The 115343-nt window shown below is 42.1% G+C and carries 92 protein-coding genes, 4 tRNA genes, 1 pseudogene and 1 riboswitch (1 of these 98 running past the window's edge); of the genes and pseudogenes, 51 read left to right on the top strand and 46 right to left on the bottom strand.

The window, feature by feature from the left end; all coding sequences use genetic code 11:
* Both PSH48_RS15455 and PSH48_RS15450 read left to right on the top strand, forming a co-directional pair.
* Positions 1-1174, top strand: the 3' portion of a protein-coding gene (locus PSH48_RS15455) for an alpha/beta hydrolase-fold protein (protein ID WP_273611828.1). Its footprint begins 14 nt before the window's first position; 1174 of the gene's 1188 nt are visible here — the last part of the coding sequence; its start codon lies off the left edge, out of view; it ends in the stop codon at positions 1172-1174.
* Positions 1175-1379: 205 nt separating this feature from the next.
* A complete protein-coding gene (locus tag PSH48_RS15450) occupies positions 1380-2681 on the top strand; it encodes a DEAD/DEAH box helicase (protein ID WP_273611827.1) in 1302 nt (433 codons plus the stop codon).
* A 98-nt stretch (positions 2682-2779) separates the two neighbouring features.
* Here the strand turns inward: PSH48_RS15450 and PSH48_RS15445 are convergent, their stop codons facing one another.
* Entirely contained in the window at positions 2780-6001 is a 3222-nt protein-coding gene (locus PSH48_RS15445) for a S41 family peptidase (RefSeq protein WP_273611826.1), read from the bottom strand.
* Between the two features lie 155 nt (positions 6002-6156).
* Positions 6157-6300 (bottom strand): annotated as a pseudogene (locus tag PSH48_RS15440) (5-methyltetrahydrofolate--homocysteine methyltransferase); the annotation flags it as partial.
* Between the two features lie 498 nt (positions 6301-6798).
* Here PSH48_RS15440 and PSH48_RS15435 point away from each other — a divergent pair.
* Positions 6799-7635 (top strand): alpha/beta hydrolase, encoded by an 837-nt coding sequence (locus tag PSH48_RS15435; RefSeq protein ID WP_138611262.1) that lies wholly within the window; start codon positions 6799-6801, stop codon positions 7633-7635.
* A 22-nt stretch (positions 7636-7657) separates the two neighbouring features.
* On the opposite strand, the gene PSH48_RS15430 is transcribed toward PSH48_RS15435, so the two are convergent.
* The 6 genes from PSH48_RS15430 to PSH48_RS15405 form a co-directional block, all read right to left on the bottom strand.
* A complete protein-coding gene (locus PSH48_RS15430) occupies positions 7658-8560 on the bottom strand; it encodes a homocysteine S-methyltransferase family protein (protein ID WP_273611825.1) in 903 nt (300 codons plus the stop codon).
* 166 nt (positions 8561-8726) lie between these two features.
* The gene (locus PSH48_RS15425) at positions 8727-8972 is read right to left on the bottom strand and encodes a DUF3297 family protein (protein ID WP_024034014.1); all 246 of its coding nucleotides are present in this window, start codon (positions 8970-8972) and stop codon (positions 8727-8729) included.
* Positions 8973-9055: 83 nt separating this feature from the next.
* Positions 9056-10060 carry a YeiH family protein gene (locus PSH48_RS15420; protein ID WP_024034013.1) on the bottom strand — a complete coding sequence of 335 codons (1005 nt, stop codon included), beginning with the start codon at positions 10058-10060 and terminating at the stop codon, positions 9056-9058.
* Positions 10060-11055 (bottom strand): TauD/TfdA family dioxygenase, encoded by a 996-nt coding sequence (locus PSH48_RS15415; protein ID WP_004586031.1) that lies wholly within the window; start codon positions 11053-11055, stop codon positions 10060-10062. Before PSH48_RS15415 ends, PSH48_RS15420 begins: the two co-directional genes overlap by 1 nt.
* 9 nt (positions 11056-11064) lie before the next feature.
* Entirely contained in the window at positions 11065-12027 is a 963-nt protein-coding gene (locus PSH48_RS15410; protein ID WP_029773103.1) for an aldo/keto reductase, read from the bottom strand.
* Between the two features lie 216 nt (positions 12028-12243).
* Positions 12244-12993 carry a GntR family transcriptional regulator gene (locus PSH48_RS15405; RefSeq protein WP_029773102.1) on the bottom strand — a complete coding sequence of 250 codons (750 nt, stop codon included), beginning with the start codon at positions 12991-12993 and terminating at the stop codon, positions 12244-12246.
* Positions 12994-13163: 170 nt separating this feature from the next.
* Here PSH48_RS15405 and PSH48_RS15400 point away from each other — a divergent pair, with 170 nt between their 5' ends.
* From PSH48_RS15400 to PSH48_RS21195, 10 genes are all read left to right on the top strand, one after another.
* On the top strand, positions 13164-13931 hold the full coding sequence (locus tag PSH48_RS15400; RefSeq protein WP_004586028.1) for a sulfite exporter TauE/SafE family protein: 768 nt from the start codon (positions 13164-13166) through the stop codon (positions 13929-13931).
* A gap of 107 nt (positions 13932-14038) precedes the next feature.
* Positions 14039-16099 (top strand): glycoside hydrolase family 31 protein, encoded by a 2061-nt coding sequence (locus PSH48_RS15395; protein ID WP_273610160.1) that lies wholly within the window; start codon positions 14039-14041, stop codon positions 16097-16099.
* 101 nt (positions 16100-16200) lie between these two features.
* Positions 16201-17940, top strand: coding sequence for a solute:sodium symporter family transporter (locus PSH48_RS15390; RefSeq protein ID WP_273610161.1), 1740 nt, complete (start codon positions 16201-16203; stop codon positions 17938-17940).
* A gap of 212 nt (positions 17941-18152) precedes the next feature.
* Positions 18153-20579, top strand: a complete 2427-nt coding sequence (locus tag PSH48_RS15385) for a TonB-dependent receptor (protein ID WP_029773063.1) — start codon at positions 18153-18155, stop codon at positions 20577-20579.
* A gap of 211 nt (positions 20580-20790) precedes the next feature.
* Complete coding sequence (locus PSH48_RS15380) at positions 20791-22374, top strand: alkaline phosphatase (protein ID WP_029773064.1); 1584 nt, start codon at positions 20791-20793, stop codon at positions 22372-22374.
* An 11-nt stretch (positions 22375-22385) separates the two neighbouring features.
* On the top strand, positions 22386-24173 hold the full coding sequence (locus PSH48_RS15375) for an alkaline phosphatase (protein WP_024034005.1): 1788 nt from the start codon (positions 22386-22388) through the stop codon (positions 24171-24173).
* 162 nt (positions 24174-24335) lie between these two features.
* Positions 24336-25049 carry a hypothetical protein gene (locus PSH48_RS15370; protein WP_029773065.1) on the top strand — a complete coding sequence of 238 codons (714 nt, stop codon included), beginning with the start codon at positions 24336-24338 and terminating at the stop codon, positions 25047-25049.
* 277 nt (positions 25050-25326) lie between these two features.
* Positions 25327-25836 (top strand): mannitol operon repressor, encoded by a 510-nt coding sequence (locus PSH48_RS15365; RefSeq protein WP_029773066.1) that lies wholly within the window; start codon positions 25327-25329, stop codon positions 25834-25836.
* 9 nt (positions 25837-25845) lie between these two features.
* Positions 25846-26310, top strand: coding sequence for a hypothetical protein (locus PSH48_RS15360; protein ID WP_273611824.1), 465 nt, complete (start codon positions 25846-25848; stop codon positions 26308-26310).
* Positions 26304-26591 carry an HNH endonuclease gene (locus PSH48_RS21195; RefSeq protein WP_337946952.1) on the top strand — a complete coding sequence of 96 codons (288 nt, stop codon included), beginning with the start codon at positions 26304-26306 and terminating at the stop codon, positions 26589-26591. Before PSH48_RS15360 ends, PSH48_RS21195 begins: the two co-directional genes overlap by 7 nt.
* A gap of 93 nt (positions 26592-26684) precedes the next feature.
* On the opposite strand, the gene PSH48_RS15350 is transcribed toward PSH48_RS21195, so the two are convergent.
* The 9 genes from PSH48_RS15350 to PSH48_RS15310 form a co-directional block, all read right to left on the bottom strand.
* Entirely contained in the window at positions 26685-28574 is a 1890-nt protein-coding gene (locus PSH48_RS15350; protein ID WP_138611257.1) for a monovalent cation:proton antiporter-2 (CPA2) family protein, read from the bottom strand.
* A 95-nt stretch (positions 28575-28669) separates the two neighbouring features.
* Complete coding sequence (locus tag PSH48_RS15345; protein ID WP_029773069.1) at positions 28670-29563, bottom strand: DUF4097 family beta strand repeat-containing protein; 894 nt, start codon at positions 29561-29563, stop codon at positions 28670-28672.
* Positions 29564-29769: 206 nt separating this feature from the next.
* A complete protein-coding gene (locus PSH48_RS15340) occupies positions 29770-32298 on the bottom strand; it encodes a TonB-dependent receptor plug domain-containing protein (RefSeq protein ID WP_054983880.1) in 2529 nt (842 codons plus the stop codon).
* 280 nt (positions 32299-32578) lie between these two features.
* Positions 32579-33424, bottom strand: coding sequence for a DUF4198 domain-containing protein (locus PSH48_RS15335; protein ID WP_024033999.1), 846 nt, complete (start codon positions 33422-33424; stop codon positions 32579-32581).
* 34 nt (positions 33425-33458) lie between these two features.
* Positions 33459-33968, bottom strand: a complete 510-nt coding sequence (locus PSH48_RS15330) for a DUF2271 domain-containing protein (RefSeq protein WP_004586015.1) — start codon at positions 33966-33968, stop codon at positions 33459-33461.
* Positions 33968-34600 (bottom strand): PepSY-associated TM helix domain-containing protein, encoded by a 633-nt coding sequence (locus tag PSH48_RS15325; RefSeq protein WP_029773070.1) that lies wholly within the window; start codon positions 34598-34600, stop codon positions 33968-33970. The genes PSH48_RS15330 and PSH48_RS15325 overlap by 1 nt, the downstream gene beginning before the upstream one ends.
* 122 nt (positions 34601-34722) lie before the next feature.
* Positions 34723-35121 carry a YbaN family protein gene (locus PSH48_RS15320; RefSeq protein ID WP_024033997.1) on the bottom strand — a complete coding sequence of 133 codons (399 nt, stop codon included), beginning with the start codon at positions 35119-35121 and terminating at the stop codon, positions 34723-34725.
* A 128-nt stretch (positions 35122-35249) separates the two neighbouring features.
* Positions 35250-36569 (bottom strand): hypothetical protein, encoded by a 1320-nt coding sequence (locus tag PSH48_RS15315; protein WP_024033996.1) that lies wholly within the window; start codon positions 36567-36569, stop codon positions 35250-35252.
* A 102-nt stretch (positions 36570-36671) separates the two neighbouring features.
* Positions 36672-37154, bottom strand: a complete 483-nt coding sequence (locus tag PSH48_RS15310) for a MarR family winged helix-turn-helix transcriptional regulator (protein WP_004586011.1) — start codon at positions 37152-37154, stop codon at positions 36672-36674.
* A 532-nt stretch (positions 37155-37686) separates the two neighbouring features.
* On the opposite strand from PSH48_RS15310, the gene PSH48_RS15305 reads away from it, so the two are divergent.
* The 4 genes from PSH48_RS15305 to PSH48_RS15290 all read left to right on the top strand — a co-directional run bounded on the left by PSH48_RS15305 (position 37687) and on the right by PSH48_RS15290 (position 43665).
* A complete protein-coding gene (locus tag PSH48_RS15305) occupies positions 37687-38547 on the top strand; it encodes a D-hexose-6-phosphate mutarotase (RefSeq protein ID WP_029773071.1) in 861 nt (286 codons plus the stop codon).
* Between the two features lie 21 nt (positions 38548-38568).
* Positions 38569-39102 (top strand): PH domain-containing protein, encoded by a 534-nt coding sequence (locus tag PSH48_RS15300; protein ID WP_029773072.1) that lies wholly within the window; start codon positions 38569-38571, stop codon positions 39100-39102.
* Positions 39095-40639: a PH domain-containing protein gene (locus PSH48_RS15295; protein ID WP_029773073.1), complete on the top strand. Its 1545-nt coding sequence runs from the start codon at positions 39095-39097 to the stop codon at positions 40637-40639. The genes PSH48_RS15300 and PSH48_RS15295 overlap by 8 nt, the downstream gene beginning before the upstream one ends.
* 206 nt (positions 40640-40845) lie before the next feature.
* Positions 40846-43665: a TolB family protein gene (locus PSH48_RS15290; RefSeq protein WP_029773074.1), complete on the top strand. Its 2820-nt coding sequence runs from the start codon at positions 40846-40848 to the stop codon at positions 43663-43665.
* 84 nt (positions 43666-43749) lie between these two features.
* Here PSH48_RS15290 and PSH48_RS15285 read toward each other — a convergent pair whose 3' ends face one another.
* Positions 43750-44895, bottom strand: a complete 1146-nt coding sequence (locus PSH48_RS15285) for a tetratricopeptide repeat protein (protein ID WP_138611254.1) — start codon at positions 44893-44895, stop codon at positions 43750-43752.
* 48 nt (positions 44896-44943) lie between these two features.
* Positions 44944-46077, bottom strand: coding sequence for a PepSY-associated TM helix domain-containing protein (locus tag PSH48_RS15280; RefSeq protein ID WP_029773075.1), 1134 nt, complete (start codon positions 46075-46077; stop codon positions 44944-44946).
* Between the two features lie 364 nt (positions 46078-46441).
* Here PSH48_RS15280 and PSH48_RS15275 point away from each other — a divergent pair, with 364 nt between their 5' ends.
* On the top strand, positions 46442-47056 hold the full coding sequence (locus PSH48_RS15275) for a PQ-loop domain-containing transporter (RefSeq protein WP_029773076.1): 615 nt from the start codon (positions 46442-46444) through the stop codon (positions 47054-47056).
* Positions 47057-47128: 72 nt separating this feature from the next.
* The gene (locus tag PSH48_RS15270; RefSeq protein WP_029773077.1) at positions 47129-47917 is read left to right on the top strand and encodes a PhzF family phenazine biosynthesis protein; all 789 of its coding nucleotides are present in this window, start codon (positions 47129-47131) and stop codon (positions 47915-47917) included.
* A 42-nt stretch (positions 47918-47959) separates the two neighbouring features.
* Here PSH48_RS15270 and PSH48_RS15265 read toward each other — a convergent pair whose 3' ends face one another.
* Positions 47960-50470, bottom strand: a complete 2511-nt coding sequence (locus PSH48_RS15265) for a zinc-dependent metalloprotease (protein WP_029773078.1) — start codon at positions 50468-50470, stop codon at positions 47960-47962.
* A gap of 290 nt (positions 50471-50760) precedes the next feature.
* On the opposite strand from PSH48_RS15265, the gene PSH48_RS15260 reads away from it, so the two are divergent.
* The 5 genes from PSH48_RS15260 (at position 50761) to PSH48_RS15240 (ending at position 58649) form a co-directional block, all read left to right on the top strand.
* Positions 50761-51945, top strand: a complete 1185-nt coding sequence (locus tag PSH48_RS15260) for an efflux RND transporter periplasmic adaptor subunit (protein WP_138611253.1) — start codon at positions 50761-50763, stop codon at positions 51943-51945.
* Between the two features lie 11 nt (positions 51946-51956).
* Positions 51957-55097: an efflux RND transporter permease subunit gene (locus PSH48_RS15255; protein WP_029772914.1), complete on the top strand. Its 3141-nt coding sequence runs from the start codon at positions 51957-51959 to the stop codon at positions 55095-55097.
* A 111-nt stretch (positions 55098-55208) separates the two neighbouring features.
* Positions 55209-55291: riboswitch (cyclic di-GMP riboswitch) on the top strand.
* A 95-nt stretch (positions 55292-55386) separates the two neighbouring features.
* The gene (locus tag PSH48_RS15250; RefSeq protein WP_029772913.1) at positions 55387-55953 is read left to right on the top strand and encodes a hypothetical protein; all 567 of its coding nucleotides are present in this window, start codon (positions 55387-55389) and stop codon (positions 55951-55953) included.
* A gap of 119 nt (positions 55954-56072) precedes the next feature.
* A complete protein-coding gene (locus PSH48_RS15245; protein ID WP_411157023.1) occupies positions 56073-58190 on the top strand; it encodes a S9 family peptidase in 2118 nt (705 codons plus the stop codon).
* Positions 58191-58250: 60 nt separating this feature from the next.
* Positions 58251-58649: a hypothetical protein gene (locus PSH48_RS15240; RefSeq protein ID WP_029772911.1), complete on the top strand. Its 399-nt coding sequence runs from the start codon at positions 58251-58253 to the stop codon at positions 58647-58649.
* Between the two features lie 16 nt (positions 58650-58665).
* On the opposite strand, the gene PSH48_RS15235 is transcribed toward PSH48_RS15240, so the two are convergent.
* Entirely contained in the window at positions 58666-59421 is a 756-nt protein-coding gene (locus tag PSH48_RS15235; RefSeq protein ID WP_024033980.1) for a LytR/AlgR family response regulator transcription factor, read from the bottom strand.
* 240 nt (positions 59422-59661) lie between these two features.
* Here PSH48_RS15235 and PSH48_RS15230 point away from each other — a divergent pair, with 240 nt between their 5' ends.
* Positions 59662-62604 (top strand): TonB-dependent receptor domain-containing protein, encoded by a 2943-nt coding sequence (locus tag PSH48_RS15230; RefSeq protein WP_029772910.1) that lies wholly within the window; start codon positions 59662-59664, stop codon positions 62602-62604.
* Between the two features lie 282 nt (positions 62605-62886).
* On the opposite strand, the gene PSH48_RS15225 is transcribed toward PSH48_RS15230, so the two are convergent.
* Positions 62887-63360, bottom strand: coding sequence for a Dps family protein (locus PSH48_RS15225; protein ID WP_004585992.1), 474 nt, complete (start codon positions 63358-63360; stop codon positions 62887-62889).
* 346 nt (positions 63361-63706) lie between these two features.
* Between PSH48_RS15225 and PSH48_RS15220 the strand changes: the two genes are divergently transcribed.
* Positions 63707-63916: a hypothetical protein gene (locus PSH48_RS15220; protein ID WP_024033977.1), complete on the top strand. Its 210-nt coding sequence runs from the start codon at positions 63707-63709 to the stop codon at positions 63914-63916.
* On the opposite strand, the gene PSH48_RS15215 is transcribed toward PSH48_RS15220, so the two are convergent.
* Positions 63913-64518, bottom strand: a complete 606-nt coding sequence (locus tag PSH48_RS15215; RefSeq protein WP_004585990.1) for a PGAP1-like alpha/beta domain-containing protein — start codon at positions 64516-64518, stop codon at positions 63913-63915. The two genes, PSH48_RS15220 and PSH48_RS15215, sit on opposite strands and share 4 nt — an antisense overlap.
* A 17-nt stretch (positions 64519-64535) precedes the next feature.
* Positions 64536-65072, bottom strand: a complete 537-nt coding sequence (locus PSH48_RS15210; RefSeq protein WP_029772909.1) for a YaeQ family protein — start codon at positions 65070-65072, stop codon at positions 64536-64538.
* A 91-nt stretch (positions 65073-65163) separates the two neighbouring features.
* Here PSH48_RS15210 and ylqF point away from each other — a divergent pair, with 91 nt between their 5' ends.
* The 8 genes from ylqF to fusA all read left to right on the top strand — a co-directional run bounded on the left by ylqF (position 65164) and on the right by fusA (position 75587).
* Positions 65164-66108, top strand: coding sequence for a ribosome biogenesis GTPase YlqF (gene ylqF, locus PSH48_RS15205; RefSeq protein ID WP_054983594.1), 945 nt, complete (start codon positions 65164-65166; stop codon positions 66106-66108).
* A 564-nt stretch (positions 66109-66672) separates the two neighbouring features.
* The gene (locus tag PSH48_RS15200) at positions 66673-67914 is read left to right on the top strand and encodes an OprO/OprP family phosphate-selective porin (RefSeq protein WP_273611823.1); all 1242 of its coding nucleotides are present in this window, start codon (positions 66673-66675) and stop codon (positions 67912-67914) included.
* A gap of 11 nt (positions 67915-67925) precedes the next feature.
* Positions 67926-68897, top strand: a complete 972-nt coding sequence (locus PSH48_RS15195) for a Bug family tripartite tricarboxylate transporter substrate binding protein (RefSeq protein WP_273611822.1) — start codon at positions 67926-67928, stop codon at positions 68895-68897.
* A gap of 11 nt (positions 68898-68908) precedes the next feature.
* Positions 68909-69376, top strand: coding sequence for a tripartite tricarboxylate transporter TctB family protein (locus tag PSH48_RS15190; RefSeq protein WP_273611821.1), 468 nt, complete (start codon positions 68909-68911; stop codon positions 69374-69376).
* Between the two features lie 3 nt (positions 69377-69379).
* On the top strand, positions 69380-70921 hold the full coding sequence (locus tag PSH48_RS15185) for a tripartite tricarboxylate transporter permease (RefSeq protein ID WP_273587891.1): 1542 nt from the start codon (positions 69380-69382) through the stop codon (positions 70919-70921).
* 11 nt (positions 70922-70932) lie between these two features.
* Positions 70933-72555, top strand: coding sequence for an ATP-binding protein (locus tag PSH48_RS15180; protein WP_273611820.1), 1623 nt, complete (start codon positions 70933-70935; stop codon positions 72553-72555).
* 16 nt (positions 72556-72571) lie between these two features.
* Positions 72572-73297 (top strand): response regulator, encoded by a 726-nt coding sequence (locus PSH48_RS15175; protein WP_273611819.1) that lies wholly within the window; start codon positions 72572-72574, stop codon positions 73295-73297.
* 205 nt (positions 73298-73502) lie between these two features.
* The gene (gene fusA / locus PSH48_RS15170; protein ID WP_024033968.1) at positions 73503-75587 is read left to right on the top strand and encodes an elongation factor G; all 2085 of its coding nucleotides are present in this window, start codon (positions 73503-73505) and stop codon (positions 75585-75587) included.
* Positions 75588-75939: 352 nt separating this feature from the next.
* On the opposite strand, the gene mdoH is transcribed toward fusA, so the two are convergent.
* The 14 genes from mdoH to PSH48_RS15100 form a co-directional block, all read right to left on the bottom strand.
* On the bottom strand, positions 75940-77901 hold the full coding sequence (gene mdoH / locus PSH48_RS15165) for a glucans biosynthesis glucosyltransferase MdoH (protein ID WP_273611818.1): 1962 nt from the start codon (positions 77899-77901) through the stop codon (positions 75940-75942).
* On the bottom strand, positions 77873-79492 hold the full coding sequence (locus PSH48_RS15160) for a glucan biosynthesis protein (RefSeq protein ID WP_273611817.1): 1620 nt from the start codon (positions 79490-79492) through the stop codon (positions 77873-77875). The genes mdoH and PSH48_RS15160 overlap by 29 nt, the downstream gene beginning before the upstream one ends.
* 325 nt (positions 79493-79817) lie before the next feature.
* Positions 79818-82547, bottom strand: coding sequence for an ExeM/NucH family extracellular endonuclease (locus PSH48_RS15155; protein WP_273611816.1), 2730 nt, complete (start codon positions 82545-82547; stop codon positions 79818-79820).
* Between the two features lie 130 nt (positions 82548-82677).
* On the bottom strand, positions 82678-83688 hold the full coding sequence (hemB, locus tag PSH48_RS15150; RefSeq protein ID WP_029772896.1) for a porphobilinogen synthase: 1011 nt from the start codon (positions 83686-83688) through the stop codon (positions 82678-82680).
* A 12-nt stretch (positions 83689-83700) separates the two neighbouring features.
* The gene (locus tag PSH48_RS15145; RefSeq protein WP_138611250.1) at positions 83701-85548 is read right to left on the bottom strand and encodes a sensor domain-containing diguanylate cyclase; all 1848 of its coding nucleotides are present in this window, start codon (positions 85546-85548) and stop codon (positions 83701-83703) included.
* Entirely contained in the window at positions 85548-86333 is a 786-nt protein-coding gene (locus PSH48_RS15140) for a TatD family hydrolase (protein WP_029772894.1), read from the bottom strand. The genes PSH48_RS15145 and PSH48_RS15140 overlap by 1 nt, the downstream gene beginning before the upstream one ends.
* Complete coding sequence (locus tag PSH48_RS15135; RefSeq protein ID WP_273607967.1) at positions 86333-86863, bottom strand: hypothetical protein; 531 nt, start codon at positions 86861-86863, stop codon at positions 86333-86335. Before PSH48_RS15135 ends, PSH48_RS15140 begins: the two co-directional genes overlap by 1 nt.
* Position 86864: 1 nt before the next feature.
* Entirely contained in the window at positions 86865-87605 is a 741-nt protein-coding gene (gene tatC, locus PSH48_RS15130; RefSeq protein ID WP_029772892.1) for a twin-arginine translocase subunit TatC, read from the bottom strand.
* A gap of 48 nt (positions 87606-87653) precedes the next feature.
* Entirely contained in the window at positions 87654-87977 is a 324-nt protein-coding gene (gene tatB / locus PSH48_RS15125; RefSeq protein ID WP_249326079.1) for a Sec-independent protein translocase protein TatB, read from the bottom strand.
* An 11-nt stretch (positions 87978-87988) separates the two neighbouring features.
* The gene (gene tatA / locus PSH48_RS15120; RefSeq protein WP_004587475.1) at positions 87989-88243 is read right to left on the bottom strand and encodes a Sec-independent protein translocase subunit TatA; all 255 of its coding nucleotides are present in this window, start codon (positions 88241-88243) and stop codon (positions 87989-87991) included.
* 79 nt (positions 88244-88322) lie between these two features.
* The gene (gene ubiB / locus PSH48_RS15115) at positions 88323-89927 is read right to left on the bottom strand and encodes a ubiquinone biosynthesis regulatory protein kinase UbiB (RefSeq protein WP_029772890.1); all 1605 of its coding nucleotides are present in this window, start codon (positions 89925-89927) and stop codon (positions 88323-88325) included.
* A gap of 9 nt (positions 89928-89936) precedes the next feature.
* Positions 89937-90620, bottom strand: coding sequence for a ubiquinone biosynthesis accessory factor UbiJ (locus PSH48_RS15110; protein ID WP_138611249.1), 684 nt, complete (start codon positions 90618-90620; stop codon positions 89937-89939).
* Between the two features lie 11 nt (positions 90621-90631).
* Positions 90632-91387: a bifunctional demethylmenaquinone methyltransferase/2-methoxy-6-polyprenyl-1,4-benzoquinol methylase UbiE gene (gene ubiE, locus PSH48_RS15105; RefSeq protein ID WP_004587478.1), complete on the bottom strand. Its 756-nt coding sequence runs from the start codon at positions 91385-91387 to the stop codon at positions 90632-90634.
* 95 nt (positions 91388-91482) lie between these two features.
* Positions 91483-92469, bottom strand: a complete 987-nt coding sequence (locus PSH48_RS15100) for a GGDEF domain-containing protein (protein WP_004587479.1) — start codon at positions 92467-92469, stop codon at positions 91483-91485.
* Between the two features lie 355 nt (positions 92470-92824).
* On the opposite strand from PSH48_RS15100, the gene PSH48_RS15095 reads away from it, so the two are divergent.
* Positions 92825-94603: a DUF885 domain-containing protein gene (locus tag PSH48_RS15095; protein WP_273611815.1), complete on the top strand. Its 1779-nt coding sequence runs from the start codon at positions 92825-92827 to the stop codon at positions 94601-94603.
* 96 nt (positions 94604-94699) lie between these two features.
* On the top strand, positions 94700-96181 hold the full coding sequence (locus PSH48_RS15090) for an FMN-binding glutamate synthase family protein (protein ID WP_273611814.1): 1482 nt from the start codon (positions 94700-94702) through the stop codon (positions 96179-96181).
* A gap of 37 nt (positions 96182-96218) precedes the next feature.
* Here the strand turns inward: PSH48_RS15090 and mtnK are convergent, their stop codons facing one another.
* Positions 96219-97436 carry an S-methyl-5-thioribose kinase gene (mtnK, locus tag PSH48_RS15085; RefSeq protein ID WP_273611813.1) on the bottom strand — a complete coding sequence of 406 codons (1218 nt, stop codon included), beginning with the start codon at positions 97434-97436 and terminating at the stop codon, positions 96219-96221.
* Positions 97437-97564: 128 nt separating this feature from the next.
* Here mtnK and mtnA point away from each other — a divergent pair, with 128 nt between their 5' ends.
* On the top strand, positions 97565-98590 hold the full coding sequence (gene mtnA, locus PSH48_RS15080) for an S-methyl-5-thioribose-1-phosphate isomerase (RefSeq protein WP_273611812.1): 1026 nt from the start codon (positions 97565-97567) through the stop codon (positions 98588-98590).
* A gap of 47 nt (positions 98591-98637) precedes the next feature.
* Here the strand turns inward: mtnA and PSH48_RS15075 are convergent, their stop codons facing one another.
* The 3 genes from PSH48_RS15075 to PSH48_RS15065 are packed head-to-tail and all read right to left on the bottom strand — an operon-like array spanning position 98638 to position 100483.
* Entirely contained in the window at positions 98638-99180 is a 543-nt protein-coding gene (locus PSH48_RS15075) for a 1,2-dihydroxy-3-keto-5-methylthiopentene dioxygenase (protein ID WP_121638140.1), read from the bottom strand.
* Positions 99177-99860: an acireductone synthase gene (gene mtnC / locus PSH48_RS15070; RefSeq protein ID WP_138685035.1), complete on the bottom strand. Its 684-nt coding sequence runs from the start codon at positions 99858-99860 to the stop codon at positions 99177-99179. The genes PSH48_RS15075 and mtnC overlap by 4 nt, the downstream gene beginning before the upstream one ends.
* Complete coding sequence (locus PSH48_RS15065; RefSeq protein ID WP_004587487.1) at positions 99860-100483, bottom strand: methylthioribulose 1-phosphate dehydratase; 624 nt, start codon at positions 100481-100483, stop codon at positions 99860-99862. The genes mtnC and PSH48_RS15065 overlap by 1 nt, the downstream gene beginning before the upstream one ends.
* A gap of 212 nt (positions 100484-100695) precedes the next feature.
* Between PSH48_RS15065 and PSH48_RS15060 the strand changes: the two genes are divergently transcribed.
* From PSH48_RS15060 to PSH48_RS15040, 5 genes are all read left to right on the top strand, one after another.
* The gene (locus PSH48_RS15060; RefSeq protein WP_138685034.1) at positions 100696-101838 is read left to right on the top strand and encodes a methionine aminotransferase; all 1143 of its coding nucleotides are present in this window, start codon (positions 100696-100698) and stop codon (positions 101836-101838) included.
* Positions 101826-102599, top strand: coding sequence for an amidohydrolase (locus PSH48_RS15055; RefSeq protein ID WP_273611811.1), 774 nt, complete (start codon positions 101826-101828; stop codon positions 102597-102599). Before PSH48_RS15060 ends, PSH48_RS15055 begins: the two co-directional genes overlap by 13 nt.
* Before the next feature lie 68 nt (positions 102600-102667).
* On the top strand, positions 102668-104092 hold the full coding sequence (locus PSH48_RS15050; protein WP_273611810.1) for a mannose-1-phosphate guanylyltransferase/mannose-6-phosphate isomerase: 1425 nt from the start codon (positions 102668-102670) through the stop codon (positions 104090-104092).
* A 103-nt stretch (positions 104093-104195) separates the two neighbouring features.
* Positions 104196-104861, top strand: coding sequence for an AHH domain-containing protein (locus tag PSH48_RS15045; RefSeq protein WP_096740310.1), 666 nt, complete (start codon positions 104196-104198; stop codon positions 104859-104861).
* Positions 104861-105436: a hypothetical protein gene (locus tag PSH48_RS15040; protein ID WP_096740309.1), complete on the top strand. Its 576-nt coding sequence runs from the start codon at positions 104861-104863 to the stop codon at positions 105434-105436. The genes PSH48_RS15045 and PSH48_RS15040 overlap by 1 nt, the downstream gene beginning before the upstream one ends.
* A gap of 36 nt (positions 105437-105472) precedes the next feature.
* On the opposite strand, the gene PSH48_RS15035 is transcribed toward PSH48_RS15040, so the two are convergent.
* From PSH48_RS15035 to PSH48_RS15025, 3 genes are all read right to left on the bottom strand, one after another.
* Positions 105473-107629, bottom strand: a complete 2157-nt coding sequence (locus PSH48_RS15035) for an ATP-binding protein (protein ID WP_273611809.1) — start codon at positions 107627-107629, stop codon at positions 105473-105475.
* Between the two features lie 116 nt (positions 107630-107745).
* The gene (locus PSH48_RS15030; RefSeq protein WP_004587492.1) at positions 107746-108402 is read right to left on the bottom strand and encodes a helix-turn-helix transcriptional regulator; all 657 of its coding nucleotides are present in this window, start codon (positions 108400-108402) and stop codon (positions 107746-107748) included.
* A 219-nt stretch (positions 108403-108621) separates the two neighbouring features.
* Positions 108622-108993: a histidine triad nucleotide-binding protein gene (locus tag PSH48_RS15025; protein WP_004587493.1), complete on the bottom strand. Its 372-nt coding sequence runs from the start codon at positions 108991-108993 to the stop codon at positions 108622-108624.
* Between the two features lie 88 nt (positions 108994-109081).
* On the opposite strand from PSH48_RS15025, the gene PSH48_RS15020 reads away from it, so the two are divergent.
* Positions 109082-109693, top strand: a complete 612-nt coding sequence (locus PSH48_RS15020) for a DUF2057 domain-containing protein (protein ID WP_096042477.1) — start codon at positions 109082-109084, stop codon at positions 109691-109693.
* 169 nt (positions 109694-109862) lie between these two features.
* Here PSH48_RS15020 and PSH48_RS15015 read toward each other — a convergent pair whose 3' ends face one another.
* Positions 109863-111707, bottom strand: a complete 1845-nt coding sequence (locus PSH48_RS15015; RefSeq protein WP_029774313.1) for a M1 family metallopeptidase — start codon at positions 111705-111707, stop codon at positions 109863-109865.
* Between the two features lie 133 nt (positions 111708-111840).
* On the opposite strand from PSH48_RS15015, the gene murB reads away from it, so the two are divergent.
* The 8 genes from murB to PSH48_RS14975 form a co-directional block, all read left to right on the top strand.
* Positions 111841-112848 carry a UDP-N-acetylmuramate dehydrogenase gene (gene murB / locus PSH48_RS15010; RefSeq protein ID WP_273611808.1) on the top strand — a complete coding sequence of 336 codons (1008 nt, stop codon included), beginning with the start codon at positions 111841-111843 and terminating at the stop codon, positions 112846-112848.
* A complete protein-coding gene (gene birA / locus PSH48_RS15005; RefSeq protein WP_273611807.1) occupies positions 112848-113840 on the top strand; it encodes a bifunctional biotin--[acetyl-CoA-carboxylase] ligase/biotin operon repressor BirA in 993 nt (330 codons plus the stop codon). The genes murB and birA overlap by 1 nt, the downstream gene beginning before the upstream one ends.
* Positions 113837-114562, top strand: a complete 726-nt coding sequence (locus PSH48_RS15000) for a type III pantothenate kinase (RefSeq protein ID WP_138685029.1) — start codon at positions 113837-113839, stop codon at positions 114560-114562. The genes birA and PSH48_RS15000 overlap by 4 nt, the downstream gene beginning before the upstream one ends.
* Positions 114563-114673: 111 nt before the next feature.
* A tRNA-Thr gene (locus PSH48_RS14995) sits at positions 114674-114749 on the top strand.
* A gap of 40 nt (positions 114750-114789) precedes the next feature.
* A tRNA-Tyr gene (locus tag PSH48_RS14990) sits at positions 114790-114874 on the top strand.
* A 45-nt stretch (positions 114875-114919) separates the two neighbouring features.
* Positions 114920-114994, top strand: a tRNA-Gly gene (locus PSH48_RS14985).
* An 11-nt stretch (positions 114995-115005) separates the two neighbouring features.
* Positions 115006-115081, top strand: a tRNA-Thr gene (locus PSH48_RS14980).
* Positions 115082-115216: 135 nt separating this feature from the next.
* The coding region (locus PSH48_RS14975; RefSeq protein WP_033023824.1) for a GTP-binding protein at positions 115217-115343 on the top strand (127 nt) is incomplete at its 3' end.

The following is a 115343-nucleotide window of genomic DNA, read 5'->3' as shown; positions in this document are numbered from 1 at the left end:
CGCTGTTTTTATATGTAGTTTATTTATATTTTATTCTAATAACACATTTGCAGAGCCTGATTTAAAACAGCAAACCATTAGCTATACGCAACAAACACATACTATTAATTCAGCCGTTTTAAACGAAGAGCGCACAGTTGTAGTCCAGCTTCCAAAGAGTTATCAAGCTAATCCAAACAAAGTTTATCCGATCATTTATCGCCTTGATGGCGCGGGTAACATACCACTTATAAGTGCAGTGATGGAGCGTTTACAAAATGATAATCGTGCGCCTGAAGTTATTATTGTCGCTATTGAAAATACCAATCGCTTAAGAGATTTATACCCCACAGTTAATAAAGAGCCACAAGGCCCGGTAGGTGAAGGCGGTGGTGCAGCAAAGTTTTTAGCATTTATTGAGCAAGAGCTTATGCCCTTGATTAATAAAAGTTACCGTACGCACAACTTTAATGTAATTGCTGGGGCTTCTGCGGCAGGCGTGTTTGCACTTTATACAATGCAAGCTAACCCTGAGCTTTTCCAAGCACACATTGCTTACAGCCCTGCGGTTTGGTGGAACTATGGCGCACCGGTAAAAGCGGCTAAGTCGTTTATCAATAAATCAAAAGATCTGAATAACTATGTTTATATAAATATTGGTGAAGAAGCTGGCTTAATGCGTGAGCGATATAATGAGCTGCAGCAAGCTTTGCAATCTAATAGCTTGCCAAATTTACGCTTCTTTAGTGACGCGTTTAATAATGTATCGCATAACCTGACTTCGGTTGCTGGTTCATTTAATGCCTATCACAACTTATTTTTACCTAAACAAATGCCTATGAGTGCTTTAAGCGATGATATAGAGTCTATTGATGTTTATTATAAAAAGTTATCTCAGCAATGGGGCGAGCAAATTGCGCCACCGGATCGCGCTGTTAGATCACTCGGTTATAACTTAACGGGCAGCAAGCAATTTTCCCGTGCTATTGAGGTGTTTAAGTACAATATAAAAAACCACCCAAAATCAGTCGATGCGTTTTCAGCCTTATCTTATGGCTATGAAATGCAAGGCGATACTCGCCAAGCGCTTGAACAGATGGAGTCTGCTTTAGCCATTACAAATGACTCATATCCTTATATAAATTATTTAAGAGAAACAAAAGCTAGGTTACAAGCAGAACTTAGCAAGAACTAATAATATTGCTAACTTAGTTGTTGGCTTTTTATGAAAGCCTCTTTAAGTTTGGAGTGCTCACGGTGACAGTCAAATTTCCTCGAAGCTTGTAGCTCGACGCTCGCAGCCGTTACTTAAACCACATTAAAATCACTAATCCCTACTTAATAAGCGCTAAATACGCTAAAATTACAGGCTACTTTTTTAGCAATAAGCCCACAATTTTATGACCTCAGCAACAAGCCCTAGCACCTTTAACGATCTTGGCCTTATTCCAGAGCTACAAGCTCGTTTAACCGATTTGGAATACAACCAACCTACGCCAATTCAAGCTAAGGCGATTCCAAGTGTACTGGCTGGTAGCGATTTAATTGCGGGGGCAAATACTGGCTCAGGTAAAACAGCAACATTTGCTTTGCCTATGCTGCAAACCCTATTTTTAGAGCAAGGCGCTAAAAAAGCAGCGAGTAAAGGTAACTTTGTCACTGGGCTTATTTTGGTACCTACCCGTGAGCTTGCAACGCAGGTGGCCGATAGCGTTAAATCGTATTCTGCTAACTTTAATGGCGCCATTAAAACGGTGGCGGTATTTGGTGGTGTGTCGGTTAATACACAAATGCAGGCTCTACGCGGCGGCGCCGATATTATCGTGGCAACACCAGGGCGTTTGCTCGATTTAATCTCAAGCAATGCTATTAAGCTCGATAAAGTAACGACCTTAGTGCTTGATGAAGCCGACCGCATGTTAAGCCTTGGCTTTACCGAAGAGCTTGCCGAGCTGTTAGCGCTTATGCCTGCTAAAAAACAAACTATGTTGTTTTCAGCAACCTTCCCAGAGCAAGTAACACAATTAACGCAAGAGCTGTTAACCAACCCAGTAGAAATACAAGTTCAAAGTAAAGACGAAAGCACGCTTGTACAGCGCGTATTTACGGTTAATAAAGGCGAAAAAACTACGGTTTTAGCGCATTTAATTAAAGCGCATAAGTGGCGCCAAGCGCTTATTTTTGTAAACGCTAAAAAAGACTGTGAGCACTTAGCAGGTAAGCTTGAAAAGCGTGGTATTAACGCACAGGTATTTCATGGTGATAAAGGTCAAAGTGAGCGTACTCGGGTAATTGAAAAGTTTAAAGCCGGTGAAATAGAAGTACTTATTGCCACCGATATAGCAGCCCGTGGTTTAGATATTGCCAAACTGCCTGTAGTTATTAACTTTAACTTACCGCGTAGCCCCGCTGATTATATGCACCGTATTGGCCGAAGCGGCCGTGCCGGTGAAGTTGGCCTAGCGTTATCGTTAATTGATTATGAAGACTTTCACCACTTTAAAATAATCGAAAAGAAAAACAAACTTCGTTTAGAGCGTGAGGAAGTAACGGGTTTTGCGGTAAACCAAGCAAACCTTGATGCAGCACAAGCACTTAAAAACGATAAGCCAATGGCAAAGCCAGAGGGCACAGGCAAGAAAAAGAAAAAAAATAAAGCCAATGATATAGATGATGTATGGAGTGGTTGGAGAAAAAAATAAGCTTTAGTACGGTATAAATCATTAAACTCGAATTATTAAAAAACCCTGCAAATTTGCAGGGTTTTTTTTGGTATTAGTTAATATTGCTATATAGCAAATTAAAACTTAGACGGAGCTGGTGGCACCACTAAAGGTTGCTTAGGATTTTCTTTAAGCTCCTTTAATAACTCTTGTACAGCACGCTCTATCGATGGATCTTGGCCTTTATAAATAAGCTCTGGGCGATCAACCACTTTAATATCAGGAGCAACGCCTTCGTTTTCTATAATCCAGTTACCTTGGGTATCTAAAATACGGAATGTAGCAGCAATTACTTGCCCGCCATCTACAAGAGCAGGGTTGCCAGAAATACCAATTAAGCCACCCCACGTACGCGTACCAATTAGCTTACCTAAACCCGCTTGGCGGAAGTAGTAAGGAATTGCGTCACCGCCTGAGCTTGAATAGCCGTTTATTAGCATTGCTTTAGGACCGTCGTGCGCAAACTGTGGAGTTTTAGTCGGCTCGGTGCCTCGGCGTTTCCAATAGTTAAGTGGTTTACGTGCAAGCCAGGTGATCATGTGCTCAGGAATATAGCCACCGCCATTGTAACGGTCATCAATAATCATGGCGTCTTTGGTGGTTTGCGGCATGTAATTTTTAAACATGGCGCGGTTACCTTCATATGCGGTATTTGGCAGGTGCACGTAGCCAATACGCCCGTTTGATAGCTTATTAACGTAGGCTGCACGCGAGTTAACCCAATCTAAATAACGCAGGCCTTGCTCACTGGCTACAGGTTTTACAGTTACTTGCCACGCGCCTTTGCTACGCGGTTTACTGTTTAGCACCAGCTCTACTTGCTCGCCTTGGGTGTTTTCAAGGAGTTCGTAAAAGTTAGCCACGTCTTTAACCGAGCGGCCGTTTACCGCAATAATATAATCGCCGTTAAGTGCTTTTACGCCTGTGGTGCCCAGCGGTGAGCGGAAATCGTCATGCCAGTTTTCACCTTTGAAGATTTGCTCTATTTTTACGTAACCCGATGGATCGCTTGCAAGCTTAGCGCCTAATAAACCGTGGTTTTTACGCTCGGCTTTTGGCATATCGCCCGATTGCACGTAAATATGACCTGAGTTAATTTCGCCAGCAATTTCGCTAAGTACGTAATCAAGGTCGCTACGGTGGCTAATAGCATCAGCCATAGGTTGGTATTTAGCTAAAATAGCATCCCAATCTTGACCGTGATGGTTTTCGTCGTAGAACCAGTCACGCAATGTGCGCCAGCCTTCTACGTACATTTGTTGCCACTCAGCTTGCGGGTTGATTTTAAGCGTCATTTTGCTTAAATCGAGCTTGTTGGCGTCTAAGTCTTGCTTGGGTTTAGGCTCAATTAAGCTGTAACCGCCACTTGTATGTACAAGCAGGTGCTCGCTATTGCTCGATATAGTGTAATTGCTAACGCCTTTAGCCACGGTTTCTAGCTCGCTATCGTGTTCGGTGCCTATAAGTTGTAATCCGCCATTAGCAAGTGTAAGCACGCCGTCTTTTACTGCGGTTAAGCCACGGTAATCGCCCGCTGGTGCATTAAGCGCGGTAACACGTTGCATGAAGTCGTTGCTTTGCAGTGCGTTTTTAACTTTTTTGTCGTCTTCTTTTTCGTCGTCATCATCTTTTACAATCGTGGTTTCATCACTTTGTAAGGCAATAAGCGGTTTAACACTGTCGTTTACTGCAGCCGCATAAATACGGGTGGCGCGGTTAAACATGTAGTCAAACTCGTAACTGCTAAACGCAAGGTTAAAGTCGCGCTCAGAGCTAAAGTAAAGGTATTGGCCATCTGGCGAAAAGGTTGGGTTTTGCTCGTTACTCATTTCGTCTGTTAGGCGCGTTACCTTTTCTTTTTTAAGGTTGTAGTGCCACAGTGAGGCATAACGGTTTTCGTTATTTTTAACATACACAATGTCTTGGCTGTTAGGCGACCACGTATACTGAGTAATGCCGTCTTCGTCGTAAATGCCGGTATCAATTTTGTGTTGCTTGCCCGATTTTGCATCTAACCACCAAAGTGTATGGTTTTTGTCTGCAAATAATAATTTTGAGCTATCAGCTGACCAAATAGGCGTAAAACGCCAAATAGTGCCATTGCTAGTGAGCTGTTTAATGGCATTATTTTTACTGCGATCTTTTAAGTAAATTTCGTACTCGCCGCTTTCATCGCTCATGTAAGCAATGTAACGCCCATTTGGCGACCAACTTGCTTCTATTTCACGGCTCTTATCTGTGTACGATAAGTTACGCGTAGGGCCTTGTTTAACAGGTACACTAAATAGCTCGCCACGGGCTGTAAATACAGCACGTTTGCCATCGTGAGAAATCGACATAGAATCAATAAAGTCGCTCACATTTTTGCTGTACGGCATAGCGTATTGGCGCACACCTGCAATGTTAATGCTCAGCTTAGTGCTTTTTTGTGTTTTTGCGTCAAAGCGATATAAGTAACCGCCGTTTTCGTACACAACCGCATTAGGGCCTGCTGAGGGCCAAAGTACGTCAAAGTTTTTAAAGTTGGTGAGCTTTTTAGGCTCACTGCCTTTGCGATATTGGTAAAGGTTTAGTGTGTAATCACGATCAGATACAAAATAAATGTTGTCGCCAACCCAGGTAGGTTGCTGATCGGTTGCACGGTTAGTAGTAAGTTGCTCTGAGGTGTTATTTTCTAAATCGTAAATCCATACATCTTGCGCGCGCCCGCCACGGGTGCGTTTCCAGGTACGAAACTCACGGTCAATGGGCGTATAAACATACTTGCTACCATCTGGGGAGAGCATACCGCCGCCAGTTTCTGGAATGGCTAAAGGCTGCTCAAGGCCACCGTCGGCAGGGACCATATAAGGGCGACCCATACGTTTGCCCCATGGTGTGCGGTTTGCTCTAAACACCACATTTTTACCATCGGCTGTCCAATCTAAAACGCGGTAATCAAAGCCACCACGCGGCGGCATTGGGCCAACATCGTTGTAGTATGTAAGCTGCTTAAGGCCTGAACCATCGCTGTTAATTACATAAACTTGGCGGCTGCCGTTATACTCAGCCGAAAACGCAATACGCTTACCATCAGGAGAAAACTTAGGAAATGTTTCAAAACCAATGTGGTCGGTTAAACGTTTGCTTTCGCCGGTTTGTGTATTAGCAATATAAATATCGCCGCTGTAAACAAAGGTCACGTTTTGGTTATGAATATCAGGAAAGCGTAGTAAGCGAGTGTCTTTAGTTTCATAGGCCGATACGCTCGGTGCAATAACCGCAGCCAAGGCAAGCGCCAATGTTGTTAATTTTTTCATGGGATGACATCCTATATTAATAGCTGTTACATCATAACAATAAGGTTATAAATAGCGATGCACTTGCGATAAAAGGTCTGTTACAAAATGTGAATAAAAAAAGGTTGGCATTAAAACGCCAACCTTCAAGGGAGTACTCTTTTTAAAGAGTGAAATTAGTGGTCGTGATCGTCGTCTTCTTCCTCTTGCGCAATACCAAGCCAAGTAATTGCACTAGGAGCAAAAGTAAGCTCAACCTCACTTTCAATTTCTAAGTCTTCAAGGTGTACTTGCATAACGTGCTGAGCAATAGGGTCGGCGTTTATTGCTGTGGCTCATTGGTTTAATTACCAACAATGCCTTAAACAAAATGACGATAACTGCCCGTGTTCAAGGGCTGAAACTGATCAGGCAGCTTAGCGTTATCAGTGCTACAAACAGCTAACATGTAGCACTGCCTTTCAATATTTAACTTTGTTTTTTAATAGCCTAAAGCTAAAAGTGAGTTAAAGTAGTCATCCAATAATGGTTTATTATGCTTGGCTTAGGCTAGGGCGTGCTGATCTTTGCGGATTGAAATTTGTTCAATCTAGGGGCGATTAAATCGCGGCGCGAGGTTTGCAACCTAGTGGGCTAAGTAAAAACCGAGTAACAAAGAGTTTATCGCCCCTAGGCAGAACCCGAAGGTCAGCGCATGTTTGGCATTTATGCTGCGTTATCGCCTATTTATGGGGAGTAACCACACTTCATAGGCTCTGCCTTGCCTAAAAACCAAACATACTGCTGCAAATTCAACCATCAAGGATCAACACGCCCTAATGAATACTGCTTTAAAATCCCTGCTGTTACTTTGCGCTTTTATGTGTTTTAAATTAAGCGCAAATACCCCCTACCAAATCCCTAGAAGTAGTGTTATTGAACTCACTGAGCCTATGACCAATCGGGTATATCCTGTTTTTATTCAGCTCCCTAAGTCATATAAAAAGCACCCTGAAAAAATATATCCAGTTATTTATTTAACCGATGCACCGTATACGTTTCCTATTGTGGCAGGTGCTACACGGTTCCCTATGAATAGCGGTAAAATGCAACAGGCTATTATAGTGGCCATTAGCTACGAAAAAGGCTCTAGAGGGTCTAATAGCCGAATTAGAGACTACACACCAAATAAGGCGCAAAGCTGGAAAAAACAAACCGGTAACGCGCAAAACCACGCGCTGTTTTTAAAAAATACTGTATTGCCGTTTATACAAAGTAACTACCGAGCAAGTAGCACTCAAAAAACTTATATAGGTAATTCTTTAGGCGGTTTATTTGGTGCCACTATTCTATTTACGATGCCCGATTTATTTAACAATTATATAATTGGCAGCCCATCAGTTTGGTTTAATAACAATGCGATTTTAGCGCTACAAGCACATAAGCCTAAAGTGCCTACAAAGGTTTATATATCGGTAGGGGCAAAGGAAACCCCAAGCTTTGGTGAAGGGCAAAATATGGTGGCAGGGGCAAAGCAATTAACGCAAAAAATTAATGCACTTAGCAGTGAAAATATTGAATTAAAAAGCGTTGTTGTTGAAGGGGCGAGCCATGCAACGGCATTTCCTACTACAGCAATACAAGGGCTTGATTGGGTAACAGCAAATAAGCCCTAATATTTATAAAAGCACTAAAAGCTTAAGCGCTTTCAAGTTCCTGTTTCCAGTTTACTAATACTTCAATAAATTCTGGGCCTATACCACAGCAGCCGCCAATAATGCTTGCGCCTTGGCTGTACCACGTTTTTGCAAAATCTAGGTATTCTGCAGGTGAAATATCACGATACGCCTGCGAGCCTTCGTTGGCTTTGTAATCGCTTGCGATAGGTGTAAAGCCATTAGCAAACCCGCCTAAAACAACGCTTTTATTTTGTTTAGCTAATACTGCGTTGGTATCGCTAAAGGCTTGCTCTATAACCTCAGGGATTGAGCAGTTAAAGAAAATACCAGTAACATTTTGTTCAAGCAAAGCCGCTACAGCGTCACTTACCAGCTCACCAGAGCGAAGTGTCGCTTGCTCGCTTACCACATCATTTAAGGTAAATGCGTAATAACATGGCTTGTTTGAGCCTTTAAGTACATTTGCCATAACGTGCGCTTCTGCAATGCTCGATATGGTTTCGCCAATCCATACATCTACGTGCTCGTCTTGCGCCTTGTATAGCGTATCTAAAATAGTAAAAGCGCGTTCGCTTTCAAATAGCTCTGGGCGGTAAGAGCCAAATGCTGGTGGTAATGAGCCTGCTACTAATACATTTTGTGTAGCCTTTTGAGCTACATCTTTTGCAATAACGGCTGCTTGCTGCGCAAGGGCTGAGCCTTGAGCTTGGTATAGTGCTTCACCTAAATGAAAGGGCACACAGGCATAACTATTAACGGTAATTATTTCAGCGCCTGCATCTATAAAACCTTGGTGAGCCTGCGTTACAAAATGTGGGGCTTCTATTAGTGCTTGTGCACTCCACAGTGGCTGTGTAAATGGTGCGCCAATGCGTTTAAGCTCGCGCCCCATGCCGCCATCTAAAATAGTTACTTTATTCATAAAGGATTTCTATACAACTAAACAATATGGCGCTATTCAACCATAATTTTTTTAGATTCATAATGAAACTTCGTCACCTTTAACATGAAAAAAGCTCAATGCTTTTTTACAGGCATAAAAAAAGCGACATCTCGCAAGAGAGTCGCTTATTTAAGTAGGCTAAACCTTACTTATAAAATACGTCTACCGTGCCTTTTACTTTCATAAGTAAAGGTTGGCCGCGGCGGTCTAGCGCTTTAGGCGCGGCAATTTTAATCCAACCTTCGCTAATGCAGTACTCTTCTACGTCAAAGCGTTCTTTGCCATTTAAGCTTACGCCAATTTCGTGTTCAAACACTTCTTCTACGTAATGCTTGCTACGTGGGTTAATAGAAAGCTGATCAGGTAATGCTGGTTTTGTTGAATCGGTCATGGTTTTAATCTTTATTAAAAAGTGATGCGCTATTGTAGGCAATCCACTCAATACGCTCAAGGTTTAATGCTTAGCTACTCAACTTAGCTACACAATACAAAGCCAAGTATTAACAGTGCTATCCAAATGGTTTCGGCAACAATCATAATTATTGGTTTTAGGCCCACCTCGGTGAGTTTGCCCAGGTTTGTTTTCATACCAATGGCGGCTATGGCGGCAATTAAAAAGAACCGAGAAAGCTCATTTGTGGTTTCAAGCACAATAGCGGGTAGGTTAAAGGTGCTGTTTATAATCATTAAAATTACAAAGCCAATTAAAAACCCCGGTACTTTTGGCAACTCGCCATGGTTACCTTTATTTGAGCGATTAATAACCACCATCATAATAAGTACTACAGGCAACAGCATAGCCACGCGTACTAGTTTGGTAAGTGTTGCTATATCGCCAGTTTCGGGCGATACCGAATAACCGGCACCCACTACTTGAGCTACATCGTGTATGGTGCCACCTAAAAATACCCCGGCGTTATGTGCATCAAATTCAAGGTAGTTAACCACAATAGGGTATAAAATCATTGCAATGGTCGACATGGCCGTTACGCCAATTACGGTAAGTAAGGTATCGCGCTCTTTATGCTCGCTGTTGGGCATAATAGATGAAATAGCCAGTGCTGCCGATGCACCACAAATAGCAACTGAGCCACCGGTGAGTGCGCCAAAGCGTTTTTGTAACCCAAATACCCGGGCAAGTACAACCCCTAAAATAATGGTGGTAAATATAGCGCCAGCTAACATTAGCGCTGTTTGCCAGCCCAGTGTAATTAAATCGCCCAGTGCTATACGGGTGCCAAGTAATACAATGCCTACACGTAAAACCGTAGTACCGGTAAAGTCTATGCCTTTAGCGCACGGGCTGTCGCTTTGATATAAAAACGACACCGCCATCCCCAATAATAAAGCAAACAACATAGCGGGCGCGCCATAGTGTTCACTTAAAAATAAGGCAGCAAGGCCAGTCATTGCAGCAATGCTGGCCCCTTGCCATAACGGGGAAACTTTTACCTTTAATGCACCGGTTAAGCTTTGCATTAGGCGTTAGCTGCTGTCAGTGCAACAAGCACTTGGCGTTTACGCTCGCCAGTAAATGGGCGACGGCCATGCATAGCCATTTCGTTATCCACTAAGGCTACATCGCCATCTTGCCATGCTAAATCAAAGGTAAATTCTTTTGATAGCTCAACAATTTTTTCAAGCCCTTGTTTAGGAATAGCACTGCCATCGCCAAAGGTAATAGCAACCGATGGGTTTTCGCGAACGCCTTTCCAGCCCATGTAAGCGGCAATAAGTTGGTTATAAAAAACCTGTACGCCGTTTTCAAGGGTAACTACCGCAGGTAAAACCGGAGTAATTGCTTTTAAAGAGCCATCTTCTAGCCATTCCCACTCGTAACCTAGCTCGGTAAGTTTGCTGTGTGCTTCTTCTTTGGTTTCAACACTTAGGGTGCTTTTCCAGCTGCGGCCTTGGCCCGATGTCGCATCGTCGGCTGCGGGCATGTAAGTGGTGTACTTTAAGCCTTTTTGCTCAAAGTCATCGGCTAATTGGCTATCAAATTGCTTTAAAGCGCTAAATAATTTATCTGAGCGGCAAAGCGGTGTCGCGCCGCCTTCCTCAGCTGCCGATTTACAAAAAAAGAACAGCTTACTTGGCGAAATAGGCGTTTGTGCCATTTCGTGATGAAGGTAAATTTCTACATCTTTGGGGGCTTCGTTAGCGGTAAATACACGCTCGGTAAAATTAATACGTACCGCGTTAGATAGCGACTCTTGGTACGTAAAGTTGTCGTAATCAAACCCCGCTGAAAACGTATCAAAGGTTTCGGCGCTATCAACAGGAAAGCCTCTAAACAATACAGCGCCTGAGCTGCGTAGTTTTTTAGCCAACTCGCTTTTGTTAGCGCGAATAAAAGCTACCGCTTCTTCAACGGTGCTGGCGTTATTGTTATTAACTACAATGCACGGAAAAACCGAGTCATCAAACGTTAATTGAGTAGGCACTTGGGCATAGTTAAGTTCGGTAGCTGACATTTTATTATCCTAATCGTAAATAGGGTGAAAACGGTTAAAGGCAGCTTCACAAAAGTGCCCAGGGTCGTTAAAACGGCGGTTGCTATTAAGCGCAGAAATTTGCGCCATTTCTTGCTCTGTTAATTCAAAGTCGAACAGCGCGAGGTTTTCTTTCATGCGTTCAAATTTAGAGGTTTTAGGTATAATGGCGGTGCCGCGTTGCACACCCCAGCGCAGTACAACTTGTGCTGGTGTTTTGCCATGATTTTGCGCTGCAGCTTTTACTACGCTTTGCTCAAGCACCGACTCAGTTTGATCGGCCATTTCAAGCTCAAGGTACGAAAGCGCACCCAGTGGTGAAAATGCCGTAACCGGAATATCGTACTGTTTTGCAAGCCTTACTAAGCGCTCTTGGGTTAAATAAGGGTGCGACTCAATTTGCAGCATGGCGGGTTTAATTGTGGCGTAGGTCATTAAATCGTGAATAAGTGCGCTTGAGTAGTTACACACCCCAATGCGTTTTGCTTTGTTGTTATGTACTTGCTCTTCCATTGCTTGCCACGTTAAGTGTAGCGGCACTTTTGCCAGCTCCATTTGTGGGTTTTGTGCATCTGGGTCTACAAACCACTCTGGTGGGTAGCGCGTTTCGATTGGTACAAACGTTTGCGCAATCGGAAAGTGAATTAAGTATAAGTCGAGGTAGTCGAGCTTTAAATCGCTCAAGGTTTTATCAATGGCAAGCTCTACATGCTCTGGCGCATGAAAAGTATTCCATAGTTTTGATGTTACCCATAATTCTTCGCGGGTACATAGGCCGTCTTTTATTGCTTGAGCAATGCCATCGCCTACTTGTTCTTCGTTACCGTAGTCTGATGCGCAATCAAGATGGCGGTAACCTGCTTTAATAGCTTGGTACACCGTTTGCGCGCAATCTTCTTGTGCTACTTTCCATAAACCGAACCCGACTGGCGGGATGTTATTTAATGAACTCATTGGGAATTCCTGTTAAAATTGCATAATGACTTTGGTCTTGTATAAGACATAAGTTATTATACGAATCTAACAGTGTCAACACTGTGTTAACCGTAAGAGAATAAATGAAAGGTGTTAAAAAACCTACAGGCAGCAAAAAGGCAGCGTTTGCTGCCTTTAAAAAATATTTAATAAGTATGCGCTAATATAACTTACACGCGGCTAAAGCGCGGTTAATTAATCAAGTTCTATTTGGTAGTGGTAATGATCGCTACGGCATTTGCTTAAACGGTATTCAATGCGTTTACCTTCGATGGATTCGGTAATGCGCGATACCAACAATAAAGGGTCACCGGTTTTAATAGCGAGCATTTTAGCGTCGGTTTCATCTGCTAAAACGGCTTTAATGCTGTCTTGGGTTTTATGCACGGTTTGGTTAAATTTGGTTTGGTAGTAATGATACAATGTGTGCGGAATATCACTACTTTGATGTATATCAGGAAAGAAACTTTGTGGTAGATATATAGTTTCGCTCATACAAAATTCGTTATCGAGAATGCGTCTGCGTACAAGCTTAGTGACTTTGTCTTTTTTATTAAGTTGCAGCGCATCAATAACATCTTGTGGTGCAGGGCAAAGCTCAACCGACAATAGCTCGGCTTTAGGTAGGTCGGCGCCTTTACCGTCGGCCTGTAGCGGAAAAAACCTAAACAGGGCATCTTGCGCGGTATGCTCAGATACAAATGTACCAACACCTTGGCGGCGAGTAACTATTTTATCGTCGGTTAATAAATTAAGCGCTTTACGCACAGTGCCTTGGCTTACGTTAAATTCTTCAGCAAGGCGAAACTCGCTCGGTAATACTTCGCCAGGTACCCAGCGTCTTTCAACAATGAGCTGTTTAATATAATCAGCCACTTGTAAGTAAAGTGGTTGAAAAGCCAAGCTTGGGCCACTTAATTTGTGATCAAACATAGAGTTACTCATTGTTATTTACCATTAAATTTAATCCACCTGTATTTATATCATAGGTGAAACTTTTTGCGCAGTTTTGCGCAAGCTCAATTAATTGTGAACTATTGCCGTGTAGTTTGTTTTTACATTATGCCTAAAAACAAATCGTTACACTACAATAGCGCACACGTAGGATATTTAAAGTGCTCAGTATTTCGTTAGAACTCATCTTGCTTATGGCGTTGTGCCTAAGCCTTGCCACCATAATGCAAACGCTTAGCGGGTTTGGCTTTGGGTTGCTGGTGGTTGCAAGCTTTACGTTGCTAGATGTTTTACCGCTCACTGCCACCACCTTTTTAGTGAGTTTATTGGGTTTAGTTAACTCAACCACTGTGGTGGTTAAAAATCGCAGTACAGTAAAAGTGCCCGAGCTTAAACTTATGTTGTATACCGGTATTCCGCTAATGCTGTTAGGTTTTATACTGCTTGAATATATGTCGGCGCATTTAACGCAGTTCTTAAACTTTATTTTAGGTATTAGTATTTTGCTATGTTGTGGCTTAATGCTAATTGGCCGTGATAGAGCAAATAAGCAAAGCGGGCGTGGCTCGTTTTTAATTGCCGGCGGCGTAAGTGGCTTGCTGGGTGGGCTGTTTTCAACGTCGGGGCCGCCGCTGGTGTTTCAGTGCTATAAACAAGCTTGGTCCATTGAGGCCATTCGTAGCACCTTACTTGCGGTATTTACCATTGGTGGCTTAGTCCGTGTTGGTATTGCCTTATTTGGCACCTTACCCGAGCTCGACATTATGTTTTTAATTGCAGCGGCCATACCGCTGGTATTATTAGTAACGCAATTTGCTCGTAAATTAACGCCTTACGTTGATGCAAAATGGATTCGTATAATAGCAATTGCATTGCTTGGCCTAAGCGGCGTTTCGCTGGTGGCAACATCGGCACCGGGCATATTTTAAAAGTAACGATGTAAATAATTCATCTTAGGGTTATTTACATTGACATGGGGATTACAATTATTTAACTTGTGTCTTATACAAGACTAATAATTGGTTAAGGAACTCCCATGAATGCATTTGAATTACGTGAGCCAGACTGGAACGCAATAGAGCCAGCACGCTTAACTGCAGAGCCTAAATTACAAGGCCATGTGCTAGTTTTACCAACTCAATTTGGCGAGGTCAGCGTTACCATAAGCCAGTTTGGTTTACGTTTAAATGCAGGCTCCACGCATGACGAGACGTTTAAAATATTAACCACCACCCCTTCAAACTTACCGCTATCACTTAATAAATTAGACCAAGGCTTTGCAGCCACCGCCGGTGAGTACCGCTTAGAATTTTACAGCGACCCTTTTTACTTTAAGCTTTATAAAAACGATAAATTAGTACAGCAATCAGCAACCGATGGCCACTTTGTGCGCCAGCACCGTTTACCGCCACTGGCCAAAACCGATAACGGCTGGATTTTAAGCCTAGAGCTTAATTACGACGAAGCCGTTTACGGCCTTGGCGAAAAATGGGGCAAGCTTGATAAACGCGGCCAGCTTATTCGCTCATACAACCACGATGCGCTGGGCGTAAACGCCGAAAAGTCTTATAAAAATACGCCATACGCATGGAGCCCAGAGGGCTGGAACTTATTTGTACACACACCAGCGCCTGTTACACATGGTGTAGGTTACGCACTTTGGTCGCAACGTGCTTATGTGTGTTTAGTAGAAGACGACGCATTAGATGTATTTTTATACCAAGAGCAAACGCCTGCACAAAGTATTAATCGCTACTGCGAGCTAACTGGTTTTGCACCGGTGCCACCGCAGTGGAGTTTTGGTGTTATTTTATCAAAAGCGTACTACAAAGATGCCGACGAGCTATTAAGTGTCGCCCGTGAAGTACGCGCTAAAAATATGCCGTGCGATGTAATTACCCTTGATGGCCGCGCATGGCAAGACACCGACACCCGCTTTGCCTTTGAATGGGACCCAACACGTTACGCCGACCCAAAACCTGTGCTTGATGAACTAAAAGCCATGGATTTTAAAATTTGCGTGTGGGAATACCCAATGATCTCGGTAAACAACCCATTATTTGCTAAAGCGGCCGAGAACGGCTGGCTAATAAAAGACAAACGCACAGGTAAAGCGTATCAATACGAGTGGGATTTAAGCCCCTTTGGCGAAGTACTTACGCCATTACCAGAGTCGGGTATTTTAGATTTTACTCATCCCGATGCTTACGAATACTGGCTGGAGTCGCACAAGCCTCTGTTTGAGCTTGGCGTTGATATGATAAAAGCAGACTTTGGCGAACAGCTAGAAGACGAAAACATGGTATCGCACAGTGGCGACAGCGGCATTAGACTGCATAATGTTTATAGCATGCTGTACAACCGCTGCGTTTATGAAGCCGCCGAAAAATACTGTAAAACAGGGCCATTTTTGTTTAGCCGCTCAGCATGGACAGGCAGCCAACGTTTCCCAGCACAATGGGGCGGCGACCCACAAGCCGATTGGCAAGGTTTAGCGGCGAGCATTCGCGGCAGCTTAGCGTGGGGCATGTCGGGCGGGCCATTTTTTGCAACCGATATTGGCGGATTTTACAAAGACACCCGCGATGCAGAGCTTTATGTACGTTGGGCGCAGGCATCGGTATTTAGTGCGCACATGCGTTTACATGGCATTGGCCCACGCGAACCGTGGTCATACACCGAGCAAGCAAGTGACGCAGTATTTGCAGCGCTTAAATTACGCTATCAGTTAATTCCGTACTTACAAGAATGTGCAGAGCAAGCGCAGCAAACAGGGCTGCCTATTCAGCGTGCTATGGCATTGGCGTTTCCTGATGACGTACTGGCACATAGTTTTGATCAGCAATTTATGTGCGGCGAAAAACTCCTTGTTGTGCCATGTGTTGTACCAAACGGTAAAGTTAAATTTTATTTACCACAAGGCGAGTGGGTGCGATTCCCTGATGGGCAGGCGTACCAAGGCGGCAAGTATTACGAAGAAACACTTGAGCTTACACAAATGGCCGTATTTGTTCGTAAAGGCGATACGCTCAAGCTAGGTCCAGAGGTTCAACACACAGATCAAGACATGAGCCAGCTAACAGCATGGCCAAAATAAAACTCGGTTAATAGCAAACACACACAACACACGTAACACACACAATAATAAAGATATTAGCTTACTTTTTACCGAGTAAAGTAAGCTAAAAGGGGCGCAAGATGGAAGGTATGAACATTACCATGACACTGCTATCGTGCTTGGCGTTTATGGCGCTGGTAGGATATATCTCGTACCAAAAAACCAAAGGGGAAGTTAACACCCAAGACGGCTACTTTTTAGCGGGGCGTGGTTTAACAGGTACATTTATAGCGGGGTCGATGATCCTCACTAACTTATCGGCCGAGCAACTTATTGGCCTTAATGGCTCAGCGTATGGTTACAACCTAAGCTCAATGGCGTGGGAAGTAACAGCTGGGATATCAACCATTATAATGGCGCTGATCTTTTTACCGCGGTATTTAGCCGGCGCGTTTTCTACCTTGCCTGAATTTTTACGGGATCGTTTTGACGATACCGTACGCCGCATGACGGTGATCTTATTTATGGTAGGGTATTGTTTTATAACGATCCCTTCTGTTTTGTATTCAGGATCAATTGCCGTTCTTAGGCTGTTTGATGTGCCCACCTTATTAAACTTAAGCTATCAGGCAAGCTTAATTGTCACCATTATTATTGTGGGCTCCGTGGGCGCTATTTACGCGGTATTCGGCGGTTTAAAGGCAGTTGCAGTATCCGATACGATTAACGGTGTTGGGTTATTAATTATTGGTATTTTAGTGCCTACCCTTGGCCTAATTGCCCTTGGCGATGGCAATTTTGCCGATGGACTAAGCACACTGGTAAACACTGATACCGAAAAGCTTAACGCCATTGGTAGCAGTGACGATCCCGTGCCATTTGGCACCATTTTTACCGGTATGATCCTCGCAAATTTATTTTATTGGGGCACCAATCAGTACGTGATCCAGCGTACACTGGGCGCTAAAAACTTAGTAGAAGGCCAAAAGGGTGTGTTGTTTTCAGGGTACTTTAAAGTGCTAGTACCCTTTATGATGATGATCCCAGGCGTAATTGCGTATCACCTTTATAAGCACGAAAGCTTACAAACCATAGATTTAGCTTACCCACATTTAGTTAAAGATGTACTGCCTCAGTACTTATCTGGGTTCTTTTTAGCGGTGTTATTAGGTGCGGTATTTAGCTCGTTTAATTCGCTGTTAAATAGTGCCGCCACGTTGTTTTGTTTAGATGTATACAAACCCATGAAAAAAGACAAAGTAAGCGACGAAAAGCTGATTAAAGTGGCCAAAATTACCAGTATTGTAATTGCTGTTTTATCGTTTATTACCGCGCCATTACTGATGTTTGCGCCAGAAGGTTTATGGCACATAATTCGTGTATTTACCGGATTTTACAACATTCCGGTCATCACAATTGTGCTCGTGGGGTTATTTACTCGCAAAGTGCCTGCACTGGGCGCTAAAGTGGCTATTGTTTTTCATGTTATTGCCTACACTTTGCTTAAATTTGTATTGGATGTAGATATTAACTTTATCCATATTTACGCCATATTATTCTTTATTGAGCTGGCCATTATGTTAGGTATTGGTTACTACAAACCTCTTGCCACACCATGGAACTTTACCCGCAAAGCCGAGGTAAACCTAAGCCCGTGGAAATACGCACTGCCTTGCGCGATTGTATTAGTGAGCTTAATTATAAGCTTGTACATACTATTTTCTCCGCTTGGATTGGTGGGTGGCACCAGCGTGTACTTTGTACCAAGCTTAATTGCTGTTTGGACTAGCGCCTTTGTGCTTAGCTGGTGGAGCGTACGCCGATGGCATAAGCGTTACCAAAGCAGCTTGGCGCATATCGGCGTTGCTAAGGTCGCATAACGCGCCGTTATATTCTTTATACAAATTTTAAATCACATTTTATTCACATAATGTTTGCAATAGAACATAAGTTTGTTTAAGTTTATATCTCTTATATAAGACATAAGAGATATAAGGAAAATAACTACAACACTCTGGCACCGCTTTTTAGCAACCCACACACTTGCTAGCGCGGTAATTTAACAGCACACACGCACAATTTGGAGAATGACATGAGAGCTAAAAAGTCCGTCTTAAGCTTGGCAGTCACGTTAGCAATGACAACGGGTTTAGCACTAAGCACGCAAGCACATGCGCAGCAAGAGCAAACTGAACAACAAGCAGAGCAAAACAATAACGACCAGTTTGAAAAAATTGTTGTTACCTCACAAAAACGAACGCAAAGCCTAAATGAAGTACCGCTTGCGGTGTCTGTGCTTAATAGCGATCAGATTGATTCGGCGTTTGCTAATAACATGGAAGGCCTGCAGTCACTTGTACCTTCGGTGAGTTTTAGAAAAGGCACCACAACCCGTAACTCAGCGCTAACAGTGCGTGGTATTGGTACTATTTCGTTTAGTATTGCTGCTGAGCCAAGTGTGGCAACTGTGGTTGATGGCGTGGTGCTAGGTCGCTCTGGTCAAGCCTTTGCCGATTTATACGATGTATCTCGCATTGAAGTACTGCGCGGCCCACAAGGTACTTTATTTGGTAAAAATGCCTCGGCGGGTGTGGTAAACATTACAACCAAAGATCCTTCGTACGATACTACCGGCAGCGTAGAAACTTCATTTTATCAAGATAACGAATACCGCTTTAAAGGTGTGGTAAGTGGCGGTTTAACCGATGATTTAGCAGCAAGCCTAACCGTATTTAAAGGTAAGTTTGATGGCTACATTGATAACGTTTACAACAACGAAAAAGTAAACGGTTACGACCGTGAAGGCGCACGTGCTGTATTTAAATACGAGCCAAGTGATGATTTAAACGTAAAATTTATTGCCGAATTTTATAACGCCGACGACGACTGTTGTGCCGATTTAGAAGCCCTACCAAGTGGCCGTAACCCAGATTCGCAAGCTGCGCCTAACAGCAACGGCATTGTTGATGGTGTTGCCGATATAGACCTAGACCAGCGCAAAGTGGATCACGACTATGAGTCGCGCACAATTGACGAACACAGCGCGTTTTCGGTACAGGTTGATAAAACCATTGGCGACTACACGTATACGTCAATTACAGCGCAGCGCTCGTGGGATAACACCGAATACCGCGAAGGCGACTTTACCTCAATTGCCGGCGACAGTAACGAGCCCGTATTTGGCGCGCCCTTTCAATTACACGACTTAGGTGCACAGCAGTGGGATCAGTTTTCGCAAGAATTTAGAGTGACCTCTAACCTAGCAGGCCCGTTTAACTATGTGGCTGGTTTATTTTACTGGAACATGGACTCGCAACGTAACTTTACCCGTGACGCGAGTTGTCAAAATAACGCAGGCCAGCTAGACGCTGCCATGGCGTATTACGCACAAAATAATTTAACCGGTGCAGAACTTGATACTGCATTGGCCGATTTAGACACTTACACGCAAAGCCTAGGTGTAAGCTGTAATGCTAACGATATTGTATCGGCAACCGCGTACATGAGCACCGAGTTTAACAATTGGGCAGCCTTTGCCGATGGTACTTACGATTTATCTGAAGATTTACGCGTACTGTTTGGTATTCGCTACACCGACGATGAAGTGTCGTACACACACCGCCGCGTAAGCAATGACGAATTTGGTCGCACCGGTGTAGGTGTACGCTCAGCTGCACTAAATACTGATGAATCAGGCAGTGCAGAAGAAACCAATGTGTCAGGTCGTTTAGGTATGCAATACGACCTAGGCGATGGCCAAATGGTTTACGGTACTTACTCGCAAGGCTACAAAGGCCCTGGTTTTAACGTGTACTATAACTTTAACCCTGATAACGATAGCCGCGAAATATCGCCAGAAGAGTCAGACGCGTACGAGCTTGGCTATAAATACGCAAGCCGCGACTTTGTATTTAACTTTGCTGTATTTAGAACCGAAATTGAAGGCTTTCAAGCCAATAACTTTGACTGTTCAGACGGCACTTGTATTACCCGTTTAACCAATGCCGGTGATGTAAGTACACAAGGTGCTGAGGTTGACTTTATGTGGGCAGCTACCGACTCACTTACTTTAACTGGTGGTATTGCGTACATTCAGGCCGAAATTGACGAGTTTAATTGTCCGGCAGAAGTAGAAGCAGGCTCATGTACTGACCGCTCTGGCTTAGATGTCCCGTTTTCGCCAGATTTAAAATACTCACTAAGTGCTGATTACTTTATTGAAACAGAGCACGACTTTAATATTCACATTAACGGCTCTTACATTTACACCGACGAGCAATACTCAGACCTACCAAATAATGTAGGCGAGTTTAACCCCGCGGCGTTACTACCTGATTACGGTATTTTAAATGCCAGTGTAGGTTTGTCGTTTAAAGATGATGCATTTAGAGTATCGCTTATTGCTAAAAACTTAACCGACGAAAGTTACGCAACAACCTACAGTGGCGACAACTTCCGTTATCAAATCCCACGTGATGCCGAGCGCTACTTTGGCGTATCGTTTAAGGCGCGTTTTTAATGTTATAAATTTATCCCTGTGTAAATTGTGCTAAGCGCAGCGTTTTTAAACGCTGCGCTTTTTTGTGTCTTATTTTTGTAATGCTTTAGTCATGTTTTTTTCATTAAAAGTACGCTTAGAGGTCACATCCATTTTCTATATTGCTGCGGTTACTAATTTGAAGCATACGCTTCAAGCAAAAATAACCACTACACTATGGGAATAATAAAGGATGAAAATTAAAAAAATTGCTGCGGCAGTTGGCTTAACGCTTATGTTAAGCACAGCAAGCCATGCCAATGTATTACCGCAAAGCCAAACAGACAATGACTGGTATACAAATGCCCAAACCACACTCGCCACAAAAACTGCGCTTGCACAAAGCCAGCAAACAACAAAAGCTAAAAACGTTATTTTGTTTGTAGGCGACGGCATGGGTGTATCTACCCTTACCGCGGCACGTATTTTACAAGGCCAGCGCGCGGGTGAGTTAGGTGAAGAAGGTTATTTAAGCTTTGAAGAGTTTCCGTACTCGGCGCAAGTAAAAACGTATAACGTAGATGCGCAAACCCCCGATTCTGCAGGCACCATGACCGCGATGATCTCAGGGGTTAAAACCGATGTAGGCGTTATTGGTGTAGACGAAGACATAGAGCGCGGTGTGTGTTCAACTGTATCGGGTAATGAGCTTTTAACCGCAACAGAGCTTGCTGAAATTAAAGGCCTAGCAACCGGTGTTATTTCAACAGCGCGTATTACCCATGCAACGCCAGCGGCAACCTATGCTAAATCGGCAGACCGTAACTGGGAAGATATCTCAGATATGCCAGAAACCGAAACTGCATGTGAAGACATTGCCTCGCAATTAGTTAATTTTGAAAAAAACCTAGAAGCACGTTTTGTAGGTACCGACGTAGACGGTCTTGATTTTGTAATGGGTGGCGGACGTCGTCACTTTTTACCAAAAGATGAAGCAGCTAATTCAGCAGATGCACTTAGCGCTGTAGAAGGCGATCGTACTGATGAGCGTAACCTAGTTACTGAGTGGCAAACACAATACCCACAAGGTACTTATGTTATGGACCAAGCAGGCTTTGATGCCATTGCTGATGATGCCACTAAAGTGTTTGGCTTATTTAACGAATCGCACATGCAATACGAAGCAGACCGCGCAAACGATATTGCCGGCGAGCCATCGCTTAGCGAAATGACTAGCAAAGCAATTGATGTATTAGGTAAAAACGAAAACGGCTTTTTCTTAACCGTTGAGTCGGGCCGTATTGACCACGCACACCACGCGGGTAATGCCTACAACGCACTTAACGGCACCATTGAATTTGCTAAAGCCGTGCAAGCTGCGGTAGATAATACCAACCCAGAAGAAACCCTTATTTTAGTAACCGCCGATCACAGTCACGTATTCACTATTGCTGGCTACCCTAAACGCGGTAACCCAATTTTAGGCCAAGTAGTTGCCGTAGGCGAAACCACACCAAGCCTTGCTGCCGACGATATGCCATACACCACAGTAGGCTATGCAAATGGTTTAGGGTTTAGAAACTTAGTTGATGAAACAGATGCCGATGCAGCATATACAGCTGGCCCAGTTGCTGGACGTGTAGAGCTTAGTGGTGTTGATACTACCAATGTTGGCTTTCACCAAGAAACCACTGTCCCTCTTGGCTCAGAAACCCATGCCGGTGAAGATATTTCGCTGCATGCAAAAGGCCCAGGCGCACAGCTAGCTCAAGGCGTAATTGAGCAAAACGTAGTATTTCATTTAATTAATCAAGCTCTTGAACTAACTCAGCAATAATGGCGGCTAACATGAACAAATTAACAGTACTTTCTTTAGCAGTAATGGTCGCGCTAGCAGGTTGTAGTGACGACGACAAAGACGAAAATAATATTCTCGCGGTAGATAACACCATTGCAGTAGGCTCTGAGCAATGTGTTAATGGCGGCGTAGAAACCCAAACTGGCGTAGATACAAACGGCAACGGCGTGCTAGATAGCGACGAAGTTACCTCTTCTAACTTAGTGTGTAATGCACCTGCTACGTCACTTACCAGCGAACAACTTGCCACCTTAACGACTAACGCATGGTATGGCGATGCACAAACAAAGCTTGCGGCAACACAGCAAGCTAATAGCGAAGTGGTTACTGAATCTGGCAAAGCGAAAAACGTTATATTATTTGTTGGCGACGGCATGGGTATTTCTACCGTAACAGCTGCACGTATTTTAGCAGGCCAGCTTGAAGGCGGTTTAGGTGAAGACTACCAGTTAAGCTTTGAAAAAATGCCGTACTCAGGTTTTGTTAAAACTTACAACGTAGATGCACAAACGCCGGATTCTGCAGGCACAATGACGGCAATGGTATCAGGTGTTAAAACCGATGTGGGCGTAATTGGCGTAGATGAAGACATTGAGCGCGGCGACTGTGCCACGGTAACAGGCAACGAACTAGTTACCTCGTTAGAGCTTGCTGAAATAGCGGGTAAAGCAACCGGCCTTATTTCAACCGCACGTATTACCCATGCAACACCTGCAGCAACGTATGCTAAATCGGCTGACCGTAACTGGGAAGATAACTCAGATATGCCAGAGGGCACTGAAGCCTGTGAAGATATTGCATCGCAACTAGTAAACTTTGAAGCCAACCTAGAGTCGCGTTATGCGGGTATTGATGTAGATGGCATTGATGTTGTAATGGGTGGCGGACGTCGCCACTTTTTACCAAAAGATGAAGCAGCAAACTCAGCCGATGCAGTAAGCGCAGTAGAAGGCGACCGTACTGATGGCCGCAACCTAGTAACCGAGTGGCAAACAACTTACCCAAGCGGCACTTACGTTATGGACCAAACTGGTTTTGATGCAATTAGCGACGATGCCACTAAAGTATTTGGTTTATTTAACGAATCACACATGCAATACGAAGCTGACCGTGCAAACGATGTAGCGGGCGAGCCTTCGCTTAGCGAAATGACCGAAAAAGCAATTAACGTACTAGATAACAACGACAATGGCTTTTTCTTATCGGTAGAAGCAGGTCGTATAGACCACGCGCACCATGCGGGTAATGCCTACAATGCCCTAAACGACACAGTAGAGTTTGCAAAAGCTGTGCAAGTGGCAATGGAAAACACTAACCCAGAAGAAACGCTAATAGTAGTAACTGCCGATCACAGCCACGTATTTACTATTGCAGGCTACCCTAAACGTGGTAACCCAATATTAGGTAAAGTTGTTGCCGTAGGCGAAACCGAGCCAAGCCTAGCTGCCGACGATATGCCATACACCACAGTTGGCTACACCAACGGTGGCGGCTTTAGAGATTTAGGCGATGAAACCGATGCCGATGCAGGTTATGCATTTGCACCTGTTACAGGACGTGTAGATTTAACCGATGTTGATACAACTTCAGCGGGCTTTCACCAAGAGGCGCTTGTACCACTTGGCTCAGAAACTCACGCAGGTGAAGATGTTGGCGTATATGCAATGGGCCCAGGCGCTCACTTAGTTACAGGCACTAACGAGCAAAGCTTTTTATTCCATGTAATGGACTTTGCAGCAGACTTAGTAACTACCGCTGATGAAAAAGTAACGCCATAAGTAATTTAATACGTACGCTCAGCACATAAAGTACGTATTAAAAATGGGGTATTTAAAAACAACTCGTACGCTGTGCGAGTTGTTTTTTTATGTCATAAAAATGCCACTGTAAATGGGTATGGTAATGCCTATTACAGTGACGTTTAAATAAGAGATAATTTAATGAAACTAGCATTATTTTTAATGGCAACACTTGCCAGTACCAGCACCCTAGCGCAGCAATGTAAAATTGATAGCGTGCATTTAAAAGCCGACTATAAAATTACCAATACTCATAAAAACGAGCAAAGCACGCAATCACTTACGCTTTGGCGAAACAACTCACAAGTTGCGCATCAGCGTGAGGTAATTACTGAGCTTTGGCAGCACTTAGCTAACAAGCAAATTCGCCCAATTCGTTATTTTAATGCTCAGCAACGCGGTATTGAATATCAGCCATCTGAGGTACGCGGTGTACAAAGTTGGAGCGCTAAAAATCAGCTGGTGGATACGCATTTAATCGAAAAAATGACCCTAGTTAACACCCAAGGCAACGGCTGCGATGAAGTAAAAAACTACACACTTTCTGAGGGCGACAACCAATTTAAACTCGCTTTATTTACCAAATCAAACTTGGTTAAAAGCTTTAGCGTAACCAATAAAAAAAGCGATACGCATACTTTGCTAAGCCTTAACGATGTAAACAGCAATAAAGCAGAAATAACCGCACAGTTTGCCAAGTGGGATCGCTTTCAAACCACCGACTACGCCGACATAGGCGATAACGAAAACGACCCGTTTTTAGCAAAAATGATCAACCTAGGCTTTATAGAACACGGCGCAACGGGGTTTTATAATCAGCAAGGTAAAGCGATTCAAGGTGGACACCACCATTAGATTTTAGATTACTTAAATGTAGTAGCTCATAGCTGGAAGAGTGACTGGCTATGAGCTAAATGTAACACTGAAAGAGCTTTCCTAAATTCCTGCCACAGATATAACCTAATCAAATTCCCTTTTTTATTTTTTCAAAATTAACCTAACTACCGAATGTTATTTTTAATTAGTAAAAATTTATACACTTTGTTACTAATATAAGTTCTCACAATAGGAACGCTCCTCGTGTAGATAGTAACATTTCTTTTAGTAAAAAATTAAGACCTGGAGGTTTTTTGTGAGTTTAGAGCCTGAGCATAAAGAGTTTTCAGAGTTTTTCTCTGAGTTTAATAAAGAGAGTGATAGGGGAGCTGCACTAAATGCAGCAGCATTAATCGACGAATGGCTTCAAAATATCTTAACAAGCTTTTTGGTTGAAAATAAATCAGCCAAAAAATTGGTTAATGGTTTTAATGCGCCTTTAGGTGATTTATCTTCTAGAGCAGTTGCCGCACATGCTTTAGGTCTTATTCAAGACAATGAATCTCACGAAATTAACTTAATAAGAAAAATTCGCAATGAATTTGGACATAAATGGAAAGATATTAGTTTTGAAAATCATAAAGTGGCGAGCTTAACACGGGAGTTGCCATGGGGTGGTCCTTCAGAATTAGAAGAGGGCTCAACAAATCGTCAGCGCTTTAACTTTGCGACTTCTATTTTGTTAATGGATTTAATCTGGCGAGCAAGGCTCGCAACACAAGAGAAAAGGGTGTCGAAGATGTGGCCAAATAAATCGCGTAAATAGGATGTAAAGATGAATAAAAACAATGCTATATCACTTATCAATAGAGAAAATAAGAGAGTCCCTCTTACTGCGAAAAATACTCACTGGGCGAATCTATCTGTCTACGGGGGACAGAATGGGTGGTGGTTAAACGTACCTTTTAATAAGTTTAAAGAAAACCTGTTCTTTGTTCTAAATAATGTACACTCTGGACAAATGCTTTTGATTGATATCCCTTCAAACTCTATTACTAACCCTAAATCTCAATTTAGAAATAAAAGAAATACTGCAGATATTTTTATTTCTGCACAAAGCGCCCAAAATCTAAGTGACGCTGATCAATTAATAGATATACAGTCGAATGGGGCAGGGTATGATTTTTCCACATTCTATGTGGAAGTGCTTGAACATTTCAGTGATATAGGACACTTAGATAACCTTTACCCCGAAGAGGTTTCAAATGAACTTAAAGAAGGCAGCAAAAAACTATTATAGTTAATTCCTATGAGAGAAACTTAAAAGCAAGAAGCGAGTGTATTAAAGAGTACGGAGTAAGTTGTACTGTATGTGGGTTTAACTTTGAGGAAACCTACGGTAAAAGAGGTAAAGGATTTATTCATGTCCATCATATAGTCCCGATTTCAGATATAGGTGATGAATATCAAGTTGATCCAATAAGGGACTTGCGACCAGTATGTCCTAATTGTCATGCCATGCTACATAGGAAAGGAAATATAAGTATTAAGGAGCTACTAAGCGAAATAATATCTAACTAATAACTCCCATAGAAAAGTGATAGTGGTACTAGTGTTTTTAGTTATAAACAAACATTTACCACCTATTAAAAGTATCACCCCACCCGCCCGACACTACTCCAAATGAGAATCATCAGGCTTTTTAGGTCTATCAGCTAGCTCTGTTAGGCCGTCTTCACAGTCGCCGCTGTCGCAGGTATTTAAATCACTTTGTGCCTGCTTATCTTGTTGCAGTACTTGTTTTAAATCTTCCATACGTTGGCGCACGGCTACACCGTAGCTGGCGTCGTCGCCCCACAGTTCGGCAAGTTGCAGTACGGCAGCGCGGTCGTGGTCTCTAAATAGTTTTCCGGCGCGCTGGGCATCTTCTTTATTGTTACCTAATAGCTCTAATGCATCTACCGCTAGGTTAATGGCGGAGTCGACCGTTTCGCGGTTAAAGGCATCTACTTTTAAATTAAGTAATTGATAGGCGTGGCGGCGGTCGATAGCGCGGGCAACAATTTTAAGCTGCGGGTAGTTTTTATGTGCAAGCTTAATAATCTCGAGGGTTTTGTCTGCATCGTCTATTGCTACAATTAGCATTTGTGCGGTGTGCGCGCCTGCGGCTTCTAGCAGCTCTTGGCGGGCAGCATCACCATAAAATACGGTATTGCCAAAGCGGCGTAGGAGTTCTATTTGGCTAGGGCTGTGATCAAGTACAGTAATGTCGTAGCCTTGGGCGTGTAATAAGCGCCCCATAATTTGCCCAAAGCGCCCGTAGCCTGCAATTATAACGTGTTTAGCGCTGCTAATTTGCTCGGGCTTGTCAAACTCGGGCGCGCTGTTACTGGTGCGTTTTTGTAGCTGCTCGTAAGCCATTAATAACAGTGGCGCAACCAACATTGAAACAGCCACCACTAACGTCACGAGGCTTGTTTGCTCTGGCGTTAATATGCTTAATGTAGTGGTTACACTTAAAAGTACAAAGGCAAATTCGCCGCCTTGTGCCAGCGCTAAGGCAAATAGTAAACGCTGCTTTTTACTAATATTAAAGGTGATAGCAAGGGCAAATAAAATACAGGCTTTTACTACAATAAGCAGCGCAACGAGTGCAATAACGGTTGTAAATTCATCCGCTAATAATTCAAAGTTGATTGATGCGCCAACAGTGATAAAAAACAGCCCTAACAGTAGGCCTTTAAAGGGTTCTATATCGGCTTCTAGCTCGTGTCTAAACTCGCTTTCGGCAAGGACTACACCGGCTAAAAATGTACCGAGTGCTGGAGATAAACCAATACTTTGCATCACAAGGGCAATAGCCACCACTAAAAACAGCGCAAAAATAGTAAATATTTCACGCATGTGGGTTTGTGCTATGTATCTAAATAACGGCGCCGACACATATTTTCCGCCGGCAATAATAGCGGCGATAACCGCTACCGATACGCCAACTTGCTGCCATACCGGCCAGCTTGCAATAATGGAGTCGCTAATGTCTTTGGAGCTACTTTGCGGCGCAAAAGCCAGTAGTGGTAGGAGCGCTAAAATAGGAATAATGGCGATGTCTTGAAACAGCAAAACCGAGAATGCATTTTGCCCGGCTTCTTGCTTTAGCCAGCCTTTTTCTTCAAGGCTTTGCAGTACAATAGCGGTTGATGACAGCGCCAGCATTAAGCCAATGGCGAGGGCGGTTTGCCAATGCATGGTAAAAACCCAATAACAAAACGCAAAAATAGCCGCGGCGGTAAGTACGACCTGTAAGCCGCCAAGCCCTAATATTGAATGGCGAAGCTTCCATAAACGGGCTGGTTGTAGCTCAAGGCCAACCAAAAACAGCATCATCACTACGCCAAACTCGGCAAAGTGCATTACATCTGTTTGATCGCCCACAATACCCAGGGCGTAAGGGCCAATTAGTATGCCCGCAATTAAATAACCAAGTACCGAGCCAAGTCCCACTCGCTTGGCGATAGGTACAGCCACTATGGCCGCCGCTAAGTAAATTAAAGCTATTTCTAACACGCGTATATCCTAATAGTATCAAGGCTTTTAGCATGGCTTAGTGGCTTTAAAAATACAATGGGTCATGTGGCTGAAAATGGATCATTTAGTCATAATTAATCGGCTACTTTTACAGGGCCGTTAATGTTATCAATGCTTACATCGCCTGAGCCCGACTCGGTAATGGTAAGCCCCATAGCGTGGTTTACACGAATATTGCCCGAACCATCTTCAATGGTTACGCTTGCTTGCACGTGCTCAATGACTAAATCGCCAGAGTTATCGTCTACATCAACCGCACCATTAATATTATTAATGGCCATGCTGCCTGAGCCGTCTTCAACAGTTAAGGTGCCGCGCACATTGCTAATGCGCATATCACCCGAGCCATCATCAACTACGGCGTTGCCGCTAACATTATTAATATTTACGCTGCCAGAGCCGTCGGTAAGCGCTAAGTTACCGGTGATGTTTTCAAGGGTTATATCGCCTGAGCCATCTTCAATAGTAAGGTTTTTAGCGCTGTTGATAGATAAGCTACCTGAGCCGTCTTCTATATCTATATTATTTTGCATGGCGCTTATTGCAATGCCGCCAGAGCCATCATCAATATCGAGCATTAAATTACTTGGCACGGTAACCACTAAATCAATGTGTGGCGATTGGCCGCTGTAAAAACGCATACCGCTGGCAGTATTATTGTTAGCAACTAAGGTAGCTTGTTTGCCATTTTGCTCAAGGGTGAGTGTGTATTCGTCTTCAATGTCGGCGGTAAAAATTGTGGCATCTACACTTATGCTGGTGGCATTGGGCGAGCCTTTTATTTCAAGAGAGCCTGCACCGCTTAATACGTTTAAGTATTCTAGGTTATTACTTGGCAGTGATAACTGCTGAGTTTGTTTTACTGAGGCAACGCTTGGCGATATATGAAACACACAGCCGCTTAATAATAAAATGCCGCCAATAAGTGAAAGTGGTTTTGTAATGTTAGATACAGTTGATGAGCTCATGTTTAGTCCTTTGTGTTTGTTATTTATGCATGTTTTGTATAAGGATAGTAGAGCAAAAACGAGACCAATTGTAAGCCATTGATTTTATTGGGGTGAGATGTGTTTATGAAAAGTGGATTTACTAATAAGTGGTTAAATACACTAAGAAGTAATTAAAAAAGGATGCACATGGCATCCTTTTTAAGTGTTTGCTTTTAGGTTATTTATTAAAAGCTGTAAGTAATATTACCGTATAGGAAACGCCCATCTAATCCGTACGGTGCATATGGCGTGTACGGAAATATTTGGCCAAAGTCAGAGTAACCAATGTTATCTACCGTTGCTTGTGGGTACTGATCGAACAAGTTGTTTGCACCTACTGCAAATTTCCAGTATTCGTCTGGACGGTAGGCTACTTCTAGGTCGGTGATCCATTTAGGGTCTATGTACTCATCGCGATCGGCGGTAGTTGAAATATCGGCCACTTCACCGTAGCGCGTTGCACGAAGGGTGGTTTGCCATTCGTTAAAGTTCCATACTGCTGATAGGTTCCATTTGCTATCTGGCGTGCCTTCTTCAAAGCGGCCTACTTCGCGGCGTGCAAATACAACGTAGTCATCGCCGAGTGAATTTAGCTCGCTTGGGTTGTCGTCTACGTGCGTTACTTCGGTATCGTTAAAGTTAGCCGCTACGTTTAAGCGTAAGTCACCTAAATCGCTTAAATCTAAGTTGTAGGTAGCAACAATATCAACACCTTGCGTGCGCGAGTCGATAGCGTTAGTAAAGTAACGTACGCTTTCTGTGTTTAGCTCGCCGGCATTTTGCAGTATTTCTACTACAGCATCGCCCTCTAGGTTTTCAGACAATACAATACGGTCATCAATATCAATGCGGTAGGCATCTACAGTTAGGCTAAAGCTGCCTTGCGTGTACATAAATCCTGCTGTTACGTTTACTGACTCTTCGGCATCTAATTGTTCAGCACCTAGCGCTTGCGCTGCCGCTGAATCGGTAGGGAATAAACCTACTTCAAACGGTTGGTTGTTCTCAAGTACGGTAGAGATTTGGCGGTACGAGCTTTGCGCAAGTGATGGTGCACGGAAACCTGTGCTAATTGCACCGCGTAGTGATAGGTTTTCGTTAATGCTGTAACGCGACGCAAGCTTTGATGTAAACGTATCGCCAAAGTCGGTGTAATCTTCGTAGCGACCCGCTAAAACAAGGTTCCAGTCTTCTGTTAGGTAAGTATCAAACTCAACAAATACCGCTACGTTATGGCGGCTTTCATCGGTTACGCTTTCTGGGCCAAAACCAGCTAATACTTGTGCGCCACCGGCAGCAATTGGATTGCCATCGCTATCTAAAGCGGTAATGTAAGAGGCTTCTTCGCCTTGCTCAATTTTGTAGCTTTCGTGGCGGTACTCTGCACCTACAGTAAAAAATACGTCATCTGGCAAGCCAAAATCTAGCACTGTATTTGCCGTAGCGTTCACTAAAAACTGATCGTAAACCAATGCACCGTTGTCAAATTCGGTTGGGCTGTCGGCACCAAGTGATGTATTTATACTATTTACAACCCCAAAGCCAAAGTCGTTACGGCCGTAGTTGGTACTTACATCCCATGTCCACTCGCCAGTTTCGCCTTGCAGGCCTAGGGCAAATGAGTAATCTTGTACGTCGGTTTCAATTTGCGGTAAAAAGCCGTCTGGGTACACTTCTAACACGTTGCGGCTGTCTTTTGCACGGCGGTAAAAACCACCTGAGTTACCTTCGCGTTTTGAGTAGCTACCAAACGAGTACAGGTTATAGCCGTTATCAAAGTCGTAACCCATGTTGTAAAACAGTGCGTAGTCTTCAAGCTCTGCTTTACCAAAACGGTGGTTGTAACGGTCGATAGTAAATTCGCGTGGGTCTAGGCTGCCATCTTCTAAGCGGTCGTATTGCTCGCGCGGGTCAAAGCCTGAGCGCTGCGTAGAGTCGTTATCACGATACTCAATTGATACGTTCACAAAGCCGTTATCTAAAAGCTCAAAACCAGAGTTTGCGCTGATTGTGCGACTTGCGCCGTCGTTTACTTCGCGGTCGGCGCCGGTATTAAAGGCAAGGTTGCCATCGGCATCTGCGTAGGTGCTCTCTAGCTGAGGTACGCCAGCCATTTGGGTGTCGTACTCGCCGTAGGTTACGCTTACGCTGCCGCCTTCTGAGGCATCTTTAAGTACAATGTTAATTACACCGGCAATGGCGTCTGAGCCGTACTGCGCTGCTGCGCCATCACGTAGTACTTCTACGCGTTTAATGGCTGATGTTGGGATCATGTTTAAGTCAACAGCGGTAGAACCACGGCCAACAACACCCGCTAAGTTTAATAGCGCGCCAGCGTGGCGGCGTTTGCCATTAATAAGCACTAGGGTGTGATCGGGTGCTAAACCACGTAATACAGCCGGTTTTGCGTGGTCTGTACCATCACCCATGGTGGCGCTTGGGTAGTTAAAGCTAGGTACTTGGTTGGCCAGTATTTGGCTAATTTCTAGTTGACCCGTGCTTTGCATATCACCACTGGTAATAATATCTACAGGTACGGTACTTTCGGCAATACTGCGCAGGCTTCTGCGGGTACCGGTAACCGAAATCACTTCAATACTTTCTTGTGCTTGAGTGTCTTGTTCTGCAGCAAATGCAGGAGAATAAGACGCGCCAAGCGCAGAGGTAACGGCCAGGCTAAGTGCTACTTTTTTGGCTGATAATTGCTTTAACATGATGTTGATTCCCTTAAGGGCTGCTGACTATTGATTTTTCAAAGGAGCGCATAATATAGAAGGCACTACCTGTGTGCAAAGATAAAAACTGTCTAAGTTATTCTAAGTTGTTAACAACTAAAATGACAGTTTACGCCCGCTATAGACGTTTAGATCGCTCGAGTTGCAATCTTGTGTCGAATGGTTGCGAATTCAAGGGGAGTGTGAGTAAAAGTTATTAAAAAGTAAAAAGGCCACGCGAGTGCTTGGCCTTTATTTATTTTATAAATTACGCAAAAAATTATTCAGGTGCTACTTCTAACGTCGTGAATAGAGCATAACGACCGGCATCTACGCCTTCTTCGTTTACTTTAACTTTGTTAGAGGTTTCGATTAGGTATAGGCCTGGCTCTTTCCAGGTTGTGCTAAACATGCCGTTTTTATCGGTTGTTACTTTTATTTCCCCACGTTCGTTACGGTAGCGTGTATCGCCTTTTAAAATGCTTACTTCAATGCCTTCGCCCGCTGGCTTGCCATCTTGTAGTAACTGAAAACGCGCTTGCTCGCCAACAAATAAATCGTTTGGATGCGTTGGGCCGCTAAGCTCAAGGCCTAAACCAAGTTGTGCAGGCTTAGAAGTACCGTTACGGCTTACAAATGTATCTACTGTAGATATAACTTTAGTTGTGGTTACATCTTTTGCATTGCTTGGTAATTTAGCTTCTGACTTTTTACCAAATACGCGCTTGCGCTTACCTTCTTCGTTTTTGTAGAAGGTCATGTACATCGGCTTTTGCGTCATGGCAATGTGGTAAGTGCCTTCTTCTTTTAGGCTTACCGCCGCTGAGCTTTTACGCTTTAGGTAATAAGCACGAATGGTCTCAGATACTTCTTCGCCGTTTGGTGCAAGGGCCATAAGTAGAGTGTCGTCGTACTCTGCGCCTTTTTCTTTTGGTTTAAAGGCTTTGTCGGGTGCAAATATTTCGTTAGAAATACTCGCGTCAATCATTACGTAGTGCGCTTTGTCGCCAGATAATGACGTGTGCGAAGGTAATAACCAGCGCCCATGTGCACTTGCCGATGTAGATACCAGCGCCGATAAGCTAAGTGCGCCAATTAAAGCCGTTTTTAATAAATTAATTTTCATTGTATTTCCTTAAATTCAAATGATTAAGTAGCAGCTACTTAGTGCTTACGGTTACAAAACTTGTCGAAAATTCTTTTTTACCTTCAATGGTCACTTTGCCAGCTTGCGATAAATCAAGCTCTACGCGGCTGTAATCACGGCCGCCTTCTTCGCGCACAACCTCAATGTTTAAAAGGTATTTGCCAGGCTTTACGGCATTGCCGTCTAAATCTTTACCTTGCCAATCAATGGTGTAAGTACCTGCACGCTTAGTTGCACCGCTTATGCCGTCAAAGTTAATGTCGGTTTTACCTGCTTTACGCCACCATTGGCGCAAATCTTTAAACCACTCTGCTTTTTGAACCCATAGCGCAAGCGTCGTTACGTGTTTACGCTTTGGCGTTTCTAGCCAAACAGCTACGTATGGGCGGTGGTAAGGTTGTACATCGAGATCGGGTAGGGTTAATTCAATCTCTAGCTGTGGCGTTTGTGCCTGCGCAGTTGTTTGAAATAATGCGGCAACCATTAATAGTGCTGCACTTAGTACCGTACTTACTTTTAACATTAAGACACTCCTTTAATTTGTGGCACCCAACATAAATAAATAACCAAAGGCGTTGCTATGCCTAAAACGGTTATCCATATTCCTGCTAAGCGTTTTTTTCTGTTTTGAAATAAAATAATCATCCCGGTGATTGAAAAAATAATCATCAATACCGCTGAAATATCAATAACCCAGCTCCACACGGCGCCACTGTGGCGGCCTTTGTGTAAATCGCCAATCAGGCTTAAAAAGCCACCGGTTTGGTAATCTAGGTTTAGCTCACCGGTTGTAAAATCAAGCTCTGCGTAAGCAAAGCCTGCCGGTAGTGGGTAGTCGAGCATAACCAGCGCGTCTTCTTTTTCCCACTCAATGCTTTTAACTTTAGTGAGCGCGTATTGCTCGGCAAAAAACGCTTCTATGTCTGGGTAGAGGGTGGGCAATGTATCTAGTTGAGTATTTGCTTTAGCCATTAACGCTTGAGGAATAGCGGTACTTACTTGGCCGTTGTTTTTGTCGTTTTTAAGCCAATCAACATGGTTAAGTACAATGCCGCTAACGCAAAATAAAATAAGCAAAAAAAACAAAGCTGTAGAAATATAAATATGGAGCGCACGGCTTGTGCTGTACAAAGCCCGCTTATTAATAAACGCCATAGAAACAGTAATTAAATTAAATTTAGAACATGATAATCATTTGCATTAACCATTACAAATTTACTTACTTAACTTTACATTAAATTTTTGCCTAAACGGTGTGTGCATGCAAAAAAGGGCGGTTATTTAGCACTTGGTGGGTGCGAGGGCCTTAAAATTAGGTAAATCATAACGGCTATTTCAATTACGCCAACAAGGTAAATAACCCAAACAGGGGCGTTTGAGTAAAGCAAAAATACAAAACCAATTAGCATACCAATCGCGGCGTAGCATTTTGCTTTTACAGGCACTACTTTATGCGCTTGCCATTGTTGTAAGGTAACGCCGTAGCGAGGGTGGTTAAGTAGCCAGTGTTCAAGCGCTGGTGATGAGCGAGTAAAGCAGGTAAGCGCAAGAATAAAAAAAATGGTGGTAGGCATAACCGGCAGCACAATACCAATAATGCCAAGAGCCACTAACAATAACCCAAGTGCTTTAAGCCATAAGTTTTTATAACAAATAAATACTGCTTTTATATTCACTTAGGCTCTTTTAAGTAATGGCTGTTAGTTAGGATTGTAGGCCAAATAGTTATAAAATCGAACCCTATAAACGCAAAAAAGGGCAAACTAAGTTTGCCCTTTTAAAATACTAAATATGTTTTACTTATTTAGAAGTAGTAACCTACGTTGATGTTAAAGCGACGTTCTGTGTCGCCATCACCTGCAACAGAGCCACCAATAAATGGCTGGTTACGTGCTTGAATAAAGTCAAAGTAAGTAAATAATGCACCGGCCGATACGCTCATGCCTGTTACGTTCATCCACGTATCTGGGCTGTCGTCAGACTTGTCGTAAATAATGCCGTAATCGTTATAAAATTGAACGCCTGTTACTGGGCCCCAATCAAGCGATAGGTCGTAAGCTACGTTAAAGTTGGTCATGGTTGCTTCGCTTGATACGGTATCGTAGTAATCAAACGCGCCAACTACAAAGCGGTTGCTGTTGTCGTCTAGGTCGTAGTCGTACTCGCCGTGCTGAAATTGAATATTCCAGTTATTAATTTGGCTATTTACATGAAACGCCCACGCGCCGTAGTTACCTGCACGGTCGTTACCGTCGTGCAAACCACCGCTTAGTAGTGATACGCCAATATCGGTTTTAGCGTTTTCACTGTGCTCTATTTGATACACTGTACGACCAGCAAAGGTATTGTACTCACCAAGGCGCGAACCTGGTGCGTCGTAGGTGCCTTCGGTTGTTGCACGGCTACCAACAATATCGTAAGAGTAACGTTCGTTAACTTCTGAGCTGCCATCAACACCGCCTACTTCATCATTTTTGAAAAAGCCGAGGTCTAATTTCCAGTTGTCTTTAAGTTTACGGTTTACTGTTACACCTAAATCAAAGTCATCTTCTAGGCCAACGTAGTAGTTGGTGCTAAAAAAGTAGCTGTGTGAGTTGTATGGGCCGTTACCAAACGGTACAGGTGCAATACCGGCTTGCGCTTCCCAGCCATCTGTAAATTCGTAACCTAAGTATGCATACTTAACAATAGTCATGTAATCGTAAAAACGAAAATCACCATTTACAGAAATGTCGCTAATTTCACCCGATAAGTTAAGGCGAAATACTTCAAAGTCTAAATCGCCGCCACGGTCTTGCGTGTCTTCATCGTAGGTGTTTGTGCTGTAGTTAAAACGTACGGCACCGCCAATTTTAATGCCTTCATCTTCTTGTTCAGGCGCAGCGGCGGCAACAACAACTTCTTTGTTGTCGGCCTTTTTACTGATCTCGGCAACCTGTTGTTCGTGTTGCTTGTTGATTTGGCTTTGCTTTGATTTTTCATCAGCAAGCTGCTGTTCAAGCAACTGCATTTGTTGCTTAAGCTGCTTTAATTGGCTTTGTAGTGTGTCGAGATCGGCTGCATGAGCAGTGCTTGCTGCACCGCCAAGCATTAGTGCTAGCGTTAATTTTGAGAGTTTAGTCATTGTTGATGCTCAGGTTTTGATTAAAAAATAAAAAAATTCAAGGTGCCCAAAGGCCCCTTACGAATGATGTAAGAACTAATTTAAATTTATTTTTTATTTTTTTTATTTATTTGGTGTTTGAGTTAACGCGCCTACCTCTAACAGAGGTGATGCGTCTAACTTATCAGCATCCATCATTGCTGCAACGCGTTGCATAGATGAAAGCAATAAACTTTGCTCCCACTCTGCAAGTGCAGAAAACTTTTCAATAAAGTGTTCTTGCAGTGGCTGAGGTGCTTTTTCTAGTAACTCTTTCCCTTGCTCGGTGAGGTATAAGCTCACTCGGCGTTTATCCATTTGACTACGAACGCGTGTTACAAGGTTTCTGCTTTCTATTCTATCAAGAATATTAGTTACAGTAGCCGGGCTTAAGTTAACATTCTGAGCGATACGGCTTGCTGTTATTCCATCGGTGTGCGCTACTTCTTGCATTATAAGCAATTGTGGGCCTGTTAAACCTGATGTTTTATTTAGCTGCTTAGAATGTAAGTCAATCGCGCGGATTACTTTACGTAAAGAAACTAATAATTCGTCATATTTTTGCATTTGCTTATCTCGTCGATGGGCCAAAGGTGTGCCGTAATCGCGAAATGTTACACATCAAATAAATTGAATTCAAATAATAAATTAAGCTTGAGCCCATGTTTATTGGTTTTTATTAGTTTGAGCAGAAACTAAAATAGTATAATTTTGTTTAAAACTTATTAAATGTTATTAGCATATTGTTTGCATTGTGGTGCGCACACTACGTATGTTGTGAATAATTGGCAAGTCTTATGGTTTAGACTTTAGTATTATACCCACCTGCATTAATACCTTAATAAATTTAACATGCGTTTGCCTAACCTTAGCCGCGGTTTTACTGCCCTAAAGCATGGCCATTATTTATACGCATTAGTGTTATTTATAACAGCTGTTATTAATTGGTAATTGTTTGTAAGTTAGCTGTGTATGTATTAATCGCCAATGAACAAATTATGCACGCAATGTTTAGTGAGTATAGCGTATACTTTGCACATGCATTATTGTTTATATGCACATGTTAAAAATCTTTAATATCAGCATTGTAGGGAAAAACATGAAATTATCGCCATCAGTTAGCATTGAACAAAGCGAAACCGGCCTAGAGTTTATAAAAGTTGCGAGCTCAAAGTGTGATGCAAAAATATTTTTGCAAGGCGGGCAAATTACCGAGTTCATTCCAAAAAATAACAAGCCACTTATTTGGGTCTCTAAAAACGAGACGTTTCAAGAAGGGGTGAGCATTCGCGGTGGTATTCCTATTTGTTGGCCTTGGTTTGGTAATCATGAAAACCAAGATTGGCCAGCGCATGGCTTTGCACGTACCAGTTTATGGCAAGCTGATGCAGTGCATGAAGATGATGAGCACATTACAATTAGCTTAAACTTACCCATGAAATTAGTTAACCCAACGTATTGGCCGCACCACTCGGCGTTAAAGGTTGAGTTTGTTTTGAGCGAGCAATTACAGGTGCGTTTAACAACCACTAATTTAAGTAATAGCCCTTTTAGCTATACGCAGGCTTTGCACAGCTATTTTCCTACCTCAGATATAAAACACACCCATGTAGAAGGTTTACAAGGCGCGCAATATATTGAATTTGGCGAAGGGCCGTTTGCGCAAAATGCGCCAGTGAAGTTTACCCGCGAAACCGATATGGTTTATACCCAGGCCGCTAAGCAGCAACACATTCACACCCCTGATGGGATTATTAATGTAAGCCGCGAGAACTCAAGCTCGTGTGTGCTGTGGAACCCATGGATAGAAAAATCTAAGCGTTTATCTAATTTTGCTGACGATGAATACCTGAGCATGGTGTGTTTAGAAGCCGCCAATGTGTTAGAAGATAAGGTGACACTTGAGCCTAAACAAAGCCATACGTTAGTTACTACAATCAGCTGGGCTAACAGTCAGTAAATAGGAAAGGTACTTAAAATCGTGTTTGATAATCAGCAAGTAATGGATTTACCTAAGCATAGCGAAATACAGCTTAACCCCTTGGCCGATAAAGCGTTACTACACGTGCAACTTAATTGGCTGGCGTTTTACATTCCTTTTTGCGCGGTACTGTTTGCTGTTTGTTACTTTAACGAAGCGTTTGCTAACAAAGCGCAAACCTACTTGCTGATAGGCGTGCCTATTTTAATATTGATTTCAATGTTTTATAACGCCCTGAGTATTAAGCTGCAGGGCTTTGCGCTGCGCAATCACGATATTGCGTTTAAAAAAGGGGTTATTTGGCAGCAAATAACTATTTTGCCCCTCGCGCGTGTACAGCATATGGAAATTCACCAAGGCCCTATTGAGCGAAAACTAAAGTTAGCCAGTTTAAAGTTATTTAGTGCCGGCGGGGTCAGTGCTGATTTACAAATAAGTGGCTTAACCCACGAGCAGTGCAAAAACATACGCCAATTTGTACAAAATTATCGCCAAGACGACACACCCGCGCAGGTTGAATTAGCAAATGAGTAATACCATTAGCGAGGAGCAAAGTAGCTCACTACATTGGCAAAAAGTATCGCCTTGGGCGGTATTGTATTTTGTGGTGTATTTTAGTGTGCGCTTTGTAAAAGACGGGCTTTTAAACCTGCTGCCTATGCTTGTGGTGTTTGTAACACAAGTAGAAAACAAGCTGTTTTGGGCGCAAGTTGCAGGTGCTATTGCGATAGTGACACTGCTAATATATTCAATTTTATATTACATAAATTTTAAGTTTTGCATTAGCGACGATCACGAAATTTTGCTTAACAAAGGGGTGTTTAAAAAAGAGCGCCTAACGTTAAAATTTTCGCGCGTGCAAAACGTTAATATTGCTGAGCCTTTTTATTTTACGCCCGTTAATTTGGTTAATTGTATTTTTGATGCCGCAGGCAGCGTAACCCAAGAGGCGGTATTGCCAGGTGTTACCAAAGCCTATGCACAGCAAATGCGTAAACAAATTTTTGCCTTTAAAGCGCAGCAGCAACCCGACGAGCAAACACCCTCAAGCGAGCATTTTGAAGCAGAAAATAGCTTACGTATCAGTAATAAAGAAATCGCTAAATTTGGCTTAATGTCTAATATGGCTATATTAGCAATGGCCGCTATTGCGCCTTTTATAAATGTGTTGGTAGATTTTTTAGAGCAGCAAATTATTGCTAAGGTAGAGGGGTTTTATCAGCAAGAGCTTGGTTTACTGGCAAGTGCTGCAACCTTTGCCATGATAACGCTTATTGCTTTGCTTGTTTTAACGGCTGTGATGTTGTCGGTAGGTATGTCGCTTATTCGTTTTTATAACTTTGAGCTTTACTTTAAAGGCCAAAAATTTAAACGTATTGCCGGCTTATTAGAGCGCCATCAGTTGTCTATGAGCATGGATAAAGTGCAATCTATAGTTATAAAACAAAACCTAATGGGGCGGTTACTAAAGCGTTTTACCGTTGAGTGCTTACAAGCAAGTAGCGGCGGTATAGCGGCGGGTGTGGCTGCTAAAAAAAATAAACAAACCTTAGTGTTACCCGTTTTAAATAGCGAGCAAGTAGATAGCGTTTGCCAATGGATTTACCCGTGGTTTAATAGCAAAAAATTGCAGTTTAACGGCGCAGAACCGGCCTTACTTTATAAAAACTTGAGCTTTTATGCCTTAATTCCAAGCGCTATTGTACTGTTAGGCTGTTACTTAGGTGACTTTAATGCCTGGCTTAGCTTGGGAGTATTACTTGTTTTAGCGGGATTAGTAACGCTTGCTTATCAGCGTTATGGCTATTATTTGCATGAAGACAACGGCCGTTTTTACATGGTGGTACGTAAAGGTATGATAGGTGTGCATTACCGTGTGTTTGAACTGTATAAAGCGCAAAGTGCACGCAGTATTAGTACCTACTTTATGCGCCGCGCAGGGCTTAAAAGCCTGTATATACAACTTGCATCAGGGTTTGCCTTTATGCCCTATATAAAGCAGCAAGATGCTGATTATATAATTGATTTTACTCTTTATCAGGCGGAGTCAACGCAGCGTAACTGGATGTAATTATACCAATCGACTTACATATTTAGCCTTTTTAGGTTGCCAAATAAAGCGTTAACGGCGTTATTGATTTTTCATGTAAAACAAGCCATTGCTTAATTTAAAAGCTTATAAATTATACACTTTCATAAGCTTTGTTACATTTTTTTACTGCAACATTAGTTGGTTTAATAATACTCTAAGTGGTATCAATCATTTAAAGGATTATTATGAAAAAATCACTCATCGCTGCTTCTTTGTTATTAGCCACACCTACCTTAGCTGCTGATTGGCAAACTATTCATACCGAGCACTTTAATGTGCATTACAGCACCGAAAACGCCGATTATGCTAAATCGACAGCGGTCGAACTTGAAATAGTACGCAGTAAAGTGCTTGAGCAGCAAAACCGAGCGCTCGATAAAGTAGTTGATGTGGTGGTGTTTGATCCCCTAAATGCGCCCAACGGCTTTGCTTTACCTACTTCTAATAATCCTTTAATGGCCCTTTTTACTACGCCCCCGCAATCAGATACGGTGGTTTCTAACATTAGTGGCTGGCAGCAATTACTGATATTGCACGAATATATTCACTTAGTGCATTTAGCGCAGCCAACACGCAACACGTGGCAGCAAAAAATACGGGGTGTGTGGGATATTTACGACTTAACTTACAGTGATATGCCGCGCTGGGTAGCCGAAGGTTATGCAACCTTACTTGAGTCAAAAATGACGGGCCGAGGGCGACTATTTGATAACTACACTGAGTCAATGCTAATTGAGTTTGCCCAGCAGGGGGCATTGCCTAGCTATAGCCAGCTAAGCGATACAGAGGGCGGTTTTATGGCTGGCTCTATGGCGTATTTAATGGGCAGCCGGTTTTTAAATTGGCTAGAGCAAACTTATTCAGCGCAAATGCTCGATGCTGTTTGGACACGTATGCAGGCAGTTAAAAAGCGTGATTTTAACGAGGCCTTTACTGGGATATTTGGCCAAAGTGCGGCTAAGTTATATGGCCGCTTTATTGCACAATATATTTATAAAGCTATGGCAAAAGAGCAGTCAGAGCCTGCGCTTAACAGCGAGCTGTGGTTAAAGCTTAACTTATATGCAAGCAACCCTGCGCTTTCAAAAGATGGCAGTAAACTTGCGATTGTTGAGCGCGATAAAGATAAAAAAACCAAGCTTATTATTTATAGCACGCAGGATAATACTAAAGCTGAAGATGAATTTACAAAAGCACAAAAAGCGCTATTAGAAAACGATGCATTGGATATACCCGATAACGCCCCGAGTGTATTTAAACGTGAGAAAAAGCACGTATTAAATCAAATAAACAGAGCGGGAATTGCTAATCCACAATGGGTAAATAACAGTACACTTTACTTTAATGCTTATACACGTGAAGAGACGGGTATTTATAACAAAGTGTCTGATATTTTTAGTTATAACACCGAAACCGGAAAAGTTGAGCAATTAACTAAACTTGCTGGCTTACGCCGCTTTAGTGTTACAAATAATGGAGAAACCCTTTACGCCGAGCAAGTACGTGGTGGCTACTCAGAATTAGTAAAAGTAGACTTAGCAACGCAAACCATTACCCCTTTATTTACTAAAAGCTTAAAAACAGCTTACGACTACCCAACTTTTAGCCCTGATGAAACCCAATTAGCTTATGTATCAGCCAATTTAAATGAGAATTGGCAGTTGTATATACAAGATATTGCCAATAATACTCGCCAAGCCGTGCCTATGCCAAACGGGTATCAATACCTAAGCCAACCCAGCTTTAGTAAAAACGGAGAAAAAATTTACTTTGTAGCCGGCTTAAAAGGCTCAACTGATATTTATAGCTACCATATTACAAGTAGCACATTAACTAAACTTACTCAGGGCCAAGAAGCCGTTGCCCACCCGCTAGAAACAAACGAAGGGGCATTACTTTATTTATCTATTACTGCTGATGGGCCTAATGTAAAGCAATTACCGAGTACGCTAGAGGGTGAAATAGTCACTGATTTAGCACTTGATAATAGCGCGCCACTGCTTTTGGTTGATCAATACACTTTGCCTAAAGCAAAAATATATAGCGAAAATGTAGGTAAACAAAGCAGCTACGATGTGCTTGATCAGCATGCGAGTTTAGCGCTAGGCGCACAGTATTACTCGGCCGCTACAAGTGCTTTAAATATAAATATTAAAAGTAGCGACTTACTTAAACAGTTAGATCTTCAAGCGGGCTATAGTGTTGATTTAAATGATGATGCTTTGCACGGTGGGTACGCCCAAGCAAAATATAACGCACTGCCAGTTAAGCTTAAATTGAGTGTATTTGATTATGATTTAAATACCGCAAAACAATACCAAACGAGCGAAAATGCAGATGTATCTGCGCGAGGTGGTTTTGCAGCCTTAAGTTACCCGATTAAATACGCGGCGTTTAGCATAACGCCAGAGCTGGCTTATAACTATACCGATTATAAGCAAGACTATAATAAATGGGCACGTATAGGCATTACACAAAGCTGGCAGTACGACCGCCAAGCATTTGCTATAGGGCAAAGTGTTAATGCCCAGTATTACGATGGCAGCAGTAAAAACAATAATTGGGATGGCTATGATTTAGCGGCCAAAGTATTTGGTAAAGCGTTTGATGTGCCGCTTTATATTAATTTTACTCAAAAGCAGCGCGATGATAGCAGCTTAGCGCTAGGCGGATTTAGCTCAAACCTAATTAGCGAGCATCAAAATAGTGAGTTTGTGCTTTCATCAGAGCTGCCATTTTATAGCACAACTGCTGAGCGCTACATGGGTTATGGCGGTGGTTTTAGCTTTAAAGAAGGCATGCCGTGGCTTTATTACAAACAGCATCAGGTAGATGATGCGGTATACGCACAAAGTTATGGTTTAAAGTATCAAGGCAATTTTAGCTTTGGATTAGGCCCAGCCGGTGTGAACGATTTAACCTTTAATATGGGATTATCGCGCGTAGAGGGCGATAGCTTTGAGGATGAAATGCGTGGCTGGTTTAGCTTTTACTACTCGCTTTAAGTAAATTACGATAACACGCTAATGCACTTGTGTAATAAGTGCATTAGCAAAAGCCGCGTTTAAACTAATTTAAAATACCTATGGTTAATTGTGCTTGTTTAGCGACGTAAGCTTAGCTTGATATACGTTTAGCCTTTCTTTATTGCGCTCATACTGGATGGCTTTTTCAAGCAAGCTTTGTGTTTGCGCTGTGTTACCTTGTTGGTAGCGAATTTTAGCCAGCTCTAAATAGAGCTCTGATATATAAGGGGCTTTTGCAATGGCAAGTTCAAGTTGTTTTTTAGCTTGAGTGACCTTGCCTTGATGTAAGTTATTTTTAGCAATAACGAGTAGCTCGTAGGGATCTATTTCTTTATCAACAAGCTGGCTTGTTAGGCGTTTTTCTAGTGTTTTATCTCCCAGCTCTTTTGCTAATATTCGATAGTTATTAATTAAATTTATACTTATATCGTTTCTATCAAGCGCGGTTTGGTAAATCATGTGAGCGCTTTTTAAATCGCCTGCACGGCGGTGCAGCACGCCAGCTATATTAAACAGCTCTGCATCGTTTGGCGTAAAGCGGTTGGCTTGCATAATTAAAGAGTAAGCCTTATTAAGGTTGTTTTCGGCTAGTGCCGTGGCCGCTAAGTTGCTATAAAAGTTAGAGAGTAAATCGTTATACGTAGCGCTGCCTGAATAAAAGCTGCCACGAGTGGGGAAGTAATCAATTAACGTGCCTGCGCGAATTATTACAATAATATCTTCATCTGTTTCTTTTTTTGGGGCGTAAATTTTCGTTCTAAAGTGGTTAGCAACATAAATTACATTGCCTTCTTTGGCATACACAGGTTCGCTCGTCATTTCTTGAAAGCTGGTTTCGAGGTTTAAAAGCTGCGCATAGCTTTGCGTAAGTATGGCTAAACTAATGCAGTTACCTTCTGAGCGTTCAATCGCTTGTTGGGCTGTGAGGGTGGCGCCGTCATACTTAAAGTTGGTGAGCTGGTTTTGCAGGTAATTAAAAATAATTTCATCAGCGCGTACATTGTTTAAACGCGAGTGTGCGTAGGTTAAAAACGCGCTTTTTTCAGGCTCCGACAGCTCAAAAATACTGTGCTCGCTAGGTGTTTTAACCTGCTCGAAAAGCGAGTGATTTATTATATGGGTAAGTTGTACTTTTTTAATTGGCGCTTCGGGCGGGGTGCTACTGCAAGCAGTTAGCAATAAACTAAGTGTAAAAACTAAATATTTCATATATCACCTCACTGTGATTTTTAACATTACAGTGAGGTGATTTTTTAATCAAGCACTTACAGTGCGGTGTTTACTTAAGCGGTTTTTTTGAGACTGTTTTTTACGCTTACGGCGAGTAAACCATAAATAAAAGCCAGTACCGCCAAGCCAAACTGGGCTTAAACCAATAACACACCAAATTATTTTACTAATGAGCCCTGCAAAATAACCAAAGTGTAGTTTTCTAAAGCTATCAATTACTTGCCAACCTACACCCACTTCGCGAATGTCCCAGTTAGCCATATGCTCGCCCGTTAGCTTATTGTAAGTCACGGTATTGGCATATTCACTGGCAAGCGGGTTGCTGGTATCAACCTCACCAAATAACGTTATGTTTTCGTCTGGCTCAAGCGGCATTACTAAAAACGTACCATTAAAGGTGGGTATTTGCTTTTGGCTGTCATCAAGTACGTGCTGAAAAGAAATCTCTTCATTGTATAAATCTTTAGTTAATACAAAGTGCTCTTCTTCTGCGTGTTCAATTACTTCGTGATACCACACCGCGCCGTTAAAGTAGCCGCCGGTGATGGCTAAAATTATAATAATTGGCGAGCCAATTACGCCGGTCATTTTATGAATGTCGCTAAGCACTATTTGCAGAGTTGCACGCCAGCGTACGCTAAATAAACGCTGCCAAAACTTACGATAAATAATAAGACCCGTAATACCCAGTACTAAAAAAAACACCGCAAAAAAGAACCCTAAAACAGTGCCAGTTTGCCCTGGTAAGCTTTTTAAATCGTTAAGTAAAAAGGTGTAATGTAAGTCTAAAAACCAGTCGGTAAAGTAATGGCTAGTACCTACTGGCTCCGATAAAATATTGCCCGTGTATTGATCTAAATGAAATTTATACCAGTCCTCTGTACCGCGTTTAATTAAATAAACCCGATCAGCAGTATTATCGTTAAATATTTCCCAGCTACCTACGACATACTCAGGGTAGGTTTTTTGAGTTTTTGTTATAAGTGTATCAATAGGTAAGCGGTTGGCTTGTTGTTGTACAACAAAGTGATTGTCTGGCATTAGTAAGCCGTCAATCTCGCTTTTAAATACCAAAACGCTACCAGTTATACTGATAACAAGCAGCGGAATAAGCGCTATAAGGGCTACCCAGCTGTGAATTTTAAAAAGTGTTTTTCTCATAGTTTATTTTTTGTGTAATTGCCACGGACCTGCGTATGATAACAATTATCAGTTCTATTTCATAGTTGTGCGATGAATGCACAATAATTGTTTTAGAGCGAGCCGATCTCTAGAGTAAAATGTGTTTAAGCTGTGGTGTAAGGTTGGTAACTTTTAAATGCAAAGAGGCTCTGGTGTTCACTTAAAGTAACGCTTTTTGTACAGCTATCTTGCCAGTGCCTAATATAGGTTTACGCTAATTTGTTGAGTAAAATGTATTCATCATTACAATGCGCGCTCACTTTAAAACCCTTTTAAAAACATATGTTTATTTATTGTTTCAGGCAGGTTTTATATTAACATTTAAGTAACGAGCGAGGTTGTTTTGGCGCACTATCTACCTATTTTGTCGGCTTTTATTTTAGTTTTTAGCTTTTTACCGCTATTGAGCAAAATTAGAAAGAATCGCAGTGTGTCGGGGTTATCACTATTAATGATGACCTTTGGTTTAGCGCAAAGCCTCTACTTTATTACCTACAATATTTATTTTGAACGCTACTTTATTGCTTTACCATTTTTTGTAACTGGAGCGCTAAGTGGTTTAATTTTATATTACTTTGCACGCTATAACGCCGCAAAAGCTGAACGTATACAGCTTGTGGCTATGCTTGGCTTTTCGTTATTACCTTTTTTATTGCTGTTAAATAAAAGCCTAGAAACATCATCGGTGCTCAACGCCCTTACATACGTAGGGCTGGTAATGAGCTCAGTGCGGGTTATGCCGCAAACGTATAAAACCTTACGCAGTGGCAATATTAGCAATTTAAGCGCCCGCTACTTTAGCTTACAGTTTGTAGCAGGTACCTGTGGCTTATTTGTAGAGCTAAGCAGTGCTATGCCCAGCACCTCGCATATTTTAATGTTTGTTATGCTACTACTTACAAATGCCGTGCAATTTGCATGTATGCAATATTATAAAATGCGCCCCGCAATGGCTTAACTATAAAATTAATAGTGATTATTTAATGGCTATGTGGCAGGTTTAAACTCTAATTAATTTAGGGGGGAACCTATGCAACTCACCATCCATCAAATTGATGCGTTTACCAGCGAGTTATTTAAAGGCAATTACGCGGCTGTGATCCCGCTTGAGTCGTGGCTTAGTGATGAGTTAATGCTTAATATTGGCGCTGAAAATAATGTTTCTGAAACTGCGTTTACGTGCCCTTTGGCAGATGGCAGTTTTGCAATACGATGGTTTTCGCCATTAATGGAAATAGATTTTTGCGGCCACGCTACGCTCGCTGCTGCGTATGTTTTGTGCGAGCAGCACAACCTTAGCCAAGTGCGCTTTAACGCCGCGGCTGTAGGGGAGCTTATTGTTAATAAAAATAGCGATGGCAGTTTTGCTATGACCTTTCCTAAACAAGCGCCAGATGAAGTACAAGCGGTACCCGATGCGCTATTGAAAGGGTTGTCTATACAACCTATTAAGTTGCTTAAAAACCGCCAAGCATATTTTGCTATATACGAAAATGCTCAACAAATTCATGATTTAACCACTGAGTCTGATTTGTTAAAAACCTTATATCCACTAGATGTGGTCGCGACAGCGAGTTCTGCTGAGTACGATATTGTGTCTCGTTATTTTTGGCCAGCAAGTGGCGGCGAAGAAGATTTTGTTACGGGCTCTATTCACACCGGCCTTGCCCCTTACTGGGCACAGCAATTAGGTAAAAATAAATTAAACGCGTATCAGGCTTCAAGCCGTGGTGGTTTTATACAATGCGAAGTAGGCGAAAATACAGTGACCTTAACCGGTAACGCTGTGCGGTATTTAAAAGGCACAATTTATTTATAAATTAACAGGCCACGTATTACGTGGCCTGTTTGATTTAGTTAATTAAGCTTCTAACGCTTTAGCAATTAAGTGATCAATATACTTTTTATGCGCTTTAGTTGTTGTATCGGCTCCCCATCCTACGCTTGTATCAGCTATTTGCGTTAGCTGATAGAGCGCGGCAGTTTTTGCCAAATTGTCGTGTTTACTGGCTTTGCCTAGGCCTGCAATAGCAATAAGCTGATTTACATACTCAATTTGTAGATTGCGGCTAATAGACGTGCTCTCTTTGCTATCAACAAAAATACTGGCAGTTAGGTCGTCCATAAATTGCGTTAGGCTATATTCGTTCCCGTACAACGCGGTGTCTGAAATACGCAGCATAACAGCAGGGTGCAGCAATTGCGCAAGTACTGTTTTTTGCATGCCTAAAATCATTTTGTGCGCTTTAGGGTCTTCATTTTTACCATAATGGCTAAAGCCGCGACGCTGTTGCTGTAAATAGTTATACAGTGGTTGCATGCTAGTGAGTACATCTGGCGCAAATACATATTTAGCAAGTATGTTCATTGCTTGTGTTTGGCGCTCAAGCGGTACGGGGGTAAAGGGTTTATCAGCATGCTGGTCGCCCACAACGGCACGTTCAACATATACGCCACCTATTTGGCGAGAAACAATGCCCGCTTGCGAGCGGTATTGGCCAAATAAACTATTAGCTGAGGTAACCAGTTGTTGGTAAGACTCACCTTTTACTGTGGCTTTATCTTTTAGCTCAGTAAATAACGTATTAATTAGCGCCATACGGTCGGCGCCATAGGCTGCAGGGTTTGATGAAAGGTCGCCTATCATTACCCGTGGGTCTATATGGCGACCCGGTGCGCGCATGTCGTCGGCATCGTTACCAAAGGCAAGCGCATGCTCGCTAGAGCGCGCTAATATAGTATTTAGGCGTGCGCGCTCTGCGGTTTCATCTTCAAGGGCTGTGCTGTAGCCATAGTTTATAGCCCAATCGTCATAAGGGCCTGGTTTGGTTTGAAAAATATCGCCTTGCTGTACACCAATGGGGGCTATGTTGGCCGGCGCATAATCCATCACTGAGCCTGTAACTATGCCTTGGGTTTTGGTTTTATCATGAACCTCTTTTTCATCCCACAAAATAGACGATTTCATATTGTGGTTTAAGCCTAGTGTATGGCCTACTTCATGAAGAATTAACTGAGTTAAACCTTGGCGAATCATTTCATTGTCATCAATCGAGGCACCTGTTGCTAAGCCTTTAGCAAGTAATAGGTTTTGTTGAATTTCATGGCCTAGTGAGCAATTTAAATCGCCACTTGTGTGCAGGTTTTCGCCGTGGCTCATTGTGCCTTGTGTGTAAAGCGTGTCGTAAATCCAGCGGTTTTTCATAAACACAAACTCAAGCATAATGTCTGAGCCAAGTATTTCACCGGTTAGCGGGTTGGCAAGAGCTGGCCCGTAGCCACCAAATGGCGGTTTAGGTGATGAAGTCCAACGTAATACGTTGTAGTTAATATCACCAGCATCCCAGGTTGCGTCATCGGGTTGTACTTTAACTTCTAGTGCGTTTTTAAAACCGGCTTTTTCAAAAGCGCTATTCCAGGTAAGTACGGCATCGCGTATTGTGTCGCGCCACTCTACTGGGGTGGTATTTTCTATCCACCAGGTAATTGGCTTTACTGGCTCAGAAAGCTCAGCACTAGGGTTTTTCTTTTGTAGGTCCCAGCGTTTAATAACATCTTCATATGGCGCCCAATCGGTCGAGGTCATTAGATCAAATTGATTGGTGAAATAGCCTATGCGCGCGTCATCTTTACGTGGTTTATAGTCGTTTGTTGGTAATGCAACAAAAGAGTGCTGCACCTTAACAGAGACATTGCGCGGGTCGCTTACTGCGCTTGTACCACGCACGGTGGGGCTGGCATTACTAAATACGTAATCTACAACCACATCTAAGTTGTTTGGGTAAGGACGCTGCTTAACAATACGCGACTTTTTGCTGTTTAATTTACCCACTTTAAAGCGTTTTTTAGCTTTTTTATCGGCTGGGTTTGGCGTTGGCGATACCTTGTGTAGCGCCTCACTTAAAAATAACTTATTGACCTTAAAGGCTATTTTTCCTTGTTCTTCTTTTTCTATTTTAATGCTGGCTAAAACGGCTTCGCTAATATTGGCATTGCTTGCTTTGGCAATGGCACTGTTTTGATCAAATTTATAGCGAGGGGTTTTGCTAACTATATCTATGCGGTCAAAGTATTTTCTAAACTCAATAAGCTTGGTTTCTCTATAGGCACCGCGATAATGCCCAGCATCAGTGACACCGTCGACTGTATGGGCAAAGTATACAAAAGGGGTATTAAGCTGCGATTCGGTGATCACCATTAAGTGCTCACCGGTTTTTGGGTCTTGGTATAAATTAAAAATACCTGAAAATTCGGTTTGTCCTTCGACCATTTCGCTTAGGGTTTGTGGTTTTTTGTCTTCTTTTTTATCGCTAGCCAGTGCGTGGCCGCTAAGCGCTACACTAAGTGTTAGCGCAAGGGTTGTTAATTTCATTGTAATAATCTTTTTCGCTGTTATTTATTTAATGTGACTGTACGTAAATTAAAATTTGTTCGCACATCTTCTCGATGAAATAATAGCCTAAACCTGTAATTTGTTGATTTTAAATAGTAAAAGTTTGTAACAAAATATAATAAATGCGATGAATAGCAGATGTTTGTTAACGGGTACACAGCTATATTTAGTTCCCAATTTGATTTGTAACAGTTGCTTACAAATGTCAGGTTAATGTTTTATTGCGCTCTGTTATTATAGTGTTAGTAGAAATATGAGGTAATTAGGATATGCAATCAAATTCACTGAGATGGGTGTTCCCATTTGTAGCATTAGCCATTGGTGTAGTGGGCTTTATGGGAATAAACGCTATTGCACAAGAAGATCAAAGTAACACAGCAGTAGATACACGCCCCACCGTGCAAGTTGAGCCTGTAGAAGCTAATAATCATCAAGTAATAATAAACAGCTATGGCGAAATAAAACCATTAGAAAATACGCAGTTGGCGGCGCAGGTGTCGGGCGAAGTAATTAGCTGGCACCCTAACTTTGTAGCAGGTGGCGTGGTTTCTCGTGGCGATACACTTATTAGCATTGAAAAAGACAACTACGAAGCAGCCGTATTGGTAGCCGAAGCCGATTTAGCGCGTGCAAAAGCGGCCTTAATTGAAGAGCAAGCGCAGGCAAAAGTAGCCGAAGACGAAGCAAAGCGTTTTCCGAGTAAGGCACGTACTGACTTGTTTTTACGTAAACCGCAGGTGCTAAGCGCCCAAGCAGCGGTTAAATCTGCGCAAGCCGCATTAAAAAGAGCGCAACGCGATTTAGAAAACTGCGATATAAAAGCACCTTACGATGCGCTTGTTATAAGCCGCAATGTGGGGGTGGGCCAGTTTGTGGCTATGGGCGCACAAGTGGCCGATTTAAATAATATAGAAACAGCAGAGGTTATTATTCCTATTGCTGGTTTTGATAGCGTATTTTTACCGGAGCGAATTAAGGGCATTAAGGCCACTATTATTCAAAAAGGTTTAAACAGTTTTACACGTGAAGGCGTGATTGACCGCGACCTAGGTATTGTAGATAACGCGACGCGTATGAGCAGCTTAGTGGTACGTATTGAAGACCCATACGGCTTAAAAACACAGCAACCGGCTATTAAATTTGGCAGCTACGTGCAGGTTAATTTTGCAGGCGCCATGCTTAATAATATTTACCGCTTGCCGCAATCATTAGTTAATAACCAAACGGTGTGGATAGTTAACGAAAACCAAGAGCTTGAACCGCGCAAAGTAACCGTAGTGAGAGAAGAAGGCGAGTACTTTTATATTAGCAGCGGACTTAACGCCGATGATAAGTTGGTTACCACGTTACCTGAGTACCCACAAAAAGGCATGCAGGTTAAAGTGGCTGGCATGGGCGAGCCAAGTAACGCTAATACAAACACCGAAAGTAGCGCTGATGCGCAACAGTTGTAAGGTGTAAATTAATGAGCGAATCAATTGAAAAAAAACAAACCGGGTTAATAGCTTATTTTGCTAAAAACTCTGTTGCAGCCAACCTAATGATGGTTTTTATCATCATCATGGGGATTATTAGTTACTTAACCATTCAGCGCCAAATGTTTCCTAATGTAGAAATTAACTACATTAATGTTGAGGCAAATTACCCCGGTGCCTCACCACAAGAAATTGAAGAAAGCATTCTTATAAAAATTGAAGAATCACTAAAGGATGTGACCGAAATTAAAAAGGGCGTGTACCGCGCCTTTAGAAATGGCGGTAGAGCAAGCCTTGAAATTAACACCGATGCAGAGCTTACCGATGTACTTGATAAGGTAAAGCTGCGCGTTGATGGTATTGCAACCTTTCCTGCGGGCATGGAACCGGTCACCATAAGTCAGATTGAGTTTAGGCAAGATGTTATAGGGATGACCTTAGTTGCCGATTTGCCGCTGACAGAACTCAAACCAATTGCCAATCAAATTGAAGATGAGCTATTACAGCTATCAAACGTGTCGTTGGTAGAAAACGATGTGCCGCTTGATGAAATAGCCATTGAAATCGAACCAGACACTTTGCGCCAATACAACTTAACCCTAAGCGATGTAATGACCGCTGTGCGTAATTACTCTGCTAATTTTTCGGCGGGGCAACTAACAACAGATGCAGGGATTATTTCTGTTCGGGTTGAAAACCAGTATTACTCCGGCGATGAGTTTAGGCAAATTCCGGTAAAAATAGGCGACTACGGCGCTAAGGTATTGCTTCAAGACATTGCTGTTATTAAAGACCAATTTACCGAAGGCGAGCGCTACTTTAAATTTAATGGCGAAAACGCAGTGTATATGTCGGTAAAGGCAACGCAAGATCAAAACATGATCCCCGTTGCCGATTCGGTTAAAGCATTTATTGAGCAAAAAAATACCCAGCTGCCACCGGGCGTTAGGTTAGAGCCATTAATGGACATGACATACTACCTAAATGCGCGCCTTGATATGATGAAAGCTAACTTGTTTCAAGGGGCAATATTAGTCGCTATTATGCTTTCGTTATTCTTGCGCTTTAAATTAGCGCTTTGGGTAATGATTGGCTTACCAGTGTGCTTTTTAGGCGCCATGATGCTAATGCCTTTATTTGGTATAAGCATTAATATTATTTCGTTGTTTGCTTTTATTATGGTGCTCGGGATTGTGGTAGATGACGCCATAGTAATAGGAGAGGCCGCCTATACTGAGGTTGAAAAAAGCGGAGGTGGAGTTGAAAACGTCGTCCGTGGTGCTAACCGTGTAGCAACCCCTGCTACATTTGGCGTACTAACAACCATTGCGGTGTTTGCCCCGTTTACACTTTCGAGCGGGCCAGAAAGCGCCTTCTTTTACGGTATTGCTGTAGTAGTTATGCTGTGTTTAGTATTTAGCTTAGTTGAATCAAAACTTATTTTACCGGCGCACATTGCCCACACGCACTTTTCACCTATTAAAAAAGGGGGCTGGCGCGATAGGTTTAATACCCGCTTTTTTGGTTTTGTAAATGGCCCTTATAAGCGTTTTATATCGCGTTGTGTAGATTGGCGTTGGACAGTATTGTTTGGCTTTATTGCTATGTTTTTTATAAGCATTGCGCTGATCACATCAAATAAAGTACGCACTGTACCCACTCCTAAAGTGCCGCATGATTTTCCGCAAATTCAAATAGAAATGAATGACAATGTGTCTGATTTACAAACTATTGCAGCTATTCGTGAAGTAGAAGCCATGGTGTTAAGAGTTGATGAAGAAACAGAGCGTGAATTTGGCCAAAAAATAATTCGTGATGTACTGGTATTTAACCAAGGCAGAACGGAGTCTCAGTTACTTGCGCCGTTGGTTGATGAAGACTTACGCCCTTATAACGCGTTTGAGCTTTCGCGCCGCTGGCGAGAAGCTATGCCAACCATTGCCGGTATTAAATCACTCACTATTGAAGATGATGTTGGCGGCGGTGGCGGCACCGGCGAAGGCGAATTTGGTTATTTACTGTTTGGCTCTGATATAGAAACGCTTAATGCGGCAGGCCGTCGTTTTATTCAGCTATTGCAGCAACAAAAAGGCTTGTTTGATATAAGCTCAACCATTGACCCTGCTAGCAAAGAAGTGCAAATGAGCTTAAAACCTGTAGCTTACGATTTAGGGCTCGACCTTGCTAACATTGCAAACCAAGTAGGCGCTAGTTTTTATGGTGGCGAAGCGCAGCGTGTAATACGTAACGGCGAAGAAGTAAGAGTAATGGTACGTTACCCTAAACTGACTCGCGAAGCGTTTTCATCGCTAAAACACACTGTAGTTACTACACCGCAAGGGCGTGAAGTACTTTTAGGCGATGTGGTCGAATTAACCGAAACGCCGGGTATTAGCTATATTCGCCGTGAGGGCGGTTATCGTACTGTTTATGTGTACGGCAGTATTGATGAAGAAGTTATAGAGCCAGGCGAAGTGGTTTCGCAAGTAAAAGAAAACTTACTGCCGCAACTTAAAGAAGAATACCCAAGTGTAAAATCAGAGCTAGGTGGCGCAATAGAAGAGCAACAAGCGCAAGCTAATGAGCAGCTGCTGTTTTTTGTAGGCGGCATGATTTTAGTTTATATATTGCTTGCTGTACCACTTAAAAGTTATGCCCAGCCGCTTATTGTTATGTCGGTTATTCCGTTTAGTTTAACGGGGGCTATTTGGGGACACTTTTGGTTTGATTTAGACATTAGCTTAATGTCGGGCTTTGGTTTAATAGCCGCGGCCGGCGTAGTAATAAACGACTCGCTGGTAATGACCGACTACGTAAACCAAGTACGCCGAGAGGGTGTAACCGTTAAAAACGCGGTAATAGAAGCCGGTTGTGCACGCTTTAGAGCAATATTATTAACCTCTATTACAACCTTTGCAGGGGTTCTGCCCATAATGTTTGAAACCAGCTTACAAGCTAAGTTTGTAATCCCTATGGCAGTAGCGCTAGGCTTTGCGGTAATGTTTGCAACACTAATCACCCTTATATTGGTGCCGTGCTTGTACATTATTTTAGGCGATATTGGCGGCGTGTTTAAAATGGCTTTTCGAAAAGTATTTAGGCGAAAAGTCCCTATAAACCAAACCTCTTAAACTATTAAAAGCCAACTTTAACAAGTTGGCTTTTTAGTTATTTAGGGTTATATAAAAATCTCGGTTACATTCTTTTGTTTGAATAAGCTTTGCGCACGTTTTATAATCACTTTTTTCTGTTGGCAAATTAGTCGAAAGGCTAAGACGCAAAGTTTCCGGTCTAAGGTGTAAACTACGATAGCGGGGCTGCTGCATAATTTTTATACGGTATTGCTTGCCCTCAGTGTCGTTTTTGTGTATCCATATGATATGGATAAAATTTTGTGACTCTTAAGGTGTTACTGTGTTTATGCATACGTCGTTGGCCTGTGGAAAATGGTCAACTATAGGTTGTTTAAACCATCATACTCAATTGTTCATTGGGGATGTGGTTAGTGTAACCTTTTCAGACATGCAAGGAGTGCTTGTTGATTTATCGTTTGATTATAAAATTACCTCTTTAGAACAAGGTGAGCCTCATGCTTGGCCACGCTTAGTTGCTGAGTATATAAACGTGCATGTGCCCCTGGTAAGTGCAGGTAGAATGACCAAGCAAGGGTTGGTTGTTGGCTATCGAGATAACGAAATATTTGCCCTAGAAAGTAGCGGTATTAATAAGGCAAAGGTTGATTTTCATTGCATTGCAAAGTGCGATACCCCCGCTAAGTGCACCAACCAAGCATATGATTTTGTATACCCTAATGGGGGCGAACAATACAACGCGGGGACTCGCGTACTGCAGCCTAAAACAGGTTATATATACCAATGTAAGGCATGGCCATTTAGCCAATTTTGCAGAACCAATAATGATAAAGACCCAAGCTTTGAACCTGGTATCGGAAAAAGCTGGGCAATGGCCTGGACTAAGGTCTCTTAACGCTTTTAAAATAAAAACCATCTTCCCATGGGTGTAATGACAAGAATAAAATTGCAGTAATTTTAAAATTTGGACTTATACCTCAAGCCCACTCTCTATGAGTGGGCTTTTTTATTTTTATGATAAACTGCCTGCATTGTTATTTTTTATACGGTTTTGTTGTGTCTTTAAGTGAATTTTCTTCTCAATCATTAGCTCGTTTTCCTGTTGCTAAAAAGCAACCTTATCAATTAACTATGCACAATAAAACGCGCACCGATAACTACTACTGGATGCGCGATGATGAGCGCGAAAACCCAGAAATACTCGCCCATTTAGCGGCCGAAAATACATACTGCGATGAGCAACTAGCCGCAATAAAACCACTTCAAAGCAGTGTTTTTGAAGAACTAAAAGGGCGCATCGTAAAAGATGACAACACAGTGCCGGTTAAAGATGGCAAGTACTGGTATCACTCAGAGGTACGTGGTGACGATGAGTATTCGCGCCATTTTAGAAGCATAAGTATTAACACCGATAACAAGCAGTTACTTCTTGATGTGAATGCTTTAGCTCAAAACCATGAATTTTACGAACTAGGTGAAGTCGCGCTAAGCCCATGCGAGCAATTAATGGCATACAGCGAAGACACCGAAGGGCGCAGAATTTACAGCGTACATTTTAAAAACCTGCAAACAGGTGAAATGCTCAGCGATGTTTTAGAAAACACTGAAGGGCAAATTGTTTGGGCTAACGACAATAAAACCGTATTTTACGTTAAAAAAGACTTACAAACGTTACTGGGTTTTCAGGTGTTTAGGCATGAACTAGGCACAGCGCAAAGCCAAGATGTCATGGTGTATGAAGAGCACGATAAAAGCTTTTTTATGGGCTTGGGTAAAAGCCGAGACGAGAGCCTTATTATTATAGATTTGGCCACCACCGAAACAAACGATACCTGGGTGCTTGATGCCAATAACCCGCAGGGAGAATTTTACGCATTACTACCGCGCGAAGAAGGGCATGAGTTTGATATAGATAAACACGGTGATACTTATTACATAGTAACCAACTGGCAAGCTAAAAATTTCAGACTGATGACGGCAACAAGCGAAACGATTGCAGATAAAACGCAGTGGCAAGAGCACACCGCGCACCGTGAGCATGTGTTGCTTGAAGGCGTAGAGATATTTGACGACTTTTTAGTATTAACTGAGCGCGAGCAAGGTCAAGCTCGCTTTGTTGTTATTAACCAAGCTCAAGAGCGCATGGCGCTTGAATTTAGCGACCCATGTTACTATGCCGCTGTGGCGATGAACCCCGAGCCACAGGCGCGTTCGGTACGTATTTATTATTCAAGTCTAACCACGCCTGGAACGTTGTACGATGTTGATTTAGCCACGGGCAAAAAAACATTGTTAAAACAGCAGCAAGTACTGGGCGGGTTTGATAGTGCACTTTATGCCTCTGAGCGCTTATTCGTGACAGCACGCGATGGCGTGCAAGTACCTGTTTCGTTAGTTTATAGAAAAGACACCTTTACCAAGGATGGCACTAACCCACTGTTTCAATATGGCTATGGTGCATATGGTTACACGATAGATCCGAGCTTTTCGAGTACCTCATTGAGTTTGCTAGATCGCGGTTTTGTGTATGCGATTGCACATGTAAGAGGCTCCGAAATGCTAGGACGCCATTGGTACGAGCAAGGTAAAAAAGAGCATAAACAAAATAGCTTTAGCGACTTTATTGATATTACAAAGGCTCTTGTAGAGCAAGGCTACGGTGATAAAAACAAAGTATTTGCCTCTGGCGGCAGTGCAGGTGGTTTGTTAATGGGCGCTGTATTAAACCAAGCGCCAGGGCTTTACTTAGGTGTAGGGTGTCATGTGCCATTTTTAGATGTGTTAACCACCATGCTAGATGAAAGTATTCCACTTACCACTAACGAGTATGATGAATGGGGCAACCCAAACGATGAGCACTTTTATGATGTAATAGCCGCGTACTCACCGTACGATAATATTAGCGCCCAAGACTACCCGCATATTTTAGTCACCACAGGCCTGCACGACTCTCAAGTACAATATTGGGAGCCTATGAAGTGGGTAGCAAAAATGCGAGAACTCAAAACCGATAACAATATACTGGTATTCAAAACCGACATGGATGCTGGGCATGGCGGCGCATCTGGGCGTTTTAAAAGCCTTGAAGAAAAAGCCCTCGAAATGGCCTTTTTTATCGCGCTTATAAATTAACTGCAAAATACGCAAAATGTATTAAGCTTTAATGAAGCACTGATATATAAAAGGTTATTTATGTTTGGAGCACATGGAGAGTTTTATATTTGCTCTCAGCCACCCACCATGTATTTAAAGCTAATGGGTAGTTTTAATAATGAAGGAATTACTTTACTAACTAATGGCGTGGTGAACGAACTAAGTATGCACCCCAAAGGAGCGGTAAAGTGTGTTGTGGTTAATTTAGAAGAATTTGAGTTAATAACTGTAGATAGCATGGACTCGTTAGAGGCGTACTTTGCCAGCGTAAAAGAGCGTGGCTACGAACGCGTAGATTACTTATATGCAAACATTATTGCTAAAAATATGTTCGAGAAGGTCTGGAACAACAGCGATATTGAAGTTAACTTTTATAAAGACTCAGAAAGTTACCTACATCAACACCCAGACGATGAATACATTAAAACTCACTGGTAAATAGAATTACAAGCCCCTATGCTACGGGGCTTATAATGCTCTCTAGGCAGTTTTTGTACCTTCTTGATAAATTTAACGAGATATTGTTTTTAAGCTTCACTTTATAGTCGCCGCTGTCTGTTGGCATAAGCTCTTTTATGGCATGTTTTCTAACAAGCGTGGAGCGGTGAATACGTATAAAACCTTCAGGCTCTAGCTGTTGCTCAATGTTTTTCATGGTTTCACGGTGTAAAACGGGGGCGCTGTTACCATTAAAGTGCAGCTCTACATAATTACCCGCACCGTTTATCCATACAATATCGTTAATATCTATTAAACGTACCTTTCCTACATCTTTAACAACAATATGTGCAGCAATGGGTTGCTCGTTTTCAGATGCGGCTTTAAACAAGCGCTCGGCTTGTGTGGCTAATGGGCATAAATGAATAAGCTTATCGAAGCATTTTTCAAGCCTTGAAGCGGTTGCATCGACTGTTAAAAAATCGACTGCGCCGACTTCAAACGCAAAATTAGCAAATTCAGCCGACCTAGCAATCACCACCACTTTCATTGTTTTAGCCAATTCAGTTAGGTGCACTATTTGAGTAGGATCATTTAAATTAGATAATTCGTAAAAAAGCACATTAAAACGAGAGGTATCTATTTGATCTAAACGCTGCTCGGGCAGTTGCGTTTGCGAATCAAAGTGACGGTGAGCTTGCACCTGCTGAGTTAAGAATGTTGCAAATTTGCTCGTGCTAACTCTAATTAGTGCATGAAAGTAAGTAATCATAAAAAATCCATCTCTAGAGTGTGTAGTTATAAAGACCGTGTATTTAATAAAAAATGTTAAAAAAATTTAATCTAATTTATAACAATCTGGGATAAGTACCTTCATCCCATATATCCTGCTGTTTGTACCTGACTAAGTGCCTATTAAATAATGCGCATAGTGTCTTAAAATTATTCCACTTAATGTTGAAATGTTTGTAACCAACCAGTTACAAAAATAACATTTCAGGGACATTATAGTATGAAAAAAATAAATAACTTAGATAGTCGTACATTTAAAAAATCTTCATTGTCTTTAGCACTTAGTGCGACAGTGCTTGCTGGCTTTTCTTTTCAAGGTATAGCCGCAGAAGAAGACGAACTAGAAAAAATAGAACGCGTGCAAGTAACGGGTTCTCGTATTCGTTCAGCCGAGGCGATGTCATCTGCACCTATACAGGTTGTAAGTGGCGAGGCAATTGATGCATCGGGTTCTTTAAACATTCAAAACCTACTGCTAGAAAACCCAGCATTTGGTTCTCCAGCTATTAGCCGTACTAACTCTAACTTTTCAACTGCAAGCGCGGGTGTAGCTACTGTTGATTTGCGTAACTTAGGTTCAAACCGTACTTTAGTACTTGTGAATGGGCGCCGTTATGTATCGGGTGTACCTGGTAGCTCGGCAGTTGATTTAAATACCATTCCTAGTCAATTTATTGAGCGCGTGGAAATTATGACCGGTGGCGCATCATCAGTATATGGCTCTGATGCGGTTGCAGGTGTAGTTAACTTTGTACTAAAAGATGACTTTGAAGGCGTAGAGTTTGAAGGCCAATACGGCGAATCAAGCGAAGGCGATGATGAATCGCGCCAGTTTTCTTTTACCTCGGGTTTAACTACGGGTGATGGCAAAGGTCAAGCCATGTTCCACTTAGGCTACTCAGACCAAGGAGCTGTGTTTTCACGCGATCGTGAGCGCTCTGCAGTAGACCAATTTTCAGGTATTTATTTTGAAGACGATCCGGCGGCAAATCCGGGCTCTATTTTTGAAGCCGTTAACCCGTTTTTCTCATCATTTCCGCCACAAGGGCGTTTTGATGCAGGCGATACACGCTTTACTTACGATCCAAACAACAACTTACAAGACTCGTTTAGCACCAATGGCGGTGACGGTATAGATGCCAACGGCTTTAACCGAAGCGGCGTACGTACCATTGCTATACCAACAGAGCGCTACTTATTTGCCTCAAATGGTAGTTACGAGTTAACAGATAAACACAGCTTCTTTTTTGAAGGGACGTATGCATCTAGTACCACTATTTCAGAGTTAGAGCCTTTTCCGTTTGCCTCAGATGACATTTATGCCAATGGCCGCGTGCCAATTGAGTTTGACGTAAATGGTGAAATGCTCAGAAATGCCTTTGTGCCAGATGATATTTACAATGCAGCAACAGACACCGACGGTGATGGTGCTAGAGATATCTTTTTTGCAAAACGTTTAAGTGACGTAGGTAACCGTGGTGCCCGTGCAGAGCGTGATACATTCCGCTTAGCTGTGGGCTTTCAGGGTGAGATTAACGACAGCTGGTTTTACGATACCTACTATGTGTACGGTAAAACGAAAGAGTCGCAAGTATCAGGTGGCTTAGTAAATGTACAAAGCTTTCGCCAAGGTTTAGAGGCGGTAATTGATAGCCAAGATTTAGATGCGGATGGCATTACCGATGAAGCGATTTGTATTGATGCAACAGCGCGTGGCTTTAATTGTGCGCCAGTAAACATTTACGGATTTAATTCACTATCGCAAGGTGCAATTGATTTTGTAAGTGCGCCAAGTACGCTTTCTACGTCGGTAGAGCAAGAAATTATTGGCGGTAATGTCTCAGGTGATTTATTTGAGCTGCCTGCGGGTATGGTAGGTATTGCGGCTGGTTTTGAATACCGCGAAGAGTTTTCTCGCAGTGAATTTGATGCCCTACAGCAAGCAGGCTTAAATGCCGGTAATGCAATTCCTGCAACCGAAGGTTCTTTTGATGTAACTGAATACTATGTTGAGGCTAACATTCCTGTGCTGGATGCGGTAACAATGAACGCCGCAGTCCGTTTATCTGACTACTCAACAGTAGGTAATACAGAAAGCTGGAACGTAGGTGTTGATTGGGAAGTGATGGATAGCTTACGCCTTCGTGCTACCCGTGCTCGTTCTACACGTGCGCCTAATATTGATGAGTTATTTTCACCGCCTTCGCAAACATTCCCAAGTGGTTTAAACGATCCATGTATAGGTGTTACAAACAGTGGCGGTGGCGCTGTAGGTGATGCGTGTCGTGCCGATGCGGGTGTTGCAAATAATATTGCATCAAACGGTGAGTTTACCCTTAACCAGTCTGATTTACAGGGTATTAGTGGTTTTAACCGTGGTAACCCAGACTTAAAAGAAGAAGTGGGCGACTCTGTGACTGTGGGTGTGGTATTTACCCCAGAGGAGCTAATTTCGGGCCTTGACGTTACCCTTGATTACTTTGATATAGAAATCACAGATGCGATTGTATCTACACCGCGCCAATTTATTTTAGACCAATGTTATGGCGGTGGTGACGATAGCTTCTGTAGCTTTATAACTCGTCGTAGCGGCCCTTCTGGTAATAATAGTGCAGGTTCACTTGAGTTTATTGACAGTGGTGTATCAAATAGTGGTGGTTTAGGAACTGAAGGTGTTGATTTAACACTAACTTACTCTGCCGATATTGGCCCAGGCGCATTTAGAACTCGCCTTGCATACACTTACTTGATTGACGGTTACACTATTCCGTTACCGGGTGCGGATAAAGATGAGTTTGCAGGTGAAATTGGCGCATCTGAGCACAAAGCTAACTGGAACTTAGGCTATAAGCTTGATGACTTTGATTTTAACTGGAGCATGACCTACATAGGGGCTGCTGACTTTGATGATCAATTCTTAAGTGGCTTTGGTATACCTGCTGGCGGCGTGGGTATTGGCTCAGTAACCTACCATGATGTACAAGCAAGCTATCATATAAGTGACGCGGTAGAGCTATACGCCGGCGCTAACAATTTATTTGATAAAGAGCCTCCACGTATACTTTCAGGTGTTAGTGGCTCAAGCACAGGTACTGAAACCGACGCAGGTACGTATGACCCAATCGGACAAACCTTCTATATTGGTTTTAGAAGTAAATTTTAAGCAGTTAATACTGCACAATTGTCGTTTTTCCAGCTTCACTTAATTAAGGAGCTGGTATTAACAAAAGCCCCAGCCGTTGCTGGGGCTTTTTAATGCCAGCGCGAAAAGGGTGGGCTTGTTTGCTTTAAAATTATTTATGCTCCGCTTAAACCAAAAACAACGCCACTGGTAACAGTGGCGTTGTTTAGTCAATAGGGGGCGCTAATATAGTATCCGAATCGCAAAGAAATTTACGATTCTCCCTATTTGTAGCCCTCCCCTTTTGAGGGCTTATTTTTTAGCTTAGTCTAAGTACGCTTTTAACATCCATACTAGTTTTTCTTGCTCTGAAATATAATCACCCATTAATGACGCTGTACCTTCATCATCTGCATCACCTGCTTGAGTAAGTACTTCACGTTGCATTTTAATTAGTGTGCTGTAGCCAGCTAATAGGTTTTCTACGGCTGCCGTACCATCGCTAATGTTTTTAGCTTCTTTAATTTCACTTACTTCTAAGTAATCAGAAAACGCATGAAGTGGCGCGCCATCTAACGTTAAAATACGTTCAGCAATTTCATCTACTTTTTCAAGCAGAAGATTGTAAATCTCTTCAAATTTAATGTGTAATTCAAAAAAGTTACGGCCTTTAATATTCCAATGAAAACCACGCGCATTCATGTATTGAATTTGGTAGCTGCTCAATAATGTATTGAGTGACTTAACAATGTCTTCGCTTTTTGCGCTGTTTAAACCAATTGCATTTACCTGTGACATACCTTGCTCCTTGATGAACCGTTTATTTATGAACTGATGATCATTATTGCTCAGTGCTATTAATTAGTAAAATTGTTTAAACCAGTCAATGCAATAGGTTTTAACTATTAATAACGTGCAGCGCAATAAATCACTCATACAATATAGATGGGTTGAATTTATTAAAATTCTACCCCTTAACAATAAAATAAAGACAAAACATGGATAAATTATGATCTAAAACAAGTTTTCTACAAGGTTGAATATTAGCTATTTGATGTATTGATCTAAATCAGTAAATGCTTATAGCTGTAGCGCATAATTCACTCAAGAAAAATAAATATCTTAAATTTATTGGAGAGCGATTATGGATGCAAAAACAGTAAAACAAAATAAAGCAGAGTTAATTGTGGTAGGTATAGCCGTTATAGCATTTGTATTGGGGCTGGTGGCGCATTTAGCAGGCGCAAGTTTTGCTAATGCCGACACGTTTGGCTACATTGCCGCACCCATGCCACTTATTTTAGGGGTGATATTTTTAATCAGTTATAAAATAGCAGAGGCGGGCGAAGACTAGGCTGCTTCGTTAAGGCACTTAATAATGTACTCAAGCACTTGGCGAGAGTAAATCATACTGGTATGGCTTAAATGAAATACTTTATGCTCAGCCATGCCTTTAAGCTTGGTTTCGTCTAGTAAAACGGTGCCATCGGACTGACTGCCTTTGACAATTAACGGCATTAACCCAATGGGCAAATCGCCAGCAATACTGTAAAGCTTGGCCTTAAACGGCCAGTTACCATTTTTAGTGAGTAAAAACTCGACGCTGTTTTTTAAAAAGGTTTCAAACCCTTTTTGCTTCATCTTTTGCGCTATGTGGCTGCCTTGATGGGGTGTGCCAAGCGTAATCACTTTAGTGACATGGTGACTCGCTGGCGTGCCTGCCTCTAAGTAGGCGCGGGCAATTAATCCGCCCATAGAGTGACATACTAATGCAGAGGGCTCATCACCAATAAACTCATCTATTTGTTTAAATATGGTGCTTAAGTTTGGGTCGAGCGTATTGTAAGTGAGATTAAGTACTTTAACTCCAGACTGTTCAAGACGAGAGCAGAGCGGGCGCATAACAAAGCCCGACATATAAAGGCCGTGTAATACAATAACGTGGTTTATTTTCATACGCCCTTACCTACAATTTACATTAACCGTTGCGGTTTTATTTCGATATTAGCCGTATCAGAACTGACCCACACATCACCATCTTGAACGGTAATGGTAAGTTTTATATTGCGGTCGGCTAAATCTGCAAGTGCCTGAGTAGCGGCGTAATCAAGGCTAAAAATACTTAAGTTTTTAAAATCGTACAACTTAGGTTGATGTTTTTGCCACCAAATAGCTTGGTTGTTTTCGCCATAGGTATAAAGCACCACTTTTTTAGCTTTATTGCAGGCTTTTTTAAGACGCTTTTCATCTGGCAGGCCCAGCTCAATCCACAGCTCTATCTCTTCACTGTAGTTTACATGCCAAAGCTCAGGTTCATCGTCGGCACTTAAGCCTTTGGTAAACTCTAAGCCATCACAACTATTTAGTGCATAGGCTAATAAGCGAATCATCAGGCGTTGCTCGGTTTCAGAGGGATGCTGTGCCAACGTTAAATTAAAATCTTGGTACACGTGGCGGTCCATATCGCTTAACGATAATTGCGCTTTAATAATGGTAGATTTAAGAGCCATAATATCTAATCTAAAAAAATTTGCGCCAGTATAGCGCAATTAAATGAATTGCCAGTTAAAATAGCGTCAAATTATATGTTAGGAGTTAAAAATGGCTATCCAGTGGTTCCCTGGGCACATGAATAAAGCCCGTAATGAGATTAAAGAAATAATGCCGCAAATGGATGTGATCATTGAAGTGCTTGATGCACGCATTCCTTACAGTAGTGAAAACCCTATGGTAACCACGCTTCGTGAAGGCAAGCCGGTCATCAAAATTTTAAATAAGGCGGATTTAGCCGACCCTAAAATGACCCAAGCGTGGAAAGACTATTTTGAGCAAGAAAGTGGCGTTAAAGCCATCGCGTTTGGTCATGATAAAGCCGCTGAGGTGCACCGCATTAATGAGCTTTGTAAAAAATTAGTGCCACATAAAGTGGGCGCCGATAAGCAAATTAAAGCCATGATCATGGGTATTCCAAATGTGGGCAAATCAACGTTAATTAACGTATTAGCTGGGCGCATAGTTGCAAAAACGGGTAACGAGCCTGCGGTAACAAAAGCGCAGCAACGTATTAAGCTTGAAGACGGCATTATGCTTTACGACACACCAGGTATGCTGTGGCCTAAAGTAGAAAACGAGAACTCGGGTTATCGTTTAGGTGCCACCGGTGCAATACGTGACACAGCGCTTGAATACGAAGATGTGGCAAGTTATACCGCAGAGTATTTATTAAAAGCCTACCCAGAGCTTTTAAAAGCACGCTATAAAATAGATGAACTGCCAGAAAGTGACTGGGAATTTGTAGAAATGGCTGGTAAAAAGCGTGGCTGTATTCGTGGCGGTAACCAAATAGACACCTATAAAATGTCTGAAATACTGATTAACGAATTACGTGATGGGATTATCGGCCGTATTACCATGGAAACCCCAGCCATGCGTGAAGAAGAAGAAATTATGGTAGCTGGCTTACGTGCCGCTGCAGAGGCTAAAAAAGCCGCTAAAGAAGAAGAGAAAAAACAGCGCCGTGCACGTGCACGTAAAAACCGCCGTTAATATGTGAATTTATGTGAGTATGTTGCTCACTAAATTACAGACATAAAAAAAGCCCGTAAGGGCTTTTTTAGTTTCATATCTACCGTCACCGATATGAGCAATGTAGCAAGTAAAATAGTAGGGCGGTTACTTATCATCAACATCAAGGGGCGTTGCGGTTCATAACAAGTAACCATAGCTGTTTACGTGCGCCACACGTTGTTTCAGGGTCGAGAAACAAATTAGTTCATTCCGTCACAAGTGGGTATGCATTCCCGTCTTGTTGATATTGATTATCAGTTAGATCTAATAAACTGTCAACACCTAAATGCAAATAATTCTTATTTTATTAAGTGCGTTTTTAGTCATCGCATAGGTGTACTTCACGACCCTTCTTATTAGTTTTTGTTTATGTCTATTTTGTTCATGGTTTTTATGAACAAAATGTACTTTACCGTCATCAATGCACCTTTCCCTCAAAATATTTCGTTAATTTCACGTTAACAATAAGCTGCGCTTTAGATAGCAGTTTGTCGTCGCTTATCTACCTGACAATAAAGATACAAACACAGCGTGGAGAAAATAATGAAAGCAAGTAACACACAGCTCGCTTTAACAATTACAGCAGCGTTGGCTAGCACATCAGCTTTAGCCGATAACGATACTCAAAAACTACAAGCACAATTAGATGCATTACAAAAAGAAGTTAACTCTTTAAAAACATCAAGTGGCTTTAATTTGGAGTTTGGAGGACGAGTACAGCTTGATTACAACTATTTTGAAGGTGCCTATAACGCAGGCAATGATGGCTCAGATGGGAGCGACTTCTTCCCTCGTCGTATTCGTACCTACGTAGAGAGCGAGCATGGAAACTGGGATCACAAATTACTTTTAGAATTTGGCGAAGGGGATGCCGAAATTGTACTTGCCCGCGTGCGTTACGCCTTTGAAAACGGTCTTAAAATTAAAGCGGGTAAAATCCGTGAAGACATGTCGCTAAACGCACTTACTAGTTCAAAGCATATTAATACTATTGAGCGTAGTACGCTTGCTAATACTTTCTCGCCTTTTTTCCGTTGGGGCGTATCTGCTTATCAATACTTTAAAGACTCAGGCTTTCGATATGCCGTTGGGGTTTATAAAAATGATGCCTTTGGTGCAACGGGTAATGATGAAAACGACCGTCTAACGCTTGCTATTACAGGGCGTGCTACGTGGTCAAGTGCAGCACCGGGTGACGTGATTCATTTAGGTGCATGGCATTCATACCGTGATATGGGTGGCAATGAACTAGGCGAACGTTTTGCGCGTGGTGAAGTGCGCGAAACTAATGTACGCCTTGTTAATTATGCTACAGGCGGTACAGCGGTAGCACTGGATAGCTTATCGCAGTCTGGGCTTGAATTTGCTTTTCAGGCTGACTCTTTAACATTAGAGGCAGAATATGCAAGCCGTGCTTTAGATGCGCTCAATAGCAGCGATGATCTAGATGGCGAACGTTTTGACGGCTTTCATATCTCAGCAAGTTACTTTTTAAGGGGTGAGCAACGACAGTATAAAGCTGGCTCTGCACTATTTGTACAACCTAAAAATATTAAAAATGCATGGGAGTTAGTTGCTCGAGTTTCGCAAATGGATGCAACGAGTAAAAACCAAGGTAGCGAAGTAACTACCTACACACTTGGTACAAGCTATTACGTTAGTAGTGACATTAAATTTATGGGCAATCTTATCTACAGCGATGTAGATGGCCCAGGTACCGCTGCGCTTGTAGGTGATGAAGACTCTGGTATGGGCTTTAGTGCACGTATGCAGTATTTATTTTAAGGGGACACACAATGAAATTATTTAAGTCAGTTAAAACAACATTATTAGCGGCATCTTTAGTACTAAGCAGCCCTATGGCATTGGCCGATATTCACTTTTTAGTACCAGCAGGCCCAGGTGGCGGATGGGATACAACTGCGCGCGGTGTAGGTGAAGGTTTAGTAAAGGCAGGCATTGATAATAATGCGTCTTTTCAGAATATGTCGGGCGGTGGCGGCGGGCGCGCCATTGCCTACTTAATAGAATCAGGTACTAAAAAAGGCGATATATTAATGGTGAATTCAACGCCTATTGTATTGCGAGCCTTAACGGGGAAAATTCCCTATAGCTACCGAGATTTAACACCCGTAGCCAATATGATTGCTGATTTTGGTGCCTTTGTTGTTCGTAACGATTCGCCCTATAAAACCTGGCAGGATGTTATTAAAGCGCTTAAGGAAGACCCAAGCTCAATTAAAGTAGCGGGTGGTTCTGCCCGTGGCAGTATGGATCACTTAGTTGCTGCACAAGCGGCTAAAGCAGGCGGGGTTGATGGCCGCAGAATTCGTTACATTCCTTACGATGGCGGTGGTAAAGCAAAAGCTGGTTTACTCTCTGGTGAAGTAAACTTACTTTCTACCGGTTTAAGCGAGGCGTTAGAAGTTGCAAATGGCGGGCAGGCGAGGGTGTTAGCAGTTACATCGCCAGAAGTTTTAGCGGATTACCCTAAAATACCTACGTTAAAGTCGATGGGTTACGATATGGAGTTTGTTAATTGGCGCGGCTTTTTTGCTGCTCCTAATTTACCTGCCGATAAACTTGCTCAATACACCGAGAAACTTCGTAAATTACAATCAACTCCTGAGTGGGAAACTGTTCGCGCACGAAATGGCTGGTTAAATCTCTTTCAAGAAAAAGATGAATTTATCCAGTCACTCGAAAAACAAGAAGCGCAGCTTAAAGTGGTAATGCAAGAGCTTGGCTTTATTCGTAAAGCGGATTAATCGAGGTTTTTATGATGAATCGCGAACTACTAGGGCCAAGTTTATTCTTGGCGCTATTTACACTCTACGCCATTGTGGCGTGGCAAATTCCACTATTACCATTTGAAGAATACGAAACGGTTACTTCTGCTACATTACCAAAAGTATACGCAGCTTTTGGCATTGTGGTGTGCTTGCTTTCTATCGGTTCTACTTTGCTTAAGCCAAACGAAAAAGCGGCAGAAAACCAGCCTCTAGAAAAGTCGCATGTTGTACGAACTTTAGGCTTATTAGTTTTAATGGTGATTTATAGTGCAATGTTGGAGCCTGTTGGCTTTTTAACCTCGACCAGCGCCTTTTTATTAGCGGGTTTTTTTGTAATGGGTGAAAGGCGCAAGAAGATTCTATTGTTTGCCTCTATTCCTGTTGCCGTAGTGTTTTGGTTTTTGATGACTCAAGTATTAGGTATTTACTTGGTTCCGGGCGATTTATGGAGTTAAGTTATGTTTGATGGAATTATGCTTGGTTTGTCGACCGTGCTCGACTTTAATAATTTAATGTACGTGATAGCAGGCTGTTTGGTGGGTACTTTTATTGGTATGTTACCTGGGCTTGGGCCAATAACTGCTATTGCATTGATGATCCCTATTACTTACAGCATAGGTGCTGATTCAGGGATGATTTTAATGGCTGGGGTTTATTATGGCGCTATTTTTGGTGGCTCTACATCATCCATTTTAATAAATGCGCCAGGGGTGGCGGGTACGGTGGCTTCATCTTTTGATGGCTATCCGTTAGCAAAGCAAGGGCATGCTGGTAAAGCCTTGGCTATTGCCGCTTACTCCTCATTTATAGGTGGAACTATAGGCGCCATACTACTTATGGTTGCCGCACCTCTACTAGCAAAGGTGTCATTGAGTTTTCAATCTCCTGATTATGTTGTGCTAATGTTTTTAGGTTTAACAGCTATTGCTGCTTTTTCAAATAAAGGCCAATTTTTAAAAGCAATGATGATGACAGTATTTGGTTTAATGCTGGCAACGGTAGGTATAGATCCATCCTCGGGCACCGAGCGATTTACCTTTGGACAAGCCGACTTACTCGATGGTATTAGCTTTTTATTAATTGCAATGGCAACGTTTGCACTTGCTGAGGCATTAATTAATGTTGTTAAGCCAGAGAAGAAAGACGCTAAAAGTCTTAATGATTCAGATACGCCGCAAATAGGTTCAACTAAATTAACAAAAGGCGAAGTTAAAGATATGGCGCCGGTTGTTGGCCGTTCGTCATTTTTAGGATTTATTGTTGGTGTTTTACCTGGCGCAGGAGCCACTATTGCAAGCTTTATGGCCTATGCCACTGAGCGAAATTTGGCACCTAAAGGCCTAAAAGAAAAATTTGGAAAAGGCTCTTTACGTGGTCTTGCCGCTCCTGAGTCTGCAAATAATGCAGCATGCACAGGCTCATTTGTACCTTTATTAACATTGGGGATTCCTGGCTCTGGCACGACGGCCATTATGCTAGGAGCATTAATAGCATATGGTATTCAGCCAGGCCCTATGCTCATGCAAGAAAACCCAAGTGTATTTTGGTCTGTCATTGTAAGCATGTATTTTGGCAACATTGTTTTATTGATTTTAAACCTACCTCTCATTCCTTATTTTGCAAAAGTATTAGCAATGCCAAAGTCGGTATTAACCATTATGATTTTGTTCTTTAGTTTAATTGGCGTGTACTTGGTGTCGTTTAACACATTCGACTTATTTATGATGGTTGGTGTTGCCTTGGTTGCGTTAATATTACGCCTATTGGCCTTTCCAATGGCTCCTTTGTTACTTGGCTTTATTTTAGGCGATATGATTGAGCGAAACTTTCGTCGCTCAATGATGATTTCGGATGGCTCATTAAGCTTTTTATGGGATAGGCCACTCACATTAAGTATTTTTATACTTTCTATTTTAGTGTTGTTGTTCCCATTAAAAGATTATTTGAAGCAGCGCCGTGCGGATAAAACAGCTTCTAGGTTACAGCAAGAGCAAGCTTAATAAGGACGTTAATGACAAACACCAACAAACCAGGCCCATTGCAGAGCATGGTAAAAAAACCTAAACGATTAGAAACACGTTTAATTATTTGGGTAACTGGGCTATGTGTTTTACAAGCAATATTGTTTGGGGCGTTGGTGTATCAGCTTACGGCGCAAAGTTTACATAATCACATGGGTGATAAAGCACTCTCTGTAGCAAGTAGTGTCGCAACACGAACTGATGTAATAAATGCGTTAGAGGGAAAAGGTGATTTAACAGCATTTAATTTGCAAATAGAGAGCCTTACGGAGCTAACAAGCGCTGATTTTATAGTGGTTGGCGATATTAATGCACTGCGTATTATACACCCTGATGAGCACAAAGTTGGCAAACCTATGGTTGGAGGTGATAGTCAGGAGGCCCTTCAAGGCGAGCGCTATATATCGGTAGCTCATGGCAGCATGGGGGAGTCAATTCGCGGTAAAGTACCTGTATATAATGCTAACAATGAAATTATAGGCCTAGTGTCTGTTGGTTTTTTGGTGCAATCAATTGATCCGCTTATTTTATCTCGTAGTGCTGAAATACTTATTTGGGGGCTGATGCTTGTTGGTTTAAGTATTATTGCCGCGGTTTATATTGGTCAACGAGTACGTAATGCTATATTTGGTTTGCAACCAGATGAGATAGCAAGATTATTTTCAGAGCAGGATGCTATTTTAAACACTGTACGTAGCGGCATTATTGCACTGGAGCCTGATGGAACCGTGCGTAAACTAAATCAACGTGCCTGTGAAATTCTTGATAAGCCTACATCTACAATCCATAAAAACCTTACTCTAGAAGACCTATTGCCTGAGCATGCTGAATTTTTACTGCGCAATCAAAGCCGCAAAATTGTTGGGTTTGAGTTATTTGCTGCAGATAAACGAATTATTTTGTCGCGGTTTTCTTTACAAGTTCAAGGTCAGGATGATGGTATTTTGCTCAGTATGCGCCCGTCTGATGAACTGGAATATTTAAGTCAGCAGCTAACAAAAGTACAAGCATTTGCTGAGTTACTTCGTGTTCAAACACATGATTACTCGAATAAATTAAACCTAATTGGTGCTTTAGTACAAATGGGCAAAAACGAGCAAGCAATTGAACTTATAGGGCAGGAAAGTCAGGGTTCTCAAGCACAAATTCACAACTTACTTGAGCGGATTCAAGACCCCGTATTAGCTGGTTTATTGGTGGGAAAATACCACAAAGCACGAGAGCTTAATGTTGCTCTTGAGCTTAACCAAGATAGTTTGCTTGGTGTTATAGAACGTAAGGATATGCTTGAACGAGTGGTTTCTATTTTAGGCAATTTAATAGATAACGCCATTGAAGCTGCTATTAGAGCATCTGATACTCGCCCTGCTAAAGTAAGGGTAACAGTTGACGAAACCAGTCAAACTTTATTGTTTGATGTGGAAGATACAGGGTTTGGTTTAGGCTCTGATCATGAAGTCATTTTTACGCCTCAATTTAGTTCTAAGTCTGGGGCGCAACACGGTATTGGTTTGTACTTAGTAAAAACCAATTTAGACTCCTGCCGTGGTAGTTTAGAAATTGGTGAGTCGGATTTATTAGGGGCGCGGTTAAGTGTTTATATTCCAAAATAATAAGAGTAATTAAGCAATGACCTATTCTGTAATTATAATTGAAGACGAAGTTGAAGTTGCACAGCTAATTGCCCAGTACTTATTACTGCCGGGGGGCGCTGCGGGAAGTCAAATTGCAAAACAGAGTTTACGCCAAGGACAGTATCAAGTGGTTGGAATTGCAGGTAATTTAAGTACTGCAACAGCTCTGTTGCAAGCGATAGAGGCAGATCTTATTTTACTCGATATACATTTACCTGATGGTAACGGACTCGATTTATTATCAGATTTACGGCGTCGTGAAATTAAAAGTGAAGTAATGCTACTAACGGCTGCCAAAGAAGTTGAAACACTTGAAAAAGCAATGCAACTTGGTGCCTGTGACTTTTTAGTTAAACCGTTAATGTTAAATAGATTAGATCAAGCTCTTTCGCGCTTTGAGGCGCGTCAACAGTGTTTTTCTGATGCAAACGAAGTGACCCAATCAATGGTTGATGTGTTATTCGGCTCAAAAGAGAAAAAGCAGGGTGCTATTAGGCTGCCCAAAGGCGTTGACCAGCTTACATTGCAAAAAATCCATGATGCATTTGTACAGCATGATTCAAATGCATTTACTGCTCAGCAAATGGGCGATTTAGTGGGGGTAAGCCGCTCAACTGCTCGTCGCTATTTAGAGTTTTTATTAGAGTCTGAAAAGTTAAGTGCTGATCAAAGCTACGGTAGTATTGGCAGGCCAGAACGTTGTTACAAAATAATTAAGTAACTGAGTGTCCTTCAGATTACAAGAATAAAACATAATCTTTTTAATGGGTTACATAATAATCAGTGCTATTTAACCAGTGCTTGATGTAAATCTAGAAAAATTTTATTGAATTGATTGCATTTTAAGCGACTTGTATGGTGATGTTCGCTTTAAGTAATGCTATACTCCCGCCGAATAATTTATCGACTTTATTAAGAGTAAAATAATGGCAGATTTATCGAAGTACAGAAACATTGGTATTTTCGCGCACGTTGATGCGGGTAAAACCACTACTACTGAGCGTATCCTGAAGCTTACAGGTACTATCCATAAAACAGGTGAGGTTCATGATGGTGAATCTACTACTGACTTCATGGATCAAGAAGCTGAGCGCGGTATTACTATCCAGTCTGCGGCAGTAAGCTGTTTCTGGAAAGATCACCGTTTCAACGTTATCGATACTCCTGGACACGTTGACTTCACAGTTGAAGTTTACCGTTCACTTAAAGTATTAGACGGCGGTGTTGGTGTATTCTGTGGTTCTGGTGGTGTTGAGCCACAATCAGAAACTAACTGGCGTTACGCTAACGAATCAGAAGTTGCACGTATTATCTTCGTAAACAAATTAGACCGTATGGGTGCTGATTTTTACCGTGTAACTGAGCAAGTACGTAAAGTACTTGGTGCTGTACCACTAGTTATGACTTTACCAATCGGTATTGAAGATGACTTCGTTGGTGTTGTAGACGTTCTTACTAAAAAAGCATACGTTTGGGATGACACTGGTCTTCCTGAAAACTACGAAATCACAGACGTTCCTGCAGACATGGTTGACAAAGTTGACGAATACCATGAAATGCTTATCGAAACTGCTGTAGAGCAAGACGATGACCTAATGGAAGCGTACATGGAAGGTGAAGTACCTTCTTTAGAAGATATCAAGCGTTGTATCCGTAAAGGTACTCGTGACCTTGCTTTCTTCCCTACATTCTGTGGTTCTGCATTCAAAAACAAAGGTGTTCAACTAGTACTTGACGCTGTTGTTGATTACTTACCATCTCCTACAGAAGTTGACCCTCAACCTCTTATGGATGAAGAAGGTAACGAAACTGGCGAGCATGCAATCGTATCTGCTGATGAGTCTTTCAAAGCATTAGCATTTAAGATCATGGATGACCGTTTTGGTGCATTAACATTCGTACGTATTTACTCAGGTAAACTTAACAAGGGTGACACTATCCTTAACTCGTTTACTGGTAAAACAGAGCGTGTTGGCCGTATGGTTGAGATGCAAGCTGACGAACGTAAAGAGTTAACTAGCGCACAAGCTGGTGACATCATTGCAATCGTAGGTATGAAAAACGTTCAAACTGGTCACACTCTATGTGATCCGAAAGACAAAGTAACTCTAGAGCCAATGGTATTCCCAACTCCAGTAATCTCGATTGCTGTACAGCCTAAAGATAAAGGCGGTAATGAGAAAATGGGTATTGCTATCGGTAAAATGGTTGCAGAAGATCCGTCTTTCCAAGTTGAGACTGATGAAGATTCAGGCGAAACTATCCTTAAAGGTATGGGTGAGCTTCACTTAGATATCAAAGTAGATATCCTTAAGCGTACTTACGGCGTAGACCTTATTGTTGGTCAACCACAGGTTGCTTACCGTGAAACTATCACTCGTGAAATCGAAGATAGCTACACGCATAAGAAACAATCTGGTGGTTCTGGTCAGTTCGGTAAAATTGATTACCGCATCAAGCCAGGCGAAGCGAATTCAGGCTTCACGTTCACTTCATCAGTTGTTGGTGGTAACGTACCGAAAGAATTCTGGCCTGCAGTTGAGAAAGGCTTCAAGTCAATGATGAACGAAGGTGTTCTAGCTGGCTTCCCAGTACTTGACGTTGAAGTAGAACTTTTCGACGGTGGCTTCCACGCCGTGGATTCATCTGCAATCGCATTCGAAATCGCTGCTAAAGGCGCTTTCCGTCAATCGATCCCTAAAGCGGGCGCACAACTTCTTGAGCCAATCATGAAAGTTGACGTGTTCACTCCAGAAGATCACGTTGGTGACGTAATCGGTGACCTTAACCGTCGTCGTGGTATGCTAAGCGACCAAGAAGCTGGTTTAACTGGCGTTCGCATTAAAGCAGACGTTCCGTTATCAGAAATGTTTGGTTACATCGGTTCACTACGTACAATGACATCAGGTCGTGGTCAGTTCTCTATGGAGTTCTCACACTACGCAGCATGTCCACAAAACGTAGCTGACACTGTAATCGCTGCAGAAAAAGAGAAAAAAGCAGCTAAGTAATTAGCTCTGTAACTCTTTAAAAAAACCCGCACATGTTGCGGGTTTTTTATTGCCTACGATTTAATTACTCTTTGAGTTAGCGTCTCTCAAAAACAGTAATACCAACATTAGCAGCCTAAATAAAAGGCTGCTTAAAGCGGTGCGCAATATATGGTATTTAAAGCTGAATTGACCGTAGGAGCAATGGCTGCTTAGCTTCGCACAGAGTGCGTAAGAGCGCTCACTTAATACAGTAAGTTATACTTGGGTTAGTGAGGCGCAGTTATGAAAGGGAAGTTGTATAGCGGCTTATTTTAGGTATAAAAAAAGGAGCAATCATGCTCCTTTTTATATTTAGTGCGTGCCCATTGCGCTAATTAAACTTCTTAATTGCTTTAGCTCTTAGCGCTTTCATCTTTGGCAAGCGAGGCTTATTAAAGCTTTGTATTGGCATAACCACTAAATGCTCTTGTGGCAGGGCTGGCACCGTTTTAGGGTATTGCCCAGGCTCTGGTACCGAAATTTCTTTTAAATGCACTTTAAGGTTGTTTAGCATAGGGTCGTTATCAACTTCGCTAGGGCAAATAAATATTCCCATTTTACGCAGTTGCACACCTAACTTAATGCTACTGGTGTAGCGTATTATTGGCGCTCCAAGTAATAGACCGAGTAATATAGGCGATAACCACCAAAAGAACACTGGCGTAAAGTAATAGGCTGTAGCACCCCATACTATGGCAACCAAGGTAGAAAATAGTGTGTAACTAAACGCTTCTTTCCACGGTACCATGCGGCCTTCGCGCGGTTGTGCATCCCACTTAACTTTTTTACCTAAAAATACACACACTACAAAGTAAGCATGAAACACCATCATAAGTGGTGCCACAATAATGGCAAATACAGTCTCTATTATTGAGCCTAGTATTAATTTAAACGAGCCGCCAAAGCGCTTATTTCTGTGCACTAGCGTGACAATTACACCCATTAATTTAGGCACCAATAATATAATAATGGTTAAATAAAGTAGTGAATCAATTAGGTCTGTTTTAGCTATTTGCCACGTTGGGAATAACTGATAAACCCGATTAAAGTACACATCGCTATTTAATGCACGTGTTACCGCATCTATGGTGCTTAGTGCCAGCATAGATAACCAAATAAGCGATGAAATATAAGCGGTTGCGCCTAATAAAAAGTGAAACTTACTCATTAGCTTTAATTTAGACGAGCCTAATAAGCCAAGATGCTGAATGTTACCTTGCACCCAACGTCTGTCGCGTATGGCATAATCTAAAATGTTACTTGGTACTTCTTCGTAGCTACCTTCAATATCGCTAAGTAATAAAACATCCCAGCCTGCACTGTGCAGTAGTGAAGCTTCTACAAAGTCATGACTTAAAATTTCGCCACCAAAGGGGGCATTGCCTTCAAGCGTAGGTAAACCACAATAGTTAATAAATGCTTCAACACGAATAATGGCATTGTGGCCCCAATAATTAGCTTTGTCAGTTTGCCAAAAAGCAGAACCCGTTGCCAGCATTGGGCTGTAAAGCACAGAGGCAAATTGTAAAAAACGACCAAAGTAGGTGTCTTGACGAACTGGAATAGGAATAGTTTGAATTAAGCCAGCTTGCGGGTTGTTGATCATGCTTGTGGTCAGCTCTAGCATACATTTACCCGTCATTACGCTGTCGGCATCAAGTACAATCATGTGATCGTATTGGCTGCCCCAGCGCTCGCAAAAGTCGGTTAAGTTACCTACTTTACGGTGTTTATTATCTTCGCGGCGACGATAGAAAACCTGTTTTGCAGTATCGCCTAAACGCTCACATAAAGCATGCCACGCGCTTAGCTCGTTTTGTGCTATTTCAGGGTCTTGCGTGTCGCTAAGTAAATAAAAGTCAAAATTGGCAAGTTGCCCTGTCTCTTTTAGCGATTGTAAGCTCACTTCAAAGCCGGCAATAACACGGTGCGTGTCTTCGTTATAAATAGGCATAACTACCGCGGTTTTTTGCTGTGCAAGCGCGGCATTGTCAAACTCAATAGGCTTAATGCGTCTTAGGGTGAGCGGGTCAATACGAAATAATTGCAGTACAAATCCTATCGTGCCGCTACAAAATGCCGTAACAATCCATGCAAAGGTTATTGAAAATAAAACCAATAGTGCGTATTCAAGCAAGGTCATTCCGTTTGAGCTTAAAATTTCAAACATAATGGAGATGCCGTACCCTGAAACAGTGAGTGCAGCAATAGCAAATAACCATACGCGCAGTGTTTTGAATGGCATTGGTGTGCCCTTTCCTTTATTACTTGATGTCATTTGGGTACCAAACATAGCTCCATACCTCACTAATTTCTTTATCACGAAGTTTTAACGATAAACGCATATCTACGGGTTGATCGTCCTGTGGTGCAATTTTAAACGCTACTCGCCAACCAAGAGATTTAGGAAGTTTTTGCACTGTTACATCCCTTACTTCACCTGTTGTAAGCTGAATGTCGGCTTCAAGAGTTAGCTTTTCAGACAGGTTGTTTAAATCGGGGCCTGCAAAGTCAACGGTAAACTGGCGATGGCTTTGCGGTGGTGGATTATCTTCACCTGGCAGCGCTGCGCTACCAATGCGCGTGCGTGTTACACGCGCCTTTTGGTGTTGAGTTAAATGGGCGTTAAAGGTGCTCATTTTGTAGCTTAGCTTTAATGAATCACCAGCTTTCATTGGCTTTTCAGGCACCCAGTAACTCACTATATTGTCGTTCGTTTCTGTATCTGTTGGTATTTCTACTAGCTCAACTCGGCCATTCCCCCATTCACCTTTTGGCTCTATCCACAGGCTTGGACGGTCGTGGTAGTGCGCTTCAGTATCTAGGTAATTGTTAAAGTCACGGTCACGCTGTGCTAAACCAAACCCTTTAGGGTTGGTGTACGAAAACGACGTAACGCTTAACTGTGTTGGGTTGTTAAGCGGGCGCCATACCCATTTGTTATCAGCTGACTGTGTTAACAAGCCGTCTGAGTCGTGCACTTCTGGGCGGTAGTCATCAAAAAACTTAGTGCTGTTTTCACCGTGGTAAAACATACTTGTTAAAGGGGCTACGCCTAGCTTTTTAATATCTTTACGGGCAAAAATTTGCATATCAACATCAACTAACATACTGGTTGTTGGGTCAATATCAAATTTGTAAGCACCAGATACCGAAGGGCTATCTAGCAATGCAAAAATAGTGATGTTAGTTTGCTCAGCCTGGGGCTTAACAAGCCAAAACTCTTTAAACATGGGGAATTCTTCACCCGATGTTTCGGCGGTATCGATTGCTAATCCACGTGCTGATAAACCATATACTTGATTAGGGCCAACAACTCTAAAATAAGAGGCCCCTTGAAACACCATTACCTCATCTTTGTATTCGTTTGTGTTAATTGGGTAATGTAAGCGAAAGCCTGCATGGCCTAGTTGCGTGCCGGCTACGCTTTTTGCTATTTCGTCTTTTAAAGGGGCGGCCGTGCCATCGTATTGATAAAAATCAGTACTAAAAGGTAGGCGATTACGTTTTGAGTCACCTTCTACGGTATTAATTGTTACCGGTGTTTTATATAAAAAACCAGGGTGAAAGAGTTGTAGCTGATACAGGCCTTCATCTTTCCACACTGATTTGTCCTGCTTAAATCGAATTGAGCGGTAATCTTGGTAATCAATGTTATTTAATGCTTCTAGCTCTATATTTTTTGGAGGTGCATATTCTTGTTCGGCTAGTTTTTTAGCGCGGGCGCTTATTACTTCAAATAGGCTTTCTTGCGGAATTGCTGCATCAACACTTGCTGCTATTGCCTGCGTGCTATAGCCCCAGCCAGAAAAAATAAAAAGTAGACCCAATAATGGCGTTGCTTTTTTCTGCCAAGTAGGAGGTGTTTGGGTTAATTGTTTCATTTCCATTCCTTTATAAAAACACGACTTATTTTTACGCTTAGGGTTTGTTACTTAACTACTACACAAGGGTGACGAACTTATAGTGCAACTTTTAATCCGTAAATAAAGTGTTTACATTTCAACAGTTAAATTTATTAAAAAGGGTTTTAACTACGGCTTATGTGTAAAAAATACTCATTTAATGTATTTGTTGCGCGGCTAATTCTATTAATAGTTAATAAACGGTATGGAAGATATTAAGGGTTGTTTACTGAAGCTTGTCTGAATTACATTTTTATAAGCATAAAAAAAGCCGCAAAAATGCGGCTTTAAAACAAATCACTCGTTATTTTTTCTTAAATCTGCGCACTAATGAAAGTGGCGCTAATAAAAGAGATAACCAAAGCAATGAGCCTGAGTCGTTATCGTCATCACCACGTAGGTTGTTTACTCTTACTACAACCGTTTGTGCTTCAGATACGTTACCTACACTATCCTCTGCTTGTACTGTAAGGGTAATACGATTTTCAAACTCGTAATCTACTTCGCTTGCAACAATTAACTGACCTTGCTCGTTAATTGATACAGAATCGTTACCTGATACGATAAATTTAACCACAGGTGATACATCAGCATTAGGATCGCTAAAATCAAGTGTGCCAATCACAGTGCCTACAGCGCTGTTTTCATCTACTGTGAATATTTGATCAGGTGCAATTACCGGTGTTTGCTCTTCAGGGGTAAGTACTACTTCAGATTTTATATCAACAATCACAGGGTCGTGATCAGATGCACGGTATGGTCCTTCTGCGTAAAGCGTAGATTGATGACCTTCGCTCTTAAACTCTAGGTTGTAATCAAGCACGATAGGCTCATCAGTATTGATATGCCAATCATTTGCTGCAACAACTTTGCTTAGTAAAGACTCGGTTGCTAAAGCATGGTCAAGTCTACCTGCACGGCCAGAGAAGCTATAAGAGTAGCTTAATGTATCGCCATCAAGCTCTGCGACTACGTTTTTATAGCCTTTTTCATCAAACTTACGGATTGGATCTTCCATTGCATAAGCGTTCATATCACCAACAAGAATGATATCTTCGTCATCTACGCCAGTAGGTTTGTTGTCTAACCAATCAGTAAACGCATCAGCAGCTTCGGTACGAATTTCATTCCAACAGCCTTGGCCATCACCTAGGTCGTCGTTGTTATCATCACCACAGCTCCCTTTAGATTTAAGGTGGGCTACAGAAACAGTAAATACTTCATCTGTTGAAAGTGACTTAAAGCTTTGCGCAATAGGTGCACGGTTGCTGTAATCAAACGGGTAATCAGTAGTAATAGCGGCTGTGCCTACTTCTTCTACTTTATCTGCGCGGTAAATAAGGGCTGTGGTGATTTCGTCGGTACCAATTTGGGCTACGTTAAAATCCACAAACGCGTAGTTGTTAGCGCTGTCAGCATCGTTTAATGCATTTACTAAACTTGCTATAGCACTGAACTCACCAAAGCCATCATTTTCAATTTCCATTAAGCCAACAACATCAGCTTGCATTGCACTAATAGCACTTACAAGTTTTGCTTCTTGACGTACAAACTCTTCTTCTGAGTCTGCACCACGGCTAGTAGGGAAACCACCGCCTTGGCCATCACCGTTAAAGTAGTTAAGTACGTTAAAGCTGGCGATTCGTAAATCGGCTTCTTCACTTTGCTCAGGCGCATCTTCACGTGCATTAGTCGCTATAAACTGTGGTGTAACTGTTGGGTGAATGCGATACGTGCTAAAGCTGTATGTAACTACCCCTGTTACCGCATTTACAGTATCGCCGGTACGTAGAGTATTTTCTGCCGATAGGCCTGGCGCTGGGTAAGCCGATGGATCTGAGTTTTGAGCTGTAGAGCCATCATCTAATAAGATTTTTTTAGTCAAGTTAGCCGCTTCAACAGCATTGGCTGCATCACCTGGCAATGCAACTTGAGTGCCTTGGTATAAACGCTCAGTGGCTAGTTCTACTTCACCATAGCGACCTAAGCCGAAGTTGTTAGTAACTACAAGTGTTTGATCTAGGCTCACTAGCATACCTTCATAAGCTTCTAGGTCAGCTTGGCTCTCTAAAGGTAAACTTATTGAGGTTGCAGAGGCCACTTCGTCAGTACCACATACAGCAATTTGTGTTACATCTGCTAGTTGTGTTGAATCATAGTATTCATCAACTGTGCCCTGTACGCGCACGTGGTCACCTACATTTACATCGGTATCAGTAAAGTAAACAAACAAACCTTCAGAGGTCATTGGATCGTTATCTACATCTGCAGCAAGCGAGCTCACAAAGAAACCATCTAAGCCATCTTCACCTTGAAAATCGGCAGTGACAATACCTTCAATTTCAACAAGGGTATCTACTAACGGGCTTGCTTCACCAGAACCTTGCACAGCGCTAATTAGCGTTTTATCTGCGCCACATACAAGCGGTTCTAATGGTTCTGGCTCAGGGTCTGGCGCAGGAGCCGTACCACCATCGCCAGCATGCGAGCCTAAGCCGTCAAAGGTATCCTCATCAAACTGTTCCCATTCATCGCTAGGATTAAAAGTTGCAGTTGAGTCAGTTCGACCCGTTGTGATGCTATTTTTTCTTCGTAAGGTTTTATTTTGAGTTTGTACGGTATCATCAGACCAAAAAGAGCCAGGATCAACACCCACTTGGCCAAAGCTATCAACTACCACACCATCTTTAGTTAAAACAAGGGCATCGTCACCATTGTAGTAAGTTACTGTGCTGGTTATGTCTGCAATATCAAGAATGGCAGCGTCAGCACTAGGGTTTGAAATTATATAGGTGGTATTGGCAGCCAATGTGCCTGATAAATCAATTGAGTTACCTACCGAACTACTACCATTTGAATAAAGTCCTAAAGTATAACCTTCAAGAGAAAGCTCGGTATCAGCATTGTTATAAAGCTCAATCGCTTTATTGTTGCTGCTGCCTTCGATGTATTCAGAAATGATTAGATCGGCGGAGGCTGGTGCACTGAGGCTTGCTAATACAAGCGCCAGTGGCGTTATTTTCGTTTTTAACATTTTTTATTATTCCCGTGTATTTAAATCCCAAAATGGGACACCAGTTTAGGCAATCTAAATGACAAAAAGAATACAAAAATGTTAATGATTGTAAAAAAATTAAGGCGGCGTACCGCCTTTGATAACATGTTTACTTATTTTGCAGCCATTGCGCGGCCTGCTTGGCAAAATACGTTAAAATACCATCCGCTCCGGCGCGTTTAAACGCCAGTAAAGATTCCATAATTGTGGCCTCTTCACTCAACCAGCCGTTATCGATTGCCGCTTTGTGCATTGCATATTCGCCACTGACCTGATATGCGAAAGTAGGTACACCAAATTCATCTTTAACACGACGAACAATATCAAGGTACGGCATACCGGGTTTCACCATCACCATGTCGGCGCCTTCTTGTAAATCAAGTGCTACTTCACGAATTGCCTCATCAGAGTTGGCAGGATCCATTTGATACGTTTTTTTGTCGGCCCCTTTCAAGTTACCTGCAGAGCCAACAGCGTCTCTAAACGGCCCGTAATAGCTAGAGGCATATTTAGCTGAGTAAGCCATTATGCGTGTGTGAATATGTCCATCTGCTTCAAGTGCTTCGCGAATAGCACCAATACGGCCATCCATCATGTCAGAGGGTGCAACCACATCTGCGCCTGCCTCGGCGTGCGAAAGCGCCTGCTTAACAAGAATTTCAGTGGTTATGTCATTAATTACATAACCTTCATCATCAATAATGCCGTCTTGGCCATGAGTAGTGAATGGGTCAAGGGCTACATCGGTAATAACCCCAAGCTCAGGGAAAGCTTCTTTTAAAGCACGAACAGTGCGTTGTGCTAAGCCATCTTCACTGTAGGCTTCTTCGGCCATCAAAGACTTTTTGTCAGCAGGGGTCACCGGAAAAATAGCGACGGCAGGTACACCTAAATCTACAAGCTCTTTAGCTTCTTCAAGCAATAAATCAATTGATAAACGTTCAATTCCTGGCATTGATTCAATTGCTTCGCGGCGGTTTTTACCTTCAAGTACAAATACCGGAAAAATTAAATCGTTTACCGATAGTTGGTTTTCGGCCATTAAACGGCGAGAAAAATCACTGCGGCGCATTCTACGCATGCGGGTATATGGGAAAAGGTCGAGTCCTGATTGGGCCATGTTACTAAGCTCCTACTGTGGAATTGGAAAACTAATTACTTGATTTCGGCCATGTTGTTTAGCGAAATAGAGCGCTTTATCTGCGTCGTCTGTAAATAGCTCAGGGTTACTAATATCGTTTACTACAGCGCTGTTTACGCCAGCACTAATGGTTACTTTTACGGATGTTCCGGCTACGTTTACGGTATTACTCTCTACGGCTTGGCGAATTCTTTCAGCAATATCAACAGCCCCCTCTTTTGGGGTGTTAGGTAGTAAAACAACAAACTCTTCGCCGCCGTAGCGAGCCACTTCATCCAACGGGCGTTTTAAGTGCTGTTTTATAATGTCGGCTACAGCGCGTATTACTTGGTCGCCGGTTAAGTGCCCGTAGTTATCATTTACGCGTTTAAACCGGTCTATATCGAGCATAATCATACTCAAAGGCGTTTGTTCACGCCGAGAGCGACGCAGTTCCATCACTAATTTTTTATCAAAAAAGCGACGATTTTTAACTCCGCTCAGCGCGTCTTCCATATTAAGTAGCTCAAGCTCGCGGTTTTTATCCTCTAGTTCGCGCAAAGTGACTTGTAACTCAAAGGTGCGCTCATCAACTAACGACTCTAATTCTTTTTGTGTTTGGGCTTGCAGCGCGAGTCGCTCATTTAATAGTGTATCTTGGGCTGCATTTTCAGCAATCAAGGTTTGTTGAGCAATAACTTGTTCATCACGCTCTAAAATAAAGCGCTTCATAACGCCATAACATAGGCAAAATGTACTACCAAAAAAACATATAAAAACAAAAGCTAAGCTACTTCTACCTAAAGGGTATAAGCCAAATACAGCAATAATAAGGTACACCATAACAAGTAAAAATAGCATGAGTGCAATTAGCAGTGCTTGAATTGGTTTTGAAGGCGCATTTTGCTGGCAGATGTAGGCGCTTACCAAGCAATAAATAATAACAATCGGGCTCGCCAGTAAGCTAAATGGGGTAAACACTGTGCTAGGTAAAGCCCACATAAACAACAGGCTAATTGCGAAAATATTAGCAACAATGGTTTGCCATTTTAGTAGTTTAGAGGCTTTAGGTTGGCACAGTTGTTTTTGTAGCGGCACAAAAGCAAGCGTAGTGAGCATTAGTAAAACTGGTATCATTACTTGCTGTAATGAAGGCGAATTTGGATGAAAATAACGAGCGCCAAAACCGCATAAATAAGCCAGTAGCACACCTAAGGTCAGCGTAATAATACCTGCATAAGCAAAATACAACTTGCGCGAAAACCCATACAAAACCAAGCAACTTATGGCCAATGAAAATAAAAAACCAATGAGTAAGCCATAAATTAAATTAAGTTTACCTTTATGCGCTAGGTAGGCATCTGGTTGCCATAAAGTCAGCGGGATGCGTAGCCCAGCACTGTTGTTAACCTTCATTATTACGGTGCTAATACTATTTGCCGGCAGCCTCAAGGTTGCTAATAAAGATTCACTTTTTATTAGCCGTGATGAGAGCTTAAAGTTATCGCCAGTTTGCATGTGTGAGAGCAGTGCTGAATTATAAAAATGAAAAATTTGCGCTTCATTTAACAGCGGGTTATCGAGCGATAAAATAGGGCTTATATTGTTATTTAAGGTATTTTTAACTGTAAACTTGACCCATACAGGGCGTTGTTCAAACCCTAAATTTAATGGCTTATCACTTACTGTTTGCCAGTCGCTAACCTCATGGTAGGCATTGTTTGCTGTGGTGGGCGTAAACGAATAGCTCAGGGTGTCTATTTTTATTGATTTAAAATTTTCAGAAATTACGGGGTTTGCAACACTGCAAAATGAACAAAGGAGCATAAATAGGCTAAATAGCGCCTTTGGGCTTGTCATTAGCGACTTGCTATATCAAATAAGCTATAAAAGTTAGCCGTACTATGGGCGGCAATAGTACTTGGTTCAACGTTATAAAGCTTAGCGAGTGTTTCACACACATAACTAAGATAGGCGGGCTCATTTTTACGTGATTTTGGTTTAGGGGTTATTGTGCGTGGAATTAAAAAAGGCGCATCGGTTTCTATTAATAACCGCTCAAGCGGGATACTTGGCACCAATTGTTGCAATGCTTTACCGCGGCGCTCGTCACACACCCACCCAGTAATGCCAATATAAAGGCCTAATTCTAAATAGTCTTTAAGTGCTTGGGCATTGCCTGTAAAGCAATGCAGCACACCACGTACGTTATAGTTAGCCAAAATATTTAGCATATCTTCGCTTGCGTCACGTTCGTGTAAATAAACAGGTAGGTTTAGTTTTTCGGCTAACGCTAACTGGCGTTTTAATACGCTGCGCTGAATATCGCGAGGAGAAAAATCGCGATTATAATCAAGCCCACACTCACCAATGGCCACAACGCAATCGTTACTAGCAAGCTGCGTTAAAGTGGTTTCAAGTTCATCGGTGGCGTCTTTAGCGTCATGTGGATGCACGCCAGCAGTAGAAAACTGATTATATTGTTTTGCTAATGCAAGCGATTGTTCGCTACTAGGCACATCGCAGCCGATCAGTAACATAGCTTGCACGCCCGCGGCATTTGCGCGGGCAATAATGGCCTGATGCTCACCTTCAAACTGGTGATTGGTTAAATTAACGCCGGCATCAACTAACGTGTAGGTCATTACTGAGTGCGCTTCACACGGATTGAGCGGTTTTGACCATCTTTACGAAGTAAAAAAGAATTAAATACACCGCGGCTAATAACCACTGTGTCTGACTCTTTTAATTTAAGACTGTCAGAGCCAATTTGACGCCATTGCTGATCGTTATCAAGGGTAATAATGAGCTCGCCATAAGGAGCTTTTCTAACTGATGATACTGACGCTGTGATATTTTCGTCTTTATCTTTAGTGATCTCTTTATGCTCAAGGCCAAAATCATCTGCTTTAGCAGCAGGCGCTGCTTTAGAAACAGCTGCAACAGGTGCACTTACGTTTGGCGATACATTGGTTACGGCTTTTGGTGGGGTAAGGGTTTTTTTCTCACTAGGTTTAGTAAGCGGTTTACCTGCCACTGTGTTGTCATAACATAGTAAACGGTAAAAGTCGTTTTCAATAAAGCTACATGCTTGCAAAGCTTGCACGTTAATTTCTTGCGCTGCAAACGTCGGTGCGCTTAGTAAAACCAGTAGTGAGAGTAGTTGTTTTTTCATTTTATTCCTCAGATTCCTGTTGTTCTTTAGCGCTATAAAATTTCGCTAAAATTAACCCTAGCTCAAATAAAAGCAGCATAGGAATTGCTAATAGTGTTTGTGATAACACATCGGGCGGTGTTAAAAACATCGCCACAACAAATACACCAACCACAATATAAGGGCGTTTTTGCTTTAAACTCTGCGTGGTTGTAGCGCCACTCCAACATAGCAACATTATGGCTACGGGTATTTCAAACGCCACACCAAATGCAAAAAATAGCTTAAGTACAAATCCTAAATAGCTACTAATATCCGGTGCTAGGGTCATCATTTGCGGCCCTACACTAGTAAAAAAGCCTAATATAATAGGGAGCACTATAAAGTAGCAAAAAGCGATACCGCCATAAAATAGCAAAATACTCGAGGCCAAAATTGGCATTAGCATGCGTTTTTCGTGTTGGTATAAGCCAGGTGCTATAAATCCCCAAATTTGATGCAATATCCACGGAATAGCGCCAAACAAAGCAACAAATAGCGTTAGTTTAAACGGTGCAAAAAACGGTGCCGTAACATCGGTAGCTATCATAGTGGCAGTGCTTGGTAAATGTGCGACTAAAGGGGCGGCTACAAACTCATATATATCATTGGCAAAATACACTAGGCCAATAAATATCACTAAAATACTAAAAAGTGATTTAATAAGCCGATCGCGCAGCTCAATTAAGTGAGCGACGAACCCTGATTTAGCTTGTTCAGACATTATTTTTTATACCACGTAATAAGTTGACCACAAATAGGGGAATTAATTTCACTTTTTTTCATCGAGTTGTTCGTTAGATGACATGCTTGAAGTGTTTTTATAGCTATGAGTAACCGACTGCGCTGCTTTTTGCAGTTCATCAACCGATTGTTGTAGCTCAGGGCTTAAATCTTTAAGCTCTTGTTGCTCTGCTTTTTTTAGGTTTTCGTGAAGCTCGTGTATGCGTAGCTCTTCACTCACTTCTGCTTTAACTGAGTTGGCCATCGACTTAACGGTTTTTACCCAGCGCATTACGGTGCGAATGGCAACCGGTAACCGCTCAGGGCCAAGTACCACTAGGCCAACAATAAAAACAACAACGAGCTCCCACATTCCCATATTGCTTAAACCTTAGTATCGTCTTTGGTTTTTTCAGTGCTTTGTGTCTGTGTTGGCGCTGCTTTTTGAGACTCTTGGATTTGCTCAGCTTTTTCGCTTTCAGTCTCTTTAGTTTGATCATCAGACATGGCTTTTTTAAACCCTTTTACTGCACCGCCTAAGTCACCACCCATGCCGCGTAGTTTTTTAGTACCAAAAAGAAGTACGATAATCGCTAAAACAATCAATAATTGCCAAATACTAATGCCACCTAAACCCATGGTTATCTCCAACTGATAAATGCTTAAATGTTTATTTTAAGTACTAATTATACGCACTGTGGCATAAATAGCACTTAGTTTATGTGTTACGCCACGCCACAATAAAGCTAATTGCAGACGCTGCTAATGTTACGCCTGCCGCTATGAGGTCGTGCTGCAGATAACACAGTGCCGATACAATTAGTGTAGCACTGCCAAATAGGCTAAGTACTAGCGCTTTGTGTGACACTTTACTTGGCTGAGAATGCTGCATTTGCGGACTACGTTTTAAATTTTGATAAATTAAATCAGGTAGTTCTGGCATTTTTTCAGCCCAAAATGGCAAGTTAGCATACATTTGTTTCATTACTGATAACGGTCCAACTTGTTGTTTTACCCAATCTTCTAAAAATGGCTTAGCGGTTTTCCACAAATCAAGCTGAGGATAAAGCTGACGCCCTAAGCCCTCAACGTATAATAACGTTTTTTGTAATAATACTAACTGCGGCTGTACTTGCATGTTAAAGCGGCGTGCGGTGTTAAATAAATTAACGAGTACATGGCCAAACGATATCTCAGCTAGCGGCTTATTAAATATAGGTTCGCACACGGTACGAATTGCAAATTCAAACTCTTCTATGCTGGTATCGGGCGGAACCCAGCCCGAGTCAACATGTAGCTGAGCAACTTGGCGGTAGTCACGATTAAAAAAGGCGATAAAGTTTTCTGCGAGATAGCGTTTATCTTCTTTGTTTAATGTGCCAACAATGCCACAGTCGATACCAATATACATGGGGTTTTCAGGGTGCTCGCGAGAGACAAATATATTGCCAGGGTGCATATCAGCATGAAAAAAACTGTCTCTAAATACTTGGGTAAAAAACACTTCTACACCGCGCTCAGCGAGTAATTTCATATTGGTATTTTGCGCAATTAACGACTCAGTATCTGAGACCGGGATTCCGTAAATACGCTCCATAACCAAAACGTTACTGCGGCTATAATCGCTATAAACAGCCGGGATATATAACGAATCAGAGCCTTCAAAGTTACGCTTAAGTTGTATGCCATTTGCGCCTTCGCGCATTAAATCGAGCTCATCTAACAAGGTTTTTTTATACTCTTTGACCACTTCGACAGGGCGTAACCTTTTTGCTTCGCTGTGTACATTGGCAAGTACTTTAGCGAGCTTTTCCATAAGTGCTAAGTCGGCATTAATTTGTGTTTTTATGTTTGGCCTAATCACTTTTATAACAACATCTTGGGTATTGTTATGAGCATCAACTAGCTTAGCAGTATGCACTTGTGCAATGGACGCTGAGGCCAATGGGGTTTGCGAAAACTCACTAAACAACTGGTTTATATCGCTAATTTCGAGCGCTTTTTCAATTATTTTTTGGGCAAGTTCGCCTTCAAAGGGCTCGACTTGGTCTTGCAAAAAAGCAAGCTCTAGCGCAATGTCGTGAGGAAGTAAGTCTCGGCGGGTAGAAAGCATTTGGCCAAACTTAATCCACACAGGGCCAAGCTCTTGCAAGGCTAAGCGCAGTCGCAAGCCCGCGGGCTTATTTTTGTGCTGGTTACGTAACCAAAACAAGCTACCACGCGCAATTTTAGCGTACCAAGGTATTTTTTGTTTTGGTATTAACTCATCTAGTCCGTAGCTAAGTAATGTTTTAGTGATGTAATACAATCGAGCAGTCGACACAAAAAATCCTTAGCGGCTGTTGGTGTTAGAAGAGTTGATTAATGCATTTATGCGTTGTTCAATAGCGGCCACTTGCCCTTTTAACACTCTGTTTTGTTGTTTAAATTGCTCAAGCTCTAAAGGGTGAATAGTTACAGCGAGCTCATCTTGGCATAGGCTGGTTAATGTGGTGCTAATTTGCTGACGTGCTTTACGCTCTTTACTGCGTAAAGCGTTTAGCTGTATGTAAAGTTGTTGTGCGGGCGCATCGCCAATATAGTGCGATAGTTGCTCAGGCCAATCTATATCTAGCCCAGAAAATGCGGCGCTGTAAGCCTGAGCGACGTTTAAGTCGCCTTGCAGGTCTAGCTTATCTTGACGAATGAGTTGTGTAAGCATGGCTGGGTCTTTAAGCGCCATAAGAGTATCTATATCTGCGCTGATCATACACTCTGCGCTATTTTCATCGCTGGCACTGTAAAGGTGTAATAGTTTACCATCAAAGGTTAATACTATTTGCTGCTGCCAATTGCGGATTTCGACCTTTAATGGTTTGTGCTTAACGGCACTGAGCTTATCTACTAAGGTGGCGTCGAGTTGCAGTACCTTATTAAGCACTCGCTCTATAAGCGAAAGTACAAAATTAGGTAACATAAAAAACTGCGAATCGGGTTTTGCTGCGATTACATGCTCGCTTTTTTGCTCAAACGCCATAACTGCCTGCCTTAATATTTAAAACCACGGTGCAGTGCAACAATACCACCGGTTAGGTTTTGATACGTTGTTTGTTCAAAGCCTGCTTCTTCCATCATTGCTTTTAAGGTTTCTTGGTCTGGGTGCATACGAATCGACTCAGCTAAGTATTGGTATGACTCGCTATCGTTCGCCACTACTTTACCCATAGTTGGTAATAGATTGAACGAGTAAAAATCGTACGCTTTACTTAAAATTTCATGCTCAGGTTTGGAAAACTCTAGTACTAATAAACGTCCACCTGGCTTTAATATACGGTACATAGAGCGAAGAGCTTTGTCTTTATCGGTTACATTACGTAGGCCAAAGGCAATCGTGATCACATCAAAGCTGTTATCTGGAAATGGCAGCATTTCGGCATTCATTTGCACGTAGTCGATATTGCCGACTAAACCCAAGTTGTGCAGCTTTTCACGGCCCACTTTTAACATTGATGAGTTAATGTCACCTAAAACTACTTGGCCGGTGTCACCGACTAGCTGGCTAAATTTTGCTGTTAGGTCGCCAGTGCCGCCTGCTAAATCAAGGACGTGGTGGCCTTTGCGCACACCTGAGCTGGCTATAGTTTGACGTTTCCATAATCGATGTACACCAAAAGACATTAAATCGTTCATTACATCGTACTTTGCTGCAACCGAGTGAAATACGTCTGCAACCATTGAGGCTTTATCGTTTTCGGCTACGGTTTTATAGCCAAAATGCGTGGTCTTTTGCTCTGTTTCGTTCATGGTTAGTCTCTATCGTGGCAATAAAGACTAGTGTACTTGATTGTATACTGCAGGTGCAATTTGAATATGATTTATCAGGTAATTTAGCGTAAAACCTAGTGGCCGGCTGTAAAGCTACTTTGCCCCAGTGAGCGTGCTTTAAATGCCGCTTGCGAGGCTTTTTTAGCTAACTGGTTAAAGTCATCATTTTTGAGTTGCTGCGCTATGCCTAAAGATAAGTTAATGCCAGGCAGCTTAGTGCCGCTTTTTGAGCTAACAAAGCGAAGTTTTTCTACGCCATTACGCACTTTTTCAGCAATAACATTGGCGGTTTCGGGGTCTATATCTGGCAGTAATACAGTAAATTGGTCCTTTGCTGTGCGCCCAGGTAAACCACTTTGAAAAACATATTTTTTTACTTGTTTAGCCACTTTGTTCAAAATAACTTCGCCAATTATATCGCCGTAATTATCTACAAAATGATCTAAATTATCTATTTGAATAGCAATTGCACAAATTGATTTGTCTTGGTTGCTCCATAGTTGGGTTTGCTGCGTTAAATAATGACGTTTATACAGCCCCGTTTGTGAGTCAATAATGTGCTGCTTACGTAATTGCGCCAGCTGTTTTTGGGTTTTTTCGTGTAACTTTTTAGCTTTATGTAGCTCGTGTTTGAAGTGCTTGTGTTGCTCAAGTAACGTGGCTGATTGCGTGTTTAACGTATCGAGTGCTTGGCGGCTTTGCTCTATATTATTCTCATCAAGCGTGTGCATGCACTCACTTACTTGGCCGGCAAAGCTAACAATTTGTTTTTCGGTTGATTGCGCATTGCGCGACAGTGAATCAATAACCCCATTTACGTTATTAATCATTGCCACTTGCGTGGTATGCCCTTCGTTTAAAAACTCAAAGTAGAGCTGCTCAATCAAAATACTATCAATTTGGGCTTTATTAGTAATGGCCTCATCTATGGCGTTATTTAGCTGAGGATTTACTTTACTAATATAGGTATAGGCAACGTGGTAATTTAACGGAGAGGGAGGCAGCGTATGACGTTCTAAAAACAGGCATACATTCGTCATTTTTTCTTGAGCTACAGCCATGGAATCATGGAACATCATTTTAACTACCAACTAAGTACGCATTAAATTACACATTAAAATAACTCTTCAATGAGGCGGCAATGCATCCAAGCTTTATTATTTTTTTACTACAATAATCGTTAAGCAGGCTATTTAAAAGTAAAAACCAGTATTAGTGAACTTAAATTTTTACTTTTGCTGCCTAATAGCTGATTTTATCATCAAAGAGCACGTATTTAGCTTAATTTAGGCGGGTTCGGCTTATTTTACCCGCTCCAATTAAGCGTGTGTTATTGAGATTAATCGCATTTGTCTTGCTATTTACTCAGCCTACGATAGTTTTGTGAAATCTATTGTATGGTTAAGTAAAACTAAAATGAATTATTCCTTACCCCCGCGAATTTGCCGCACACTGCTTGTGCTATCACTTTTTGGCACGCTAAGCGCATGTACATTAACAAGCCCCAACGCAAACACGCAATTTGAACAAGTGGCGCAAAGTATTGTTGATTACCGCAAACGTGTTAATCCCTACACACAACCTGAAGGGGTTGATGGCTATTTATTACCTAATTTATCGGCCAAATTTTTAAAGCAACAATATGAGGAAAAAACAGCATTATTAAGTCGTTTAGATGCAATTGATAGCGATGAGCTTTCAAGTGAAAACAGTATTAACCTCAGTATTATTCGTGCGCAAGTACAAAACAGTGTTGATGAATACGTATTTAATGCGCACTACATGCCGCTAACTTCTGAGTATGGGTTCCATTCTAGCTTGTCTTATATGATTAATAGTTCGCAGTACAAGCAACCGCAACAGTTAGAAACGTATTTAGCCCGCCTTGAACAAGTGCCGCGCTTTTTTGAGCAAAACATACATTGGATGAAAAAGGGGCTCGAAACGGGGCTTACTCAACCTCAAGCGGTATTAGCTGGGTATGAAGACTCAATAAGCGCTTACATAGTGGATGATGTAACGCAGTCAGACTTTTACTCCCCGTTTAAAACGAACACAGCAGGGCTAAGCGAAAACGACTTTAAAGCGTTGCAGCAAAAAGCTAAACGCATCATAAAAAACGATGTTATTGCCTCTTACAAAGCGTATTTAACATTTTTTACTACGCAATATCAGCCAGGTGCACGCACTACGATTGGTATTTCACAAACCCCTAATGGCAAGTCGTTTTATAAAAACCGCGCACAGTATTACACCACCACAAATATGAGCATTGATGAAATACATCAGCTGGGGTTATCTGAAGTGGCGCGTATCCGCAGTGAAATGCAGGAAATAATTAAAGGAGTAGGCTTTGAAGGCACGTTTGCCGATTTTATCCACTTTTTACGTACCGATCCGCAATTTTACGCCACCACTCCAGAGCAGCTATTAAAAGAAGCTGCTTATATAGCTAAAAAAATGGACGCGCAGCTGCCTAAGTTATTTCATACACTGCCGCGTATGCCCTATGGCGTTGCACCTGTACCTGCAAATATAGCCCCTAAATATACAACAGGTCGCTATGTTGGCTCGAGCCGAAGCGATCAAGCGGGTTATTATTGGGTAAATACATATGCGCTAGATAAGCGCCCATTGTATGTATTAGAGGCGCTGACCTTACACGAAGCCGTACCGGGGCATCATTTACAAATATCGCTTAATGCAGAGCTTGAAAACTTACCAAGCTACCGACGTGATGCCTACCTTTCGGCTTTTGGTGAAGGATGGGGGCTTTATTCTGAATACTTAGGTATAGAAGCAGGCTTTTACCAAGACCCATACAGCCGATTTGGCCGTTTAACCTATGAAATGTGGCGTGCAGCTCGTTTAGTGGTTGATACTGGTATGCATATGTACGGCTGGAGCCGAGAGCGCGCTATGAACTTTATGAGCGAGAACACGGCGCTTTCATTACACAATGTTAAAACCGAAACCGACCGCTATATTTCGTGGCCGGGGCAAGCTTTGTCGTACAAAATTGGCGAGCTGACTATCAAGCGTTTACGCACAGAGGCCGAGCAAGCGCTTGGGCCTCGTTTTGATATTCGTGAGTTTCATCATCAAGTATTGCGTCATGGTTCTGTGCCGTTATCAGTGCTTGAAGAGCAAGTTCGTTTGTATATAAAAGCTGAGCTTGAAAACACGCAAAGCTAATTATCTAAAGGTATAAACCTTGAACAACGAAAGGTGTTGTGTCATTTTGACGCAACACCTTTTTTATTTTTAAAAACAGCCATCAAGGGGCCTTGGATGAGCGATTTTATTATTTTTAGTATTGATGTATTTGCGAGTATTTTTATTGTTGCATTAGGATTAATTGTACTTACCATTATTGTTTTTTATTTTCGTGATATTACTCAAACAAAGCATGCAATTAGGCGAAATTACCCGGTTATTGGCCGCTTTAGGTACTTTTTTGAGCGCCAAGGCGAGTTTTTTAGGCAGTACTTTTTTGCCCTCGATAGAGAAGAAATGCCGTTTAACCGAGCAGAGCGCAGCTGGGTGTATCGTGCTGCAAAAGATGTCGATCGTACCGCTGCATTTGGCTCCACGCAAAGCTTAGAGGTAACAGGTACAGTGATGTTTATGAACTGTGCTTTTCCTACCTTAGATGTAGAGGCGTTGGACCCAAGTAATGTAACTTTAGGCCCTTATTGTAAAACGCCGTACACCACTAACTCCTTGTTTAATATATCGGGAATGAGCTTTGGTGCGCTCTCAAAACCGGCTGTTAGAGCGTTATCAAAAGGGGCAAAACTAGCCGGCTGCTGGATGAATACCGGTGAAGGCGGGTTAAGCCCTTATCACTTAGAGGGCGGAGCCGATTTGGTGTTTCAAATTGGTACGGCCAAATATGGTGTGCGCGATGAGCTTGGAAATTTAAGTATTGATAAACTTAAAGAAATTGCGGCGCATAAAAACGTAAAAATGTTTGAGCTTAAATTAAGCCAAGGTGCCAAACCAGGTAAAGGCGGTATGTTACCTGGTAAAAAGGTTAATGCTGAAATTGCTAAAATAAGGGGCATCCCTGAGGGCAAAGATTCAATTAGCCCAAATGGGCACCCAGAAATCAAAAAGCCAAGCGACATATTAGATATGATTGCTACAGTGCGAAACGCCACAGGCAAACCTACCGGCTTTAAAGCCGTTATTGGTGATTACACTTGGCTAGAAACGCTATTTGCAGAAATAAACCACCGCGGGCTTGAATCAGCACCGGACTTTATCACTATTGATAGTGCCGATGGCGGTACGGGCGCAGCGCCACAACCATTATTAGATTCGGTAGGTTTACCGCTACGCGAAAGCTTACCGCTGGTTGTTAATATGCTTGAAAAACATGGCTTAACAGGGCGGGTAAAAGTCATTGTATCGGGTAAGTTAATTGTACCCTCTAAGGTGGCATGGGCGCTTGCTTTGGGTGCTGATTTTGTTGTTTCTGCGCGTGGTCATATGTTTGCGTTAGGCTGTATACAGGCTATGCAATGTAATAAAGACACCTGCCCAACCGGTGTAACTACCCATAACGAGCGGCTACAGCGTGGGTTAAATGTTGCAGATAAAGCCCAGCGAGTTGCCAATTATAATAAATATATTCATTACGGCGCTGGCTTAATTGCCCACTCATGTGGTGTAACGAGTGCGCGGGAATTAAGGCGTAAACACGTGCGTATAGTGCAAGAAAGTGGGCTGTCGGAGCCGCTCGATAAAATTTACGAAAACTACCAATAACGGTATTGGTAGTAAAAAAGGCGCTTTGGCGCCTTTTTTAATTTAGCTGGCTTATTAATAAACTAAAAAAGGCATCTTTGTTGTCGCAGCTTTTGGCATTTAAAATAAGTTGCTCACCTAAGCTCAGCGTTTGTTTTTGTACTGCAAGGCGCGTATTTTCATCTTCAATGCTGTCAATATCTACCACATGCGCGAGCCCTATGGTGCGCCTAATTAGTTCTGTTCCACAATAACCTATGGCGTCTTGTAATACGGTTTTCATAAAGTACTGTGGGTAGCCCTCGGTATTAAGGGTGCGATCTGTGCTGTGGTTGGCAATTAAAGTTAACCATTGTTGCTCGAATAAATTATAGCTTTCAACAATGCAGCTAAGTAAATGCGTTTGATAGTTTCGTCGTGCTACAAACTCTTCAATATGCCCTGCTTGTGCGCAGTAATTTAATAGTAAATTGCCAATAAAAGAGCCTATATCAAAGCCAACAGGGCCAAAAAAGCCAAACTCGGGGTCAATCACTTTAGTGGTATTGGTATCTACAAAAATACTGCCGCTGTGCATATCGCCGTGCAGCAATGTTTGCGGGTTAGATAAAAAATTAGCTTTTAATTTCGCAACTTCTAACTTAAGTGCCGTGTTATCACGCAAAGCGTGTACATGCGTAGTAAGTTGCTCGTCAAAGTGATTGCGTTCGTGATCTGTATACGGATCGCTAAAAAATAAATCTTCTGTAATTTGGCAAAGCTCAGGGTTAGTAAATTGCTGTACGAGGGCCTTTTTATGCTGGGCGGTTAGGTAAAAATCTGAATTATAAAACCCGGTATGGCTTAAATACGTAGCTACGTGCTCGGCTAACCTAGGAAATTGCTCCGCGTTATTTTGCGCGGTACGCAATATTTTTAAGTGACCTAAATCTTCTAAAATGGTAAGCGCGTAAGCTTGGTTATAGTGCAGTACTTTAGCGGTGTTTTGTGGGCAAATAGCGCCATGGTTAAGTAACACTTGCGCCTCAATTCGGGCTCTATCAAGCGTGAGCGGCCATGATTCACCGACACAACGAGCATAAGGCAGTGCTTGCTTTAAAATAATGCTGTTATGGTGCTCATCGCTAATTCTAAATACTAAATTAAGGTTACCGTCACCAAATTCGTACGCAGTTAAGCTGGCGCCAGCATTAAAAAAATCATACTGCTTAGAGTCAATTAGCGAATTTACATATTCAATTGCGCGCTGCGCATCAAACGCGACATAGTTAGCCATAGTGAGTTCTCAAATAACCTTTTTGGGCATTCTATACCTTTAAATGTTTAGATGTCTACAAGTCTAACTTGAGAGTTATTCAAACTGATGTAAAATACCCTTACGCATTTTATTTAAGCAGCCTCACCATGCAAAACCTTATCGCAAGCAGTTTAAAATATGAAAACGGCACATTAAGTGTGCTTGACCAGTATTTACTTCCTCATCAGCAGGTATGGCACGAATGCCATAGTGTTGAGACGATGAAGGAGCTGATCATCAGTTTAAAAATTCGTGGCGCACCATTAATAGGCTTAGGTGCGAGTTTGCTGGTTGCTCATTTAGCGCAGCAGGGGGGAACTCAAGCGGCGCTTGCAAAAGCAATTGATGAACTTGAAGCCACAAGGCCAACCGCTGTTAATTTAATGCATTGCATGGCTATATTAAGAAAGGCTCTTAAAAGCGATGACTTTGTAGCAGCAGTGGTGTGCAGCGCAGAGCGCCTTTTTATTGAAGACATTGCCCTATGTGAGCGTATGGCAACGCGCGGAGCTGAGCTTATAAACAGCGGCGACAATATTTTAACCCATTGTAATACCGGCGCATTAGCGACTGCTGGTATTGGTACAGCATTAGGCGTTATTTACAAAGCGCAGCAACAACACGGCAATATACATGTGTGGGTTGATGAAACGCGGCCCTTGTTGCAAGGCGGGCGTTTAACCGCGTTCGAACTTGAGCGCTGGCAAGTACCGTATACGCTTATTTGCGATAATATGGCAGCAAGTTTAATGGCCGCAGGCAAGGTAGATAAAATAGTGGTAGGCGCCGATCGTATTGCTGCTAATGGCGACTTTGCTAATAAAGTGGGAACTTATAATTTAGCTGTATTGGCGCATTTTCATGATATTCCTTTTTATGTTGTCGCGCCTTTAACTACGCTTGATACACAAACAGCTTGCGGTAGCGATATAGCAATAGAGCAGCGAAATAACGCAGAGGTACGCGGCGTAAGTGGCAGTTTTGGTGAGGCGCTGTGGGCACCCACTAATGCCAATGTGTATAATCCCGCATTTGATGTAACACCTGCAAAACTTATAACAGCTTGGGTGTTAGATACCGGTGTTTACAATAAAAGTGATGTAGAGAGTGGCGCGTTAACAGCGCTTAAGTAGTTTTAAATATCGCTCCACTTATCCCTTTGTGGAGCGTATTACGTTTGCTATGCGAGCAACGGAAACTGCTTCGCAATTTCAGATTCGGTGCTTTTTGCAACCCAGCCCTCGGTATTATTAAATAATCGAATGGCGGTAAACTCTGGGTCGCTCCCCATATCAAACCAATGTGGTGTAAGAGTTGGGACCGAAATTAAGTCACCTTGCTGACATAATACTTGGTAAATTTTGGCATCAATATGTAGGCAAAATAACCCTTGGCCTTTTACAAAAAAGCGAACTTCGTCTTCACTATGAGTGTGCTCAAATAAAAACTTTTCTCGCATTTGTGCCGCTGCAGGATTACCTTTTGCAAGCGAAATAACATCTACCGTTTGGTAGCCATTTTGCGCTTTTAAGCGCGCTATATCATTTTTATACGCTGCAATAATTTGCTCATTTGTGGTGTGCTCATTAATGGGTGCAGTTGCTTGCCATTGTTCAAAACGTACATTTACCTTTGCTAATTGCTGAGTAATTTCGCTTAAATCGCGGGTATTTACCAGCGCATTACTTGGATTGTTGTTAGCATAAATTGTTAATTGGCTCATGCAAATTGCTCCAATTTAACTGTGCTAAAGTCATGTACGTATGGGTGCGCGCTATGTGCTTGGCCATCACGTATTAAGTGCAAGGTTTTAAGCCCTGCGGCTTTAGCAGCATCAAGCTCACCTGCCACATCACTTAAAAACAAGATTTCGTTAGCACTAAAAGGGAGCTGGTTAACTATAGTGTTATAGGCGGCCTGCTCTTGCTTTGCGCCGACTTTGGTATCAAAAAAATCATTAAACAGGGGGCGAATATCGCCATAGTCACTGTATTTAAAGAGTAACTGCTGCGCCCTTATCGAGCCTGATGAATACACATAGAGTGCGGTACCTTGAGCGTGCTGAGCTTGTAAAAACTCAAACGCATCTGCGTATAGGTGGCCTTTAAAATCACCGTGCTCGTAGCCCGTTTGCCAAATTAGCCCTTGTATTTGCTTTAAAGGGGTAATTTTTTTATCTTCTTCAATCCACTTTAGTAACACGCTAATGACATTTTCTATATCGGCATCTGGCTCATTAATAATGGCTTTAACAGCCGCTATTTGCTCCGCGACATGGGGTTTATTTTCGTTTAAGCGCATAAACGTTGCTAGTTGTTTAGCTGCATACGGAAACAACACCTCTTTTACAAATGAGATACGTGTTATGGTGCCTTCAATATCAGTTAAAATTGCTTTTATCATTATAGCTGTGCCCCAATACCTTCTATTTTTAACCGTTCCAGCTCGCAACTAAATAAAAACTCTAACCCTTCTAAATGGCGAAGTGCTTGCTTGTAATTACGCCCTACTACATAAACGCCATGCCCACGAATTAATACTGCATGTTCAATGGGTGTATGTAAGTGGTGATCACTAAGCAGCAAGCTTAAGCGGTCTATGTCTTGGTCGTTTTCAAAAATAGGGATGCTCAGGGTATCTAAATGCGAGGTTACCCCACTGAGTGACTTTTGCATTTCGTAACCGCTTAAATTTAATGCATGGCTTTTAATTACACGCGATAGTACGGTGGCTGCTACTGAGTGAGTATGCAGCACTACGTTTGCGTGCGGAATAAGCTTATACATGCCTAGGTGCAGTTGCGTTTCGGCCGATGGGTTGCCAGCACCTTTGGTGCGATTACCTTGATGATCAAGCTCAATGAACGTGTGTGTACCGAGCTGACCTTTATCAAAGCCGCTAGCGGTAACCACATACCCTGTTGCGGTGCGCGCCGAAAAATTTCCGCCGGTGGCGGGAACCCAGCCTTTTTGACTGATCCATTTTCCGGCTTCAATAAGTTGCGAAATAGCGGTATTGTTGTGCATACATTCCTCACCAATGAGTGTAATACCAATGCGTAATAATACTTAATGCATTTGAGGCGCTAAACCAAACGCGAGCTGCGTTTTTGCTACCTCAAAATAGCTAAGTTAATTGAGCAAATTGATATAAAGCTATTTAATTTTAGACGGCTATACTTCTGTTTTAAGCAATGATAGCATCGCTTTAAGCGCAAAACCATCATTAAGGGCCTGTCGTGTTTGAAAGTAAATTACCAAATTTAAGTGTTAGTATATTTAGCCAAATGAGTGGCTTGGCAAGTCAGCATTCGGCAATAAATTTATCGCAGGGTTTTCCTGAGTTTGATGCGCCAGAACTACTGAAAAACCAGCTAAATTTTTATGTTCAGCAAGGGGTTAATCAATACTCGCCATCCAGTGGTGTGCCCCGTTTACAGCAACAAATAGCAAATTTAGTTTCGCGTAAATACGCGGCTAATATTGATGCAGCTGAGCAAGTTACGGTAACGTCGGGCGCCACCGAAGCATTATTTGTGGCTATTCAAACTATAGTACGCCCCGATGATGAAGTCATTGTGTTTGACCCCGCTTATGATTCTTACCAGCCTGCCATTGAGCTTGCTGGCGGTAAAACAGTTCATATTGCATTGCATGCCCCCGATTACGCTATTGATTGGCAAACTGTTCGCAGCGCAGTGAGCAAAAACACGCGCGCTATAATTATTAATACGCCACACAACCCAAGCGGAAAAATACTTAAAAGCCATGATATAAACGCGCTTAAATTGTTAGTCAACGATCACGATTTATATGTAATAAGTGATGAAGTTTACGAGCATATTACCTTCGATGGCGATAAGCACTTAAGCATGCTTTGTGATGAGCAGCTACGTGAAAAAAGCTTTGTTATATCAAGCTTTGGCAAAACGTTTCACAGTACCGGCTGGAAAATGGGGTACTGTGTTGCGCCTGCACCACTTGCTACTGAATTTAGAAAAATACACCAGTACGTTACCTTTTCAAGCTTTACACCTGCACAACACGCATTGGCCGACATGCTTGAACAACAAGGCGAGCATGTCGATGAGCTGAGTAATTTTTATCAGCAAAAGCGCGACTTACTGGCACAGCACTTAAGTGAGAGCCGTTTTAATATTTTACCAAGCCAAGGTACGTACTTTTTATTGCTCGATTACAGTGAAGTGTCTGATCTTAATGATGTGGATTTTTGCCACTGGTTGGTAGAGCAAGCTGGGGTTGCTGCTATTCCTTTAAGTGTGTTTTATAAGCAACCTTCAAATGATAAAGTGATTCGACTGTGTTTTGCTAAAAACGATGAAACCTTAATAGAGGCCGCGCAAATATTATGTCAACTTTAACGCTTACACTCGTTCAAAGTGCGCTGCATTGGCTTGATAAAGACGCCAATCTAGCCATGTTTGATAAAAAATTAGCAGCGATGAGCGCTCAACCTGATTTAATTTTACTACCCGAAACCTTCGCCACAGGCTTTGCTATTAACCTTGATTGCGCAGAGCCCCAAAATGGCAAAGTGTTGAGCTGGCTAAAAACCCAAGCACATAAACATAAAGCCGTTATTGCAGGTTCGGTTTTGGTTGCTCAAGGCGATAAAAAAGCGAATCGTTTTTATTGGGTGACCCCAAGTGGCGAGGTAAATTATTACGATAAACGTCATTTATTTCGCTTAGGTAGTGAGGGCGATTACGTTGTCGCAGGGCAAGCGCGTAAAACGTTTGAAATTAACGGTTTTAAGTTACTGCCGCAAGTATGTTACGACTTGCGCTTTCCGGTTTTTCAGCGCAACAATAATGATTACGATGTAATGATAAACGTTGCTAACTGGCCTGCGGTTCGTCGCCATATTTGGGATACGCTATTAATGGCGCGCGCTATGGAAAACCTATGTTATGTAGTAGCCGTTAACCGTGTTGGCGACGATGGCAATGGTGTTGCGCACAATGGCGGCACGGCTGTATACGACTTTAAAGGCGATACACTCGCCAAAGCAAAAGACAATACACAAGAGTTACTTACCGTAACACTTGAAAAAGCACCGCTTGATGATTTTAAAGCCTCGTTTCCTGCTTATTTAGATGCCGACGCGTTTACCTTGGTATAAATCGCTAAGCATTAGCGCCTAGCCAATAAAGTGCTAAAATAGCCGCTGATATGTTTATTGGCGGCTTTATGAATACAACCCTTATTACACCGGTAATTTTAGCGGGCGGCATTGGCACACGGTTATGGCCGCTTTCTCGCCAAGCTATGCCTAAGCAATTTTTACCTCTGCTTGATAACAAACACTCACTATTACAAAGCACGTTAGCGCGTGTGTCGGGCAAGGGGTTTGCAAAGCCAATACTTGTTTGTAACGAACTGCACCGTTTTATTGCTGCTGAGCAAAGTGCACAGGCCGCTCCTCATGCACTTTTGTTAGAGCCGCAGGGTAAAAATACCGCGCCGGCTATTGCGCTGGCAGCACACTACGCTTTACAGCAAGGCATAACTGGGCCAATACTGGTGATGCCTGCCGATCATCATATATCCAACTTTACTGAGCTCACACTTAAATTAAACGATGCAATTGAATTAGCCCTGCAAGGTATGTTGGTCACGTTTTCAATTACACCAACACAGCCCCACACTGGGTTTGGCTACATTAAGCAAGGTAGTAAAATAGCAGGCTCAAATTGCTATAAAGTGGCTGAATTTAAAGAGAAGCCAAGCTTGGCTACCGCTGAGCATTATTTAACTCAAGGCGGTTATAGCTGGAATAGCGGCATGTTTTTATTTACACCACAAGCCTATTTAAATGAGCTAGAACGCTTTGCACCAAAAATTGCACTCAGTGTAAGCGCGGCGGCTAATTTCTCTGACGATTTAGGGTTTACAAGGCCGATAAGTGAGCCACTTAAAACCTGCCCAAGTGACTCTATCGATTACGCCATTTTAGAGCGCAGTAATAATGTAGCAGTGCTGCCTGTTGCTCTTAATTGGAGTGATGTAGGCAGCTTTGGTGCTTTGGCTAGCCTTATTAAAAAAGATGCACATGGCAATAATGAAAACGACAGCCATACCGCGCAAAATAGTACTAATAATTTTGTTTTAAGCGAAGACGATCACAGCGTTGCTACCCTTGGGGTTAGCGACTTAGCTATTATTCATACCCACGATGCCACCCTCGTTGCCAATAAAAACAAGCTCGATGGTCTGCCTTTATTGCTCAAGCAATTAGCGGTTAGCCAAAGTGATAAACTCAATCACCATCAGGTTGTGTATCGTCCATGGGGTAACTACCGCACTTTAGTAACAGGGACAGGGTTTAAAGTTAAAAAAATAACCGTAAACAGCGGGGCTAAACTTTCAACGCAGCGCCATCAGTATCGTGCAGAGCATTGGGTGGTGGTATCGGGGGTTGCCGATGTACGTATTGATAAGCAAGCATTAACACTTAGCCACGACCAATCTTGCTACATTGCAGTAAAACAAATACACAGCTTAGCGAACAATCAAAAAGAGGCGCTAATTGTCATTGAAGTGCAAACTGGCGCCGTACTAGATGAAAGTGACATAGAGCGTTTTGATGATAAGTATGGAAGGTTAGGTATTTAAATAAAGTGGTTTTCTAGTGATAAACTTAAGTAGCGAGGATGTTGATTGAAATAAAAAGTTATTTAAAATACTATGTTGTCAGTTAAAATTATAGGGACGTTACATGGATAAATCTTTGATTACAGCTGTTCAAGTAGAACCTGGTGAACTCCTTCAAGGGTTACGCCAAAGTATAAGAGAGTCAGGTGTTATTTATAAGTTTAGAGACTCAGAAACACTTATTTCAAACGAGTTGGAGAAAACTTTAAAAGAGACCGAACGTAAACTTACTGAAGCTGAAATTGCTCAACATGCTGCTCGCCTTTATAATAAGATAGCTACTCGGAGTGTTAAGTTTGGTTTATTAGCATATTCTCGTTATGCAGAGATGGCAAATAGAACAACAACAGAAGCTCTTTTGAAAGAAAAACACCGGCCGCAAAGAATGGCAAGATATATGTCTGCAACAGGAGCTGGTAAAAAGCCACCAAATACGGCTACCCATGCGATTGTATCTGGTACTCATGAGCTGGCGCGAGCTGCTAGAAAGATACTTGCTAAATTTAAAATTCGAATAGATGATCCAAGTAATGGAGTCTTTTTGCCAAAGAACGAAAACTACGTTCCTCACCCAGCTATGCCTGACGCTTCTAATCATGCAAAAATTCATACAGAGTTATATTATCTAAATATTACTAATCAACTATCGTTAGCAAATACACGTAGTGAATGTGCAGCGATTTTACAATCAATTGCTATATCGCTACAAAATGGAGTTTATGGGTACTAATGAGTAAAGTTATTTATAAAATCACGCCAAACGTTAACCATTACAGAGTCATATTTCCTGATAGCGAATCTTTATGTGAGCCTGACCTATGGAAGCCTGATGGTTCATCAAAAGAGTCAACATTAATAAATTTTAGTGCGCATTACAATCAAGAAAAAAAGACACCTATAGGTGATATTACAGCAATAAATTTACAAGGCCTTGCTATAAAAGAGCACGTAGCAAATGAACTGGCAGATATTTTTGAAGATTCGGGAGAGTTACTACCTTTCTATGTAGGTGATGAAAACTGGTACTTTTATAATGTCACTAGAACAATAAGGGGATTTTTGGATGTTGAAATGAGTACTTTTATGCTACCAGGTTTAAATATTGGATTACAAAAAGCGGTATTCAAAAAAGAAAAACTACCAAAGCATAGTTGTATATTTAAAATTCCAGAGGATCGATTTGAAGGTACTTATGTTCTTGACTCTCGTGTAAGTGATAGAGACATTTCTCTAAATCTATTTTGTGCTTTGCAAGCGCACGGCTTTACTGGGCTAAGCTTTGAAGAAGTTGCCAGGTTTGAATAAATAAACTAAAGCATCCAAGGTATATGCTTTTCAATGCTAACCCAACTGCCCGCGCACGTACTTTAAGTATTGTTCTAGGCTGCGCTGCCATAGCTCTAACGCCTCATCTAGCAGGTTGTTATGAGGTTTGTTATCAAGCAAGCGGCGCTCTATTTTTTTAAGCTCAATACCGTAACGGTTAAAGCCTAATTGCAGCGCCGTGCTTGCTTGGCGGTGCAATAATTTAATGCACTGCTCTGGTTGTTGGTCAATAAGTTCTTGGCATCGGGTTAGTTTAGTCCGTGCTGAGAGTACAAATTCATTGTAAATCGACGACACTTCATCCTCACTAAATGAGCTGGTTAGTGTTTCTGCTGCGGTTTCGTCGTACAAAGTGTCTACTAGCTCTACAGCTATATTTGCAGTTTGATTGGATTGTGAATCACTCAGTGCTTGGCGAAGCTTTTGCTGCTTAATTGGTTTGCCTACTATGTCTTTTATTCCCAGAGCTAAGTATTCTTTTACCTCATCAGGGCTTAAGCTTGCTGTAAAGGCCAGTACGGGCGTGCGCTGGTTTTTATGCTCCAAACGCTGCAAACGTTTTAATACCTCTTGGCCGGTAAAGTCTGGCAGGTTCATATCGAGTAAAATAACGTCAAAGTGATGCGTTTGCAGCAGATTAATAGCACTTTTGCCATCTTTGGCGAGCTTTATTTTATGCTCATCTTCGGCCATAAATTCAATGGCAATTTTTTGATTTAAGTCTAAATCTTCGACTAGCAGTACTTCAAGGCCGGTTAAGTAGTCTTTGTTTTGATGGCGCTGCTCTACCAAACTAAGCTCCCCTAGCGTAAAGGTGGTGGTAAAGCTAAATACGCTACCAGTGCCTAATTGACTGGTTATTTCTAAGCGGCTGCCTAGCTTTTCTAGTAAGCGGCTGGTGATGGCAAGCCCAAGGCCGGTGCCGCCTTTTTCTTTGCCGGCGCTACTTTGCACGTAGGGTTCGGTTAAGTAGGCTATTTCGTCCTTTTCGATTCCAGGGCCTGAGTCTTTAACGCTAATTTTTATGGTGTGCTCAAGCTGCCTGTCGCTTATTAAATCAACCTGAATTTTTACTATACCGTGGTCGGTAAACTTAATGGCGTTACCAACAAGGTTAATAATAATTTGCCTTAACTTTTGCTGATCGCAGTAGTAACAGGCTTGTTCAGGGATATTACATACCAGTTCAAACTTAAGTTGTTTTTGCTCCGCTAATGGGCTGAGCAATAAACACAAATTGTTTAACCAGGTTTTAAATTCAATGTCTTCTTCGTAAAGTGCTTCATCACTTTGATCTAGGCTTGCGTAGTCGAGCACTTTATCAACCAGTAAATTTAACGACTCGGCCGAATTAATAATGGCCTCACAATAGGCTTTATTGCGGGTGTCGGTGCTTTGGTTCATAACCAATTGGGCGCTGCCTAATATGCCATTAAGGGGGGTGCGAATTTCATGGCTAATCGTTGATAAAAACAGGCCTCTAATTTCTAAATCTTTTTGGGCTTTGTCGGCTAGCTTGTTAAGGTTTTTTTCTCTGCGTTCATTACACAAAAGCGCCATACCGGCGGCATAAAACATAGGTGCAATAACGCCATTTAAAAACAGTAAGCTGCTAAACCATGGGCTTTGCAATAGCAGGGGTTGTTCAATATTAACCATAAATAGTGAGCGGCTAATAAAGCTCAGGCCAACTAAAGTTAATATTAAAATGTAAACAATGGTGCCATTTGGGTAGGGCTTTCGGGCATATTTAATAAATAAAAACAGCAAAAAAGCAGCTTCTGCAATGTGCTGTACATCCGAGACGTAAATACGCTCGCGTAAAGAAGGGTCAATAAAAGAATAATACCCCAACATTACGGCGCTAAACGCGGTAAAGGAGCACAGTAGCTTAAATCCAATACCCCGATAATCTAAAAATTGGCATATGGCCAAGCTGTGCACAATTGATGCGCCAAACATCATACTGCTGGCAATACTAATCACAATAAGGTTGTGCGTTTTACCAATAAGCGTAAAGCCAATTACTGCGCCTAGTAATAAAACCGGGTAAAAAATATAAAGCAGAGTACCTGGGGTACTTTTGTTGGTACGCCAAGTTAAAAAGTTAAGAAGGGTCATTACAATAATAACGGCAATGCTGGCAAAAAAGAGGGTAAATGAGTCGAGCATAGAGGTTCCAGCAATGGGTACTTTAAATAGAGTAATAAAAAGCGATTAATTTAACAAGCATGCGGCATAAACAAAAACAGGCACCATAAGTGCCTGTTTTTAAATTACGAAATTGATTAACGAATTTCGTCTGGAATGTTTTGTTGAGCCCAAGATAGTAGCTCAATACGGTTACGACATTTAGTTTTTCTAAATGCGCTGTATAAATGTGTTTTAACTGTGTGTGGGCTGATGCTTAAATCTTCAGCAATTTCTTTGTTTTTAGAACCCTTACTCATTAACGAGATTATTGCTTTTTCTCGTTTAGTGAGTTTAATTGGCTCTATGTCGCCTTCGGTCAGCTTGTGTAGTGCGTCTTTATTAAACTGCAGCATGCGGTTTAATGCATTACACATAATGTCACGTCTGTACCAAAGCTGATCTTCTAAAAGTAAGCGAATACCTTTCATTAATACATCAGCGTTATCTGTCGTATAAAACACGCCACGAATACCGCTCAACAGCGCGCGGTTAGCGAGCTCTGGGTTTTCGTCTAGGTTAAATAATACGATATCGCACTTGGTGCGCAGGTTAACTAGCTGTTCTTTTAGTTTACCCCATGCATCGTTACTTGATGTTTCAATGAACAGTAATCGAGTCCCTTCTGGTACATCTAAAATATTTGTACCCGTGGTTACGTCAAGGCCTTGCGTTTTTAACAAAGGTTCTAAAACGTTAATGCCAATGGTGTTAATTGGCTCTTGATCTAATAACAAAAAGGCTGAACTGCTCATGTTTTTATACTCTTTTTATAAAGCTGACTAGTTAAGTTTATCACGACTTCCACACCTTTTGTATTAGAAAGTCGGGTTTCGCCTTGTGAACAAGTACGATTTTACGATTATTTAAACATAAAATGTTGCAAATAAGTAATTATTTTTCACTTTATATACATGATAAACCATAACATTTGTAACTAGCTAAATACTAATAATTCCAGTGAATTTTTATTATTAAATTTTTAATTTTTTAGCTTCTTGATACGGAGGCCAGCCCATTTCTTTGCCTGCAAGCATATGTAAATGTATGTGATACACGGTTTGCCCGCCGTGTTTATTGCAGTTCATTACTACTCTGTAGCCATCGTCACTAAAGTTAAATTGCTTGGCTAATTTAGCAGCAACCTCGTATAAATTTCCAACTAAATGTGAGTTTTCGCTATTAATATCATTGATAGTGGCAATTGCTTTTTTTGGAATAATTAACACATGAAAAGGGGCTTGCGGGTTTATATCTTTAAATGCAAGGGTAGTGTCGTCTTCGTAAATAATGTCGGCAGGAATTTCGCGGTTAATAATTTTTGTAAATATTGTTTCTGTGCTCATAATCGTTTCAGTGTAAGGGTTGAATTTAAAGTCACTAATGACAAATTTTGTTTGCAGTGTCAAACTCAAAACAAATAAAGGAGTTTTTATGCGTAAACCAATGTTAATAACTGCAGCTGCGGCACTATTGATGAGTATGTCAGTAAGTGCCGGAAATATTCACTTTCCTGAAGAGTTAGTGCCTTTACAAGTCGGCGAAAGAGTGATTGAAAGTTCTCTATTTAGCCGGGTTGACGACATTGAACTTGATCCAGGCTCTTATCGATTAAAATTAAAATACACCGATTTATACGAGCTAGGCTTTGACGACCATGAGGTAATAGAGTCTGAACCGTTTTGGGTCGATATTACTATTGACGATAACAAAGACTACGACATGGTGTTTAATCGTGCCGATAACGCGGTATCAGCGAAAATATTTGCTGAGGCACCACAGGTAAGTTTAAAAGCAAAGGGCGCGTCTGTGGCACAGCCGCTTAGTGTTATTTCAAATACACAGCTTGCAAGTCAAAAGCCTGCTTTACAAAATACGGTGCCAGCGGGTCCAACGCGTCCAAGCCAACCTATAAAGCCTATTGCGCCTATTAATGGCAAAGGCATGCCAAGTGCACCGCAAATGCTAGAGTTTTGGTGGCAGCAAGCAACTATTGCTGAGCGAAAGGCCTTTTTAGAAAAGGTAACGAACCAAGGCGCTGAATAATAAACTTATCTCAAGCTACTAATGTTAAGCGCTAACTGCGCTGAACTTAGTTACAGTTTTTAGCTTAAGAAAATTACAGTATTAAAAAAGGCCGATAAATCGGCCTTTTTTAATGGTTTTGCTGCTTTACCCTAAAGGTCTAAACACTTTTAGGGTTGGCACAGATTGTTTATTTATCAAATAAAGCATCAATGGTGCCTTGTGCGAGCGGGTGGTAGCCTGGGCGTGCTTTGATGTATACATCGTGTGCCCACTCACGCTTACCATTTTTAATAAGTGCTTTGTATAACGGCACAATTAATTTACGGCGGCCAATACCTGATAAGTGCTTATCAAGCGCTGGGTAAATAGGTTGGTAACCATTACCTACCGCTAGCATAAACCATGCAAACGCGCGCTCTGCATTGGTTGATTGCGTTAAGTTAAATTGCTTATCAAGCTCGCTCATTTTATCTAAGCTTAAATCACGTGGTAGGTTATTTAAAAAGTGTAACCATTCGTGCACTGTCCACTGAGCCGTAGGTAATTGTGCTGCGCTTGTTTCACCTTTTAACCATGCTGCGCTTGCTGTATCTACTTTATCAAACGCATCCGATGTTGGGTTAGGTGCATCGCTTGGTAAACCTGGCTCAAAAATCCACTCATTCACTTTATCCATGCTTACAACGCCTGGATACTTTTCAATTAAGTTAGCTTTTAAATAAGTAACAAATTGCGCAGTAGTCAGCGATTTAAATGCAAACTCATTAAAGTAGGTCTTAACAAAGTCATCAAACTTATCACGGCCGTATTTTTCTTCTAGGTAGATTAAAAATAGCTGTCCTTTAGTGTATGGCACTGAGCTAAATGCATCATCTGGATCGCGGCCATTAAGTTTTAAATTAAGGCGAGTATCGGGTGCATCAATGGTTTTAAGCTGAGCACGTAAGCCTGCTGCATCTAAAGCTTGCTCCATTACGGCGCGGTCGCGGCCAAATACTTCTTCCATAATGCGGTTTTCAACGTAAGAGGTAAAACCTTCGTTTAACCATAAATCTTCCCACGTAGCGTTGGTAACTAAGTTACCAGACCAAGAGTGTGCAAGCTCATGCGCAATAAGGTTTACTAAGCTTTTATCGCCAGCAACTACGGTAGGGGTAATAAATGAAAGGCGCGGGTTTTCCATACCACCAAACGGAAAGCTAGGCGGTAACATTAATAAATCGTAACGGCCCCATGCATACTCACCATACATTTCGTTGGTTTTGTCGATCATGGCTTGGGTGTCGTTAAACTCGGCAACCGAAGCGTCTAAAATTTCAGGCTCGGCAAATATACCTGTTTGTTTTGACATGGCTTTGAATTCTAAATTACCTGCACCAATCGCAATTAAGTACGGCGAAATAGCTTGTGGCATCTCAAAGTGGTAGTCGCCATCTTTGTATAGTGCGTCTTTGTTATCGGCGCTCATTACGGCACGTATATCTTTTGGTGTATGAATACGGGCAGAGTAAGTAACGCGCATGGCAGGGGTATCTTGTACTGGTAACCAGCTACGAGCGTGAATAGCCTGCGATTGGCTGTACATAAACGGGTGCGTTTTGCTGGCTGTTTGCTCTGGTGTTAACCATTGCAGGCCAGATGCTTCTGGGCGGCTGTTGTAGTAAATACGTACTTTTGGCGCTTGGCTTTTTAAAGTAATTGTTAGTTTTGAGCCTTTAACATCATCGCGATCTGCCAGTGTAAATTTAGCTTTGTGCCAATCGCCCGAGGTGTCTTGGTACATTACTTTATCAATGTCTAAGTCGCGGGTATCAAGTACCAGCTTTTTACTCGTGTCATTGTTCCACTTTAGCGTGTGCTCAACAAAACCTTCTAATTGCTTGTCGGCAAAATCGACATCTAAATCAAGGTTTAAGTGTGTTGTTACCACATCATCTAGGTTGGCGTATGAGTTTTGATCAATCGCGTTTGCCATTGCTTGCGAGCACATACCGGCCATAGCGAGGCTTAAAAAAAGAGGTTTAATTTTCATAAAATACCCTGAACACTAATAATAAGTGCAGGTTTTATATCATGATTGATACAGCGGGTTGAGTGATTTTTACATTCTTTGCGACAATAAGGTAAACTACTGCGATTAGTTACCAGTACACTCAGAGACCTTTGTGGCGCACTCATTAAAACCTTTACATACCTTTGCACTAAACAATCAATGCCAGCATTTTGTTGAAATAACCTCGGTTGAGCAACTTAAAGCACACCGTTTTAGTGCTCCGTTTTGTTTATTAGGGGAAGGTAGCAACACAATATTTTTAGAGAACTACGCAGGCACCGTAATTAAAATGGTCACTAAGGGCATTACTATTACCGAGCGTGAAAATGATGTACTAGTGAGTGCAGCTGCGGGCGAGAACTGGCATAAGCTAGTAAGCTATTTACTTGATAAAAATATTGCAGGGCTTGAAAACCTAGCCCTTATTCCGGGCACTGTTGGGGCGTCGCCGGTACAAAATATTGGTGCTTATGGTGTTGAGCTTGCCCAATTTGTAGAGTCGGTTGAATACATTGATATAGCCACAAAAACTAAGGTGACTTTAACTAACGCACAGTGTGAGTTTGCTTATCGTGACTCTATTTTTAAACATGCTTTGAAAAACAAAGCGGTGATCACTCAAGTTAATTTAGCGCTCCCTAAAAAGTGGCAGCCAGTTTTAAGTTATGGCCCACTCAAAGTATTGCAAAATCCCACCCCTAAAATGGTATTTGAGCAGGTTATTGAAATTCGTAACGCTAAGCTGCCAAACCCATACACTTTAGCCAATGCGGGTAGTTTTTTTAAAAATCCGATTATTAGCAATGCGCGTTTAGAAGCGCTGCTTTTGCGGTTTAGTGATTTACCGCATTACCCCTATGGGGAAAACCATCACAAAGTGGCGGCAGGTTGGCTAATTGACCAAGCGGGCTTGAAGGGCTTTACAGTAGCAGGGATTGAGGTGCACCAGCAACAGGCGCTGGTATTAGTTAATCACGGTGATAGTAAAGGAAGCGATTTAATCGCTATGATCACGCATATACAAAATACGGTGTTTACACGTTACGGCATAATGCTAGAGCACGAAGTAAGGCTTATAAACACAAAGAGTGAATGCCATATTATTACGGAGCACGCGTAATGAAAGCACCAGATGGAAATAAACTAGCTATATTAAACGCACTTAACCAAGGTGGCTTTGTATCGGGCCAAGTCCTTGGCGAGCAATTGGGTATAAGCCGCGCAGCAGTGAGTAAGCATATTCAAACACTGCAAGACATGGGGCTCGATATATTTAAAGTGACGGGTAAAGGTTACAGTTTAAACAATGCGGTGGGTTTGCTAAACCAAGCCGATATAACCAAACATTACCATGCATCAGGTGCCAATACAGCCCAAGTAGAAGTACACCCTATTATAGATTCAACCAACAGTGAGCTAATGCGCCGTATTCAAAATAAAGTCGCACTTGAGTCTGGCACTGTTGTAGTTGCCGAAATGCAGCAAGCTGGGCGCGGAAGGCGAGGGCGGGTATGGCAATCTCCATTTGGCGCCAATTTATATTACAGTTATTTTTGGCGTTTAGATGATGGCCTGCAAGCTGCTATGGGCGTGTCAATTGCAGTAGGGCTTGCGGTATACGATGCTATAAAAGCACTTTACGATATAGACATTGAACTTAAATGGCCAAACGACATATACATAAATAAGCAAAAACTAGCCGGAGTATTAGTTGAGCTAGATGGGCAACCGCAAGGCCCTTGTCAGCTAGTCATTGGTATTGGCATAAATCTACACATGCCGCAAAACACCAGCGAACAGATTGACCAAGCATGGACCGATTTAAGCCAACACACCACCGCGCTTGATAAAAACCAGTTAGTTGCTTCGCTTACCTTTTATTTAGAGCAGCGTTTGGCAGATTACCAGCAAGACGGGCTAAACAGTATGTACGCACAGTGGAACGCCCTAAACGCCTTTGCAGGAGAATGCGTAGAGCTAAATACGGGGCACAGAAGCTGGCGGGGTATTTGTGAGGGTATTGATCAGCACGGCGGAATACGTATTCGCCAAGACGGCGAAGTTAAAAGTTACTATGGCGGCGAAATCTCGTTAAGAAAGGCCGAATTATGAAACTGCTAATAGATGTGGGTAATACGTCATTAAAAGCGGCCTTATGGCGTGAGCAACAAGCAACGCCCGTTTCTATGAGCGACGTGCCGTGGCAAGCAATAACTGAGGTTGTGTATGCATGTGTAGGTAACAGTGAATTATTAAATGACGCGCTCACATTAGCCGCCAAAAAAAGTATTCCGTGTTTTGAGGCGCATGTTAGTAAAAATCTCAGTGGCTTAAGCTGCGCATATGAACAGGTTAGCAATTTAGGTATTGATCGCTGGCTTGCGCTGGTGGCAGGTTTTACACTTTACCCTAACACACCATGCATTATTGTTGATGCTGGCACTGCAACCACTATTGATGTATTGAGCGGCGAAGGCGAGCACTTAGGGGGCTGGATATTGCCCGGCCTTGATTTAATGACTCGCTCATTAACACAAAATACTCAGCGCGTGTTTGATGATGCCAATACCCCCTTTTTAAACGAGCTAGGTAAAAACACACCCAACGGATTAAAAAATGGCGCGCTGGTGGCAACATTAGGCGCTATTGAACAGGCCAAATACCAACTTAAACACGTAACAGGCGAACAAAAACCACAAATTTTGTGCGCCGGTGGTTACGGTTTGCTGTTACAGCAACAAATAAGTGGCAGTATTTTTGATTCTTTATTGGTTATGAAAGGATTAAATTATTGGCATGAGCTAAGTAAAAACGACGAAAAACAGCAAAATTAAGCACTTTTGCATGAATTGTGAGCATTTAAGCTAAAAAATTACATTTTTTTTAATTTTATAGTTGCATCATAATAAACCTTACTCTAATATCTCGCCCCGTACTAAAGCAGTGCCGACTTAGCTCAGCTGGTAGAGCAACTGACTTGTAATCAGTAGGTCAACCGTTCGACTCGGTTAGTCGGCACCACTTTCCTTTTACCGAAAGTGAATTAGTAAAGAATTATCGTGGAGGGGTTCCCGAGCGGCCAAAGGGATCAGACTGTAAATCTGACGGCTCAGCCTTCGCTGGTTCGAATCCAGCTCCCTCCACCACTTTATTCTTGACGGTTAGAGGTAGTTTAAGAACAGGTTCCTAAAGCGGGCATCGTATAATGGCTATTACCTCAGCCTTCCAAGCTGATGATGCGGGTTCGATTCCCGCTGCCCGCTCCAATTATGGTGTTGCTGATATAGCTCAGTTGGTAGAGCGCACCCTTGGTAAGGGTGAGGTCGGCAGTTCAAATCTGCCTATCAGCACCAGTCATATGAATCTCCTTGAATACTTCCTTTATCTGTCAGAAAAAACTATTTGAAATTTGAAAAAATTAAATTAATCTACCTCTGGTGGATTATTTTCATATGTAATCTAGATACACAAAACTGATAGGTTCCGTCATGGCAAAAGAAAAGTTTGAACGCGTAAAACCGCACGTAAACGTTGGTACAATCGGCCACGTTGACCACGGTAAAACTACACTAACTGCAGCAATCACTAACGTACTTGCAAAAGTATACGGCGGTG

It is taken from the genome of Pseudoalteromonas sp. Angola-4, assembly GCF_028599265.1.
GTDB lineage: Bacteria > Pseudomonadota > Gammaproteobacteria > Enterobacterales > Alteromonadaceae > Pseudoalteromonas > Pseudoalteromonas atlantica.
Note: the sequence above shows the minus strand (reverse complement) of the source record. Positions and strands in the feature narration are given on the sequence as shown.

What these genes read in the sequence shown, in the direction of transcription:
- PSH48_RS15045 (WP_096740310.1), top strand. Translation starts at nt 104,196, where the DNA reads ATGGATAAATCTTTGATTACAGCTGTTCAAGTAGAACCTGGTGAACTC.
- birA (WP_273611807.1), top strand. Translation starts at nt 112,848, where the DNA reads ATGAAAGCACCAGATGGAAATAAACTAGCTATATTAAACGCACTTAAC.
- ubiE (WP_004587478.1), bottom strand. Translation starts at nt 91,387, where the DNA reads ATGAACGAAACAGAGCAAAAGACCACGCATTTTGGCTATAAAACCGTA.
- PSH48_RS15065 (WP_004587487.1), bottom strand. Translation starts at nt 100,483, where the DNA reads ATGCACAACAATACCGCTATTTCGCAACTTATTGAAGCCGGAAAATGG.
- PSH48_RS15200 (WP_273611823.1), top strand. Translation starts at nt 66,673, where the DNA reads ATGAAAGCAAGTAACACACAGCTCGCTTTAACAATTACAGCAGCGTTG.
- PSH48_RS15445 (WP_273611826.1), bottom strand. Translation starts at nt 6,001, where the DNA reads ATGAAAAAATTAACAACATTGGCGCTTGCCTTGGCTGCGGTTATTGCA.
- tatA (WP_004587475.1), bottom strand. Translation starts at nt 88,243, where the DNA reads ATGGGTTTAGGTGGCATTAGTATTTGGCAATTATTGATTGTTTTAGCG.
- PSH48_RS15240 (WP_029772911.1), top strand. Translation starts at nt 58,251, where the DNA reads ATGTTTGGAGCACATGGAGAGTTTTATATTTGCTCTCAGCCACCCACC.
- PSH48_RS15305 (WP_029773071.1), top strand. Translation starts at nt 37,687, where the DNA reads ATGAAATTATCGCCATCAGTTAGCATTGAACAAAGCGAAACCGGCCTA.
- PSH48_RS15260 (WP_138611253.1), top strand. Translation starts at nt 50,761, where the DNA reads ATGCAATCAAATTCACTGAGATGGGTGTTCCCATTTGTAGCATTAGCC.
- PSH48_RS15225 (WP_004585992.1), bottom strand. Translation starts at nt 63,360, where the DNA reads ATGTCACAGGTAAATGCAATTGGTTTAAACAGCGCAAAAAGCGAAGAC.
- PSH48_RS15040 (WP_096740309.1), top strand. Translation starts at nt 104,861, where the DNA reads ATGAGTAAAGTTATTTATAAAATCACGCCAAACGTTAACCATTACAGA.
- PSH48_RS15435 (WP_138611262.1), top strand. Translation starts at nt 6,799, where the DNA reads ATGAATACTGCTTTAAAATCCCTGCTGTTACTTTGCGCTTTTATGTGT.
- PSH48_RS15375 (WP_024034005.1), top strand. Translation starts at nt 22,386, where the DNA reads ATGAACAAATTAACAGTACTTTCTTTAGCAGTAATGGTCGCGCTAGCA.
- PSH48_RS15155 (WP_273611816.1), bottom strand. Translation starts at nt 82,547, where the DNA reads ATGTTAAAAACGAAAATAACGCCACTGGCGCTTGTATTAGCAAGCCTC.
- PSH48_RS15420 (WP_024034013.1), bottom strand. Translation starts at nt 10,060, where the DNA reads ATGCAAAGCTTAACCGGTGCATTAAAGGTAAAAGTTTCCCCGTTATGG.
- PSH48_RS15110 (WP_138611249.1), bottom strand. Translation starts at nt 90,620, where the DNA reads ATGGCGTTTGAGCAAAAAAGCGAGCATGTAATCGCAGCAAAACCCGAT.
- PSH48_RS15395 (WP_273610160.1), top strand. Translation starts at nt 14,039, where the DNA reads ATGAATGCATTTGAATTACGTGAGCCAGACTGGAACGCAATAGAGCCA.
- PSH48_RS15135 (WP_273607967.1), bottom strand. Translation starts at nt 86,863, where the DNA reads ATGAAAAAACAACTACTCTCACTACTGGTTTTACTAAGCGCACCGACG.
- PSH48_RS15380 (WP_029773064.1), top strand. Translation starts at nt 20,791, where the DNA reads ATGAAAATTAAAAAAATTGCTGCGGCAGTTGGCTTAACGCTTATGTTA.
- PSH48_RS15280 (WP_029773075.1), bottom strand. Translation starts at nt 46,077, where the DNA reads ATGAGAAAAACACTTTTTAAAATTCACAGCTGGGTAGCCCTTATAGCG.
- mtnC (WP_138685035.1), bottom strand. Translation starts at nt 99,860, where the DNA reads ATGATAAAAGCAATTTTAACTGATATTGAAGGCACCATAACACGTATC.
- PSH48_RS15160 (WP_273611817.1), bottom strand. Translation starts at nt 79,492, where the DNA reads ATGAAACAATTAACCCAAACACCTCCTACTTGGCAGAAAAAAGCAACG.
- PSH48_RS15015 (WP_029774313.1), bottom strand. Translation starts at nt 111,707, where the DNA reads ATGAAAATTAAACCTCTTTTTTTAAGCCTCGCTATGGCCGGTATGTGC.
- PSH48_RS15025 (WP_004587493.1), bottom strand. Translation starts at nt 108,993, where the DNA reads ATGAGCACAGAAACAATATTTACAAAAATTATTAACCGCGAAATTCCT.
- PSH48_RS15050 (WP_273611810.1), top strand. Translation starts at nt 102,668, where the DNA reads ATGAATACAACCCTTATTACACCGGTAATTTTAGCGGGCGGCATTGGC.
- PSH48_RS15095 (WP_273611815.1), top strand. Translation starts at nt 92,825, where the DNA reads ATGAATTATTCCTTACCCCCGCGAATTTGCCGCACACTGCTTGTGCTA.
- PSH48_RS15255 (WP_029772914.1), top strand. Translation starts at nt 51,957, where the DNA reads ATGAGCGAATCAATTGAAAAAAAACAAACCGGGTTAATAGCTTATTTT.
- PSH48_RS15035 (WP_273611809.1), bottom strand. Translation starts at nt 107,629, where the DNA reads ATGCTCGACTCATTTACCCTCTTTTTTGCCAGCATTGCCGTTATTATT.
- PSH48_RS15390 (WP_273610161.1), top strand. Translation starts at nt 16,201, where the DNA reads ATGGAAGGTATGAACATTACCATGACACTGCTATCGTGCTTGGCGTTT.
- PSH48_RS15235 (WP_024033980.1), bottom strand. Translation starts at nt 59,421, where the DNA reads ATGATTACTTACTTTCATGCACTAATTAGAGTTAGCACGAGCAAATTT.
- PSH48_RS15290 (WP_029773074.1), top strand. Translation starts at nt 40,846, where the DNA reads ATGAAAAAATCACTCATCGCTGCTTCTTTGTTATTAGCCACACCTACC.
- hemB (WP_029772896.1), bottom strand. Translation starts at nt 83,688, where the DNA reads ATGGCCCAATCAGGACTCGACCTTTTCCCATATACCCGCATGCGTAGA.
- PSH48_RS15265 (WP_029773078.1), bottom strand. Translation starts at nt 50,470, where the DNA reads ATGAAATTAACAACCCTTGCGCTAACACTTAGTGTAGCGCTTAGCGGC.
- PSH48_RS15285 (WP_138611254.1), bottom strand. Translation starts at nt 44,895, where the DNA reads ATGAAATATTTAGTTTTTACACTTAGTTTATTGCTAACTGCTTGCAGT.
- PSH48_RS15340 (WP_054983880.1), bottom strand. Translation starts at nt 32,298, where the DNA reads ATGTTAAAGCAATTATCAGCCAAAAAAGTAGCACTTAGCCTGGCCGTT.
- PSH48_RS15310 (WP_004586011.1), bottom strand. Translation starts at nt 37,154, where the DNA reads ATGCAAAAATATGACGAATTATTAGTTTCTTTACGTAAAGTAATCCGC.
- PSH48_RS15140 (WP_029772894.1), bottom strand. Translation starts at nt 86,333, where the DNA reads ATGACCTACACGTTAGTTGATGCCGGCGTTAATTTAACCAATCACCAG.
- PSH48_RS15185 (WP_273587891.1), top strand. Translation starts at nt 69,380, where the DNA reads ATGTTTGATGGAATTATGCTTGGTTTGTCGACCGTGCTCGACTTTAAT.
- PSH48_RS15250 (WP_029772913.1), top strand. Translation starts at nt 55,387, where the DNA reads ATGCATACGTCGTTGGCCTGTGGAAAATGGTCAACTATAGGTTGTTTA.
- PSH48_RS15410 (WP_029773103.1), bottom strand. Translation starts at nt 12,027, where the DNA reads ATGAGTTCATTAAATAACATCCCGCCAGTCGGGTTCGGTTTATGGAAA.
- PSH48_RS15345 (WP_029773069.1), bottom strand. Translation starts at nt 29,563, where the DNA reads ATGAGCTCATCAACTGTATCTAACATTACAAAACCACTTTCACTTATT.
- PSH48_RS15425 (WP_024034014.1), bottom strand. Translation starts at nt 8,972, where the DNA reads ATGACCGATTCAACAAAACCAGCATTACCTGATCAGCTTTCTATTAAC.
- PSH48_RS15000 (WP_138685029.1), top strand. Translation starts at nt 113,837, where the DNA reads ATGAAACTGCTAATAGATGTGGGTAATACGTCATTAAAAGCGGCCTTA.
- mtnK (WP_273611813.1), bottom strand. Translation starts at nt 97,436, where the DNA reads ATGGCTAACTATGTCGCGTTTGATGCGCAGCGCGCAATTGAATATGTA.
- PSH48_RS15180 (WP_273611820.1), top strand. Translation starts at nt 70,933, where the DNA reads ATGACAAACACCAACAAACCAGGCCCATTGCAGAGCATGGTAAAAAAA.
- PSH48_RS15315 (WP_024033996.1), bottom strand. Translation starts at nt 36,569, where the DNA reads ATGACTAAACTCTCAAAATTAACGCTAGCACTAATGCTTGGCGGTGCA.
- mtnA (WP_273611812.1), top strand. Translation starts at nt 97,565, where the DNA reads ATGCAAAACCTTATCGCAAGCAGTTTAAAATATGAAAACGGCACATTA.
- PSH48_RS15370 (WP_029773065.1), top strand. Translation starts at nt 24,336, where the DNA reads ATGAAACTAGCATTATTTTTAATGGCAACACTTGCCAGTACCAGCACC.
- PSH48_RS15075 (WP_121638140.1), bottom strand. Translation starts at nt 99,180, where the DNA reads ATGAGCCAATTAACAATTTATGCTAACAACAATCCAAGTAATGCGCTG.
- tatB (WP_249326079.1), bottom strand. Translation starts at nt 87,977, where the DNA reads ATGTGGGAGCTCGTTGTTGTTTTTATTGTTGGCCTAGTGGTACTTGGC.
- PSH48_RS15220 (WP_024033977.1), top strand. Translation starts at nt 63,707, where the DNA reads ATGGATGCAAAAACAGTAAAACAAAATAAAGCAGAGTTAATTGTGGTA.
- PSH48_RS15020 (WP_096042477.1), top strand. Translation starts at nt 109,082, where the DNA reads ATGCGTAAACCAATGTTAATAACTGCAGCTGCGGCACTATTGATGAGT.
- PSH48_RS15210 (WP_029772909.1), bottom strand. Translation starts at nt 65,072, where the DNA reads ATGGCTCTTAAATCTACCATTATTAAAGCGCAATTATCGTTAAGCGAT.
- PSH48_RS15195 (WP_273611822.1), top strand. Translation starts at nt 67,926, where the DNA reads ATGAAATTATTTAAGTCAGTTAAAACAACATTATTAGCGGCATCTTTA.
- PSH48_RS15145 (WP_138611250.1), bottom strand. Translation starts at nt 85,548, where the DNA reads ATGACAAGCCCAAAGGCGCTATTTAGCCTATTTATGCTCCTTTGTTCA.
- PSH48_RS15415 (WP_004586031.1), bottom strand. Translation starts at nt 11,055, where the DNA reads ATGTCAGCTACCGAACTTAACTATGCCCAAGTGCCTACTCAATTAACG.
- PSH48_RS15405 (WP_029773102.1), bottom strand. Translation starts at nt 12,993, where the DNA reads ATGAGTAACTCTATGTTTGATCACAAATTAAGTGGCCCAAGCTTGGCT.
- PSH48_RS15190 (WP_273611821.1), top strand. Translation starts at nt 68,909, where the DNA reads ATGATGAATCGCGAACTACTAGGGCCAAGTTTATTCTTGGCGCTATTT.
- fusA (WP_024033968.1), top strand. Translation starts at nt 73,503, where the DNA reads ATGGCAGATTTATCGAAGTACAGAAACATTGGTATTTTCGCGCACGTT.
- PSH48_RS15230 (WP_029772910.1), top strand. Translation starts at nt 59,662, where the DNA reads ATGAAAAAAATAAATAACTTAGATAGTCGTACATTTAAAAAATCTTCA.
- PSH48_RS15450 (WP_273611827.1), top strand. Translation starts at nt 1,380, where the DNA reads ATGACCTCAGCAACAAGCCCTAGCACCTTTAACGATCTTGGCCTTATT.
- PSH48_RS15245 (WP_411157023.1), top strand. Translation starts at nt 56,073, where the DNA reads ATGATAAACTGCCTGCATTGTTATTTTTTATACGGTTTTGTTGTGTCT.
- PSH48_RS15295 (WP_029773073.1), top strand. Translation starts at nt 39,095, where the DNA reads ATGAGTAATACCATTAGCGAGGAGCAAAGTAGCTCACTACATTGGCAA.
- PSH48_RS15385 (WP_029773063.1), top strand. Translation starts at nt 18,153, where the DNA reads ATGAGAGCTAAAAAGTCCGTCTTAAGCTTGGCAGTCACGTTAGCAATG.
- PSH48_RS15360 (WP_273611824.1), top strand. Translation starts at nt 25,846, where the DNA reads ATGAATAAAAACAATGCTATATCACTTATCAATAGAGAAAATAAGAGA.
- PSH48_RS15270 (WP_029773077.1), top strand. Translation starts at nt 47,129, where the DNA reads ATGCAACTCACCATCCATCAAATTGATGCGTTTACCAGCGAGTTATTT.
- PSH48_RS15335 (WP_024033999.1), bottom strand. Translation starts at nt 33,424, where the DNA reads ATGAAAATTAATTTATTAAAAACGGCTTTAATTGGCGCACTTAGCTTA.
- PSH48_RS15430 (WP_273611825.1), bottom strand. Translation starts at nt 8,560, where the DNA reads ATGAATAAAGTAACTATTTTAGATGGCGGCATGGGGCGCGAGCTTAAA.
- PSH48_RS15100 (WP_004587479.1), bottom strand. Translation starts at nt 92,469, where the DNA reads ATGGCTGTAGCTCAAGAAAAAATGACGAATGTATGCCTGTTTTTAGAA.
- PSH48_RS15215 (WP_004585990.1), bottom strand. Translation starts at nt 64,518, where the DNA reads ATGAAAATAAACCACGTTATTGTATTACACGGCCTTTATATGTCGGGC.
- mdoH (WP_273611818.1), bottom strand. Translation starts at nt 77,901, where the DNA reads ATGTTTGGTACCCAAATGACATCAAGTAATAAAGGAAAGGGCACACCA.
- ylqF (WP_054983594.1), top strand. Translation starts at nt 65,164, where the DNA reads ATGGCTATCCAGTGGTTCCCTGGGCACATGAATAAAGCCCGTAATGAG.
- PSH48_RS15090 (WP_273611814.1), top strand. Translation starts at nt 94,700, where the DNA reads ATGAGCGATTTTATTATTTTTAGTATTGATGTATTTGCGAGTATTTTT.
- PSH48_RS15325 (WP_029773070.1), bottom strand. Translation starts at nt 34,600, where the DNA reads ATGGCGTTTATTAATAAGCGGGCTTTGTACAGCACAAGCCGTGCGCTC.
- PSH48_RS15330 (WP_004586015.1), bottom strand. Translation starts at nt 33,968, where the DNA reads ATGTTAAAAGTAAGTACGGTACTAAGTGCAGCACTATTAATGGTTGCC.
- PSH48_RS15175 (WP_273611819.1), top strand. Translation starts at nt 72,572, where the DNA reads ATGACCTATTCTGTAATTATAATTGAAGACGAAGTTGAAGTTGCACAG.
- PSH48_RS15030 (WP_004587492.1), bottom strand. Translation starts at nt 108,402, where the DNA reads ATGAGCAGTTCAGCCTTTTTGTTATTAGATCAAGAGCCAATTAACACC.
- tatC (WP_029772892.1), bottom strand. Translation starts at nt 87,605, where the DNA reads ATGTCTGAACAAGCTAAATCAGGGTTCGTCGCTCACTTAATTGAGCTG.
- PSH48_RS15055 (WP_273611811.1), top strand. Translation starts at nt 101,826, where the DNA reads ATGTCAACTTTAACGCTTACACTCGTTCAAAGTGCGCTGCATTGGCTT.